94 protein-coding genes, 11 tRNA genes and 1 rRNA gene (1 of these 106 running past the window's edge) are annotated in these 115343 nt (G+C 36.0%); 32 read left to right on the top strand and 74 right to left on the bottom strand.

Annotated features, from left to right (window positions below; all coding sequences use genetic code 11):
• Window positions 1-413 carry the final stretch of an NAD-dependent epimerase/dehydratase family protein gene (locus C1631_RS12575; RefSeq protein ID WP_109712494.1) on the top strand. Its footprint begins 1165 nt before the window's first position, so only the last 413 of its 1578 coding nucleotides appear in the window; the start codon falls outside the window, past its left edge; its stop codon occupies window positions 411-413.
• The gene (locus C1631_RS12570) at window positions 406-1755 is read left to right on the top strand and encodes a D-arabinono-1,4-lactone oxidase (protein ID WP_109712492.1); all 1350 of its coding nucleotides are present in this window, start codon (window positions 406-408) and stop codon (window positions 1753-1755) included. Before C1631_RS12575 ends, C1631_RS12570 begins: the two co-directional genes overlap by 8 nt.
• A gap of 59 nt (window positions 1756-1814) precedes the next feature.
• Here the strand turns inward: C1631_RS12570 and C1631_RS12565 are convergent.
• From C1631_RS12565 to C1631_RS12455, 23 genes are all read right to left on the bottom strand, one after another.
• A tRNA-Asp gene (locus tag C1631_RS12565) sits at window positions 1815-1888 on the bottom strand.
• Between the two features lie 33 nt (window positions 1889-1921).
• Window positions 1922-1995, bottom strand: a tRNA-Asp gene (locus C1631_RS12560).
• Between the two features lie 33 nt (window positions 1996-2028).
• Window positions 2029-2102: transfer RNA gene (locus tag C1631_RS12555), tRNA-Asp, on the bottom strand.
• 34 nt (window positions 2103-2136) lie between these two features.
• Window positions 2137-2210, bottom strand: a tRNA-Asp gene (locus C1631_RS12550).
• Between the two features lie 126 nt (window positions 2211-2336).
• Window positions 2337-2654 carry a thioredoxin gene (gene trxA / locus C1631_RS12545; RefSeq protein WP_027374941.1) on the bottom strand — a complete coding sequence of 106 codons (318 nt, stop codon included), beginning with the start codon at window positions 2652-2654 and terminating at the stop codon, window positions 2337-2339.
• Between the two features lie 82 nt (window positions 2655-2736).
• On the bottom strand, window positions 2737-3912 hold the full coding sequence (locus C1631_RS12540; RefSeq protein ID WP_109712490.1) for a cysteine desulfurase family protein: 1176 nt from the start codon (window positions 3910-3912) through the stop codon (window positions 2737-2739).
• Window positions 3913-3914: 2 nt separating this feature from the next.
• Entirely contained in the window at window positions 3915-4382 is a 468-nt protein-coding gene (locus C1631_RS12535) for a hypothetical protein (RefSeq protein WP_103249874.1), read from the bottom strand.
• Between the two features lie 24 nt (window positions 4383-4406).
• On the bottom strand, window positions 4407-4994 hold the full coding sequence (locus C1631_RS12530; RefSeq protein WP_109712488.1) for an HAD family hydrolase: 588 nt from the start codon (window positions 4992-4994) through the stop codon (window positions 4407-4409).
• A gap of 4 nt (window positions 4995-4998) precedes the next feature.
• Window positions 4999-5724, bottom strand: coding sequence for an SDR family NAD(P)-dependent oxidoreductase (locus C1631_RS12525; protein WP_109712486.1), 726 nt, complete (start codon window positions 5722-5724; stop codon window positions 4999-5001).
• Window positions 5724-7043, bottom strand: a complete 1320-nt coding sequence (locus C1631_RS12520) for an FAD-binding oxidoreductase (protein WP_109712484.1) — start codon at window positions 7041-7043, stop codon at window positions 5724-5726. Before C1631_RS12520 ends, C1631_RS12525 begins: the two co-directional genes overlap by 1 nt.
• Entirely contained in the window at window positions 7040-7927 is an 888-nt protein-coding gene (locus C1631_RS12515; RefSeq protein ID WP_109712482.1) for a decaprenyl-phosphate phosphoribosyltransferase, read from the bottom strand. Before C1631_RS12515 ends, C1631_RS12520 begins: the two co-directional genes overlap by 4 nt.
• Before the next feature lie 107 nt (window positions 7928-8034).
• Entirely contained in the window at window positions 8035-8724 is a 690-nt protein-coding gene (locus tag C1631_RS12510) for a YiaD family glycine zipper/OmpA-like lipoprotein (RefSeq protein WP_109712480.1), read from the bottom strand.
• Window positions 8725-8750: 26 nt separating this feature from the next.
• A complete protein-coding gene (locus C1631_RS12505) occupies window positions 8751-9242 on the bottom strand; it encodes a lipocalin family protein (protein ID WP_103249373.1) in 492 nt (163 codons plus the stop codon).
• A 125-nt stretch (window positions 9243-9367) separates the two neighbouring features.
• Complete coding sequence (locus C1631_RS12500) at window positions 9368-11056, bottom strand: S8 family serine peptidase (protein ID WP_103249372.1); 1689 nt, start codon at window positions 11054-11056, stop codon at window positions 9368-9370.
• Between the two features lie 163 nt (window positions 11057-11219).
• Window positions 11220-11840 carry a WbqC family protein gene (locus C1631_RS12495; protein WP_438502073.1) on the bottom strand — a complete coding sequence of 207 codons (621 nt, stop codon included), beginning with the start codon at window positions 11838-11840 and terminating at the stop codon, window positions 11220-11222.
• Window positions 11841-11897: 57 nt separating this feature from the next.
• A complete protein-coding gene (gene lepB / locus C1631_RS12490; protein ID WP_103249897.1) occupies window positions 11898-13544 on the bottom strand; it encodes a signal peptidase I in 1647 nt (548 codons plus the stop codon).
• Window positions 13545-13677: 133 nt separating this feature from the next.
• Complete coding sequence (gene dapB / locus C1631_RS12485) at window positions 13678-14379, bottom strand: 4-hydroxy-tetrahydrodipicolinate reductase (protein ID WP_109712477.1); 702 nt, start codon at window positions 14377-14379, stop codon at window positions 13678-13680.
• Window positions 14380-14442: 63 nt separating this feature from the next.
• The gene (locus tag C1631_RS12480; protein WP_109712475.1) at window positions 14443-15081 is read right to left on the bottom strand and encodes a DUF5683 domain-containing protein; all 639 of its coding nucleotides are present in this window, start codon (window positions 15079-15081) and stop codon (window positions 14443-14445) included.
• Complete coding sequence (locus C1631_RS12475) at window positions 15081-15971, bottom strand: ParB/RepB/Spo0J family partition protein (RefSeq protein ID WP_109712473.1); 891 nt, start codon at window positions 15969-15971, stop codon at window positions 15081-15083. The genes C1631_RS12480 and C1631_RS12475 overlap by 1 nt, the downstream gene beginning before the upstream one ends.
• 68 nt (window positions 15972-16039) lie before the next feature.
• On the bottom strand, window positions 16040-16813 hold the full coding sequence (locus tag C1631_RS12470; RefSeq protein WP_109712472.1) for a ParA family protein: 774 nt from the start codon (window positions 16811-16813) through the stop codon (window positions 16040-16042).
• A 165-nt stretch (window positions 16814-16978) separates the two neighbouring features.
• Complete coding sequence (locus C1631_RS12465; protein WP_109712470.1) at window positions 16979-17818, bottom strand: energy transducer TonB; 840 nt, start codon at window positions 17816-17818, stop codon at window positions 16979-16981.
• Window positions 17819-18066: 248 nt separating this feature from the next.
• The gene (locus C1631_RS12460) at window positions 18067-18354 is read right to left on the bottom strand and encodes a hypothetical protein (protein WP_103249639.1); all 288 of its coding nucleotides are present in this window, start codon (window positions 18352-18354) and stop codon (window positions 18067-18069) included.
• Window positions 18355-18526: 172 nt separating this feature from the next.
• Window positions 18527-19813 (bottom strand): adenylosuccinate synthase, encoded by a 1287-nt coding sequence (locus C1631_RS12455; protein WP_109712468.1) that lies wholly within the window; start codon window positions 19811-19813, stop codon window positions 18527-18529.
• A gap of 185 nt (window positions 19814-19998) precedes the next feature.
• On the opposite strand from C1631_RS12455, the gene C1631_RS12450 reads away from it, so the two are divergent.
• From C1631_RS12450 to C1631_RS12440, 3 genes are read left to right on the top strand one after another with little or no spacing between them, the layout of a single operon-like run.
• Window positions 19999-20592, top strand: a complete 594-nt coding sequence (locus C1631_RS12450) for an HI_0983 family protein (protein ID WP_103249930.1) — start codon at window positions 19999-20001, stop codon at window positions 20590-20592.
• A gap of 19 nt (window positions 20593-20611) precedes the next feature.
• Window positions 20612-21544 (top strand): alpha/beta fold hydrolase, encoded by a 933-nt coding sequence (locus C1631_RS12445; RefSeq protein ID WP_103249929.1) that lies wholly within the window; start codon window positions 20612-20614, stop codon window positions 21542-21544.
• 48 nt (window positions 21545-21592) lie between these two features.
• Entirely contained in the window at window positions 21593-22111 is a 519-nt protein-coding gene (locus tag C1631_RS12440; RefSeq protein WP_109712466.1) for a HEAT repeat domain-containing protein, read from the top strand.
• A 131-nt stretch (window positions 22112-22242) separates the two neighbouring features.
• Here the strand turns inward: C1631_RS12440 and C1631_RS12435 are convergent, their stop codons facing one another.
• Window positions 22243-23832, bottom strand: coding sequence for an ABC-F family ATP-binding cassette domain-containing protein (locus C1631_RS12435; protein WP_109712464.1), 1590 nt, complete (start codon window positions 23830-23832; stop codon window positions 22243-22245).
• 195 nt (window positions 23833-24027) lie between these two features.
• On the opposite strand from C1631_RS12435, the gene C1631_RS12430 reads away from it, so the two are divergent.
• From C1631_RS12430 to C1631_RS12410, 5 genes are all read left to right on the top strand, one after another.
• On the top strand, window positions 24028-24582 hold the full coding sequence (locus tag C1631_RS12430; protein ID WP_103247629.1) for a phosphoribosyltransferase: 555 nt from the start codon (window positions 24028-24030) through the stop codon (window positions 24580-24582).
• A 141-nt stretch (window positions 24583-24723) separates the two neighbouring features.
• A complete protein-coding gene (locus C1631_RS12425) occupies window positions 24724-25302 on the top strand; it encodes an adenylate kinase (RefSeq protein WP_103247628.1) in 579 nt (192 codons plus the stop codon).
• 64 nt (window positions 25303-25366) lie between these two features.
• Entirely contained in the window at window positions 25367-26350 is a 984-nt protein-coding gene (obgE, locus tag C1631_RS12420; RefSeq protein ID WP_103247627.1) for a GTPase ObgE, read from the top strand.
• Between the two features lie 154 nt (window positions 26351-26504).
• On the top strand, window positions 26505-26993 hold the full coding sequence (locus C1631_RS12415) for a DUF6438 domain-containing protein (RefSeq protein WP_109712462.1): 489 nt from the start codon (window positions 26505-26507) through the stop codon (window positions 26991-26993).
• 95 nt (window positions 26994-27088) lie between these two features.
• Window positions 27089-27709, top strand: a complete 621-nt coding sequence (locus C1631_RS12410) for a porin family protein (protein ID WP_103247625.1) — start codon at window positions 27089-27091, stop codon at window positions 27707-27709.
• Between the two features lie 146 nt (window positions 27710-27855).
• On the opposite strand, the gene C1631_RS12405 is transcribed toward C1631_RS12410, so the two are convergent.
• From C1631_RS12405 to C1631_RS12395, 3 genes are all read right to left on the bottom strand, one after another.
• On the bottom strand, window positions 27856-29022 hold the full coding sequence (locus tag C1631_RS12405) for an autotransporter outer membrane beta-barrel domain-containing protein (protein WP_109712460.1): 1167 nt from the start codon (window positions 29020-29022) through the stop codon (window positions 27856-27858).
• A gap of 94 nt (window positions 29023-29116) precedes the next feature.
• A complete protein-coding gene (locus C1631_RS12400) occupies window positions 29117-30916 on the bottom strand; it encodes a 3-coathanger stack domain-containing protein (protein ID WP_109712458.1) in 1800 nt (599 codons plus the stop codon).
• A gap of 19 nt (window positions 30917-30935) precedes the next feature.
• Window positions 30936-32114, bottom strand: a complete 1179-nt coding sequence (locus C1631_RS12395; protein WP_103247622.1) for an autotransporter outer membrane beta-barrel domain-containing protein — start codon at window positions 32112-32114, stop codon at window positions 30936-30938.
• 274 nt (window positions 32115-32388) lie between these two features.
• Between C1631_RS12395 and C1631_RS12390 the strand changes: the two genes are divergently transcribed.
• A complete protein-coding gene (locus C1631_RS12390) occupies window positions 32389-33696 on the top strand; it encodes a DEAD/DEAH box helicase (RefSeq protein ID WP_109712456.1) in 1308 nt (435 codons plus the stop codon).
• Between the two features lie 40 nt (window positions 33697-33736).
• Here the strand turns inward: C1631_RS12390 and C1631_RS12385 are convergent, their stop codons facing one another.
• The 11 genes from C1631_RS12385 to C1631_RS12335 all read right to left on the bottom strand — a co-directional run bounded on the left by C1631_RS12385 (window position 33737) and on the right by C1631_RS12335 (window position 50200).
• Window positions 33737-34507 carry a TatD family hydrolase gene (locus C1631_RS12385; protein WP_103247620.1) on the bottom strand — a complete coding sequence of 257 codons (771 nt, stop codon included), beginning with the start codon at window positions 34505-34507 and terminating at the stop codon, window positions 33737-33739.
• Window positions 34508-34511: 4 nt separating this feature from the next.
• The gene (locus C1631_RS12380) at window positions 34512-35033 is read right to left on the bottom strand and encodes a DUF4269 domain-containing protein (RefSeq protein WP_103247619.1); all 522 of its coding nucleotides are present in this window, start codon (window positions 35031-35033) and stop codon (window positions 34512-34514) included.
• Complete coding sequence (locus tag C1631_RS12375; protein WP_109712454.1) at window positions 35034-35984, bottom strand: GSCFA domain-containing protein; 951 nt, start codon at window positions 35982-35984, stop codon at window positions 35034-35036.
• A gap of 68 nt (window positions 35985-36052) precedes the next feature.
• Complete coding sequence (locus C1631_RS12370) at window positions 36053-37024, bottom strand: polyprenyl synthetase family protein (protein WP_109712452.1); 972 nt, start codon at window positions 37022-37024, stop codon at window positions 36053-36055.
• Window positions 37025-37373: 349 nt separating this feature from the next.
• Window positions 37374-37913, bottom strand: coding sequence for a hypothetical protein (locus C1631_RS12365; RefSeq protein WP_103247616.1), 540 nt, complete (start codon window positions 37911-37913; stop codon window positions 37374-37376).
• A gap of 7 nt (window positions 37914-37920) precedes the next feature.
• Complete coding sequence (locus C1631_RS12360) at window positions 37921-44805, bottom strand: RHS repeat-associated core domain-containing protein (protein ID WP_109712450.1); 6885 nt, start codon at window positions 44803-44805, stop codon at window positions 37921-37923.
• A 121-nt stretch (window positions 44806-44926) separates the two neighbouring features.
• A complete protein-coding gene (locus tag C1631_RS12355; protein ID WP_109712449.1) occupies window positions 44927-45412 on the bottom strand; it encodes a T9SS type A sorting domain-containing protein in 486 nt (161 codons plus the stop codon).
• Window positions 45413-45923: 511 nt separating this feature from the next.
• Entirely contained in the window at window positions 45924-46229 is a 306-nt protein-coding gene (locus C1631_RS12350; RefSeq protein ID WP_103248422.1) for a hypothetical protein, read from the bottom strand.
• A gap of 323 nt (window positions 46230-46552) precedes the next feature.
• Window positions 46553-47695 (bottom strand): inorganic phosphate transporter, encoded by a 1143-nt coding sequence (locus C1631_RS12345; protein WP_109712447.1) that lies wholly within the window; start codon window positions 47693-47695, stop codon window positions 46553-46555.
• A 13-nt stretch (window positions 47696-47708) separates the two neighbouring features.
• Window positions 47709-48347, bottom strand: coding sequence for a DUF47 domain-containing protein (locus C1631_RS12340; RefSeq protein ID WP_103248424.1), 639 nt, complete (start codon window positions 48345-48347; stop codon window positions 47709-47711).
• Between the two features lie 152 nt (window positions 48348-48499).
• Window positions 48500-50200, bottom strand: a complete 1701-nt coding sequence (locus C1631_RS12335) for a DEAD/DEAH box helicase (protein ID WP_109712445.1) — start codon at window positions 50198-50200, stop codon at window positions 48500-48502.
• A gap of 461 nt (window positions 50201-50661) precedes the next feature.
• Between C1631_RS12335 and C1631_RS12330 the strand changes: the two genes are divergently transcribed.
• The 4 genes from C1631_RS12330 (at window position 50662) to C1631_RS12315 (ending at window position 54628) form a co-directional block, all read left to right on the top strand.
• Window positions 50662-51327 carry a DUF2461 domain-containing protein gene (locus C1631_RS12330; RefSeq protein ID WP_109712443.1) on the top strand — a complete coding sequence of 222 codons (666 nt, stop codon included), beginning with the start codon at window positions 50662-50664 and terminating at the stop codon, window positions 51325-51327.
• A 261-nt stretch (window positions 51328-51588) separates the two neighbouring features.
• Window positions 51589-52383: an FkbM family methyltransferase gene (locus tag C1631_RS12325; RefSeq protein WP_103249872.1), complete on the top strand. Its 795-nt coding sequence runs from the start codon at window positions 51589-51591 to the stop codon at window positions 52381-52383.
• Window positions 52384-52392: 9 nt separating this feature from the next.
• The gene (locus C1631_RS12320; protein WP_109712441.1) at window positions 52393-53871 is read left to right on the top strand and encodes a lipopolysaccharide biosynthesis protein; all 1479 of its coding nucleotides are present in this window, start codon (window positions 52393-52395) and stop codon (window positions 53869-53871) included.
• Window positions 53872-53944: 73 nt separating this feature from the next.
• Window positions 53945-54628, top strand: a complete 684-nt coding sequence (locus C1631_RS12315; protein ID WP_109712439.1) for a TMEM175 family protein — start codon at window positions 53945-53947, stop codon at window positions 54626-54628.
• Window positions 54629-54631: 3 nt separating this feature from the next.
• On the opposite strand, the gene C1631_RS12310 is transcribed toward C1631_RS12315, so the two are convergent.
• From C1631_RS12310 to C1631_RS12295, 4 genes are all read right to left on the bottom strand, one after another.
• Entirely contained in the window at window positions 54632-55675 is a 1044-nt protein-coding gene (locus C1631_RS12310) for a hypothetical protein (RefSeq protein WP_109712437.1), read from the bottom strand.
• Between the two features lie 105 nt (window positions 55676-55780).
• The gene (locus C1631_RS12305; RefSeq protein WP_103249048.1) at window positions 55781-56635 is read right to left on the bottom strand and encodes a glycosyltransferase family 2 protein; all 855 of its coding nucleotides are present in this window, start codon (window positions 56633-56635) and stop codon (window positions 55781-55783) included.
• A 73-nt stretch (window positions 56636-56708) separates the two neighbouring features.
• The gene (aspA, locus tag C1631_RS12300) at window positions 56709-58109 is read right to left on the bottom strand and encodes an aspartate ammonia-lyase (RefSeq protein ID WP_109712435.1); all 1401 of its coding nucleotides are present in this window, start codon (window positions 58107-58109) and stop codon (window positions 56709-56711) included.
• Window positions 58110-58180: 71 nt separating this feature from the next.
• Complete coding sequence (locus C1631_RS12295) at window positions 58181-59206, bottom strand: N-acetylmuramoyl-L-alanine amidase (RefSeq protein ID WP_103249050.1); 1026 nt, start codon at window positions 59204-59206, stop codon at window positions 58181-58183.
• Window positions 59207-59341: 135 nt separating this feature from the next.
• Between C1631_RS12295 and C1631_RS12290 the strand changes: the two genes are divergently transcribed.
• The 4 genes from C1631_RS12290 (at window position 59342) to C1631_RS12275 (ending at window position 60087) form a co-directional block, all read left to right on the top strand.
• Window positions 59342-59426, top strand: a tRNA-Ser gene (locus tag C1631_RS12290).
• A gap of 14 nt (window positions 59427-59440) precedes the next feature.
• Window positions 59441-59515: transfer RNA gene (locus C1631_RS12285), tRNA-Pro, on the top strand.
• Between the two features lie 42 nt (window positions 59516-59557).
• Window positions 59558-59631: transfer RNA gene (locus tag C1631_RS12280), tRNA-Arg, on the top strand.
• 183 nt (window positions 59632-59814) lie between these two features.
• Window positions 59815-60087 carry a GIY-YIG nuclease family protein gene (locus tag C1631_RS12275; protein ID WP_103249051.1) on the top strand — a complete coding sequence of 91 codons (273 nt, stop codon included), beginning with the start codon at window positions 59815-59817 and terminating at the stop codon, window positions 60085-60087.
• A gap of 448 nt (window positions 60088-60535) precedes the next feature.
• Here C1631_RS12275 and C1631_RS12265 read toward each other — a convergent pair whose 3' ends face one another.
• The 10 genes from C1631_RS12265 to C1631_RS12220 all read right to left on the bottom strand — a co-directional run bounded on the left by C1631_RS12265 (window position 60536) and on the right by C1631_RS12220 (window position 68523).
• Window positions 60536-60814: a hypothetical protein gene (locus C1631_RS12265; RefSeq protein ID WP_103248317.1), complete on the bottom strand. Its 279-nt coding sequence runs from the start codon at window positions 60812-60814 to the stop codon at window positions 60536-60538.
• Window positions 60815-60818: 4 nt separating this feature from the next.
• A complete protein-coding gene (locus tag C1631_RS12260) occupies window positions 60819-61637 on the bottom strand; it encodes a helix-turn-helix domain-containing protein (protein ID WP_109712433.1) in 819 nt (272 codons plus the stop codon).
• A gap of 15 nt (window positions 61638-61652) precedes the next feature.
• Entirely contained in the window at window positions 61653-62057 is a 405-nt protein-coding gene (locus C1631_RS12255; RefSeq protein WP_103248316.1) for a GlcG/HbpS family heme-binding protein, read from the bottom strand.
• A 70-nt stretch (window positions 62058-62127) separates the two neighbouring features.
• Window positions 62128-62919, bottom strand: a complete 792-nt coding sequence (locus C1631_RS12250; RefSeq protein WP_103248315.1) for an SDR family oxidoreductase — start codon at window positions 62917-62919, stop codon at window positions 62128-62130.
• A gap of 168 nt (window positions 62920-63087) precedes the next feature.
• Window positions 63088-63993: a complement C1q domain-containing protein gene (locus C1631_RS12245; RefSeq protein WP_228441196.1), complete on the bottom strand. Its 906-nt coding sequence runs from the start codon at window positions 63991-63993 to the stop codon at window positions 63088-63090.
• 12 nt (window positions 63994-64005) lie between these two features.
• Window positions 64006-64854, bottom strand: a complete 849-nt coding sequence (locus C1631_RS12240; RefSeq protein WP_103248313.1) for a complement C1q domain-containing protein — start codon at window positions 64852-64854, stop codon at window positions 64006-64008.
• Between the two features lie 13 nt (window positions 64855-64867).
• A complete protein-coding gene (locus C1631_RS12235) occupies window positions 64868-65773 on the bottom strand; it encodes a hypothetical protein (RefSeq protein WP_103248312.1) in 906 nt (301 codons plus the stop codon).
• Between the two features lie 64 nt (window positions 65774-65837).
• Window positions 65838-66161 carry a transposase gene (locus C1631_RS12230; protein WP_103248311.1) on the bottom strand — a complete coding sequence of 108 codons (324 nt, stop codon included), beginning with the start codon at window positions 66159-66161 and terminating at the stop codon, window positions 65838-65840.
• Window positions 66162-66274: 113 nt separating this feature from the next.
• Complete coding sequence (locus C1631_RS12225; protein WP_306461381.1) at window positions 66275-66721, bottom strand: transposase; 447 nt, start codon at window positions 66719-66721, stop codon at window positions 66275-66277.
• An 809-nt stretch (window positions 66722-67530) separates the two neighbouring features.
• Window positions 67531-68523 (bottom strand): hypothetical protein, encoded by a 993-nt coding sequence (locus C1631_RS12220; RefSeq protein ID WP_103248310.1) that lies wholly within the window; start codon window positions 68521-68523, stop codon window positions 67531-67533.
• Between the two features lie 471 nt (window positions 68524-68994).
• On the opposite strand from C1631_RS12220, the gene C1631_RS12215 reads away from it, so the two are divergent.
• The 3 genes from C1631_RS12215 (at window position 68995) to C1631_RS12205 (ending at window position 71815) form a co-directional block, all read left to right on the top strand.
• Window positions 68995-69816 carry a 5'-nucleotidase, lipoprotein e(P4) family gene (locus C1631_RS12215; protein WP_103249870.1) on the top strand — a complete coding sequence of 274 codons (822 nt, stop codon included), beginning with the start codon at window positions 68995-68997 and terminating at the stop codon, window positions 69814-69816.
• Between the two features lie 193 nt (window positions 69817-70009).
• Window positions 70010-70903, top strand: coding sequence for a helix-turn-helix domain-containing protein (locus C1631_RS12210; protein WP_109712429.1), 894 nt, complete (start codon window positions 70010-70012; stop codon window positions 70901-70903).
• An 81-nt stretch (window positions 70904-70984) separates the two neighbouring features.
• Window positions 70985-71815, top strand: coding sequence for an oxidoreductase (locus C1631_RS12205; protein WP_109712427.1), 831 nt, complete (start codon window positions 70985-70987; stop codon window positions 71813-71815).
• A gap of 71 nt (window positions 71816-71886) precedes the next feature.
• Here C1631_RS12205 and C1631_RS12200 read toward each other — a convergent pair whose 3' ends face one another.
• Both C1631_RS12200 and C1631_RS12195 read right to left on the bottom strand, forming a co-directional pair.
• Entirely contained in the window at window positions 71887-73200 is a 1314-nt protein-coding gene (locus C1631_RS12200) for a hypothetical protein (RefSeq protein WP_109712425.1), read from the bottom strand.
• Between the two features lie 133 nt (window positions 73201-73333).
• Window positions 73334-73858, bottom strand: coding sequence for a thermonuclease family protein (locus C1631_RS12195; RefSeq protein WP_165828289.1), 525 nt, complete (start codon window positions 73856-73858; stop codon window positions 73334-73336).
• Between the two features lie 419 nt (window positions 73859-74277).
• On the opposite strand from C1631_RS12195, the gene C1631_RS12190 reads away from it, so the two are divergent.
• The 4 genes from C1631_RS12190 (at window position 74278) to C1631_RS12175 (ending at window position 74697) form a co-directional block, all read left to right on the top strand.
• A tRNA-Pro gene (locus C1631_RS12190) sits at window positions 74278-74352 on the top strand.
• Between the two features lie 12 nt (window positions 74353-74364).
• A tRNA-Arg gene (locus C1631_RS12185) sits at window positions 74365-74438 on the top strand.
• Between the two features lie 97 nt (window positions 74439-74535).
• Window positions 74536-74610: transfer RNA gene (locus C1631_RS12180), tRNA-Pro, on the top strand.
• A 13-nt stretch (window positions 74611-74623) separates the two neighbouring features.
• Window positions 74624-74697: transfer RNA gene (locus C1631_RS12175), tRNA-Arg, on the top strand.
• Window positions 74698-74828: 131 nt separating this feature from the next.
• On the opposite strand, the gene C1631_RS12170 is transcribed toward C1631_RS12175, so the two are convergent.
• The 3 genes from C1631_RS12170 to C1631_RS12160 are packed head-to-tail and all read right to left on the bottom strand — an operon-like array spanning window position 74829 to window position 77441.
• The gene (locus C1631_RS12170) at window positions 74829-75746 is read right to left on the bottom strand and encodes a helix-turn-helix domain-containing protein (RefSeq protein WP_109712421.1); all 918 of its coding nucleotides are present in this window, start codon (window positions 75744-75746) and stop codon (window positions 74829-74831) included.
• A gap of 55 nt (window positions 75747-75801) precedes the next feature.
• Complete coding sequence (locus C1631_RS12165; RefSeq protein WP_103247601.1) at window positions 75802-76521, bottom strand: SDR family NAD(P)-dependent oxidoreductase; 720 nt, start codon at window positions 76519-76521, stop codon at window positions 75802-75804.
• Window positions 76522-76565: 44 nt separating this feature from the next.
• Window positions 76566-77441 carry an SDR family oxidoreductase gene (locus tag C1631_RS12160; RefSeq protein WP_109713298.1) on the bottom strand — a complete coding sequence of 292 codons (876 nt, stop codon included), beginning with the start codon at window positions 77439-77441 and terminating at the stop codon, window positions 76566-76568.
• An 845-nt stretch (window positions 77442-78286) separates the two neighbouring features.
• Between C1631_RS12160 and C1631_RS12155 the strand changes: the two genes are divergently transcribed.
• From C1631_RS12155 to C1631_RS12145, 3 genes are read left to right on the top strand one after another with little or no spacing between them, the layout of a single operon-like run.
• On the top strand, window positions 78287-78886 hold the full coding sequence (locus tag C1631_RS12155) for a TetR/AcrR family transcriptional regulator (RefSeq protein WP_109712419.1): 600 nt from the start codon (window positions 78287-78289) through the stop codon (window positions 78884-78886).
• Window positions 78887-78945: 59 nt separating this feature from the next.
• The gene (locus C1631_RS12150; RefSeq protein WP_109713296.1) at window positions 78946-80226 is read left to right on the top strand and encodes an MFS transporter; all 1281 of its coding nucleotides are present in this window, start codon (window positions 78946-78948) and stop codon (window positions 80224-80226) included.
• A 5-nt stretch (window positions 80227-80231) separates the two neighbouring features.
• Window positions 80232-80786 carry a cysteine hydrolase family protein gene (locus C1631_RS12145; RefSeq protein WP_103247599.1) on the top strand — a complete coding sequence of 185 codons (555 nt, stop codon included), beginning with the start codon at window positions 80232-80234 and terminating at the stop codon, window positions 80784-80786.
• Between the two features lie 59 nt (window positions 80787-80845).
• Here the strand turns inward: C1631_RS12145 and C1631_RS12140 are convergent, their stop codons facing one another.
• The 9 genes from C1631_RS12140 to C1631_RS12100 all read right to left on the bottom strand — a co-directional run bounded on the left by C1631_RS12140 (window position 80846) and on the right by C1631_RS12100 (window position 95023).
• Window positions 80846-81478, bottom strand: a complete 633-nt coding sequence (locus C1631_RS12140) for an MgtC/SapB family protein (RefSeq protein WP_109712417.1) — start codon at window positions 81476-81478, stop codon at window positions 80846-80848.
• A gap of 182 nt (window positions 81479-81660) precedes the next feature.
• A complete protein-coding gene (locus C1631_RS12135) occupies window positions 81661-82506 on the bottom strand; it encodes an SH3 domain-containing protein (RefSeq protein ID WP_103247597.1) in 846 nt (281 codons plus the stop codon).
• Between the two features lie 17 nt (window positions 82507-82523).
• Entirely contained in the window at window positions 82524-83351 is an 828-nt protein-coding gene (gene prmA / locus C1631_RS12130) for a 50S ribosomal protein L11 methyltransferase (protein WP_109712416.1), read from the bottom strand.
• Between the two features lie 233 nt (window positions 83352-83584).
• Window positions 83585-84298: a 3-ketoacyl-ACP reductase gene (locus C1631_RS12125; protein WP_109712413.1), complete on the bottom strand. Its 714-nt coding sequence runs from the start codon at window positions 84296-84298 to the stop codon at window positions 83585-83587.
• A gap of 222 nt (window positions 84299-84520) precedes the next feature.
• Entirely contained in the window at window positions 84521-86104 is a 1584-nt protein-coding gene (locus C1631_RS12120) for a calcineurin-like phosphoesterase C-terminal domain-containing protein (RefSeq protein ID WP_109712412.1), read from the bottom strand.
• 24 nt (window positions 86105-86128) lie between these two features.
• Entirely contained in the window at window positions 86129-87574 is a 1446-nt protein-coding gene (locus C1631_RS12115; protein ID WP_109713294.1) for a SusD/RagB family nutrient-binding outer membrane lipoprotein, read from the bottom strand.
• 10 nt (window positions 87575-87584) lie between these two features.
• Window positions 87585-90557 carry a SusC/RagA family TonB-linked outer membrane protein gene (locus tag C1631_RS12110; RefSeq protein WP_103248665.1) on the bottom strand — a complete coding sequence of 991 codons (2973 nt, stop codon included), beginning with the start codon at window positions 90555-90557 and terminating at the stop codon, window positions 87585-87587.
• Between the two features lie 483 nt (window positions 90558-91040).
• Window positions 91041-91787: a glycerophosphodiester phosphodiesterase family protein gene (locus tag C1631_RS12105; protein ID WP_109712410.1), complete on the bottom strand. Its 747-nt coding sequence runs from the start codon at window positions 91785-91787 to the stop codon at window positions 91041-91043.
• A 137-nt stretch (window positions 91788-91924) separates the two neighbouring features.
• The gene (locus C1631_RS12100) at window positions 91925-95023 is read right to left on the bottom strand and encodes a TonB-dependent receptor (RefSeq protein WP_109712408.1); all 3099 of its coding nucleotides are present in this window, start codon (window positions 95021-95023) and stop codon (window positions 91925-91927) included.
• A 548-nt stretch (window positions 95024-95571) separates the two neighbouring features.
• Between C1631_RS12100 and ligA the strand changes: the two genes are divergently transcribed.
• From ligA to C1631_RS12085, 3 genes are all read left to right on the top strand, one after another.
• Entirely contained in the window at window positions 95572-97578 is a 2007-nt protein-coding gene (gene ligA, locus C1631_RS12095; protein ID WP_109712406.1) for an NAD-dependent DNA ligase LigA, read from the top strand.
• A 97-nt stretch (window positions 97579-97675) separates the two neighbouring features.
• The gene (locus tag C1631_RS12090) at window positions 97676-101428 is read left to right on the top strand and encodes a DUF7619 domain-containing protein (protein WP_109712404.1); all 3753 of its coding nucleotides are present in this window, start codon (window positions 97676-97678) and stop codon (window positions 101426-101428) included.
• A gap of 234 nt (window positions 101429-101662) precedes the next feature.
• Window positions 101663-104278 carry a DUF7619 domain-containing protein gene (locus tag C1631_RS12085; protein WP_109712402.1) on the top strand — a complete coding sequence of 872 codons (2616 nt, stop codon included), beginning with the start codon at window positions 101663-101665 and terminating at the stop codon, window positions 104276-104278.
• A 287-nt stretch (window positions 104279-104565) separates the two neighbouring features.
• Here C1631_RS12085 and C1631_RS12080 read toward each other — a convergent pair whose 3' ends face one another.
• From C1631_RS12080 to rrf, 8 genes are all read right to left on the bottom strand, one after another.
• Entirely contained in the window at window positions 104566-106281 is a 1716-nt protein-coding gene (locus C1631_RS12080) for a HAMP domain-containing sensor histidine kinase (protein WP_109712400.1), read from the bottom strand.
• A 91-nt stretch (window positions 106282-106372) separates the two neighbouring features.
• Window positions 106373-107482 carry a histidine kinase gene (locus tag C1631_RS12075; RefSeq protein ID WP_109712398.1) on the bottom strand — a complete coding sequence of 370 codons (1110 nt, stop codon included), beginning with the start codon at window positions 107480-107482 and terminating at the stop codon, window positions 106373-106375.
• A 57-nt stretch (window positions 107483-107539) separates the two neighbouring features.
• Complete coding sequence (locus C1631_RS12070) at window positions 107540-108589, bottom strand: porin (RefSeq protein WP_109712396.1); 1050 nt, start codon at window positions 108587-108589, stop codon at window positions 107540-107542.
• 91 nt (window positions 108590-108680) lie between these two features.
• Window positions 108681-109238 (bottom strand): K(+)-transporting ATPase subunit C, encoded by a 558-nt coding sequence (gene kdpC / locus C1631_RS12065; protein ID WP_103248198.1) that lies wholly within the window; start codon window positions 109236-109238, stop codon window positions 108681-108683.
• Window positions 109239-109248: 10 nt separating this feature from the next.
• Window positions 109249-111288 (bottom strand): potassium-transporting ATPase subunit KdpB, encoded by a 2040-nt coding sequence (gene kdpB, locus C1631_RS12060; RefSeq protein WP_109712394.1) that lies wholly within the window; start codon window positions 111286-111288, stop codon window positions 109249-109251.
• 175 nt (window positions 111289-111463) lie between these two features.
• A complete protein-coding gene (kdpA, locus tag C1631_RS12055; protein ID WP_109712392.1) occupies window positions 111464-113158 on the bottom strand; it encodes a potassium-transporting ATPase subunit KdpA in 1695 nt (564 codons plus the stop codon).
• 438 nt (window positions 113159-113596) lie between these two features.
• Window positions 113597-114919 (bottom strand): sigma-54-dependent transcriptional regulator, encoded by a 1323-nt coding sequence (locus C1631_RS12045; protein ID WP_109712390.1) that lies wholly within the window; start codon window positions 114917-114919, stop codon window positions 113597-113599.
• A gap of 352 nt (window positions 114920-115271) precedes the next feature.
• Window positions 115272-115343: ribosomal RNA gene (gene rrf / locus C1631_RS25110) — 5S ribosomal RNA — on the bottom strand; the annotation flags it as partial.

The raw sequence follows: 115343 nt of genomic DNA, 5'->3' as shown, positions 1-115343 counted from the left end.
TCTTCGAAATATGGGGAGATGGAGAGCAGAAACGCTCATTCTGCTATATAGATGATTGTGTAGAAGGGATTATCAGAATCATGAAATCTGATTATAACAAACCACTTAATCTTGGTTCTGAAGAAATGATATCAATGAATGATTTTGCCAGGCTTATCATGGAAAAGGCAGGTAAGAATCTGCCACTTAAGCACATCGAAGGACCTGAGGGGGTTCGTGGGAGAAATTCCGACAATACTCTTATTGAAGAAGTACTTGGCTGGAAACCTTCTATTCCTTTAGCTTCAGGAATAGAAAAGACATACAAATGGGTAAAAGAACAAGTAGAGGCAGAAAAGCAAACAGGCATTAATACATCAGCATACAGCGAATCAAAGGTAGTCGTAACCGAAGCATCCGATATTAATGATTAAAAAAGAGAATTACACATGGAATAATTGGGCAGGAAATCAATCCTGCCTTTCCGAGAATTATTTTGAACCGGAAACCGAAGAGCAAATCATTGAAATAGTCCGATTTTCAGAAAAGAATAAAAAAAAGATCAGAGTTGTCGGATCCGGACATTCTTTTTCCCCCATTGCGATCAGTAATGAAATTTTAATTTCATTAAAAAATTACCGAAAACTGATTTCAGTGAATAAAGACATTATTGTTTGCCAGGGAGGAATGTATTTATATGAGCTATATAATATCATGCTATTAAACCGTTTATCATTTCCCAACTTCGGAGTTATCAATAAACAAACGGTCGCAGGCGCTATAGCAACCGGCACACATGGCAGCAGTTTAATGCATAAAAGTCTTTCTTCACAGATTGAGAAACTACGAATAATAACAGCGACAGGGGATCCGATCGAAATAGCCAGCGAGACGAAGTGGAAAATAGATGACCAGGAATTCAATCTATGGGAAGCTGCTTCTCTTTCACTAGGATCATTCGGAATTGTCACAGAAGTAACTTTAAAGTGTGATCCTCTATTTTATGTAAAATCAGAAGAATCTGTTATTGATTTTGATGACTTCCTGAAATCTATGGATGATTATGCAAAATACTATGAATATTTTAAAGCCTGGTGGTTCCCACATACAGATAAAGTCTATCTATTTAAAGCCGAAAGAATAGAAGAAGAACAGTATCGTAAAAAGGATCAATGGATAAAATACACTGAAGAACAAAAAAAACGTGATATTGAAATTGATAGACTAACTACTCCCCTATTTATAAAAAGTAACCATGATCCATCTCTGATTCCACAAATCAATTCTTATTGCCTGGAATATTTTTTCACTCCACGTACAAGAATAGGAAACTGCTTTGAAATCTTAGTACATGACGAAACCGTACCCATGGTAGTTTCAGAATATGGACTATCGATGTCCGATAACAATCATAAAAAGGCATTAAAGGAATTCAGAGATGTTTTAGAACAGTCTAAATACAAATTGCATTTTCCTGTGGATCTCCGCTATACCCATGCAGAAAATTCATATCTCAGCCCAGCTTACAAACAAAACACCTTTTATATTGGAGTATGTATCCGGGAATATCGTGAGGAAAAAATTCATCCATCTATGCAGTTGTTTTTTGATGTAATGAACAAATATACAGCCCGTCCTAATTGGGGGAAACTCTCAGACCTTTCAAAAACAGCATCTGAGGAAAAGTTTCCGGGAATGGAAAGTTTTCAAAAATTACGGGATACTGTAGATCCGGAAAGAATCTTCCTGAATGCATTTCTTGAAAACATTTTCTGAATCTGATAATATAAGAAACAAAAAAACCTGTAAATACTTACAGGTTTTTTATTGAGTTGCGATCCGGACGGGACTCGAACCCGCGACCTCCGCCGTGACAGGGCGGCATTCTAACCAGCTGAACTACCGGATCAATTTTTTTTTAAAGAAATTGATAAAACTTCTGCGATCCGGACGGGACTCGAACCCGCGACCTCCGCCGTGACAGGGCGGCATTCTAACCAGCTGAACTACCGGATCAATTTTTTTTTAAAGAAATTGACAAAACTTCTGCGATCCGGACGGGACTCGAACCCGCGACCTCCGCCGTGACAGGGCGGCATTCTAACCAGCTGAACTACCGGATCTCAATTTTTTAAAAGTAATTGATAAAACTTTCTGCGATCCGGACGGGACTCGAACCCGCGACCTCCGCCGTGACAGGGCGGCATTCTAACCAGCTGAACTACCGGATCATTTTTCTAAAGAACGTCGTTTCTTTTTCGTGGTTGCAAAATTACATCTTTTTTTGTTATCTGCAAATTATTTTTGAAAAAATGCCTCCCAATACTGGAAGGCATTCATTATCAAACTTATTTTTTTTATAAGTGAGCGCTTAATTTTTCAGCGATTACCTCTTTTGGAGCTACACCTACTAATTTGTCTACTACTTCTCCGTTCTTAAAAATAAGAACTGTAGGAATATTTCTAATACCATACTGCATTGAAATCTCCTGGTTGTTGTCTACATCTACTTTTCCAACTACCGCTTTTCCTTCAAAATCTGAAGCAACTTCTTCGATGATTGGTCCTAATGTTCTGCAAGGTCCGCACCATACTGCCCAGAAGTCTACTAATACCGGTTTATCTGATTTTAAAACCGTATCCTGGAATGAGCTGTCTGTAATTTCTAAAGCCATTTTGTTTCTTTTATTTTAATTAATATTATTTTCTTGTTTACTCTTTTTGAGTAGTCAAAATTACGATTTTTACATCATAAGACTATCTATGCTCAACATTAGTTTTTTCTATAGCGAAGTCCTTTGAGATTTCTTTCAAAGCATCTACTAAGGCATCAATGTCTGATTTTGTGGTCATATGACTGAAGGAAATACGTAAAGGGGTACAATGGTCCATTTCGTCTTCACTTAATACCATCATCATCACCATCGATGGTTTTGATGCGCCTGACGAGCATGCACTTCCCTGAGAAATTGCAATTCCTTTCATATCCAGCTGAAGTCCGATCAATGGATTTTTATAAGGCAATAATGCACTTAATACAGTATAAAGGCTATTTTCTTTCTCAGCACTGCGTCCATTGAATTTTATTCCTACCACTTCAGCAGAAAGTCTTTCAATGGCATAGTCTTTAATTCCCTGCATATGGTTTGTATATTCTTCCATATGATTCAGAGAAAGTTCTAATGCTTTTCCAAGTCCTACAATTCCGGCAACATTTTCCGTACCTGCTCTCAGACTTCTTTCCTGAGGACCTCCGGTAATGATTCCTTTTAACCCCGTTGCTTTTCTGATGAAAGCAAAACCAGCGCCTTTAGGACCATGGAATTTATGGGCACTGCAAGAAGCAAAGTCTACCGGAATATCAGAAAGATCCAGATTCATATGAGCCATCGTTTGCACAGTATCCGAATGGAAAAGTGCATTATTTTCTTTGCACAGCTCGGCAACCTTTTTAAGATTGATAATGTTTCCGATCTCATTATTGGCATGCATTAAACTTACCAGGGTCTTTTTATCTGAAGATTTTAATAATTCTTCTAATTTATTAAGATCGATATCTCCTTTTTCATTGGGACGGATGTAATTCACTTCTACCCCTTTTCTGCTTTTCATATCCAAAATACTTTCAGAGACACATTTATGCTCTAAAGGTGAGCTAATGATCCTTTCTACCCCAAGATGCTCTACAGAGGATTTAATAATCATATTATTGGATTCTGTTCCACAGGAAGTAAAAATGATCTCAGCAGGACTTACATGAAGATAGTCTGCAACCTGTCTTCTTACATTTTCAATAAGGATTTTTGCTTCCTGGCCAAAGCTGTGAGTTGAAGACGGATTTCCAAAATTCATCTTCATCGTACCAACCATTGCATCTATAACTTCATCTGCAAGCGGAGTGGTTGCGGCGTTATCTAAATATATTTTATCCATTATTATTTTGAATATTTTAATTGTACGGAGCTAAACTGGTAATCTACAGGAACAGCAAACATAAACCAGGGATTAGAAATCACCTGAATTTCCATTCCACCGGATGGGGGGGCCGCCGGAACTTCCACATACAAGACATTATCCTTTACAGAAACATTCTTGATCTGTGAAATCGTGTGACTTCCTGATCTGAAACCACCTAAATTGTATAAAACTACTTTCTTGTCTTTTGGAAATTTCGGGTAATTGGATGCCGGATTTTTTCCTTCTTCTATAAGCTGGAAACCACTATTGGCAACAGCAAGATATTCTTTTTCGTCTTTAATAATTCTAAAGCCGCTTTCCTCAGTTCCTCCCTGTCCCTGAGATACAAGAAGTTCTGCATTTTTCTGCATAACCGGTAATTTTTGAGATGGTGTAGCTGCGCAGCTCATTAGGATTAACGCACATACAATTAACAGGCTTTTCATTTTTTACAATTTTATCATCCAAAATTAATGAAAAAATTGGTAATGTCCCTCATTTGCCCATTTCAACATTGGCCGATCTCCGGAAGTATCACCAAATGCAATAATTTTATCGTACTTAGAATCGTTAATTTCTGCTTTTATTCTTACGAGTTTTTCTTTTCCGTTACAATTTTTACCGATAAAATTTCCTGTAAAAATGCCATTTTTAAACTCTGCACGTGTAGAAACAAGCTGCATTTTCAATTCATCAGCAAAAGGTTTTACCCAAATATCCAATGAAGCAGTGACCAATAAACTTTGTATATTGTTCCTATCGATATTTTTGATAAAGTCTAATGCATTTTCCCTTACGATTTTAGGATAATGATGTTCAAAAAACTGTTTAGACTTCATTTCGATTTTTTCCTGAGTCTGTCCCTTTAGAATAGATCCGATAAAACTTTTTTTAACTTTCTCTGTTTCAGCCAGTTTTAATTTTAACAAAATAAAGAGAGGAACATGCTTTAAAAATTGTATCCGATATCTTGTAGAATCGTAGAACTTAAGATACATAAACATGGTATCCTTATAAGTCAGGGTTCCGTCAAAATCAAAACAATACAATTTTTTCATTTTTTTAAAGCTTTAATTTTTTAAATATAAATTCAGGGATATTCCTGATAATCATCATGATAATACTCCAAACCGGCAAAACATATGCCACATTATTTTGCTTTTTAAAAGCTTTATAAATACTTGCTGCAGCCTGCTTGGGAGTGGCTGTCAGCTTAGGATTCAAAGGTAATCCTTCTGTCATTTTGGTCGCCATAAAACCCGGTTTTATGGTAAGAACATGTACTTTTTTATCAAAAAGATAGTTTCTCAGACCGCTTAAATACGCTGTAAAAGCTGCTTTGGCACTACCGTAAATAAAATTACTCTGTCTTCCCCTGTCTCCTGCCACTGAAGAAAGGCCAATGATCGTCCCTGATCTTCTGCTCTCAAATTTTTGGGCGAAATAATTCATGACAGGCACCAGTTTTGAATAATTAATATCTATAATACGCTCTGTATTCTTATTATCATACAGCCCTTCCTCCGTTCCTTCTCCTAAATATCCTACAGCGCAAAATAATACATTTGAATTGATATAATCAAATCTGTTGTAATCAATTTCTTTTGTCAGATCCAGTTCAATAACTTCCGATTGCTGCAGAAACTTCACATCAATATGTCTTGCAAACCTTTCTGTAGTTTCTTTATTTGAGGTAAAAAGATATATTTTTTCAAATTTTTCTCCCTCCTGAAGTGCTTTTTCCACAAAAGCCTGTGCCACTTCAGATGTACTTCCCAGAACTATCATTATGAGTTGTTGTTTATGATTCTTTTGTGCTGTAAAGACACAAATTTAGGACTTTGAATATTTTTCAGGTAATTAGTCAAAGACGACCTGCTCATGCTGTCTTTGGTAAGATAGATTCTTCCACCAAATTCCTGAACAATGCTGTCTAGCTGATCAACCAGTTTTTTTAGTTTTGAATTGACTTTGAAATCCAGCGCCAACGTATACCCTTCCACAGGAAATGAATTATAAGCTTGTGGATTATCTTTTCCAAAGAGTTTTAACACCGCCAGAAAAGAACCGTTTCCACTTTTTGCTATCGTTTCCAGGATTTTTTTCATTCCTTCCTTCCCTGTATTTTTAGGAATCACCATCTGATACTGAATAAAACCCGATTTTCCATAAATTTTATTCCAGTCATTAATGGCATCCAGCGGATAGAAGAATGTTTCATAATCGATAAAGTTCTTCACTTCCTTTTTAGTCTGCTTTTTATAATACAACCAGTTAAAAATTTTCACCGTTAATGCATTCAACACAAAGCCCGGAAAATAAAAAGGAACCGTTGGTTGTAATTTCTTTTTTAATCTTAAAGGGGTTTTTCCCAGATTCTGTGGCAGTTCGTGCTGAAAAGCATGTTCACCTCTCATCAGAATACTTCTTCCGATATTCTGACCTTTCTGAAGGCAATCGATCCAGGCTACAGTATAGGTCCAGCTTTCACTTTCATCAAACAATCTGAAAATTTCATCCAGATTATCTGCTTTAATACTTTCCTGCCGGATATATGCAGATTCTATATTTTTAAGTTTAAATTTTGCAGTAAGAATGATCCCTGTAAGCCCCATGCCACCAATAGTAGCCCAGAACTTCTCTGAATTTTCTTCTCTGGAACAGGTAATAATCTCCCCGTTCTCTGTCATTAATTTAAACTCAATTACATATTCTGAAAAGCAACCTTCCGCATGATGATTTTTCCCATGAACATCAGAAGCAATCGCTCCTCCTACGGAAACGAATTTTGTTCCCGGAGTTACATAAAGAAAGTAACCCTGCGGAACAGATATTTCAAGAACATCTGAAAGCAATACACCTGCTTCGCATTCGATGATTCCGTTTAGCCGGTCAAAACTGATAAATTTATTTAATTTTTTGGTGGAAAATATGGTTTCTCCCAACGAAGCATCTCCGTAGCATCTTCCATTTCCTCTTGCGATCACTTCATTGTGATTGAGTACAAATTCTTTTATTTTTTTGAAGCTGTCCTCAGATCTCATTTCTTTTTCCACTATCGGGAAATTACCCCAATTTGTAACTTTCTGTGTGAAATTCGGCTTCATTTTTTAAAGTAAATTTGAATTAAAAATGCGGCAACCCAAAGTAATAAAGTAACCTGGATATAGCGGTCTCTGTAAACTATTTTCGTAGGTGATTCTGTCCTGTTGTACACCAGGGTCTGCTGGAGATATCTTAAAAGAGCAAATACCACAAAAACAACAGTATAAAATACCCTTTCATGGAATCTTGCCTGAACTTCCGGAGACAAAGTAAACATCAGGTAACAAACAATAGCAAGGGTAATTGAAATGGATAGTGCGATATCAGCAAACTGAACATTATACCCATCAAGCGCTCTTCTTGTTTTTCCTGAAACCTGAGCATTAATAAGCTCACCTCTTCTTTTTCCTATTGCCAGGACTAACGCCAATACAAAAGTCAGTAAAATGGCCCACTGTGAAATGCTGATACCTGTGATATAACCGCCAGCCAATACCCTTAATACAAATCCTATGGCAATGATAAAAATATCAATGATAGGAACATGTTTCAACCTGAATGTATAAGCAAGGTTCATCACCACATAAAATCCAATAATGGTAGCAAACTTCCATAAAAACTCATGAAAATACAGTTGAGCAAAGAATACCAGAGCAACATCGGCAATGACCAGCCCGATAAGAATTCCTATCGCCCGTGATTTTGAAATGGCTCCACTGGCCAGAGGACGTCTTCTTTTCTCAGGATGTTTCCTGTCTGCTTCAATATCATTATAATCATTTAAAATATAGACTACACTGGCAGCTAATGAGAAAATGATAAAGGCAAAGATACTTTTGGTAAGTAAATCTAAATTGGTAATGTTACCTGAAAAAAATAGAGGGACAAATACAAACAGGTTTTTCACCCATTGCTCCACCCGGAGCAGCTTTAAATATTTCTTCATTTATGTTATTTCAATTGCAAAAATAATAAATTCAAAATTTACAGCATAAAAATACAAAAAAAACCGCCGAGGCGGTCTTTTACGAAAATATTTATATGTTAAATTAATTACTGTCCTTGTTTGGCGTCATTAATCATTTTTTCATTGGCAGTAATAGCAAATTCAACTCTTCTGTTTTTAGCTCTTCCTTCATCTGTATCATTGCTTGCAACCGGCATATTTTTACCTTCACCTTTTGTGAACATTCTGCTTCCTGCAAGTCCTTTACCTACTAAATATGCTTTTACCGCATCCGCTCTTCTTTGAGAAAGTGCCATGTTGTAAGCATCTTTACCTACGCTGTCTGTATGTCCGTAGATATTGATATTGGTGTCCGGGTTATCAGCCAATACTTTAGCTAATTTATCTAAGTTAGTTTGTGCAACAGAAGTAAGGTTTGAAGAATCAAAGGCAAAATTTACAATGCTTTCATTCATGGTTACTTTAATACCATCTCCTACTCTTTCTACCTGAGCTCCCGGTAAAGTTTCTTTAATATCTCTGGCTTGTTTATCCATTTTGTTACCGATAACGTTACCTGCAACCCCACCGATAATACCTCCTAATACAGCACCGATAGCACCGTTTCCACCTCTCCCTACATTATTTCCAAGAATACCTCCAAGTACAGCTCCTGAAGCTACACCTACAGCGGTACCTCTTTGTTGATGATTTGAATTCTGAACCGCTTCACAGCTTGTTAATAATAATGCTGATGACAAGAAAAGGGCTCCTACGTATGTTTTAGTAAATTTCATTTTTTTTGATCTTTTATGTTATTGAATTATTTCATTCCTGCTCTTTCGAAGTTGTAAACAACTTTTACATTACCTCCTTCGAAAGGTACATCTTGCTGAAGTGAAAATTGATCTGTTGTTTGGTTGATTAATGTCAGAGTATATCCTGCTATGTTTTGTTTCGCTTTGGTACCCTCCAAGACTTTTTTAAACATAAAAGTATTACCATTTTTCACTTCAAATTTAATAGGCTGTGTGATAGCCGGACAACTTCCTCCTCCATTTAATGTATAAGCCCCAGTCCAGTTGTTAGGAATAAGTCTCCAGTGACTTCCTACGAAGCATTGCGCATCTGCCCCTTCATCAAAAGGTTTAATTTTATAGCCTTTTTCGTAATCTACGCTTACAATCTGCCAATCTCCTTTCATTTTAAGGAAATCTCCTTTCTGATTTTGAGATGTAGCTGCTTTGTTTACAGAGGAACATGACACTGCAAAAAGTGATGTTCCTAACATCCCTGCAAGTAGTAACTTTTTCATTTTGTTGTTTATTATTTTGTTACAATAAAGTTACAAAAAACCGTGCCAAATTTGAAAATAAAAAATAAAAAAGTCCGAAAAAATCCGGACTTTTTATGATTTCTCCTTAAACACAGGGAGATAAACTATTTTTTAACAGCCTTTTTTATGGATTTCGAAGGCTTCGTATTACTTTGTGTAGATGATTTACCATCATAGAAATTGGTATAAGCATATTCTGCTGCTTTTTTCAAATCTATTACCCCTCCTGCCTGAGAATAATCGTTAAAACCATTTTCGGTATTAGGATTACTGCTTTTCACAAGAGCTTCAATGATCTGATAAGGTTTCAGGTTTGGCATATAAGCTAACAGAACAGCAGCAGCACCCGCTACAACAGGTGAAGCCATAGAAGTTCCCTGAAGGTATTTATATTCGTTCTTAGGAACAGTAGAGTAAATCTCTTCTCCCGGAGCAAAAACATTCACCATCTTTTTGTTATAGTTAGAGAAACTTGCTCTCAATGCACTATTCTTGTTTGTACTAGCTCCTACTACCATAACATTATTTACAAATGGTTTTTCGTCTGCTACGTTTTTAAAATTGGTAGGATACGCCAGATGTTCTGCAACATCTTCGTTTTCATTACCTGCTGCTTTTACTAAAAGAACCCCTTTATCTTCAGCATATTTGAATGCATCCCAAACTACATTTTTACCCGGAGAAACCGGTTTTCCAAAACTCATGTTCAAGACTTTTGCACCATTGTCTACAGCATATCTGATGGCATTGGCAACGTCTTTGTCTCTTTCATCACCATTAGGAACGGTTCTTACGGACATAATCTTTGCTACTTTGGAAGCGATACCATACTGAACTTCTTTTCCTTGCGGAAGTCCTGCAATAATACCTGCTACGTGTGTTCCGTGTTCTGCATCCGGGCCTTCATAATGATTATTACCGTAGTTTTTCTCAGAGTAGTCATCGTAATTATCTCCTACAATTTCTTTTCTCGGATCATAGCTTAGGTCATATTGTTTTGATTGAGGAGAATAGTAATCAATTGCTTCCTTCATTTGATCTTTGATCGCTTTTTCAAAATCAGCTGATGATTTTCCTTTAAATTCCGGGCTTTGTGATACTTGCCCCAAGACCTGTAAAGCAATTGCATCTTTTTGATCAGACGGCGCTTTAATGGAAGAAATTGTTTCTGTTGTTACTGGTTTTCCTCCTAATAGTTTTACCATATTAGGAATTACCTCATTAATCATTGTGTACGTCTGAAGGCCTTGTTTAGCTTCAATGCTCTTTTTATTGAAAAGCTCCTTGGCTTTCATATACATGGCAAATTCATCTGCCATTTTAGCCTGATTTGCTTTATTTTTTGTAGAGTCATCTCCTTCAAAAACAGGTTTATATTTTGCGACAACTCTTGTTACTTCCATATTATCGATATCAATATCTCCGTTTTTCCCTCCTATGAAGTTCCAACCGTGTACATCATCAATATATCCGTTCCCATCATCATCTTTACCGTTACCCGGTACTTCATTAGGATTAGACCATACGTTTTTAACTAATCCCGGGTGATCTACCTGTACTCCACTATCTAAAACTCCCACGACAACAGTTGTAGGCTTTAAGCCTTTAGACTCAAGATATTTGTATGCATTTGCCGTATTTACACCATATACTTTTGTACCAGAAAAATCTTTATGATACCAAGTCATCAGATCTTTATCTTCTTTTGGATCACTACTCTTTGCTTTGGATTCCTGAGCATAAGAGAAACTAAAACCTGCCAAAAAAACAGCAGCTAATAATACCTTTTTCATTCGTATATATTTATTATTTATTACAGATCACATAGAACACCTTCTTTTCATACCTCAGGGTGTCAAAATTACCACAGGCGTTCAATATTGATATTTACTTTAATAATGTGAAACGGAATCGCCATTCTTATTCTGTTTCTTGTGATGATGGCAATCTTTCAAATTATTTTAATTTAATATTTTTTATATAAGTAAGAGATTCCGGTCCTTTGTTACAAATAAGGTCTAAAACCGATAAATCTTCCAAAAACCCATACTTATCCGAGAATGTCTGATAATATTCAGCCATTTCAAATTCTGAAGGATTTTTTGCAGAGAACCTTTCTCTGTAATTGATCTCTTCAGGATTTTTGATATATTCTTTATTCAAAGACTGTGCCTTTTCTGTTTTAAGTATCTGTTGGATGATTTCTATCCCCTTAAGGTTAAAATCCAAAAGAAATTTTTCTTTTAAATCAAATATCTTTTTGAATTTATCTTCATAATATTCGAAGTAAGGAGAACTTTGATACGCTGTTTTGATAGACTTCCAATGAAGTGTTCTCCAATCTTCTCTGTAAGAAATCTCAATATCTTTAAATTCTCTTTTCCCGTTGTGATTGATGGGAATAATCAATGATAGTTTTCCGTTGGCTCCATAGATATTCGCTCTGTTTCTATAGGTTTGCTTTGGAAAGTTTTCAAACTGTTCAAATATAGCTTCATTTTCAGCATCTAAAAAGACTGAAAACCATGAAACCGGAGGCATATAAAATACCGGTAATAATACATTCTTCATATTCATAATGCAAAAATGAAGTATTTTTTCAAATACTTCATTCTATTTTAAGTTTAATTTTATTTACGCTTCGTCTTCAGTGTTTTTCTTTCTGAATAATTTCACAAAATACTCCCATCCGAAGAACAATATTAAAATCATAGCGGCGATCCACCAATATGAAGTTTTATTCGCTTCTCCTGTGTTGGTTGCTTTAAACATTCTTTCCCAACGGATTTTAAACGGAGCCTGATATGTGGAACCACTATCAGCAAAAGCTCCCTGAAGACTCATCCATGTGAACATTGGTTTTCCTACAATATTTTCTTCAGGAACGAAACCAAAGAATCTTGCATCTAAAGAAGCATCTCTGTTATCTCCGACCATCATATAATAGTCTTGCTGAATGGTGTATTGATTGGCTTCTTTTCCGTTGATGAAAATTTTCCCGTTTTTCTTTTCTAAGCTGTTATGCTCATATTCGGAAATAATCCATTGGAACATCGGAAGTGTTTCATTATTAATGGCTACAACATCTCCTTTTTTAGGGATTCTTACCGGACCGTACCAATCCTGATTCCAAGGTTTGTTAACAGGGAAAATAGACTGAGTGGTATCAATTTTTGTTCTGGCTTCATCTTTATAGGCAATTGCAGCTTCTCCTTTTGCCGAAATTTCTTCCTGCATATTAATAACCTGAGGGAGTGCTTTAATTTCCTTAGCCGTTTTATCAGTTAATCCCTGGAAACCATATAAGTATCCACTATTGGTTTGTACTTCCTGTACAGGTAAAAAGCCATACGTATTATATAAAGCAGGAATATCCAATTGGCTTCCTGTCGTTACCATATATCTGTGTTGTACTTCCTGATCTCCTAAAACAGTTTCCGGTTTTCCGTTTACGAAAAGTCTTCCGGCTCTCATTTCAAATGTATCACCTGCTGTAGCCACACATCTTTTTACATAAGGATCTTTTCTGTCGATCGCTGTATGTACTGAATCCTGAGGATAGTTGAAAACAACGACATCATTTTTCTGAGGTTTATTGAATTGTAAAATTCTGGTGTAGGGTAATTTAACTCCATCTACATAAGACTTAGGATCATCTTTTGGATTTCCTTTCTGCCCTGTATCCATAATTGTTCCCTGTAGGAAAGGAATGGCCACCGGACGCATCGGAAGTCTGTATCCGTAGCTCCATTTGTTGACGAAAAGGAAGTCTCCTACCAATAATGTTCTTTCCATGGATCCTGTAGGGATTCCGAAAGGCTGGGTTACAAAAACATGGATAATGGTTGCAAAAACTACTGCAAAAGTAATAGACCCAAGAAAGGTGTCTTTCTTTTTTTCATTTTTTTCTTCGTCTGTCAAGAAGAGGTCATTGGCATTTTCATCTTCCAGCTCTACATCTTTAGAATAATTGATTGTTGCCATATAAATAAACGGCAGAATTACGGTAAGAATCTGATCCTTAAAAAGAGTTTTCCCAAACTTTTTCACTAAATAGAGATGGAAAACAGACATCATGATGGGTCCTACAATGGGAAGATAAGACAGAATTGCCCACCATTTCGGATGTTTGGTTTCTTTCAGAATAATGAAATAGTTATAGAAAGGGATGAACGCAAATAGCGGACTATACCCCATTTTTTTAAACAACTTCCATGTTGAAATCCCCATTAATATGGATAAAATGAGGACATACACTGTATAAGTTAAAAAATAATTCATAAATTTTTTGTGCCTATTCTAAATATGTAAATGATAAATGATGAGTAATAAATGATTACAGCCTTCTGCTATTTACAATTTACTAATCATCATTTCCTGTTATTGGTATGCAATTTAAAGAATTTGTTACAAATTAAAGTCCTAAAACGTCTTTCATTTCGAAGTTTCCTCTTTTATCTTTAATCCATTCTGCTGCAACTACAGCTCCCAAAGCGAAGCCATTTCTGTTAAATGCTGTATGTTTGATTTCAATCTCGTCTACTTCACTTCTGTAGAAAACACTATGGGTTCCCGGAACTTCATCTTCACGAATGGCAAAGATCCCCAGTTGATTGTTTTCTGTTTCATCCAGTTTCCAGGCATCAAATTTGGGATTATTTTTGAAGATTCCTTCTGCAATGGAAATAGCGGTTCCACTTGGAGCATCTTTTTTATGGATGTGGTGAATTTCTTCTAATTGACAAGAATATTCATCAACATTTTTCATCAGAGCGGCTAGTTTTTCATTTAAAGCAAAAAACAAATTGACTCCCAAACTAAAATTAGAACCATATAAGAAGGCTGTATCGTTGTCTACAGCCAGTTTTTCAATTTCAGCTTTTTTCTCCAGCCAGCCTGTGGTTCCGCAGATTACCGGAATTTTGTTTTCAAGACAAGCCTTAATGTTATTATAGGCAACTTCCGGTAAAGAAAATTCAATGACAACATCGGGATTATTAAGATTTTCAGCAGTTGGCGTTTCTTTCAGGCGGGCAACCACTTCATGTCCTCTTTTCTGAGCAATCTCATCAATGATTTTACCCATTTTCCCGTAACCAACTAATGCTATTTTCATATGTTTTATTCTATTTTTATGACATAGGAATAATACCTATGCACACTTTTACTTTTATTGTTTTTAAAATCTATAACTTAAACTGAATCCTGTTTTGGGAGCATCATAACCATATTGGTCCTGAATAACTGACGGTTTAAAAGTAAGATCAGGATCATGACGGCTTTCATACAAGTGAGCATCTACTACCGCATCAACAATATTCAGAATATAGATTAGTCCTGTAATAGCTATTGCATAATCTCTTTGTCTTTTTGCTCTGTCCTGGGCATTCCCTAAAGCCTTTTTATCCAACCACGGATGTGTATCTACAAATTCATTAGGAGTACCATTAAGCTTCGCTACATAGTATTCACGGTATTTTTTGTATTGGTTATCATTCCATACAGCAATCCCTACTCCGGCTCCGACAGCTCCCCAAACGATGGGAATCTTCCAGTACTTTTTATTATAAAATTGTCCTAATCCTGGAAGAACGGCTGAGTACAGTCCGGCTCTGGTAGGATTCAATTTTATTGTTTTTTTTGTTGGGCCATTGGCCTTTTCAAGATCTGCAATAATTTTAGCTTCGGTTTTTCCGGGTTTCACCTTAGGAGCTTCCTCTTGTGGAGGTACTTGTACACGAACCGTATCTATAGGACTGACTTGTGAATAAGCCAGCGCAGTGATACACAGGAAAAATGTGAAAAATAGTTTCTTCATTATTTAATATGGGATAAAATATATTCCAATTCTTCTTCATTTTTGAAGTCCAGAACAATTTTACCTTTTTTACCGTTTCCAGAAGCTTTAATCTCTACTTTTACGTCTAAGATATCTGCAATGGTCTTCTGGGCTTTTTTATAGTTATTGGAAAGCTCGGCATTTACTTTTTTAGCAGCCGGAGATTTTGGGTTCTTCAACGCCGCCGCAGCCTGCTCTGCCTGACGAACATTTAATTTTTCTTTGATAATAAGATCAAATAAAACCTGTTGATCCTCTTCTCTTTCAAGGCTAATAATTGCTCTACCATGTCCTGCAGAAATCTCTCCACTCCTGATCGCATTCTGAATATCAGGATTCAACCTCAGCAACCTGATTGAATTGGTAATAGTACTTCTATCTTTTCCTATTCTCTGGCTCAGGTTTTCCTGAGTAAGCCCAATTTCTTCTAAAAGTCTATGATAGGTCAAAGCGATCTCAATCGCATCCAGATCCTCTCTCTGAATATTTTCAACAAGAGCCATTTCAAGAAGCTCCTGATCATTCACTAATCGGATATATGCCGGAACAGTCGTTAATCCTGCAATTTTACTTGCTCTGTAACGTCTTTCCCCGGATATGATTTCAAACCGTTCACCATCTTTTCTTAAAGTAATCGGTTGGATCACCCCTAAGTTTGTAATAGATTGGGCGAGTTCGTTTAATGCTTTTTCATCAAAATAAGTTCTCGGCTGCGTCGGGTTCGGATAGATATCTTCAAGGGCAACTTCAACAATATTTCCCACAAACTTATCTGCTCCTTCATCAGTAGCGGAGTTGATCGTTGCTTTGGATTCTGCACTTAAAATGGCGCCCAAGCCACGTCCCATAGCTCTTTTTTTGTCCTTCATAGATATAATTGATAAATGATGTTTGCTAAGTGATGCTCACATTCACTTATTGGCCATTTATTATTAGTTTAATTCTTTACTAAATTTTCGTTCTTTAAAAGAACTTCTTCAGCTAACTGAATATATTGAACAGCTCCTTTACTTTCTGCATCATAATTCAGAATACTTTCTCCAAAGCTTGGTGCTTCACTTAATCTTACATTTCTGCTGATGATGGTTTCAAAAACCATTTCAGGGAAGTGCAAGTTTACCTCTTCCACTACCTGATTGGATAGTCTTAACCTGCTGTCATACATCGTCAGAAGCAGACCTTCTATTCCCAGATCTTTGTTGTGAATCTTCTGAACATTTTTAACGGTGTTCAAAAGTTTCCCCAGTCCTTCTAATGCAAAGTATTCGCATTGGATAGGTATAATAACAGAATCTGCTGCAGTAAGGGCATTGACTGTAATAAGACCTAAGCTTGGCGCACAGTCGATGATGATATAATCATAATCATCTCTTACAGTTGCCAATGCTTTTTTCAGCATATATTCACGATCTTCTTTATCTACCAATTCAATTTCTGCAGCTACAAGATCGATATGTGACGGTATGATATCCAGATTTGGAGTCGCAGTTCTTTTGATACAAACTCTTGTATCCGCACTGTGTTCAAGCAGATTATATGTAGAATACTGAACATCTTCCACTCCCAGACCGGATGTTGCATTCGCCTGAGGGTCAGCATCAATGAGTAATATTCTTTTCTCTAATATTCCTAATGCTGCTGCCAAATTTACAGCGGTGGTAGTTTTACCAACGCCTCCTTTTTGATTAGCAATACCTATAATTTTCGCCATTACTTAGAACTTTAAGGTTCAAAAATACACTTTTTTCTTTGCTCTCGGTGGGTAAGGAAAATCAAAATTGAGTTAAAATACTGTTAATAAGTATTTTAAGCGTTAAAAAAATTATCCACAAAAAAAAATCTTTGTGGATAACTATTAAAATTTTGTTTTTCGCGATTAATTATCAAACTTCATTGAGATCGGAAATTTGAAATAACTTCTTACGGATTCTCCTTTTTTGTTTTTGGCAGCAATCCAAGTCCCTTTAATTGATTTGATAGTTCTTATCGCTTCATTATTAAAATCTGCGTTGGTTCCATTAGCTTTTACCCCTGAAATTGTTCCATCTATTTCTACAATAAAGGTAATTGTAGTTTTCATAACTCCGTCGGATTCAAAACCTGAACTATCGAAGTTATTCATTACTTTATTTCTGAATGAGTCTATTCCTCCTTTATAATTAGCTTCTACACTAAGTTCGGTCTCAATTTTCGCCGGATCTGTTTTTTCTACTATCGGATCTGTTTTTACTGCAGGTATTCCTTCTCCTCCGATTACACGAGGTACAACAGGAATGTATGTACTAGTAGTATTTTCTTTTCCTTCTGATGTTTGTGTACTTGCTACCGCATTTACTTTGTCTACTACTTCTTTTTTCTCATTGGTCACAATTGCTTTAGGCTCTGGCACGGTAGCGTCATATGTTTTTACGGCGGGAGCAGGAGTTTCTGGTTTCACAATCTGTGCAGGAGGATCCTTTGGTCTATCATCCACATCCTGAATCTGAATTGGCGGAGGCAGTGTCCACGGCTCCTGTGTCGTCTCAGGACTTTTAAATGCAGAGATCACAAACGGTGTAATTGATACTGCTGCCATTAAACTTGCTCCTATAAAAAGTGCTTTAGTTAATATTCTATCTGATTCGTTTCTTAATGCGTAAGCACCATATTCTTTGTTGCGGTGCTCAAAGAGAACTTCGTTGAAACGAAATTCCTGATTTTGATTCTGTTGTTTCATCACTACTTCTTTTTTTAAACTGTTAAAATGTGATTATTAGTTTTGTTAGTTCTTATCGATAAGCAATGTTTCAATATCAAAATATCTGCCATAATTTTATCAAAACAACATAATATTATAAAATTTTATGACAATGTGTAAATTTTAACATTTACAAATAGAAAGTTTATAGGTAAAAACAGATCTATGTTTCATAAAATCAAACAAGAATATCCCCCCAAAACAACAGAGTAATAGCTTGGTAAAGATTATATAAGCATAAGAAGAAGTGCAAGTGGAATCAATAATCCCAAAGCATTAATAACAATCAGAATAAAACTACTGATCTTTGTCTTTGAATAACTCTTAGCGGCAAAATAAATCGCTCCTATACTAAAAATCAAACTGCAGGCAATAAACATAATCAGTACAAAATCAGAACTTACATTGAACGGCAAAGCCAGGTAAACAGCAATCAAAACAGCATATGCAATGGTAAAATATAAACTGATCACAATATTATCCAGAAAAGGCTGGGGTATTTGATTTTCTTCCATTGGATTAAAATTAATATTAAATATAAGAGGATTTCAGCAAATAAAGATTTTAAAACCATATAAAAATTCAAAACTGGAATTACCTGTCAAAGAAAGCGAACATTCATTAATTTTAACCAAAAAAAGAGACCGTCAAATGACAGCCTCTTTCTTATTTTATAGTCTAAGAATATTAGAATAATTCTTTTCTGATGATGTTCTGACTTCTTTCAGGTCCTACAGAAACCAAATATACATTGATTCCTAAATATTCCTCGATAAACTCAATATACTTTTGAGCATTTGCAGGAAGCTCATCATAACTTCTTGCCTTAGTAATATCTTCTTCCCAACCCGGTAAATCCTGGTAGATTGGCTCGTAGTTATATAATTTTTCTGTTGATGAAGTGAAATAATCAATAATTTTTCCGTCCTCAGTCTTGTAATGAGTAACAATTTTGAGGTTCTCAATCCCTGTAAGAACGTCTAGTTTTGTAATAACCAGGTTATTGATCCCATTAATCATACAAGCATGTTTTAAAGAAACAAGGTCTAGCCAACCTGTTCTTCTTGGTCTACCAGTTGTAGCTCCAAACTCACCACCGATTTGTCTGATTTTTTCTCCCAGCTCGTTATCCAATTCTGATGGGAATGGCCCGTTACCTACTCTTGTACAGTATGCTTTTGCAACCCCGATAAGATTTTGAAGTGAAGTTGGTGGTACACCAGCTCCTGAGCATACTCCTCCTGTAGACGGAGAAGATGAAGTTACGTACGGGTAAGTACCGAAATCAATATCCAACATTAATGCCTGAGCTCCTTCGAACAATACATTTTTTCCTTCCTGAATAGCTTCGTTTAATTCTAATTCAGTATCAACGATTCTGTCCTGAAGTTGTTTTCCGATTTCTAAAAACTCGTTATAGATTTCTTCAACATCCAAAACAGGTTTTCCGTAATATTTTTCAAATAGAGAGTTCTTAACTTTTAAGTTTTTCTCAATTTTATCTCTTAAAATTTCAGGATTAAGAAGGTCTACCATTCTGATTCCCACTCTTGCTATTTTATCTTCATAACAAGGTCCGATTCCTTTTTTGGTAGTTCCGATCTGAGTTCCTCCGTGTTCCTCTTCACGGTAAGTATCCAAAAGGATGTGGTAAGGCATGATCACATGCGCTCTTCTACTGATAAAAATGTGATCTGTTCTTAAGCCTTTGCTCTCGATCTGATTCACTTCTTTAATGAAAGATTTAGGGTTTACCACTACTCCGTTCGCAATGATACATTTCCCTTTGCATTGAAGAACTCCTGAAGGAAGAAGGTGTAAAACGAATTTTTCCTCACCAACATAAACGGTGTGACCAGCGTTGTCTCCACCCTGGAAACGTACCACATAGTCCGATTTTGCTGATAAAACATCCGTTATTTTTCCTTTGCCTTCATCTCCGTACTGAAGACCTACAACTACATAAGTTGACATATTTTACTTTTGTTTTAAGATTCGTGCAAAATTACTTTTAAAAAACTGGGTGGGCAAATTATGAATGAATTTTATTTTTGGATGGGGTGGAAATCATGGGTTTAAAACTCATATTATTAATATAAATTATACATTATATTTTCTTTAAATCAATTATATTTACTAGAAAATTCAAACCCTAACTGATGAAATTTAAATTTTTGATCTTATTTCTGCTTGCACCGGTATTCTTTTTACAAGCTCAGAGTAAAGCTGAAAAGGCAAATGACTATTTAAATATTCCCGGACCAATCCATCTGGGGCAAAAGGTATATAATCTGGTATGGAGCTCCCATCCGAATGAAAATTATTTCAAACAGGAGTACGTAAGTTCTGATGAAAATGTAAACAGGTATAACAGTATGATTTTAATTGACTTCATAAAAGGAGATTTCAGTATTACTGATGTTATTGATCAAAAAGTAAGTGAACTTGAAAAAATGAAAAAGGTCAATCCAGTTGTTAATTATAAAGTTTTTGAAAAGGATGGAGAGTACATATTAGATTTTCTGATCAGTGAAAATTCAAAAGACGGTAAAGAAATATTGATCGCAGAAAGGAATGTTTACCGTTATAAACTAATCACCCAAAACAATAACCGAGGAGTCTTACTTTTCGCTGTAAGTGAAAGAGGATACGATGAAAATATGGACGCTTTCTTCAATAATTTAAAAAGCAACTCGTCCAGACTTATAGAAACTGTTGGAAAATTCAAAATTCCTGACATTGAGATAAAATAATATAATACCTGTAACTGTTATGATTTCATCTTCAAAATCAGCATATCTACCGTCTAATATCAATAGTGAATCCAAGCTTTTCTTTACCTTATTTTCACCGGAAACAACCAAAGCAACGCTGTTAATTGTTCATGGTATGCAGGAACACAGTGGAAGATACACTGAAATAGCAGAGTATTTTGCCCGTCAGGGAGTAGCTGTATTGACCTATGATCATTTAGGTCATGGAAGATCAGTAAGAAAGAAAAAAGATATTGGCTTTTTCCAACTTAGTAAACCTTATGAAAGATTAATTGTTGATACAGAAATGATGGCGGATTATCTTTCCGGAAAGTATCCTGATGTTCCGCATTTTATTCTTGGTCATTCTATGGGATCTTTTATCACCCGATGTCTTCTTCAGAGGTCATCCCAAAATTTTACCGGTGCGATCATTACCGGTACCGGCGGTCCATTACCAGGCATCAGCTTGTTAAAAGGATATTTATCATTGGCAAATTTTATTGCTCCTCATCATCGTACTATATTAAACTCTGTTTTTACGAAAGTCAATAATAAGCAGTTTAAAAAGGATAAAGACTTCAGTGATACGAGCTGGCTGAGTATTAACCCTAAGAACAGACAGGAATTTGAAAAGGATGATCTTTGTGGAATACCTTTTACCAACAATGCATTTTATACTTTATTTACGGTGTATAAAAAAGCCACAGCCAGAAATTGGGCATCTTCAATTTCTAAATCCTTTCCTTTTTTGTTTGTCAGTGGGCATAATGACCCGATTGGTGATTTTGGGAAAGGAGTAATATATACTGCAGAGCATTTACAATCTGATGGATTTCAGAATATTAACATCACGCTCTATCCCAATATGAGACATGAGATTCTGAATGAAGAAATCAGAGATACCGTTCTTCAACATATTGGTGAATGGATTTTCAAACATTGTCAATAGATTTTTACAGATCCTAATTTATGACACCTAAAAAACAAAATTAACATCATGACCATAGAAGAGCTTTTTAAAGACAAGACGACAAAATCAAAGGAAAAAACAGAAATCATCAGCAAATGGATTATTGAGACCTCATTACCTGTTGATGAATTAATTGCTTTTGCCGAAAAATCAAAGGATCCCGTAAAGGCAACCTGCATCGAAGCCATGGAATATGCAACGAAACACAATCCTAACCTAGCAGATGAAACTGCATTCACCTTTATAACCCATACCCTCACAGAAAAAGCACCCAGAATAAAATGGGAAAGTGCCAAGGTGATTGGTAATACAGCCCATTTATTTACTGAAAAACTTGATCTGGCTATCTCCAGTCTTATTGCCAACACAGAGCATGAGGGAACGGTCGTTCGCTGGAGTGCTGCATTTGCATTGGGAGAAATTCTAAAATTAAAAACCAAACGTAATGTAACACTCCTTCCGACTCTTGAAAACATTAGTGAAAAAGAGGAAAAGAACAGTATCAAGAAGATTTACCTTGATGCCATCAAAAAGACAAAAAAATAGTCTCTACTCATACATAATCCCGTTGTCTTAATATCATAGGTTTTGGCTAAAGTCAATGGAGAATCGTATCTTACTATAAAAGGGCGGCTAAAGCCTGCCCTTATTGAATTTCTATTCTGTATTCATTGCATTCAGGATAAAATCAGCTCCCTGTCAATGACGATTTCCTCTAAAAAGGTTTTATCATGGGAAATGACCAGCAGAGTCCCTTGATAATCTTTGATAGAATTTGTCAGAATTTCGATGTTTTGCAAATCCAGGTTATTCGTCGGTTCATCAAGAATAATCAAATCCGGGGCCTTATTACTTATAGAAAGACCACATAAAAGTAATCTCAGTCTCTCTCCTCCGCTCAGAACTGCACATTTCTTGTTCCAGGTTTCTTTTCTAAATAAAAACCTGGATAATAAAGTTTTTATTTCTGATTCCGGTAAAGCATTGTCGTTGAAAGTATGAACAAATTCATTAATCGTTGAATCATTAGCAATTAAAGAATATTCCTGATCTATATAGATGCTATTAAATTCTGCTCTGGTCAGTTTTCCTTTGGAGGGTTTAAAGTTTCCCAGCAATACCTTTATTAAAGTTGTTTTTCCTGATCCATTTGAACCTTTAACAGAAATTCTGTCTCCGCTGCGAATTTCAATATTGATATCTTCTTTCCAAAGTTGTTCCGCATTATACTTATAATTAATTTCTTCTGCAGCAATTAAAATTTTACCGGAATGTAAGCCGGAATCATTGAAGTTTACTTTCATCTGATCTGAATTTTTCAGAGACGAACGCAAATCCCTCAAGTCGCCAGAGATTCCACCAATCTTTTCAGCATGAACACTTTTTAATTTTGATGTGTTTTTTTCTGCGTTATTTCGCAACGTATTCATCATAATTCTGGCAACCCCTGATTTTTCCTGCTTTTGTTTTCCTTTCGCATCCAATTTTTGCTTGCGCTCCATTGTTTCCCGTTCTTTCTCTTTTGCTTTTTTCAATGCCCTTTCTTTAGCATGAATATCATTGTGTAAGGCTTCTTCCTCTACAAGCTTCTGTTCTGCATAGAAATCATAGTTCCCTCCATAAGTAGCAATTCCCTGATTACTTAGTTCAAAAATGGTATCAACAAGATTTAACAATGTTCTGTCGTGGCTTACAATAACAATTGTTGCATGGTTTTTGGCGATCAGATCATATAATAATTTTCTTCCTTCAAGATCCAGATGATTGGTAGGCTCATCCAATATAATGATATCCGGTTCGTTGATTTGAATTCCGGACAGAAATATTTTGGTCTTTTGCCCACCGCTTAATGCATCCAACTTTTGTGTCAGTTCAAAATCTTTCAATCCCCAGTATTGTAGTGCCGCTTGAGAACGTTCTTCAATATCCCAGTCATCATTTAACGTTTCAAAAAGCTTTTCGTCTATTTCTCCATTTGTAATTTTCTCAAGAGCCTGCAGCTTTTCGTCTATTTTCAGACATTCTGCAATAGTGAGATGATTAAAATTCCCAAACATTTGGGGTACATAAAAAATATTCCCCTGAGTATTTATAATTCCGTTTAACGGCTTTAATTCATGAGCAATAATTTTCAGCAAGGTAGATTTTCCCATGCCATTACTCCCTACCAATGCTGATTTGGTTTGAGATGGTATGGATAAATTGGTATGATTAAATAAGAGATCTCCTCCCGGAAACCCAAAGGATATATTTTGTAATAAAATCATAATTTCTTTCTTAATAATGGTTAAACACCAGTAACTTGTCGGTTACTGTCTTATTGAATCTGAAAGAAATTATATCCTACATGTCTGTATTGATGGGTTTTGAAAGAACAAATATAGTACAAATACGGGATTAAACACAAAAAGATTTTATTGAAAAATCAAAAATCCGTAACTTTGCCTCCTACTAAAAATTTTATGGAAAGCATTAAAGTTCACGACAAAACTTTCGTTCCTTATTTGAAGGATGCCGAAATTCAGGAAATTGTAAAAGAGACAGCGTTAAGAATTTATGAAGATTACAAGGATGAAGTTCCTGTTTTCATAGGAGTATTGAATGGGGTAATCATGTTCTTTTCAGATCTTTTAAAATATTACCCGGGTGAATGCGAAATTGCTTTCATTCAAATGAGTTCTTACGTAGGAACAGAATCTACGGGGATTGTTTATCAGAAAATGGAATTGACTAAAGAGGTAAAAGACCGCCACATCATTCTTGTAGAAGACATCGTTGATACAGGAAACACAGTGGAAAGTCTTTTTAAATATTTCAAAGAAACCCAACGTCCTAAATCTGTAAAACTGGCAAGTTTCTTATTGAAACCTGAGATTTATCAAAAGGATTTCAAGTTGGATTATATTGGGAAGGAAATTCCAAATAAATTTGTCCTTGGCTATGGATTGGATTATGATGAATTGGGAAGAAACCTACCTAATCTGTACCAATTAGAAGACGGACAAATTAACCATTAAAATGGCTATTAGCTTCTAGCTTTTGGCTATTAGCTTTTAAATCAATATCTAAAAAAGTAAAATATTAACTAAAAAAAGCTAAAAGCAAAAAAAGCAAGTTGCTAAAAGCAAAATGCCAATCGCTGGCAGCGAATCAACATTATGATAAACATTGTTCTGTTCGGCCCTCCAGGAAGTGGAAAAGGAACACAAGCTCAGAATCTAATCGAGAAATTCAATTTAAAGCAGGTTTCAACTGGTGATCTTTTCAGATATAACATGAAAAATGATACCGAACTTGGAAAATTAGCTAAATCATACATCGATAAGGGAGAATTGGTTCCGGATCAGGTAACAACAGATATGCTGATTGATGAAATCAGAAAACCGACAGATACCAACGGTTTTATTTTTGACGGATATCCAAGAACTACTGCTCAGACAGAGGCTTTGGAGAAAATTGTTAAAGAAGAACTCAATGACGAGATTGACATCTGTCTTTCTTTAGTGGTAGAGGATAAAATTCTGGTTGAAAGACTTCTGAAAAGAGGCGAAACCAGTGGAAGATCAGACGACAGCAATGTAGAGATCATCGAAAATAGAATTAAAGAATATTATACTAAAACAGCAGAAGTAGCCGAGCTTTATAAGCAGCAGGGGAAATATGTAGAGATCAACGGCGTGGGAGGAATTGATGAGATTTCCCAGAAGCTTTTCGCTGAAGTAGAGAAAATTAAATAATCGAGATTCAGGATACGGGACAGCAAATTTTGTCTCATAGCTTGCATCTTGCAACACAAACTATATGTCTAACTTTGTAGATTACGTAAAAATCCATTGTAAAAGCGGACACGGAGGAGCAGGTTCTGCACACCTTCGCCGTGAAAAGTATATTCCTAAAGGAGGCCCTGACGGAGGTGACGGAGGTCGTGGAGGCCACGTCATTATGAGAGGAAATGCTCAGGAATGGACTTTACTACCCCTTCGATACACCCGTCACATAAAAGCGGAGCGTGGTGAAAACGGAGCGAAAAACCAGTTGACCGGAGCTGACGGTTCTGATATTTATATCGATGTTCCTATTGGGAGTATTGCTAAAAATGAAGACGGTGAAATTATCGGAGAAATCCTTGAAGATAAGCAGGAAATCATTTTGATGCATGGTGGAAAAGGCGGAAAAGGAAACGAGCATTTCAAATCCTCAACCAATCAGACTCCAAGATATGCTCAACCCGGAATGGATGGCGAGGAAGGCTATATTATTTTCGAGCTTAAAATTTTGGCGGATGTAGGATTAGTAGGATTCCCGAATGCCGGAAAATCTACACTTCTAGCTTCTGTTTCTGCTGCTAAGCCTAAAATTGCCAATTATGCTTTTACCACTTTGACTCCCAATCTTGGTATTGTAGACTATAGAAATTACAAATCATTTGTGATGGCTGATATTCCAGGAATCATTGAAGGAGCGGCTGAAGGAAAAGGTTTAGGACATAGGTTTTTAAGACATATTGAAAGAAACTCTATCCTTTTATTCTTAATTCCGGCAGATTCTGAAGATCATTACCAGGAGTTTAAAATTCTTGAAAATGAATTGAAGGAATATAACCCTGAACTTATGGATAAGGATTTTATTATTTCAGTTTCCAAATCTGACCTTTTGGATGATGAACTGAAAAAAGAGATTTCCGCTGAATTTCCTGAAAATAAACAACCTTTATTCTTTTCAGGAGTTACAGGAGAAGGTCTTGTCGAATTGAAAGATGCGATCTGGAAACAATTACACGGATAAAAGAAGTATCAGAAATACCGGATATTAAAAAAATAGAGAACCTCAGATTTATTCTGAGGTTTTTTTATCAAAACGACCTTGGTTAAAGATGAGAAAATACAATCAAAGGGATTTTTTGGAACAGTTATTGACAGAATTTCTAAAATTGTAAGCTATGAAATATTTACTAAGTCTTTTTGCATTTGTATTTTTATTTTCATGTACTTCTCAAAAAGTCGATGCAACATATTCTAAAATTGAATATCAGGCAACGCCATGTTTTGGATTCTGTCCTGTATTTAAAATAACCATCAATCCGGACAGATCTGCAATTTTTGAAGCTGAGCATTTTAATTTCACTGATAAACCTTCAAAAGACGAGTTTTCAAAACCTCGTGAAGGTACTTTTAAAGGAACAATTAAAGAAGCTGATTATCATAAATTAATCAGTCTTTTAAATGGATTGGATGTAAAAAATTTAAAAGATAAATACGGCGAAAGAAATATTACAGACCTTCCGACCTCTTATTTAAGAATCAATTTTAATGACAGAACTTCAAAAAATATAGAAGACTACGGAAAACGAGGCAGCGAAAAGCTTTCCGAAGTATACCGTTTCTTTGAAGACCTGAGAAAAAACCAGCAATGGACTAAGGTAGAATAAACCTTATCAAAATATTTAAATTATCTTTGTACACCTATAATTCCTTCAAATGAAGGAATTATTTTTATAAAATTATTAACCATTCAAAAAAAAACATGAAGAAGAATATTTTTTTGACAACATTATTGGCCATATCAGGGATCCTCAGTGCCCAAAGCGGGCCTATGAGTTTTGGAGCTAAAGGAGGATACACCCTATCAAGTATGAAATATTTTGGAGAAAATCTGGACTCAAAATCTTATTTTTATGTGGGTATTCTGGCTGAAAAACCCTTATCTTCCAAATTCAGTGTGCAGGCAGAGGTTCTGTATACTCAACTGGGTGGCAAAGACTCATATCCCGGAGTTCAATTAGTTGGTAATGAAATTGTAAGTGTAGGTGATATGAAATTTGATTATACACTTCATCAGATTCAGGTTCCAATTTCTGCCAAGTATTATTTTATTCCTAATCTTTCTGCTTCAGTGGGGATGAACTTTGGATTTAATATTTCCAGTAAAGTAACATCTGACACTATTTTTGGAGAGGTTAGCGGAGAATCTGACGGCATAAAGACTTTAAACCTTTTTCCTTTCCTCGGCGCAGAATATAAAATTACTGATAAGTTTTTTGTGGATGCAAGATATCATTTCAACTTCTTTGAAGCCAATAAAAGTAATGCTGTTCCTACAAAAATCGGATTTTTACAGGCGGGTGTAGGATACAGATTTAAATAATTTGTTGGAATATAGCATCAAAATAAATGGCTGCCCAAATATAGGCAGCCATTCTCTTTACAATTAAAATAATATATATTACTTCCTGAACGAGCCTTATATAAAAAGACAGTCGTCCAAATGAAGAACAGTCATTAATGATGGTACTACTTCACCTTTTTTTCAAGGGCTTCAATTCTTTTTTGTTGCTCAAGAGTATACAGGGTAAGTTCTTCAATTTTTTTAAGCAAAAGAATGTTCATCTCCTTTAATTCAATACCATTTTTAATTGCTTCATCTGTCGTAGGTACCTCAGGTAAATGTCCATTTTTATCGATAAATTTTGCAAGATCGTTCAATGGCATTAGTTGATAATCTTTTGCGAAGACATAATCTGCCCATCCGTTATTAGCGGCAATATCCACCTTTACTTTTTCGGTTCTGATTCCGTCTTTTACAAATAGTTTATATTTCTGACCATCTGCGGCTACTCCATCAGCAGGAAGCTGGGTTGTATACTGCCCAATACCGATTGTTCCGTTGTTTCCAACAATCCAGTTTCCAATATTCAATTCGTTAGAAGGGCTCGTTCCTACGGCAGCAATATTATTTCCTATATAAATATTACCGGTTGCATTGTTGACCAATGGAGCATTGTTTGTACCTATAACAACATTGTAACTAGCATTTACCGTTCTCATAAATGAGTTATTCCCCAATATGGTATTGAATGATCCGTTATTAATATCCATTAAAGCACTTGTTCCAATTGCTGTATTTCCTACCAAAGGAACCGAGGCAGTACTTCCCCACGAGCGCATCGCACCATGCCCTATTGCTGTATTAAATTCACCTGCAATCATTCCTCCTAATGTATTAACACCAACAGCCACGTTACTGCTAGCGCTCACTGAATTCTGCATAGAATTAATTCCCAAAGCAGTATTCAAAGATCCGGTCGTACTTTTTGTCATTGTATTATAACCTAACGCCGTATTTGATGACCCCGTTGTATTAGAGCTCATTGAACCTAGTCCTACCGCTACGTTAGCATAGTTAGTTCCTCCTGCATTATTGGAAGGTACTTCATTCCCTCCTCCAATATATAAATTGTAAGCCCAGGTTTGGGAGTGAACATCAAAAAAAACAAGCCTGCCATTAGGTGATAATTTCATTTTTTCGGAGCCGTTGATTTTAAAAATCAGTGGCTGATTATCGGTAGTTCCAATAAAATTTGAAGAAGGATTTGTTCCTGCATTTCCGGTAAGATTCCAGGATTGAGCGTTAGCTTGCAGACCCAAAATAGCGGCCATTAAAATGATGGTTTTTTTCATGTTTTATAAAGGTATTTTTTGATATCTTGATTTAAAATAATAAGATTAAGTCCTGCTTTTTACCGGACATCATCTTTGATTAATACATCTTTGGTTATTGAACAATAATCTTTTTAGAGGTACTTGTTCCGTTATCCAATTTAATAACCAATAAATAAGAGGATTTTGGTACTCTTTCTACAGGAACTGTTGCTTCCGTTCCATTAAGAACCATCTTTCCTGAAAGATCATACAACACCCAGCCTGCAACTTTATTTCTACCAGAATCTATTTTAACTATTGTAGATGCAGGATTTGGATAAATTTTAACCTCTGAAGAACCGATATTCAGGGCTGTTTTGGCCAAATTAGGTTCCATAGCACCTACTGTTCTTTCTTTAAGGAAAGCTGAAATAGTACATGGGCTGATATAAGCCTTAAATGCTCCATTGTTGACTGCATTAACACTGAATCCTGGCAGTAAATCGACATTTAAACCTGCTTTATAGTCTACAGTCAGATTATCATTAATAACTGAAGAGGCAAAAATAGATTTCCCGGCCTGATAGGTTTGTGAAGAGGTAACCGGTGTCGTAATCGTTAAAACATCAGGACAAGGATTAACAGCATCACTTAAAGACGGAACCAATTGAGGAAAAGAAAATCCATTTTTGGTACCTGCAGGTGGGTTAATAATACTCGAAGGATTCACAGTAGGGCTCCAGACATCCGGATTATTAATGACTCTCCAGGAATAAGCCGGATAAGGGGAAGTCTGAGATTCAAAATGAACTTCATAATAGCCATATCCGTCATCCTGAAGCTTAGTATTAAATATCATATAAAGCTTTCCGTTAGTGGCTCTTTGTATACTTGCGGTAGATCCATTAAATGAAAAATCGTAGTGGCTGCTTGAATTACTTGCTCCCACCAAACTTCCTGTGCTGATATTGTACATTGCCAATCCGGACCATCCAATAAGACCTTGAGGATATAGACATAAGCAAGCTTCAGCCCCGATAAAATAGATGATATTACTATCCGGAGAAAATTCTGCACTGTTCGGAGTATTACTTGCATCACTATAATAGGCTATCAAATTATTGTTTGCAATAACATTTACAGCATTGGTCACAGTTCCTGTAGTGTTATTAAAATCAGACAGCCATAAAGCTTTATACTTTCTGGTTAAAAGCTTTTTAGAGTTGGGTGATATCTTAATAAAAGAACCATATTCCATTCCTGCACTTACTACAGGGGTTGTGTTTACTCCGCTGGCATCTAATTTATAGGATAATATATTCCCGTTATTAGCACTTACAATCCAATAAGAATTTCCATCACTTCCAAATGTAGAAGTCAAGGCATTAGTCGGAGAATTGCTAAACAATATGTTATTTTTGGAGATCACTTTCCCTAAACCGCCATTTAAAGACATATCTACAATAGCATACCTAAGTCCATAATTGGTTGCTGGATTTGGAGTAGGTACTGTAATCTGATCTTTTAGATTTCTGTCTCCATTAATGTAAAACACATAGTATTTTGAATTTGAGCCAGGTAAAGGTAGAATTACAGAAGATTGGTCTGATGGATTTCCGATAGAATTGTATTCATAAGAAATGGTTCCAAACAAATGGTCTCCTCCATCCATGATCCCATTATTTTTGTTATAAATGTTATAACCATTGGAATAGAAAAGTAGATTCCCTGTATTTTTATCGCTGATTACTGAGCTGGCATATCTTATATGTGGATTTAATCCTGTGGTCTGGGTGAATCCGTTTGGTGCAGCATTCGCATCAAAACGCCAGTTATTACTTCCAAATCTCCAATTGTCATTTTCATGCTGAGCCTGTGCAAGCCCGCTTCCAATAAGTATAAGAACGAATAGAAAAATATTTTTGGTTTTCATAGGTTAAAAGTTTTGATTATTATAATGAATTGACTTTACTTTTCAATGCTTCAATTTCTTCTTTCTGAGTTTTTAACTCTTTATTTTGATCAATGAGATGTAAGGTAAGTTCTTCTACTTTCTTTAAAAGTAAAATATTCATTTCCTTTAATTCAATGCCATTTTTAATAGCCTCTTCTGTAGTAGGAACTTCAGGCAAATGTCCATTTTTATCGATGAATTTTGCAAGATCGTTCAATGGCATTAGTTGATAATCTTTTGCGAAGACATAATCTGCCCATCCGTTGTTAGCAGCAATATCCACCTTTACTTTTTCGGTTCTGATTCCGTCCTTTACAAATAATTTATATTTAATTCCGTCTGAAGAAATACCGTCAGCAGGTAACTGAGTGGCAAATTGCCCGATACCTATGGTTCCATTGTTTCCAATAATCCAGTTTCCGATATTCAGTTGATTATCTACAGATGCCGCGTTAGCTTGTACTCTGGAACCTATAAAAATATTTTGATTGCCTTCAATCACCATTTCAGCGGCATGAGTTCCAATGACAATATTATCATTTCCCGTGGTAAAAGTTCTCATTGCCCTTTTCCCGATGGAAATATTCCTGCTTCCATTCCTTAGATATGTTAACGATCCGGCTCCAACAGCTGTATTCTCCGTAATATTATCAGTAGCAACAGCACTATAGCCTCCCAATGCAGCGGTTCCTAACGCTGTATTTTCCGCCATGGATCCTAATCCTCCCAGAGAATTTGCCCCTACTCCTGTATTACCGTTTCCTACGTTCCCATTTATCATGGAATTGCTTCCTATGGCTGTATTGGAAGCTCCAGTTGTAATGGCTCTCCCCGAATTGGATCCCACAGCAGTATTTGCACCACCAGTAGTGTCATTGATAAGTGAGCCCATTCCTACAGAAGTATTGGCTTTTCCCGTAGCAATTTCATTACCTCCGCCTAAGAATAAGTTGGTATCCCATCCTAAGTTGGTATCCATATTCTGAAAAATGATTCTTCCCTTGGGGGTAATCTTCATTAATTCTGTGTTATTTGCTTTAAAAACAAGGGGTTGATTGTCTGTAGTTCCGATAAAGTTCGTTCCGGGAACTGTTCCTGAATTTCCGGTAAGATTCCAGGATTGAGCGTTAGCATGCATACCGGATACGGCAGCAAGGAGAATGATGATTTTTTTCATGGTTTATTTTTAGTTCTAAGCCAAATATACATTATAACCATGATATTTTTTACTTAATTACATTAAAAGATTATAAAGTTTTAAAACTCTTTATTTTTTTATTAAAGACTAATTAAAAGAAACACGACATCAATTGAAACACAAACCATTAATTATAAATATCTTAGACAAGACAAAGTCTGGTCAAAATTCTTTAAAATATTTAGAGTACCTTTGCAAAATGTAATTCTTTCAGACTGAAGGAATTTTTTATTTAAATTTTAAAATAATTCATTTGAATTTTACAGACTTAAACTTAATAGAACCTATTGCTAAGGCAATCCAGGAACAAGGATATACTAATCCAACCCCTATTCAGGAAAGATCTATTCCTGATATTTTACAGGGCAGAGATTTTCTGGGATGTGCTCAAACCGGGACAGGTAAAACTGCCGCTTTTTCTATTCCTATTTTACAGAATTTATCTAAAAATAAAATTTCGAACAATCATATAAAGGCTTTAATTCTTACTCCTACAAGAGAATTGGCCATTCAGATTGAAGAAAATATCAATGCGTACGGAAAATACCTTCCTTTAAAACAACTTGTTATTTTCGGTGGAGTAAAACAAGGAAATCAGGAAGCTGCTCTGAAAAGAGGAGTGGATATTCTGGTAGCAACTCCGGGAAGACTTCTTGATTTTATTGCGCAAGGTATCATCAGCCTTAGAAACCTTGAAATTTTTGTTCTTGATGAAGCAGACAGAATGCTTGATATGGGTTTTGTACATGACGTAAAAAGAATCATCAAACTTTTGCCACAGAAAAGACAAACCCTGTTCTTCTCTGCAACTATGCCTGGTGAAATTCAGAAACTGGCCAACTCTATACTGAATAACCCGGTAAAAGTAGAAGTAACACCTGTTTCGTCTACTGCAGATACAATCAAACAATCAGTTTATTTTGTTGAAAGAGAAAATAAACTAAACCTTCTGTCGCATATCCTTAAAAATGATATTGCGGATTCTGTACTGGTATTTGCCAGAACAAAACATGGGGCGGATAAAATCGCAAGAAAGCTTCAGAAAGATAATATTTCTGCAGAAGCGATCCACGGGAATAAGTCTCAGAATGCAAGACAAAACGCTTTGAATAATTTCAAATCAGGGAAAACAAGAGTTCTGGTTGCTACTGATATTGCGGCAAGGGGAATTGATATTGATGAACTGAAATTTGTCATCAACTTTGAACTTTCTGATGTTTCTGAAACCTATGTACACAGAATCGGAAGAACAGGTAGAGCCGGATCTGAAGGAACCTCTATCTCTTTTGTAGATAGCCTGGATCTTTTAAATCTAAAAAATACAGAAAAACTTATTGGAAAGAAAATTCCTGTGATTAAAGACCATCCTTTCCACACCGATGATCTTGTTGCTGAAAAAAGAGATTCCAATAATAAGCCGGTTCGTGCAGGAGGAGAACAAGGGGCAAAACAACCGCCAAGAGGACCTAGAAATAACGGAAATAAAAAGAAGCCTTCTTCGCCTACCGCTTCCGTTGGATTTAAGAAGCCTAAAAATAAAAATTTCACAAGAAAAAAATAAATAAAAACCCTTTTCAAGTCTGAAAAGGGTTTTTATTTTGTTATTGTACAGTCACAAAAAGTTTTTTCGCATTTTCTGTAGTAATTCTGTCAATCTCTGAAAAATCTTTTCCATAGATATTAACCAATTTTCCTGCCACGAGATCAAGATAAGAGCTTTCATTTCTTTTCCCTCTGTAAGGAACCGGAGCCAGGTAAGGTGAATCTGTCTCCAGAACAATTTTATCTAAAGGGACTTCATGCAAAAACTGGTCAATCTTTCCATTTTTAAAAGTAACAACTCCACCAATTCCCAGGATAAAATTCAAACCAATGGCATGTTTTGCCTGCTCAAGATTTCCGGAAAAACAATGGAAAATACCTCTTAGTTTTGGATGCTTTTTTCTCTCCAACACTTCAAATGTTTCATCAAAACTTTCTCTTGTATGGATCACAATCGGAAGGTCTTTCTCTATAGCCCAGTCGATTTGTTGCTCAAAAGCCTTCACTTGTATCTCTAAAGTTGTTTTATCCCAGTACAGATCAATCCCGATTTCTCCTATAGCCGGAAAATGTCTTTGATCAAGATAATTTTTAACAATTTCCAGTTCTTTTTCCCAGGACTCCGGCTTTACACAACACGGATGTAGTCCCATCATTGAAAAAATCTGCGCGGGATATTCACTTTCCAGTTGCAACATTTTTTCATGTGATTCGGAATCAATAGCAGGAAGATAAAATTCTGTAATACCTTTATCTAAAGCTCTCTGTATTGCTTCTCTTCTATCTTCATCAAACTCTTCTGCGTATAGGTGCGTATGTGTATCAATCATTTTCTTATAATTTTAACAGATCTTCATAAGGGTTTTCGAGATCCATCAGCATTCCAAATGCCGGTTCTGTTTTAATCCCCTGTTTTTTAAGTTCTATTATCTTTTGTTTAAACTTCTCTCCTTTTTCCTGTAATATTTTGTGCTCAGCAAGCATATGAAGATAGGCGTTTTGCTCTGTTGTAGGCTTATTTTGTCCGAAAATTTCAATGGGAAACCCTTCCAATATAAAATTGAGCGTAATACATCTTTCGCCATTTACAACAGGATGTTCTACGTCCACATCGTAAGGGATAAATCTGCTCAACATTAAATCATCCAGAAAGTCTTCTTCAAACCTTAAATCCACTTCAAAAATAATATCCAGGTCACTTCCTTCAATATCAATTTCAATAGGAACAGTTCCTGCTAAAATGGGGGAATAGTCTTTTAATTTCTCAAAAATACGGTGCTTACTAAGAACTTCGTAAGCTCTTTTTTGTCTTTCATTACCATTTTTCAAATAGTCAATCCTGGTAAAATCGATCATTTAAAATATTTTATGTTTTACCTTTTCTCGTTGTCTTTCAATTCTCTGATCTAATTTCTCCTTAAATTCTATAAACTTAGGATCTTTTTTATCACTGGTCTTATGCTCCAGAGCTTTCATAATTTTAAAATTCTCCTTGATAAAATCTTTGGTTTCATTTGAAAAATAAGCATCTCCGAATTTATCAAATATATAGTTGACTGCCTGGGTACTGGGATGGATCATATCTTCTTTGTAAAAACGGTAATCCCGCAGATCATCCATCAAAATCTCATACACCGGTAAATAATGACAATCTTCAAACAGAGAAATCGATTCATGAATAGCAGTAATTAATTTGGACTTGCTCAGTTGATTTTCGACCATACCATCTTTTGTATGACGAACAGGTGAAACGGTAAATAAAATTTGCACCCCTTCTTTACAAATGTCTTTAAGATCCAGAATGGTATTATAAATCGCCGCAGTAAGTTCCTGATGTGAAAGCAGTCTTTTCTCAAAAAACTTCTGTGGGATCTTATGGCAATTGGCCACCAGCTTTTTTTTGGGGATAAACTCATAAATGAACGAACTTCCATAGGTAACAATCACCCAGTCTGCCTCCTGAAGAAAAGCGTTTCCTGCTACGATAGCACCATTAATTTTATCTAATGTCTGATGAATATATCTCGTATCAAAACTTGTGTGATGATCGAGGGAAATATATTCGTCGTTATAAGTAATTAAATCTTCCTCCTCATAAAATGCAGAGTCATGAAGAATCTTTACTTCATGATGAATTGAGTAAGGATTAAAAATAGTTCCAAAAGGATTATTAAGAGTTTGAAGTTGCCCTTGTTGAAGCAAATCAGTCATTTCAGAGGCAAAACATGAACCTATTGAAAATATTTTATCTTCAATTTCAATCTTCTGTTCTGATTTGGGAATATCAACTTCTGTTCTGAATTTCATTGTACAGGTATTAGGTGGCTGGAAATAGGTTGCAGGAGTTACCTGCGACCTGCCCTCTGCTCCCTAGATTAACTTTCTCTTCTCAACAAATAATTTGCCAGTTCGATAAACGGTTTTTTCTTTTCTTCTGGAATATCAATTTTTTCAAGATAGCTTTGTCCTATTTCGTTATGCTTTTCAATAAGACGGAGTGCTTTTTCATCAACTTTCGTTCTTCTGAAAATCTTTTCTACGCCGTATACCTTGTCAATATTTTCAGTTTTTTTAGAATACCAGTAGTCCAGCTCCTTTCTTTCTTCATCTGTTGCATGTTCTCTTGCCAGCAGATATAAAACTGTTTTTTTATTTTCATAGATATCCCCGGCATGTTTCTTTCCAAACTGGGCCTGATCTCCGAAAACATCGAGATAATCATCCATAATCTGGAAGGCTATTCCGATATGTTTTCCAAAGTTGAAAATTGCTTTTGCATCTTTAAAATCAGCTCTCGCTATCAAGGCTCCTATTTCGAAAGAAGAAGCACTCAACACTCCGGTTTTGTAGGTAATCATTCGGATATAGTCATCAAAAGTTACATCCTTCTGAGTTTCAAAGTTGATATCATATTGCTGCCCTTCACACAATAAAAGACCTGTGTGTGTAAAAATCCGGATGCAGGCCTTGAAGATTTCCGGCTCAAGATCTTCGAAGAATTTATATGCCTTCAACATCAGTCCGTCTCCTGAAAGAATCCCAACATTAATCCCGTGCAGAGTATGAATGGTAGGTTTATTTCTCCTTAAAGGAGCCTCATCCATAATATCATCATGGATCAGGGTGAAATTATGGAAAAACTCAATAGCCAGCGCCGGCTTTATAGCTTCTTTAAGGTCTCCCCCAAACAGATCACAAGCCATCAATACCATAATAGGGCGAAGACGCTTTCCACCATGGGAAATGATGTAATTCATCGGCTCATAGAGCTCTCTGGGTTTATCTTTAAAAGTATACTTATTGATTGCGTCTCCAACAAGTTGCTGGTATCTGTCTAAAAATTCCATAAAATCTTATAATTTGAACAAAAATACGATTTTTAAAAAGGTAAGAAAGTAAAAACGCAAACTCTTTTTGGTAAAAGTTACTTGATTCCTTTTGACATAATGGATGGCTATGGTAAGTGATTTTTTTGAATATCAATCATAAAACAGCACCAAGTTATATGATATATATATATGTATACACAAAGCCACCTCATGATAATCATAAGATGGCTTTGTTTCAATTTGTAACAATATGTACTCTGTCAGATTGTTTTACGTAATCTTCTGTAATACTATTTTTAGTGCATGAGATTTGAATATCTGATCATCTCTGTGCAATATAAAATTTAAAAAATTTTGACAATACCTTTTATGGCTCTAATGGTATTTTAATATTGATTTTGTCATCAAAAATTTTATAACCTTTACGTTTAAGATCTTTTATATATTTTGAACAACCTAATAGAGTTGCAGTATATTCATTATGCTTAGATTGAATTTCTAAATCATATTTTTCCGTTTTTTTGATCTTATAGTAAAAATCTATATTTAAAATTTCAAGTTGCACTGTCAAAGAATCTCTTTTGTTTACTAATAATAAATCGGCTTTGCAATCCTCCAGATCTCTTGAATAATAGCCTTTCGGGATCATTTTTTCTGGAACATCATACAATTCATTATTTTCGTACACATATGTTTTACCATTAAATCCCTGGGGATCTATAATATAATTATCATCTGTATGATTAATGATTTTATATGTATAGGGATTAGCTCCGTCCAAATATCTTTGCATTGACACACTGGAATCTAGTAAAATAATTTCCAGATCACTTCTAGTATTTACCTTTATCTGAGACAAATAAAAACTGTAAATACATGTTGCAATCAATATACAAGTTCTTTTCATTTTATGTTTATTTAATAAGCAAAAATGATGGTACAAAACCCATTTTCACTTTATGATCAATACCTGTTGAATCCATAACTCCTGTCCATTTATATTCTTCAAAATAGGCTCTATATTCCATAATATCAGTAATGCTAGGAAGCTTCCAAAATGTTTTATAGAATCCTGAAACATAATCAATAGAGTGTCTCATTTCATGTATAAATACTGTGGCCAGTTTATAATTAGACTTTGAAGTCAGTCCTGGAGCCAATATAACTTTTCCTTCGGCATTTGTAATTCCCCATGCAGGATGTTTTCCACCAGAGTATAATTTACGGTCTGCAGTAATCGTTAGTTTTGCATTATCACCTTTTTCCCATTCAGCGATAGTATTGGCGTCAGCAAATTCTGCCCATTGTGCACTATTATCCCAATATTCTTTAAATATGGTCTTATAGGCATTTAAAGTTGTTTGATTTGCCTTATCTTTTGGATTTACTTTATTATCTATTAAAAATTGGTTTAGTTTTTCTTTATACTCTGACATTGCAGCCATTGTATGCAGCGCATGATTCAGTCCTGCTACAGTTCCTCCTATCAGAGCTCCCTGCCAGAAATTTCCTCCTGATAAAGCTGAACCCACACCCCCAGCAAAAGCTCCAAAACTAATCTGTCCTATAGCAGAACCAGCAGCTCCTTTGGCGATAGCTCCAAACGCACTTGCTCCTAAACTTCCTAAGGCTCCTGATAAAAATGCTTGTCCAAAATTGTATCCCTGCATTAAAGATAAGGCACCCTGAGCTACTGCATGCGCTCCTGCTTGTGCTAAAACACCTAACGTCGTCCCTGCAAATTGTGTAGCGGCGGTATATCCACTTGCTGCAGTAGTAAAAATTCCTCCTATTCCTGCTGTCACGGCTCCGCTTATTGCTCCGAAGGTTATGGATTTCAAGAATCCGCCCCAACTCCAGTTACTGGAAAAAGAAGCACTTATGATATAAGAAACTGCTCCTATTGCTGCCCCAATAACTGCTGCTGTAGCGACTGTTCCCCAGAAGACAGGTAAGGCTGCAAAAATAGCAAAAACAAACTCTCCATTTGGATCGTTATACATCAATGGATTATTCATCACGTACCCATATTTATTATAATTTTGGGTATTGGTAGGATCCTGAATATTCTCATCAGCATTTAAAAATCTTCTTAATAACGGATCATATAGTCTTCCATTCATGTGAATAATTCCTACCTCTCCAAAATGTTCATGGCTGGTATAGCCACGACCAATCATAAGATCGTTCGACAGGCTGAGGATGGTTGCTTTATCCGTTACAATGGCTCCGTTTCCTATTTGTAAATGAGTAAAGTTCCCCCATGCATCAAAATGTCTTTGCTCCAGCTTATTTCCTGCTTCATCACTCACCGCTAAGATACTTCCCAAATAATCTTTATGCAAAAATTTATAAGATCCGTTAGCCTCCGTATAATTCTTCACAAAGATAATATTGCTTTCGTAAGGATTCCCACCAATATACAGTATATGTTTTTCTTTTCCTGTCGTATTATCAGTAATGATTTCATAGCTTCCGTCTTCGTTATAGAATTTGGTAAATTTACCGTCAGCTTCTGCAGAGAAGTTTCCTCCGTAAGTAACCCTCTGCCTCATTGCTGTTAATCCATATTGGAAGGCTACATCGCCCTTTTCTCCATCAATGAATACAGGATCATTGTTTTCATTATACACAATAGTCTGGATGAGATCATTGTTGTAATTTTGAGTTCCGGCAGCATTTAAGGTCATTCCTGTTGCCTGATAAATTTTGGCAGAATTCTCAAACTTAATCGTTCCAACCTGATCATTTTGGATGATTCTGCCCTTAACATCATAAACATTTCTGTAAGCCGCAGGTTTTACTCCTGTTACCGGATCTGTCCAATTGACTAATCTATTGTTATCATCGTAATCAAAAGCCTCAACAATATTAAAGTCACCTCCCGTTGTTCTGCTTTTCAACTCATTTCTGATGGCATCAAATGAATAGGAAAGCTGTAGAATGCCTGGCTTTATTTGGGAAGAATGATTGATACCAACTAAGAAACCATTGGCATCAAAAGTATTACTCACCTGTGTTACACCTAATTTAGCTTTGGACATCTGTCCTTTTACATTGACTTCATCAAGTTGCCAAAGGATTTTCCCTGAGTTTTTATCTTTGATCTGATAAAGCTCACCATTCCATGTACTGTATACATTTTCTATATTTACTTTGGTAAGAGTACCGGAAGAGTATACCTGTTTTTCATAAGAAATTATTCTTCCTTTATCGTCATAAGTGATGCCTTTCTGGATAAAATACTTACCATTGCTGCTTTCCGAAGAAGATAAAATTCGCCCCTGAGGATCATAAGAAACATTGGACCCAAATGCCTTCCCTTTGGACGTTCCGGATTTGGAAATCAGTTTTCCTTTGTCATCATACGAATAAGAAATAGTTTTATTGGTTGCCTGCCCACCATCAACGGTAGAAATTTCTTTTTTATTAATTAGCTGTCCCAAATTATTATAAGTATACTCCTTGGTACCTTTCGGGCTGGTAAATTTCTTTGGTTGTCCGAATCCTCCATATTCATATTGATACAATCCGTTGGAAGGATCATTAAATTCCGATTTGTTTCCCCATGCATCATACTTAGTAGTCACGATATTTTCGGCATACTGAGCCTTTATCTGTTCTCCTGCAGCATTATAGGAAAATGTAACGGTTCCTCCCTTATCGGCAGTCGTTACGATATTTCCCAAGGCGTCCGCAGTTTTAGTTGTCACCCTACCATATCCGTTCAGTTCTTTCACTGTGGTAGTTAACCCTGAAACGCTGGTCTCCATTTGTTTTCCTGTAAAAGAAGTAGCCTTTATTTTAGACGGGAAAAAAGTATCATCATACTCGATGATATTCCAATCACTAACCCCTTGCCCTTCGAAAAAGGGTTCAGATTCCTTTGATTTTCTTCCTAAAATATCATATTGTGTAGCTTTTAAAACAAAATATCCCTGTCCAAAAGCTTTGGTTGAAGAAGTTATTTCCTGACCTAGCGTATTGGTGTATTTCTTGGAAATATTTCCACTCGGATCATATTGTGTAATAATCAAATTGGTAAAATAATCTTTTTCATACTGATATGTTGTTGTACCCAGTAAATTGGTTTTAGCCTTCACAAGCTTACCCCATGGATCATAGGTATTGATAAGGGTATTATTGAGAGGATCAGTTTGGGTTAAAATTTGCCCCCAATCATTATAAGTAATGTTGGTTTGCAATCCCAGGTTATCAGTCTTTTTAACGACAAACCTACCTTTATTATCATATTCTGCCTGCGTAGTCTGGCTCTGAGAATCTATGCTATTCGTGATAATTCTTTGAATAACATTTCCAAATCCATCATACATATAGGTATCCAGTATATATCCGGAATTATCTCTGTTCCATGTTTTTTGGGTTTTCAGTAAGTTGTTTTCGTATGTATATTCTTCCTTAGCAGATTTGTTATCTCCATAGGCTTGTCCTATATCAGTTTTAGACTTAGGACGACCAATATAATAATCAGCTCCAATGCCAGACGGATTATGGATATACTCAAAAGTAGAAGTCGTGATGCCATAGCCGTTATTAACATTGTAAATGCTTTGCGTAGGAAGGTAATACTCTCCGTAAGTGATATTATTCACACTGGTGATACCTGTTAAAAAATCCTTGGTTTTGATCTCTTTTGGTAGCAGTGCAGTAACAATTTTAGGTTTATCAGCATTAGATATGGAAGTGACAACCTGTCCGTTCAGCAATTTATCGATTTGATATTGTGTAAATTTAAAACTTAATAATTGTGAATTATCCTCCGAGATATCTCCCGGAAAAATCATATTTTCATTATTGGTTCTGATTGACCATTCTTTTAGTGGAACCCCGTCATTTAAAGGATCAATCTCTTTTCCAGTCCATACTTTGGTAGTTTCAAACCCATCAGCATACCAGGAAGAGCGGGCTGTTTGACGGAAGCCTACTATACCTTTCCCCTGTAAGTGAGCAATATATCCTCTATATCTGAAATCCTGCTTTCTGCCTGACATCCTGATTTGGCTTACCCCATACATCTGAGATAATCTATCCATTTCCATATAAGGATAAAATTCCTTTTTTACCGGAGTATATATATTGGGATTGATGACAGGATCAAGTTCTTTATAATCGATATCATACTGAAGGCCTCCCTGGAAGATACCTGAAATATTTTTATCAGCATTGAGATTATAATGTTGGTAACTGATCAGTTTTCTTTCCCCATTATCAACACCTTTCAATAAAAATAATATTTTAGAAGATTTATTGTTTACTCTGAAATCACCAAATAGCGGGCTTACCACTACTTTAGCTCGCTGCGAATAATAAATACGTTTTCTGGTGAAACGCCATTTAAATTCTGTATCAGCAGCATTATAATATGGTTCTGCATAATTATCAATAGACCATGTAGACAGCTGATTATTATTAGCTGCAAATATTATTGTAGAATTGACAAGGTCACTTTTCCCATCATTATCCAAATCAATCAATCCTGGTTGAGAATAGTTGACGAGAGAGGTAGGGTTCTGAGATACCTTTTTGTAATACATCAGCCCCTGAACACTTTCAGATAGAGACAGGCCGGTATTTAAATAGATAGACCATCCTGTCATATAGATATCGTTGGTTGCATTCTCATGCAATGGCAAAAGCATTTCAATATTTCTGTCCCCATTCAGATCTCCAAATTGTAGCCCATCTATCAATCCTTTTACGGTATGCAAATTTTTTAGATTGAGAACATAGGTATTGTTTTGCTTTTTCAGTTCATATTGTCTAACACTATTTAGCGGAGTATTAACGGTTCTGGTAGCTGAAGAGCCATTCTCGTTCATGTACTCTTTGGTAAAAAAGGTGACATCCGTATTTACACCGGTAGGCTCTACAAAAACGACATCCTGAGTTCCATCATTGTCAAAGTCCATAATTCCCCCTTTACTAAGGATATTTTTAGGTGTGGTACCCGGGATAATATGGATTGTATTGTTTTGTATGTCATCATTGTCCACAACTATATATCTGCTCCCTACTGTTTTACATTGCCATCTTCCTTTAGGCGGATCTGGAACAATCACTACATATTTGCACTTACGATCTTCTATTCCCATCACCAATTCAGACATTCCATCGGAGTCGATATCTGCTTCTTTTAAGGTGACAAGGCTTGATCTGTTGCTTCCATACTCATACTCAGGATCCGGATCAGGTGGATATATACCATTACCAAACTCATAGGTATTGCTGGCTATCGTTTTAGAATATTCTAATACAAGAGGGTTATTATAGGTATTTAAAACAGAAGCATCACTTTTTATAGAGTAATATTTTAATTCTATATTTCCCGTAGAGGGAGGATTAGAGCTTGAGTTTGCTTTGGAAATAATAAGCCCTTGTTTCGTTTTAATATAATTGTCTGCTGATTTTATATTAAAAGTGGTGAAACTGCTGCTAGGCCAGAAAGTAGTTGAAGCGCCCAAATAAACAAAAGAAGGGCTGCTGCTGTTGATAGCATCGAAATAAATATAATATCCATCAGGTCTGCCATTCTGAGCAGGCTGCATTACGATAAAATCAACCAATCCATCTCCATTATAATCTCCGGTCGTCACAATATTATTATAATCAGCAAAATTACTTTCACTGCTCGTGGTAGTTAATGGTTTTGCGGTAAAGGTAACCGGATTGGCTGCATCTCCTATACTGTTACCTTCCGTTACGCTTTTTACAAACTGATAGTTAACCCTGTTATTGGGATCACTATTGACCGTTTCCACGGAATAGTTCATAGAATAGCTTTTGAAGGTACTACTTCCTGCGTTAACTCTTACCGTAGTTAATATTTTACTCTGTAAGAATGGCACCCCTTTCACATAAGATGATTCCTGGATATTTCTGGGAGCGTAGTAAAAGTTAATCTGGTTGTAATGGGCTTTCCCCAGTGTTTCATTTCCGCCCCATTGGATGGTGTTAATAGTAGCTGTATTACTAGTTTGAGTATAGTTATAAGTAATATAATTCCCTTTGTTATCTTTCCATTTTACGATATTATATTCTATCGGGGTTCTTGCCTGGCTTGTTCCTGAGGCTATGGCCCCATACCAGGCTTGAGATCCGTCTTCAAAAGTCACTTCCCAATACTCCGGACCCTGCCATGCCTGTCCGGTAATAGCTCCTTTTGATTTTATTCTGGCATTGGAGAATCTTTCCGTTATATATTCAGCATTGTCTTTTCCATACTCACCGGATTTCAGGATTAGTCTTTGACCATTGAAGGTATAATAATCAGAATAATCTAATTGAATTCCTTTAAGTTCTCCATCTTTTTCAATGGTTTTTCCGATTCTGGCTATCGATGTGATCCCGGCTAAGTTCCAGCCATATCCTGCGATCCCGTTTCCGGAACCACTTGTATACACCAGATTAATTTGTGGAGCTACGCTTTTTACTCCCGGAGGTAAAGCAACTGGTACGGTAAATTGTAGTTGTCCGGATACATTGACGTCAATATTCCCTTTCGTATCATGAAAACTCTGCCCTTGTGGAGCAGTGGTACCACCTGGATTATTAGCGCCGGCATTTGAATCTGCTGGCCCACCACCCGGGTTGTCAGTCGATGGCCCGATCTTAGCAATAAATGGATTAGAGCTGCTTGATTTAGCAGAAAAACCTTGTGCAAATATTATACTCTGCGGATCCTGAACTGTTCGGGATGTAGTTTCTGCCTGATAAAGTATGGTTTGCGAAAATCCCGCCACAGAACATAAGGATAGTATAAAAGATGAAATAAATTTCATATATTATTAGGTATTTGTGTTAGTGATAATTAATGAATGATAGGTCATAAAGTTGAATGCAGAGAAAAAAGTAATTTTAATTCTTTCAATGCTTCAATTTTTAAATTTATTATCCTATGCCCTATCTTTTGGTTACATTTCTACCAAAGACTCTTCCGTCTTTTAACGTAAAGCGTAGGATGTAAACACCCCAGTCATAGCCTGTCATATTGATTTTCACCTGACGATTTAATCCTGGTATATTCTGCTGCTGGAATTTCCAATGAACAGTACTATGTTGATAAAGCGAGACAGATTCAATCAGATTATCAACTTCTTCCGTCCAGTCAATGGTCAAATAGTCATTTACCGGAACAGGGTAAAGCCTGACCTGTTTCCAGAAGGCTTTTTCATCAATGGTTGAAGGTTGTTTGGTAACGGGTTCCGTTTTTTGCGGCTCCTGTAATTTGATTTCTTTTAGGGCGCTTTCTGTTGCCTTTTTTCCAGCAACATTTGTTCCTCTGTATCGTTGGTTTCCGGCTTCATCATATTTGAAGTAAACTTCAGTTTGTGAATAGCCAAAAAAACCTATCAATAGAGATAACATTGAGAGTAATTTTTTTTGCATACATGGTTATTTTTGAGTGGGAAAAAGCTTTGAATTTATAGCTACAGATCTCAATATTTTTTATTAAGATATAAGCATTTTGCTTTCTTCCACCAGTTTTTTTTATTTTGAAGTACAAGCATCAGACACATCGTTAATCGGGTGTAAGTTATACTTCTAATTTCAAAGATAATAAAAAAACTATTGCAAATTACAGATCTATTTACCTTATTAATAAACATTAAAAAAACATATCCGAGGGAGAACGTACAATACATTACCACTAAAAATAAGGCCATTTTTTAAACAAGAAAACTATTATTTAGTAAATAAAAATCTAATTATCATCAGAAAAAATAGTGTTTATGAATTAAATCATTTATAGAAACAAAAAACTTTGCCCGAACAGACAAAGTTTGTATGTAAAAAAAATCATTTAGTCATTGTAATGAGTCCTTTATTTTTTAAGTGATCAATCTTATTACTGATGAAAATTACTTGTATGGCTTTCCTTTACAATACCAATCATGTCTTATAACGGTATCCTTTTTATGAATGGTAAAATGGTAAGTTCCAGATTTCCATTTCTCTTCATTATTGTATCTCCAACTTCAACTTCGTTATGATCTACAATCCAGTTATTATGTACCATAATATTAGACTTTTCATGGGTTATGGGATCATAACCTGTAATTTTTATCCATAAGTTATCTATATTTGATTCTCCCACAATCAAATTGTATTCATCAGGATAATAAGCTTTTTTCACATCATTACAATCAGGTTCTCCACATGAAGAAACTAAAATTAAAAAACTAAAAAAAATAAATATTTTCATAATCTAACTTAATTGAGGCCTATGACCAATATTTGCAATATTTCTTTTAAACCAATTTCTTTCTGATTTTTTTAAGATAGAAATAGACTCTGTAAAAGTATAATTACTCCCCCCAGAAAGCATTTCAAAGGATTGTACAAATTTCAGATTTTCATGGAAATAAACAATAAGATTTTTTTACAATAAACAACGACTCGGAAATTAAAATAATTATGAGGCATTAGTGATTACAGAAAATACTTTTCAATACTGTCTGTTTCTATAAAAACAAAAAACTTTGCCCTAATGGACAAAGTTTGTATGATAATTTATCATTTTTATCATTAAGAAATGAAGGTTACTAAAAGGTAAGTGATTGCCGCCACAATAGCTGAAATCGGAATTGTGAGTACCCATGCCCAAAGCAGGCTTACTGTAATTCCCCATCTTACCGCTGATACCCTCTTCGTCAATCCAACCCCGATGATAGAACCTGTAATTGTATGTGTTGTAGATACAGGAATACCGAAGTGGTCTGTGATGAATAATGTGATTGCTCCTGCAGTTTCGGCACTTACTCCTTCTAAAGAAGTTACTTTTGTAATCTTAGTACCCATTGTTTTGATGATCTTCCAACCGCCACTCATAGTACCTAGAGCAATTGCGATAAATGATACTAAAGGAACCCAAATATAATGTTGTGCGAAATAATCAAAACGCCCTGCTGAAGGGATATTCAAATATTGTGCATCCTGAAGCATATTAACGTGATAATAAATTACCGCCGCTCCAATGATCCCCATTACTTTCTGAGCATCATTCAAACCATGTCCTAAGCTAAATAGTGCTGAGGAAACCAACTGCAATCTTTTGAAAGATTTATCTGCTTTGTGCGGGTTTGATTTTTTATAAAGGTGTACAATAATTAGTGTAATAATGATTGAAATAACCATCCCTATAATTGGTGCCATAAAAATGAACAGGAAGATAGGAATAACTTTATCAAATTTTACTACTCCCTGATGGGTTACCTGATTGAAAGCTTCTTTAATAGTGTCCCACATCCCAAGCTCCGGCTGTGCGGCAGCCACGTCATGATAATCCATCATGAAAGCATGCATAAGAGCAGCCCCTAAGAAACCTCCAATCAGCGTATGTGATGAAGACGAAGGGATCCCAAACCACCAGGTCAGAAGATTCCAGGCAATTGCAGCTATAAGACCGGAAAATATAACTTCAAGAGTAATAAAATTCTCATTAACTGTTTTGGCAATTGTATTACCAATTTTAAATTCTCCAATAATATAAGCAGCAATGAAGAAAGCTGCGAAATTCCAAAGTGCTGCCCATAGTACAGCCTGGAATGGAGTTAAAACTTTTGTAGAAACGATAGTCGCAATTGAGTTGGCAGCATCATGGAAACCATTGATATAATCGAAAATAAGTGCCAACGCAATAATAACTACAAGTAAAATCGGAAATTCCATTTTTTGCTATGTATTAGGCGTATTTAATCATGATGTTCTCAATCGTGTTGGCAACATCTTCTGCTTTATCAGTTACAATTTCAAGATAGTTTAATACAGAGGAAACTTTGATGATATTGATGGCATCATTAGTTTCAAATAATTCTACCATTGAGTTGGAAAGCAAGTCATCTGCAATATTTTCAATAGAGTTTACTTTGATACAAGCTTCTTTTACCTGCTCCATATTTTTGAACCCTTTTAGGTTTTTCATTGCATTCTGAATTTCAAGACATGCTTTGTGGATCAGTAAAGAGAAGTCTGAATAGGCCTTCATCTCCGGAGATTTGTATAAGAAAATATATTTTGTAGAAGCGTAGATATAATCAGCGATATCATCCAAACCTGTTGCTAAAGTGTGAATATCTTCACGGTCAAAAGGTGTAATGAAGTTTTTTCCTAGCTCTATGAAAATTTCATGTGTAAGTTCATCATTTTTATGTTCAAAGTCGCTCATTTTCTTCAGCATAGAATCATCATTAAGATCGAAATCTTTAATTCCTGCGTTGAATTCTTCAGACATTGCAACTAGATTTTCAGTTACTTTTTCAAAAAGTACAAAGAAGATTTTATCTTTTGGTTGAAAAGCGTGGAAAATATTACCAATTCCCATTTTTTAGTATTTATAATTCGTGTGCAAATTTCCTAAAAAAGGATTGCACGTGAAACTATATAACATTAAGTTTTGTTAACATTCGCTTACCTCCTGATTATCAAATAAAAAAACCGACATTACTGCCGGTTTTATATGGTATTAACAAGGGGTTAGTTTGCCACTTCAGCCCTCATATCTTTTCCTTTGAATTTCATTGACTGAATATTGCTAAGGACATTGTCTTTAAATGATTTTTCAACTTCGAAGAAAGAGAATTTCTCTAAGATTTCAATATCGCCGATTTCAGCTCTTTTCTTGCTTTTTCCGTCACCGGTAGCTTTATTGATAATATCTAAAACGTCAAGCTTTTTCAAATGGTCTTTTTTACCAAGGTTAAAGAAGAATCTTACCATGTTTTCATCTCTTCTTCTTGGTTTCCCACCACGATCTCTATCTCTTCCGCGATCTCCTCTGTCACGATCTCTACCTCTGTCACGGTCTCTATCACGTCCACGATCTCTTCTTGAATAATCATCATCTCTACTGCTCAATTTCTGCTCAGCAAGATCATGTTTATCTTTGTAATATAAAGCAAGGTCTTTCAATTGGAACTGCAACAACTGGTGTACAAGTTCTTCTTTTGTGAATTTACTTAAATCAGGAATCAAGCTATCATCAAATTCGAAAAGATCTTCGTGCTCTGTGAATAGTTTTTCAAAAACACCTCCTACCTGAGCTTTGATAATATCTTCACCTGTCGGAATGAATCTCTCGTTGATCTCAATTTTAGTTGCAGATTTAATTTGTTTTAGTTTTCTGCTTTCCTCAGGCTTGATTAAAGCCATTGAAATACCGTCTTTTCCTGCTCTACCTGTTCTGCCACTTCTGTGAACAAATACTTCAGGATCATCAGGTAAAGAGAAATGAATAACGTGAGTAAGAGAGTTTACATCCAATCCTCTTGCTGCAACGTCTGTCGCTACAAGGATATCAATGTTTTTCAATCTGAATTTCTTCATTACCGTATCTCTTTGCGCCTGAGAAAGGTCTCCGTGAAGAGCATCAGCTGCATACCCATTCTGCATCAGGAAATCTGCAACTTCCTGAGTTTCCATTCTCGTTCTACAGAAGATAATAGAATACTGATTAGGATTTGCATCGATTAATCTCTTCAACGCCTCTTTTTTCTGGCGGTACCCTACCACATAATATTCGTGAGTAATGTTCTTTTTCACTTCGTTGATAGAACCTACTGAAATACGGTGTGGTTTAGTAAGATAGTTTTTGGAAATTCTTTCCACCTCTTTATTCATCGTAGCCGAGAATAAGAAAGTTTGTTTTGTTTCCGGTGTTTCGCTCAAAATGGTTTCCAATTCATCTTTGAATCCCATAGAAAGCATTTCATCAGCTTCGTCTAATACTAACCAATGAATAGCAGAAAAGTCAAGTGCTTTTCTGTTGATAAGATCAATTACTCTACCAGGCGTCCCCACAATAATCTGTGGTTTGTCCTTTAAAGATCTCATTTGCTCTACAATACTACTTCCACCATAAACCGCAGTAGTTTTGATGTCTTTCATATACTTAGAGTAATTCTTTATGTCCTTCGAAATCTGAAGACATAATTCCCGTGTCGGACAAAGCACCAATAGTTGGATTTTGCGACTCGTATCGTCAATCATATCCAAAATCGGAAGCGAAAACGCTGCTGTTTTGCCTGTCCCTGTCTGCGCAAGTGCGATCAAATCGCGAATATCTGAAAGAATAAAAGGGATAGTCTGTTTTTGGATTTCTGTTGGGCTTTCGTAGCCCAGTTCGCCAATTGCCTTAAGGATATCAGGACTTAAATTGGTTTCCGTAAATAAATTCATTAACTATTTTAAAATTTTTGCAAAGATACAATAAATTTTTGACTTGTTTTTGAACAAAGTTTTAAATATGCAAACTTAAATTCAGAATCCTTTAATATATTTTTAATTTTTGGAAAATTAAATCTAAAAAAACAAGCATTGGGTTAAAAAGTTGTTAACCATTGTTTTTTTTTATTAAATTGGATTGATTTTTTCTGTGTTATTTATGAATTTTCAAAAATAAAACCATGGAATGCAAATTTTTATTTTTGATATTCTTATGTATAGCCTTGGAAATATTTCCCCCAACACCCAATTTTTTTGGATATTATCCTCCATTGAAAACTCCCTATTGAAGCATTGAGATATGAATAGTTTTTGTAAATTTGAGTTATGGGATCTGAGGCTCAGGTTGCGAGCTTCGGGGTTCAGAAGCCGTTTTGAATGCCACTTAACAACAATAAAAAAACACCTTACACAATATGTCTGCAAGCATTTCTTCCAAAACATTTGATTTTTTAACCAAATTAAATAAAAACAATAACCGCGAATGGTTTAATGAAAATAAAAACCTGTATACTGAATCTCAGCAAAACATTGTTTCATTTCTTGATGAACTGATTAAAGAGATGTCTGGTTTTGATGAAGAACTTGCTAAGATTGACAGTAAAAAAGCCTTGTTCAGAATTTACAGAGACACCAGATTTTCAAAAGATAAAGCTCCGTATAAAACTAATTTCGGAGCTTCTCTGGGAATGGGAAAAGGCAGTCAGAAAGGAGGCTACTATCTTCATATGGAGCCGGGTAAATCTTTTCTGGCCGGAGGAATTTATATGCCTGAATCTTCTGTCTTGAAAGAAGTTCGTAAAGAAATTTCCATGTACGGAAATGACTTCGTTAAAATTTTAAACCAAAAAGACTTCAAAAAGCACTTCCCTGAACTTGATCAGAATGACAAACTTAAAAAGATTCCGCAAGGCTTTGAGAAGGAAGATCCGATGGCAGAATATCTGAAGCTAAAAAATTTCATCGTTTTGTATCACCTGAAGGATGAAGAAGTGTTGGATAAAAGCGCTGTAAGCAATATGTCAAAAATATTCAAGCTGATGAAACCGTTTAATGATTTTCTGAATACTCCTTTTCTATAATTTTTTAAATTATTACTGCCGATTTTCGGAAGTAATAACTAGACGCAAAAATTTGTGATTAATTGTCTTCCCATGACTCTATAAAATAGTAATTTAGAGGGTGAAATTTCTTTATCCTCAACCTCTCAATCTGTTAAAACTCATTTTTATGAGAAATACCTGTTAAAGATTAAACATTGATTTTCAATCTATTATATTTAACATTTTTTAAGATAAGTTTTACATTTTTGTTTATCTTTGCTGTTCGTCAAACAGTCAAGGATGTCTTTATACCAAAAAATTGCAGAAAACCTACAATATATAAGCCCGAATTTTTATAAAAAAAGATATTTTAAAAACTTAAATAATCTTAATAAGGATAATTTCTCGGTACGCAATGTAGAACCGGAACTGGTATGGATCAAAGAATACCTTCCAAAAAATGCTGTAATACTGGACATTGGTGCGAATGTAGGAACTTTTCTTTATCAATTGGAAAACAAGCTGGATCATGAGCATATATATGCATTTGAGCCTAATAAAAAGCTAAACCTACGCCTGAAAAGATTATTTCCGGGCATGAGAATACTTCCTTTGGCCCTGTCTGACGAAAATATGATGGCGGAATTCAAAGTTCCGGTAATCAATGGAAAAACAATTGCATCACGAGGAACATTAAATACTGCTTACCGGGAAAAAGGGGAAGAAAAAAGCTATACCGAACAGGTAAAAGTAATTAAACTGGATGACTGGGCAGCTTTAGAACATTTCACCAGATTGGATTTCATTAAAATTGATGTGGAAGGAAATGAAATTAAAACGCTTTCCGGAGCCAAAGAAACCATCAAGCAATTCCTGCCTACCTTAATGGTCGAAATGGAACAAAGACACCACCAAACACCTATATGGAACGAGATCTCCGAAGTAAAAAGCTGGGGTTATGAAGCTAAATATCTCAACAGAGATAGCTTTACCCTGGAAGCTCTTACCGAGGAAATTATTTCACAAAATACAAACGACGAAAAAAATAAAACTCAGTACATCAACAATATTATTTTTATACCTAGAAACCCTTAAAATAACTTTATGAGTGTAGTAGCGAGACAAGGCTTCAAATATTCCATTATCGGCTATATTGGTTTTTTGCTGGGCACAGTTTCCGCAATATTCATCTTCCCGAATGATTTTGAATTTTATGGAAAACTTCGCTATATCCTTCCTACTGCTGAAATGCTGGTTCCTTTTGTCGTATTGGGAATTTCTTATTCTAACGTAAAATTTTTTCACACTGTAGAAAGGGATGGTAAGAAACAGAATATGCTGTCATTGTCATTGTTAACTGTTTTTATCAACTTTCTCATCTTTACGGTTGTTTTTTTTGTGCTCCCTTATTTTTATCCGAAATTCAGGTATTCAGAGGCATGGAAGATGAAAGAAATGATTCTTCCATTGATATTAATCCTTTCATTTTGTGCTATTTTCAACAAATACACTTCCAACTATAAAAGAATTGTAGTCTCGAATATTTTTGATAATCTGTTTCCGAAAATAGCCAACCTTGGAGCATTTTGTCTCTTTTACTATTTTGCTTTATCACAAAAAATCTCATTCGCATTCTTCTTCGGAATATTTACGATAATGCTTTTCGGATATATTTATTATACCAATAAGCTTGAAAAGATCCAGCTTGATTTCAACACGGATTATTTCAAAAAAAATAATTTCTGGAAGGAGTTTTTCAACTATAGTTTTTTCGGATTCTTAGGAACATTCGGGAATTACCTCGCCATCAACAGCTTTATGATTGGAGAATTCATGGGTATGGAAGAGGTGGGCATCTACTCTGTATTGTATGCCTTGATTTCACTGATCTCTATTCCTCAGTTGGGATTGTTTAATATTTCTGCTCCTATCATCAACAAAACGCTTGCTGACGGGGATATGGTGGAACTGGACAGATTTCACAAAAAAACATCTTTATCCCTATATTTTCTTGGTGCTGTTTTATTCTCATGCATTATGGTAGGGTTTCCTTATCTGACCCAGTTTATGCCCAAAAACGGCACTATGCTGAGAGAGTACGAACCTGTAGTGTGGATCTGGGGTTCTGCTGTCCTGATTGATCTGGCAACCGGATTTAACGGGAATATTATATCCCTTTCAAAATACTACCGTTTCAATATTCTGGTGATGCTTTTACTGGCAGGATTAACCATTGGTCTGAACTATTATTTCATCAAGAATACCCAATTGAAACTTATTGGAATTGCTTTATCTACAGCAATTTCGTTATCCATTTACAATATTATCAAAATCACTTTCAATTATATCGTCTTTAAAGTTTCTCCTTTGAGTATTGAGATGATCTTTGTTTCTATTATCTGCACTTTAGCGATCACTGTTGCGATCGTATTACCAAATTTTGATAACAATCTGATCAATCTGGTTTACAAACCTTCGGTAGTTTTGATACTGATTTACATCGGAAATTACTTTACAAAGATATTCCCTCTGGAAGATTATCTTAATGTGAGATTTATTAAAAGTATTTTTAAATTTAAATAACAAAAAGCATTACATTCGTAAAAATTATATACAACTATCTCAGAGCTAATTGTATATGTGAAACGTGAATGATATGGCTTATAAAAATCAACATGACACAGGCCTTAACAAGCATCCTAAACAGGAATTTCAGGTAGAACGTTTAGCATTTTTCAGTGATGCTATTTTTGCTATTGCCATTACGCTTCTGATCATAGAATTTAAAATTCCTCATGTGACCAAAGAAAGTACCTTTGACACTGCCTGGGAACAGTTGATTGATCTGAAATATAATCTTTTTGCTCTTTTATTAAGTTTTTTCCTGATTACAACTTACTGGATGCGGCATCATTTTCTGTTTAAACACATTCATAATTACAACAGGCAAATAGTAACAGCCAATATGATTATGATGTTACCAATAATCTTTTTTCCTTTTACTACGGCTTTTTTTGCTGAAAGTGTAGATAATAAAAACGTTGTCATACTGGCGTTCAGATTTTTTTTATTCAATCATATTCTCGCCGGACTTACCATCTATATCCTTTATTGGCTGGCAATAGTAAAACACAAAGAATATTCTTTTGAAATGAATATCCAGGAAAGGAACAAATTCAAGTATGACCTCTTATTTACAACGATTACTTTTTCTGTTATATTTCTGGTTACTTTTATAACAGATAATGTTCAGGCAATTTTATGGGTATTTCTTGTTTGTGGAATATCAAAAAAAGCATTTGATACCATTGCAAAAAGAAGAGTTGTAAAAACGTTGTAATGATTATTTAATGATACTGTTCAATGCTTTTTCTAAAGTTTGCAAAACTTTATTTTTACTGTAATCTTTATGAAAATCAAAGTCTGTATTTTTAAGCTTTTTAAACTGTTCAAATACCTCTTCTTTTTCAGGAATAATAAAGTTCAGTTTTGAAGGATAATTTGCAGGAAAAACAGCCCACTTACCATAGATGATAGCATCTCCTAAATTTCCTGTCATTTTCGTTAAACCATAAGTTTCCTTTACATTAAAAAAAGCTGTTTTCTGCTGAATAGGACACCAGAGAACATCTGCTTTCTGCATCCATTTTTCAAAATCTTCAGCAGAAACTCTTTCGGAAAAATAAGTGATATGAATGTTTTCCGGTAGTTTTTCAGATAAATGCTTCAATTGTCTTAATTCATGATCTTTTGCTTTTCCCAGAAATACAAATTCGCAATCCTGAGTTTCTTTTAGCGCCCGAATTGTTTTAAAAATATAATTATAATCTCTTCTCTTCTGTGAAACACCACCCGGAATGACAATGGTCAATATCTTATTTGGAACCTTTTCATCCTGTTTTGTATAAAATAAAGGCAGAAACTGATATCTTCCTGAGACCAAAGCTTCATCCAGAACCAAAAGAGCGGCAGCTGTCTGGTATACTCCGGAAGAATGGAATAACCCTTCTTTCAACCATAACTTCAGCCTGTAAACAATATCTTCTTTAAAAACACTCTTCATCAGATCCCATTTCGAGGCCTTTGCAAAATTAAGATTATGAGTAACAATCGCAGTATTGTATTTTTTTGTAATGGCTAAAAAAACATTAAAAAAGCGATGAACAGTCCCTATAATAATCAGATCATAATTCTGATCTTTCAACTGGTCCAGAATCATTGAGCTGTCTGACAAGATTACTGACTTATCATTGGAGCGAACCTGATCTTTAATCTTTTTTGAAAAATAGTAGTCTACCTTAAAGTCATGAGAGTCTTCCATAATATCCATGAAGGCTTGTGCTATTTCAGCATGAGTGTCTATTTCTATGTAGGCAATTTTTTTCACTGATTATCGGACGTTAAGTTTTGGCTAAAGCCAGTTTTTTTTATTAAACAGATTAAAATCTGTCTCTATTGATGAATATTAACAACGTAAAAACAATCTATTCTTCTACATCTTCAGCCATTTCTTCTTCAACATTCTCCAACGCTGGTCATTTATTACCTTTTGTTCTTCTTTTGTAACCATCAGTTCTAATTTCTTTGATCTGCAGTGTTCATAAGATTTTATAATATCGAAGAAAAATGAAACAGATTTGCTTTTCATAGCTTCTTTTGAAGAGGCAATATAGGCAAGGAATCGGTTTAAGCCCAAGAAATAAAAATACCTTCCGTAATAATCAGCCGCCCTAATGGTATAATCAGTTCCTTTCACCTTAATGAGTTTTACATGGAGTTCTGGTATAACGACTTCTTTCCAACCCAAATTCTCCAGAAGAATAGCATCTATATTATCCCATCCCAATGTTTCTCTTAAGCCGCCCATCTGTACAAAACAGTCTTTACGGTACGCTTTCATCGGACCTCTGACGTGGTGCTTATTGGAATTACCTTCATACATCCAGCTTCCTTCTTTTTCTATATACAATAATCCTCCTACAAGTCCATAGGTCGGATTATTGACGAAAGCATCAGCCACAGTCTGAAGGTAGTTTTCCGGAAGGATGATATCAGCATCAAACTTACAAATGATATCAAATTCATCCAAAGCCTGAGTTTGCAATCCTTTTTTAAAAGCATGAACGACCTTAGATCCGGGTTGATGTCCGGATTTTTGAAGATTAATAGTTGTGAAACGAAAATCACGCTCTGTATAGTTTCTGATAACCTCAGGGGTTTTATCTACAGAACCATCATTAACAACTACCACTTTAAAATCTTTGTGGTTCTGTTGCAGTAAAGAGTCCAGAGTGAAAGAGAGGTTCTGTTCTTCGTTATGGGCAGGAATTATAATTAAAAACCTCACGAATTATGGTATAAATGATGGATGATAAGTGGTACATGATAATCTCATATCATGAACCACTTATTATTTTAAATTATTTGTTATGTGGTTTCAGCATGTTTTTCGGATCAAGAATTTCATCCAGCTTTTCCTGGGAAAGTACTCCTTTTTCCAAAACAAGATTGTAAACACTCTTCCCTGTCTCTAAGGCCTCTTTAGCAATCTCTGTAGATTTTTTGTACCCAATATAAGGGTTAAGGGCTGTTACAATACCAATGCTATGTTTTACCATATTGAGGCAAACTTCTTTGTTGGCAGTAATTCCTACCACACATTTATCACGAAGGGTATCCAGTGCATTGCAAAGGAAGTTGATATTTTCCATGATGGCATGAGAAAGTACCGGCTCCATTACGTTAAGTTGTAATTGTCCTGCTTCTGCAGCAAAAGTTACGGTAAGATCATTTCCAATTACTTTAAAACAAACCTGATTAACCACTTCCGGGATTACAGGGTTTACTTTTCCCGGCATAATAGAAGATCCCGGCTGCATTGGAGGAAGGTTAATTTCAAAAAGGCCTGCTCTTGGTCCTGATGAAAGCAATCTCAGATCATTGCAGATTTTCGATAATTTTACTGCAAGACGCTTCGTTGCGGAAGAGTAAATCACATAAGATCCTGTATCAGGGGTAGCTTCTACCAAATCCGGGGCAGAAATAATCGGGAAGCCTGTAATCTGAGCTAAATTCTTAGCACAAAGTGTTGCGTAACCTACAGGAGCATTTAATCCCGTTCCGATAGCAGTGGCCCCCATATTCACTTCTACAAAAAGACTTGCATTATTATTTAATTTAGAAATATCTTCCTCTAAAGTAGCTGCATATGCTTCAAACTCCTGTCCTAATGTCATAGGCACAGCATCCTGAAGTTGGGTACGTCCCATTTTTATAACATCCTGAAATTCTACTCCCTTAGCACGGAAAGCTCCTACAATACTCTCAAGTCTTTCTGCTAAACCAATATTCATCTGCAATAACCCCATCTTGATCGCAGTAGGATACGCATCGTTGGTTGACTGTGAAAGATTGATATGATCATTAGGTGAACAGAATTCATATTCTCCCTTATTTTTCCCAAGCTTTTCCAGTACAACATTCGCAATTACTTCATTCGCATTCATATTGATTGAAGTCCCTGCTCCACCCTGGATCATATCTACCGGAAACTGGTCATGATATTTTCCGCCGATGATATCGTCACAAGCTTCTGCTATTTTAAAATAAAGGTTCTCATCGAGAAGCCCTAATTCATAGTTAGTTTTTGCGGCTGCCTTTTTTACAAAAGCCAATCCTTTGATAAAATCCGGATATGAAGACAAGAGCTGTCCCGAAATTTTGAAGTTGTTGATAGCTCTTTGTGTCTGCACGCCATAATAAGCATCTATAGGAACGTTCAGCTCCCCCAATAGATCACTTTCTTTTCTGAAATTTTCCATTACAGATATTTTACTGTTTTTGATGGCATAAAGTTAGCAAAAACGCATCTAACGATGCGTTTTAATTTAATTTATTTTACCGGATATTTTTGATTTAAGGATTGTAGTATTGCCCATGTTTCAGCATCCATAATTCCGTCATAATTCTGCGGACGATAATGATATTGGAAAGCTTCAATAGTCTTTTTGGTTGCATCATCCCATTTTCCGCTAGGTTCTACTCCATATCCGAATTTCTGCAGTCCTGTCTGGATAAGGAAGATAAAAGAAGCATCATTGTATCTGAGAGGAAACTCTGTCTGTGCAAGATCGAAATAATTTTGCTTTGCCGTTTCATCATACCACATTCCCAGTTGATACTGGTCATATAATTTTTTCCATGGGAACATTGGTCCCGGATCTTGTTTTCTTGTAGGGGCAATATCGGCGTGTGCAAGAACATTGGTTGCGGGAATCTGATATCTTGTAACAATATCCTTTGCCAAAGCAGCCACTTTTCTTATCTGCTCATCACTGAAAGATGCAAATATTCTTTTACCACTGGCATCTGTAGAATAGCCTGCATTCACAATTTCAATTCCAATAGAGGTATCGTTAAGGTTTTTGTCATTTCTCCATGAGCTTACTCCTGCATGATAAGAACGTTTGTTTTCATCTACAAGCTGATAAATTTCGTTATCACCGGTATTATTTACCAGATAGTGGGCACTGACCGCCTGCTGGGTAAGAACCATGATCGACTTATCATCCGGAAGCGCTGTATAATGCAATATTAAATAACGCTGTCTGAAATTTTGTGCAATAGCAGGAAAATATGTTTTCACTACTTTATAGCCTATAGGTTTTGCAGATACAATAGAACCATAGCTCGCCGTATTATCATTCTTTGTTGGGTCTGCTATATTAGTAGTAAAAAAGTCTACTCCATGATCCGATACAACTTTTGGTTTCGGAACTTCCGGAGTTTGTGTTTTAACTACCGGTTTTCCCTGTACCACGGGAGTTTTCGGTTTGTATGTATTTTTTTTTACATTTTGCTGGGAAGTACATGAAAAAACGAATGTGCTTAATCCGATGATATATAATGTTTTACGCATCAGTTTGGTTTTTGAATGATTTATTACCTCAAAAATACACAAATTTTTCTTGAATTTTATTTGGTAAATAAAGAAATCTATTCTATATTTGCACTCGCAATAACGGAATAACGATCATTAAAAAATAAACAAAAAGGAGGGTTGCCAGAGTGGTTAATGGAGCAGTTTGCTAAACTGTCGACGCGAAAGTGTCGCAAGGGTTCGAATCCCTTACCCTCCGCTCATTTATATATTCGGGGCGTAGCGTAGTCCGGTCATCGCGCCTGGTTTGGGACCAGGAGGTCGCAGGTTCGAATCCTGCCGCCCCGACTTTTTTAATGCGCTTATCATAAAGCGAGAATCAACTTCTAAGGGTGCGTAGCTCAGCTGGATAGAGCATCTGCCTTCTAAGCAGACGGTCAAAGGTTCGAATCCTTTCGCGCTCACAAAAAACCTCATCATTTTTATGGTGAGGTTTTTTGTTTTATTACCACATTTTTAATTTTAAAACTTAATCAGTAAGGATAAAGCATCCCGATTTTTAATCGGTACGGTCAAAGGTTCGAATCCTTTCGCGATCACAAAAACCTCATCATTTTTTATGGTGTTTTTTTGTTTATCTTAACAACATGTGTTATTGTTACATTCTCTACTCTATTTCTTTGGATCAATATTATGTTGGCCATTGCTGTGAAGAATTACAGGAAAGGCTTAGAAAGCACCTTTCAGAGCATAAAGGCTTTACTTCAAAAACTAAAGACTGGATTATTGTTTATACAGAAGAATTCACTTCTAAAAAGGAAGCATACAAGAGAGAACGACAAATCAAAGCGTGGAAAAGCAAAATTAGAATCCAGAAACTTATCAATTTCAGGGATCTGATAGAGCATCCCGATTTTTAATCGGGACGGTCAAAGGTTCGAATCCTTTCGCGCTCACAAAAAACCTCATCATTTTTATGGTGAGGTTTTTTGTTTATCTTAACAACATGTGTTATTGTTATATTCTCTACTCCATTTCTTTGGATCAATATTATGTCAGGCCAGGAAAGACTTAGAAAGCAGCTTTCAGAGCATAAAGGCTTTACTTCAAAAACTAAAGACCTACAAATCAAAGTGTGGAAAAGCAAAATTAAATCTCAGTTTAAGATACTTTGTAAATCTGCAAAATAGAGTGATAAACGATAGTGCAGGAATGTATCAATACACAATAAACCAAAGAACAATCCTGTAAACCCTAACGATAATCCTCTGTAATAATCAGCTGTGAAAATGAAATAGAAAATCAGTGAAACAACAATGAATACAGCCCATACGCTCCTAAATATAGTGTATGACCTTTTTTCACTCTCTACTTTTTATATTCTGCCGCAATTGCTTTTTGAGCATTTTTTTTAAACTTTTGATTTATTTCTTCTGCATATCTGATTCTATTCATTATAAGGTATGTACCGTAACTGGTATTCAATAGCAATAACAATGAAATGGGTATCAGCATACCACGTAAGAGCGTATTTTCACTCCTTACAACCAGAATAATTACCAGTAAGAGCAAAACTGAAATTGAAAGCATCCATTTTCCTTGTTCGGCATCTCCGTTTGCCCAGATTTTTAGTTGAACAAATTCCATTATTTTAGGGTTTAGAATATTGCACTTCTGTGGTCGTTTCACCAAATTTTTGTTTGAAAGAATAATAGAAATGGGAAAGATTTTCAAAACCGAGATCTAAATAAAAATCTGCCGGTTTCTTTCGTTTGTATTTGATTAAGTAATACGCTTCTTCCAGGCGTCTTTCCTTAAGCCACTGCTGCGGCGGGGAGTTAAAAACTCTGGCAAAATCACGTTTGAATCCTGAAACGCTACGCCCTGTTAGTTTAGCAAATGATTCTACGCTGGTATTGAACATAAAATTATTGTTCATGAATTCCTCAAGATCAATAAGATGTGGTTTTGCAAAATCAAACAAAACATATTTAAGGTCAGGATTGTTATCCAGCAGAATTTCAATGGCTTCCCTTATCTTTAGCTCTGCCAGCCTGGGTGTTGCCTCTTTGGTTTTGTTGATATAGGGAGCCAACGAAATAAAATAGCTGTGTAAGAACTCATTGGGCTCAAAAAAAAGTTTTTGCTTTCCCTGGTACCCTTCCTTGATCTTAATTTTATTTTCAAAAGCATAACGCTGGAGCGTCTTACTATCCAATGTAATAGCAATAAACTTATAGTTACCGGATTTTGAAGGATATTTTATCGTTCGGATCAACTGGTTTCGCTTTACCAGCACTACTGTATTTTCCTTAATAATTGTAGTATCATTATCGTGAAAAGCCTGAGTCTCGCCAGCCAGCTGAAATCCTAAAAAATGATCGGGATAATATTCTTCGGTTCCTCTTTGCATTTCAAAAATGCAAGAGTACACCAGCTTATCAAATATTATTTCATATATCGGTTCCATATGAATTTTAAAAAGTTAACTATTGTATTTGCCGATCCCTGCTGTTGCAATTTCTTTGTCCTGTTCTGCTGTTCCGCCAGAGCAACCAATAGCACCAATAATATGACCATCCTTATTCTTTAGAACTACACCTCCCGGAATGGTAAGGAGCCCGCCATTGGAATTGATCATCCCGAAGGCATGCATGTCGGCACCGGAAATAATAGATCCCATAATATCACTGTCAACTCCAAACATAGCTGCAGTTCTGGCTTTTTTCAGAGCAAAATCTATGACCCCATATAAACTATCCAGTCTTGCAAAAGTTACTAAATGTCCACCAGTATCGACTATGGCAATACTCACTGCTATTCCTAAAGATTTAGCTTGTTCTATTGATGCATTCAAGGCTTGAGTTGCCTCATTATAGGTAATATTCATTGTATTTATTTTTTAAACTTTTAAATAGAGAAGCATGGACCATTATGAGCCCATGCTTTTCAAAAACTAATTAACTTTTTGCAGTCCAGGCTTCCGCCTGTAATTGTTTTACAAAATCTTCTGTTTCCTTAGGATGTACATTTCTGAAATTGGAGTTATCATCCAAAGCCACATTTACAATACATTCAGCCATGGACTGTGGGTCTAACTGATGTTCTAAAGATTCTGCTGCTCCATCAAATGCAGAGGGTGGGGTAAAATTAGTTTCAGGGTTATACCATCTGAAGATTGAATCCACACCACGATCATTAAATCCTGTACCGAAAACTCCCGGATTACAGGTTGCAATCTTGATATTGAAATCTGCAAGTTCTGTTCTCAGACCTTCAGCGATAGCACCCATTGCATGCTTTGATGAACAATAAGCTGCAACATATGGAACAGTCCATAATTCTCCCATTGAAGTTGTAAATACAATCTTTGCGGCTTTCTTCTGCTCTACCCATTTCTTAATAAAGCCCTGAGCCAGTTCCAGACCTCCAAAAACGTTCACATCAAACATAGAGCGAATAAGCTCCAAAGGTTGTTCAGCAATTGGTCCTCCTTCCATAATTCCTGCATTACTGATAAGAATATCAACATCGTACTTGTCTACCACATATTTGATATCGCGGGAATTGGAGACATCCAATTTGTCAGCGATCAATTCAACACCCGATTCCTTTGCTTCACGGATCAGATCACTCATCTGCGGGTATACCTGTGCCGTAGCAATTACTTTATACCCTTTTCGGGCCAAATCAAATGCAGCGATTTTTCCAAAACCACTTGCAGCTCCTGTAATTAAAATTGTTTTGCTCATTTAATGTTTATTTAAATTCTAAAACAAAGTTCCTTAAATTACACAAAGCCAATATTGTCTCACGGCTCTATTTCATATTGCTAAAAAGTCCAGTATTGTTTTATGGAAATGTTTAAAATATATTTTACAGATAACGATTTAAAAAGTTCAAAGTCAGGTTAAAACACGCTACTGCTCTACAATGGTAAGTGAATTATAAACTCCGCTACCTGAGATATCGAATTGGCTGATTGTACCATCAAATGCTACGGTAATCCATGTAAAGGGCCTTAATTTATCTCCTTTGTTCAGGTAGACACTTACCGTACAAGCTGAACCTACCGGTACTGCATTCGGACTGGCTCCTGTATCGGAAGCGTACCCATTATTTGTTTTGACCCTTTGAGTAATGTTTCCTGCTGGATTTCTAACCTCCCAGATTGCTTCTGTCTGATTATTTCCTCCCGTATTAACCTGGCTCGATTGTAATGCAAAAGTAAAGGTAGCAAAGTATACTCCAGTTCGTGGAGCGATGAACTCACCGGTAGCCGGGTTAAAGTTATTGGTGGGAACACCGGAGTCAGAATCCAGTTTTTCTGCCCAATTGGTCAAATAGGATGATCTTCTTTGCATAATACCGGATTTAGGTCCAATCTCCGAAGGGGTACCACTTTCAAATACATAGGTATCCTGAGTCGTCTTACTGGCCATTACGATAATACGTGGTTTACCTTTCGGGAAAAAACTAACCCAATTCGTTCCATCCGAAAACTCTAAATATCCTTTCACACCAATGGCAGGGCTTGCAACATATCTCAATGCTCCGGCACCAGCCTGTACAGCTGTTTTATCAGTATTTCCAACTGCTACAGCACCATTGTTTCCGCTGCGCAAATCTATGGCAACTTTTGGATTGGCAACCAATACGCCTAGTTTGCCTGTAGGATCAACAATAACCTTCCCTGCATCAGTTTTGATTTCAACGGGGTTTGTAGGGTTTTCTACCCCTAATCCTATTTGTGCGTTGCTTTGACCAGTCCAGAAAAGGAGTAATACAGATACCCTAATTAAATTCTTTATATTATTTTGCTGCATTATTATTGTTTTTTATAGTTCGCTAATACTTAGGTTATTTAGTTTTCCGTCGTTTAAGGTATTTCTTCCTGAACTTATATTATGCTTTACACTAAATTTAATAGTATTTCCTGTTTTAAGATTAAAAATCGCATTACAGTTTCCACTTATATAGTTACTTACAGCTCCGGCTTGAAATGCAGGATAAGAATTGACGGTTTTGAATATTTGAATATTCTCAACATTCCGGTTGCTTTCTATTGCTGTTTCCATATACGTGTTTTTTGGAATATTACCATTAGCTAAAGTAATATTGAAAGACACCAGATAAAACCCGTCACGGGGAGCAGTAAAAACACCTGTGGAAGGATCGAAATCACCATTCGGGGCAGTCCCCAGATCTACTGTTTCACTCCAGTCAGAGATATAAGTTGTGGAATTCGTTCCTATACTTTGGGCAGAACTTTTATTAGCATTGACAAGTGCTTTGGTGGGTGGGGTAAGTGGTAAGGCAATCCATTGTTCACCATCGGAATATTCTAAAAACCCACCTGTATTATAGCGTATAGCACCTGCTCCAGCCTCTACAGGAGTTTGTGTGCTGGTTCCGAGACCAACAAGTCCTTTATTATCTGTCGAACGAAGATCTACTTTAGCTTTAGGATTTAAAACACCTACTCCCATGTTACCCATGGCATCTACAACCACATCATTGGAAAGCTTTATTGCATCAGGTGTTGTTCCATTGTCTTTCGCTGCATCTATTTGTAAAGGATGTGAGGGTTTGGCTGTAAAAAAACCTACTTGTGCAGCAGTCTTAGACGAGTAAAAAAATAGAATACAAGTAAATGCCTGATATACAATATTGATTTTATTCTTCATAGTAATCTATCTTTTAATGTTCTATAATGGTTAAATTATTAAATCCGTCATCTGGATTAGTGGGATCTGTCGGGTTAGTGGTTACTCTGAGTGCTATGGAGCCACTTGAGATCAGATTATGCCAAAGCCTTGTTACTACCTTTGTACCTGCAGCCAATGTAAGTGTAACTGTACTGGAACCCCCAGCCTGAGTAGACCTCGTAGAATTCGCATCATCTGCAGTACCTGTCATAGACTGTCCGAAGGTTTTATAAACACTCGCCAGCACGGTATTGGTTGTAGTATTATAAAATTGAGATTCTACTCTGGTGCCATCGTTAATCACAGCTCCATTGAAATTAAAGGTCAGCAAAAAGGTATATGTACCATCTCGGGGAGCTGTAAAAACACCTGATGTTCCATCAAAACTGCTACTCATGTCACGTACCACATTCCAATTGTTTATATTGGTAGCTGCTCCTTGCGTTATTGACTGGCTGCTTACTTTACGGGCAACAATTACAACTTTTTGGGGTGCAATATATGCTTTATGCCATACTGAACCATCGGATACCTCAATTTTTGGTCCTGCAGGAACATTGACTACATCATATCTTACAGCGCCAGCGCCAGCATCAACTGCAGTCATAGTCGTTGTACTAAGGCCGAGGGCATTTTCTGTTCCCAGGGATCTCATATCAAGTTTAACCAGGGGAGTTAAAACACCTACTCCAACAAAACCTGTTGTTTTGCTGACAAGAACATCATTAGATACCTGTTCTGCAGATAATGTTCCACTGGATGGATTGTCTTTAGCAGCATCTACATGTAAAGCTCCCTGAGGATTAGATGTACCTATCCCAATTTGGGCATTTACAAGGTCAATACATGGATAAAACACTCCTAAAATGAGCATTAGAAAATGTATTTTCTTTTTCATTTGTATGATTTTTGGATTGAATTTTTAAAATTTCAGACTATTGATTTTTTAATCTGAAGTCTCTTTAGATCAGAATCTGATTTTTCCATTTGGTGATGGTATTCCTGCTCACCTTAAAATGTTTGGCAACTTGAGAATTATTTAATTCATTTCTTTTCTGGTATTGCAATATGTAAGAGATTGCTGATACATCATAAGAACGATGTTTCTGATTGAATTGAGTACTTTCTCTGCAATTGGTATTAAACAGAATATTGTTGATCGTTATAACATCCAATACTGATAAATTCTCTTTGGATAAAAAAATTCTACATACTTCTTTTTTTTCAGGATATTTTATACTGATCATATCACTGTATATTTTTTTATAATCAGGTGTGTTTTTCATGATTTTTTTCACATAATTTCGCCATCAAAAGTACTGTATTTATAAGATATAAAAGAACTTAGGAGCATAGATATAATTCTATAAGTAGAGTGTATTTCGGTTGACAAAATAAATTATTGCGTTTTCTTTGTCGGTTTATACTTGTTTTGCCACTTATACAATGTAGATTTGGGGATTCTGTACTCTTCTATAATTTGTACTTTTGTTTTACTGCCATTTTCAATCTGCTCCAAAATAAAATCCACCAGTTCCCGGGTATAGATATTTTTCCTGTATTGAGGAAGGTTGCTTTTTGTGTTTTTATTATGGGTACAGTCAAGATTGGCTGGTGGGGCGTAAAGGATTAAATATTGGGAGTAGAGTCGAAAGAAATCATACTCCAGTAGTATACTGAATTTTAATAGTATTTCTGTGTCTAAGGTTTTTTGTAAAAGTATTGAATTCAATTCTTCTTCTGTACGTTTTAAAAAATTACAGATTCGAAATGCCTCCATTTTACATTCTTCAATACGTAAACTTATTAAAGAACCTATGTGTATATTTTTTAGATCAATATTCATTGGTTAGGATTATTTTTTAGTTTTTTTTTCATCACTTGGGTTGGTTTACACTATTTTTATAAATAATTTAAACCGAAATATTGCATAGAATTTCTTTAAATAAAAATTTGATCTTCAACACATTATTAACTTTTCTGTAACAGGAACCATCAACCAAAACATATTCATAAAATCGCCCAACAATGACTAGTTAATACAAATAATGATACATCACGCAGCACCTGTTTTTTCCATTCATTTTTTTCAGTTTGTCGACAAATTTGCTTCAAATATCTGAATTCAAAATTGCGGTAAGGTTTTATCTTGTATTGTCAAGCGGTTCATACTGATTTTATAGCTTCGATCATCCATAGAATACTTATCATCAAAACGAACGATTCAACAATGCATATTTGGTCTACACAACAACTTAATCTAAAAAACATTAAATTAAATTTGTCATTAAATATTTAAACCAGTTACATATGGCTTTACTTTATTGCCTTTAAAAACACAATACAATATAAATAAGATGGTCTTGATCAAGCATGTTCTCCTGGCTTTAAACAAATTAGGTTAGCCATATTGTTCTGGTATAATTGATTAAAAAAACAAATGAAAAAACATTTTATGTTCTACTATTGTATTACCTGGTACAGACTCTTCTAGTATTCTCATAATAATTAATAATTCTAACTCATATAGCTAAACTGACAAGCCAGATTATGATGAAGAAATTTCAATGTATAGTTATACAAGTCAAGAAAACAACATAAAGAAATGAACTTCAATATGATAAAGCTCATTTCTAAATTGTAAGCCAATGGTTATCAATTTACTTTATCTAAAGCATATGCCATGATGTTATGGAGATATTTTTCTTGATCAGTATTTATATAGGTACCGGCAATATTAGGATTTCTGAAAACTCCTTCATCCCAAAAGAAAATTACTCTTTCGTTAGCTCCTGTAGTCCAAATACCAGCTTGCGTTGTTGTAATTCCTCCTTCTCTAGCTAAAATTGTTGCCCCCGCAGGCAATTGAGAGTTTAATATTCTACCTGCAGTTTGCATACCTGTAATAGGTGTGTTTCCCGCAACCGTACCAAATACCCCATTTGAACCTATTGTTCCCGCTAATGAGTAAGAAACCCCAGTTCCCGAAGTTACACTACCTGCCCCACCAAATCCCTGATGCGCCGGGGTATTCCTATTAGCATCAAGTAAGACAATGACAACTCCACCAAGATCTGTAAAATCTTTGATCTTTGTGATAGTTGTTGCATCCAGGTCTACAAATGGGTCAAGGCCAATACAGAAAATATCAACAATACTTTTCAATTGTGCACCAGTATAGCTATTGATTTGTGGTGTTTCAAATTGTAAAAAATCTATACCATCAATCTTATTATAAATCCCATTAACACCGTAGTTAAGCTTATTTTGAAGTTGCAAGTTAAATATAGGGAACCCTGTACCTCCTAATGCATAATAATTTCCGTCCCACAATCCTGCCCAGTATCCTATTGTCTTTCTTTTAGATGTTGAAGGTACTATACCACCTGGTAAGCCATCAATATACCCTAACACTCCATTTGCATCTGCAACTAATGTTCTGGTTGCTATGAAAGTCTGATCTTGATTATTTGATCTTGATCCGTCAGGTTTAGTAAAAATGGAATTATTCATTTGATGCCTGGGCAATTCTCTAATTCTCTCAATACCATTAACATCAAGCATTTCGGAAGGATTTATCGTCTTAATCCCTACTTGACTAAAAGCATTGGTAAATACAAGAATTGCAATTAAATTAATTTTTTTCATGTGTTTTTATATTAAAAGGTTTACAATTATTTTTTAACTCATATAAGTAGATGTGATTATATTTCAAAAGAATGGAATATTAGTAGTTAAGCCCTGAGAGTAATAAAAATCATCCTTAATATTATTCTTGTCAATACTCATTAATAAAATCTTTGCAAAGTTCGAATATTAGATTTCACTCTTTATTCTTAATAAGACCAATTTTGTATTGCCAAAAAGATCAACAGATACATTTGCCAATGCTACCAGCCGATGCACAAAAACGCCACCTATCTTCTTCAGCAGATTACTATTACCAGATAAAAACACATCCCCTAATCAATTACCTACATTTTGTGATATGACTAATGGTGGATAGACGTTCTCAATACAATTTTGCTTCCCTGGATTTCCAAGTTTGCAAATACTTCACAAATACAGTCCCTATAAAAATCAAATGTTATAATTTTGTCATTCTCTATTTTTAATTCAATGAAAAATTTCAACTTCATGATCGCAGGCTTACTTGCTGTGACGATCTCATGCAAAACAATAAACCCAACTTCGACGACTACCTTTCAGGATGTGCCTTATCAAAATCTGGGACATAACGGAAAAATATACTCAGCATTTTATCAGCAAAGAGCTGCTGAATATGAAGCCCTTTGCCTGCAGGCATACAATATCGCAAAACTTCGTTTAGATGAAGCCTTAGCCCGAAAATCGGATAAACCGTTAGCAATTGTATCTGATATTGATGAGACTTTCCTTGACAATTCATATTATGCTGTTGAACGTTCTAAAATGGGAAAAAACTATGATCAGAAAACATGGGAAGAGTGGACTGCAAAAGGGATAGCAACTCCACTCACAGGAGCTCAGGATTTTTATCAGTACGCTGCCAGCAAAGGGGTTCAGGTTTTTTACATTACCAACCGGGCAGAACAAGAACGTGCGGGAACATTGAAAAATTTAGAAAGATATAATTTTCCGCTTCAAAACGACACTAATCTTATCCTCCGGTCAAAAGAAAGCAGCAAGGAAAACAGACGAAATGATGTTGCTAAAAATTATAATATTGTTTTGCTCTTAGGAGATAATCTTTCTGATTTCGCTGCAATATTTGATAAAAAGACCGAAGCAGATCGATCTGCAGCTGTGAAAAATTCGGCTAAAGATTTTGGAAAAAGGTTCATTATCATTCCCAATACCGGTTATGGAGACTGGGAAGCCTCATTCTATAGCTACAAATACGATGATTCTGATCAGAAAAAAGATTCATTGATGTACAACGCAGTAAAGAGTACTCCTTAAAAACATTCTGAATACCTATTCCGGTTGAGATAATAAAGTACTAACGTTTATTCAACACATACCTCACTTATTATATGGTGGGGTTTTATTTTTAAAGCCCTGCCCCAAATATTCAGCTTAAAATTCTGACCTTTTGCTTCTATTCTCTTTTTCCGTATTTTGGTATCGTTTTTACACATCCGAAACTTGATCAATGGAAAGCATAGAGGAATTTTACCAGCATAAATCTAGCACCTATCCCGAAAATATATATGAAACGATAGGTCAGTTCAATGCATTCCGTATTGAAGAACGAATGAAGAATAATGCAGAACTTCCTCAGCATATTCGTAGAAATTTCTTTAAAATTATGCTTTTCTCTGGTGAGAACACATTCAAGTATGGTCATCAAACGATTAAGATAAATGGTGATACGTTATTATTTTTCCATCCGGACACCCCTTATTCGTACCTGCCTTTATCTTCAGGCACAAAAGGATATTTTTGTATCTTCAGGAGTGAATTTTTCCAGGGCACTCATAAATTACAGCTAGATCAGCTCCCTCTTTTCAATACTTCCCTACCTCCTGTTTTTAGGTTATCTGAAAATCAATATGAGGAGACCCAACATCTTTTTATCAAAATACTTCATGAAGCACAGAGTGATTATATTTATAAATATGATCTGATCCGGAATTACGTCAGTGAATTGTATTTTCTGGCAATGAAATGGGCTCCTCCTGAAAATATTGTCCAATTCGGAGATGCCGGAAAAAGGATTACTATTATTTTCTCAGAACTACTGGAACAACAGTTTCCTGTTCAGTATAAAACAGATACATTAACACTGCGTCATCCTAAGAATTATGCAGAAAAATTGTCTGTTCATGTCAATTATCTGAATCGGTGTATTAAAAAAGTAACCGGCAAAACAACCAGAGAACATATTTTTGAAAGAATAGGTACTGAAGCGAAGATTCTGCTCAGAGATACCGACTGGACCATTTCTGAAATAAGCGAAGCACTCGGTTTTGATGATCTGGCTCACTTTAATAAATTTTTTAAAAAACAAACCGGAACCAATCCAACTTCATTTCGATTGGTTTGATTTTTACAAATATCAGTATTCTTTCTACCATCATCCCACCATTTGTCTACTTTAATTTTGCATTGATAAAAATATGATAAAATGGAAAATTCAAAAGTATGGTATATTACCGGGGCATCAAAAGGTATGGGTCGCGCATTGACCGAGCAACTACTGCTTCAGGGACAAAAAGTTGCAGCCACATCGAGACAGGCATTAGCATTCTCAGAAATCATCAGAAAAAATGAAAATTATCTTCCGTTACAGGTAGATCTTACTGATGAAAAATCGATTGCAATATCACTTGCACACACACAAAACACTTTTGGCAGAATTGATGTCATTGTAAACAATGCGGGATATGGAATCGGCGGAGCATTGGAAGAACTGTCCGAAAAGGAGATTCATGATAACTTTAACGTCAATTTTTTCGCTGTTACCAGAGTCATTCAGCAGGCTCTTCCCTACTTGCGGAATCAACGTTCAGGACATATTATTAATATTTCATCAATAGCAGGATTTGCACCGGGAATGGGATGGAGCATATATGCTGCTTCTAAATTTGCCGTCAATGGTTTATCAGAAGCTCTTGCCAATGATTTAAAACCACTGGGCATTCATGTTACCTCCGTTTTGCCGGGTTGGTTTCGGACTAGCTTTGCTCACGCTGACTCTATTGTATTTGGTAATAACCGGATTGATGATTATGATTTTATCAGAGAAGCGCATCAAAAATTCAGTGCATCAGATGGTAAACAACAAGGTAATCCTGATAAAATTGCTGATGCATTGTTGACCCTGATAAACTCTCCGAATCCACCTGTACATCTTTTCTTAGGAAATGATGCTTATCAAAGAGCCAAAGATAAAATAACACGGTTATCAAACGAAATAGAAGAATGGAAAAAACTATCGGAGTCAACTGATTTCTAACAGTTTTTAATGTTCATTTAAAAGAGCTCACTATAGAAATAGTGAGCTCTTTGTTTTGCATTATACTTATTTTACTTCTTCTGAGATGCTTCTTTTTTTACAAGCATAAAATCTCCGTTTGTTTCGTTCTTCATTATCGTATAGCCATCCGCCAGTTCAAGTGTCCAACCATCACCAGATATCTTTTTATCTTCTGTTCGGACAGGAGTAGATATTGAAATCTTGTCCCAGTTCGGACTCATTAATGCCCCATTTTCAACCGTCAGAATCCCCCATTTATCTGTAACCCTGATATTAGGATATACAGTTCCTTTATTGTCAATCGGTACAATATTTCTAGGATCAAAAGAGACATTCATCTTTTCAAATTTTATTTCAAAATGAGGTTCATTGATGAATTTAGATTTATATTCAGCAATGAGTTTTTTTGCTTTCTCTTCCCTTCTCGTTTCCTCCACAGTTATTTCTGAGCCATTATAATCATTGGCTGATCTTTTAACAACTTCTTTTACATCAGTAGCAACTTCACTATTGAATGTCTTGATAAAATAGTTGGTCAGATCTGTTTTTGATGTGATTTTTTTATTCCAGTTTTTATCTTTATTATAGAGTAAATACCCATAAACAGGCACTGTGTGATAAGCAAATGATCGTACAAACGTTGCATTCTTAAAAAAATCATTAATCCCATCAACTAAAAAAGCCATGGTTTGCGTTTTATTTCGACCACTTACGATCACTCCTGTAAATTCCGCCATTCCTTCATTGAGCTCCAGAAGATTTTCACTGACATCAGATCCATTATAAAGGCTATGTCTGTATTTTCTGAAAGTAAGCGCATTGGTAAGATGCTCCTTTAATTCTTTTTTTGAAGCAGATCTCATTGCTTTTTTCAAGGCTTCCAGTTCTAAACGAAGGTAAATCCTTCCTTCTTTCTGATCCAGATGATTATTTTCAGTATTATTTAATTCAAATCCTAATGAAGGTTGTATCCTATGAAAGGATTCATGTGCCAATAATCCGATTCTGTTTTGTTTATTTTGAGAGAGTGGCAACATGATCATTGCCCATCTTTTTCCTTTCCAGTTAAGTGCTGTATTGGCAATATTAATATCAACCGGCAAAATTCCGGAGTACACATTTCTATTTAACTTTAAAGTTCCTTCTGTATCGGGTTCATTTGCAAAAACCTCTCTCGTTTTTGTATCTATTAAAAGGATTGGACCATATAAATCTTTGTTCCAAAGTTCAATATTCTTTTGAGAAGCTATTTTAATCTCATCAAAAAATATTGAAATACTATCATGAGAGACTTTTTGCTTTTGTCCGGGTATATGTGGGGTAAATAAAAAAAACAGGAATATCAAAAGAATAGCTTGTCTCATAGTTAAAAAGTTTACATCATTACATCTGTCCTAAGAATAAGGAAGTCTGCACATTACAAATATAATAAATTACATTGCTTTAAATACTAAAGAAACAAGCCTTGAAATATATAATTCCAAGGCTTGTCTTATGCTATATCGTTTGTTTTATTTTCATTTGAGTTTTAGAGGCTTCATATCTCCTGTTTTTTGCCTCTTCCCGTTTTATTTTTCGATATTCCCAGGGAGCAATAGCATGAACATCCTGCCAGAGTCCCGTCTTTTCACTTTGCGCTTTTTCTTGTAATTTACCTAATGAAGGATCTTTGGAATAGTAAAAATACCACCATCCCATTCCGGACTTTATCAACTCTTTAGAGAGGTATTTATCTTTATCATAATATACTTTGGCAATGGAACGTCCATAACGGTCTGTATTGGTTTCAATGAAATTAACTGTTTTACCAAAAACCTGATTTGCAGTAAATTGTTTGGCATTTTTACCAAAAGGTTGCCCTTTTTCCGGGCAATCTACTTCAGCAAGTCTTAGTTTTTTTTGTTGATTTCCGTCAATAAGTACGGTAATGGTATCCCCATCTGAAATTTTTATTACTCTTCCGCTGGTTTGGGAAAATGTCAGCAACGGGAAAAGTAAACTCACAAGCATTAATCGTTTCATTGTGTAAAGATAGGATTTATATAGGATAAAAAATGTTGAGTATGGTATCCAAATCCTTTATTCAAGATAATTTTCTGTATAATGTTCATCATCAGAAACGAAAATTAATGGTATCTATTGATGAAGGTTATTCCTCATCCATTTTTAAATATACATAGGTAACTTTTTTTATTACTTTTTACATGGGCTATAATTTGTCATTAGCCTAAAACCTTTACAAAGTAGAGAATAATCATTAAAATTCTTCTTCATATTTCAAACAGGGTAAGTCAATGGTTATTAACCGGGTAAAGCTGGCAAAAATGAGGTCTCAAAAAGTTAATCAAAAATTATCCTCCATTTTATTTTTTTATTTCAAAAAGTATTGTACCTTTGCAACCGCAAAAACGAAGTAAAATTCGTTATTGATGGCCATTAATCGGGGCGTAGCGTAGTCCGGTCATCGCGCCTGGTTTGGGACCAGGAGGTCGCAGGTTCGAATCCTGCCGCCCCGACTTAAAAATCAAGGGTGCGTAGCTCAGCTGGATAGAGCATCTGCCTTCTAAGCAGACGGTCAAAGGTTCGAATCCTTTCGCGCTCACAAAAGGCTCACAAAAATATTGTGAGTTTTTCTTTTTCAAAAAAGACTTTGTACCTTTACGGGAGTAAAAACAAAGTTGATGATGATGACCATCAATCGGGGCGTAGCGTAGTCCGGTCATCGCGCCTGGTTTGGGACCAGGAGGTCGCAGGTTCGAATCCTGCCGCCCCGACTTAAAAATTCAAGGGTGCGTAGCTCAGCTGGATAGAGCATCTGCCTTCTAAGCAGACGGTCAAAGGTTCGAATCCTTTCGCGCTCACATAATGAGACAACTTTTAAAAAGTTGTCTCATTTTTTATACCTATAAAAATGCATAACCCAAACTTTTACACCTTGGATATTTAGAGTTCATTTGATACTAATTTTAATGATTAAGTTATGATAAAACAATCAGTTAAAACTTCCTCTGAATTCCAGCGGACTTTGGGCTGTCTTGCTTTTAAACAGCTTGCTGAATGACTGAGAATGTTCAAATCCCATTTCATAAGCAATTTCACTGACAGATAAATTTGTGGTAGATAATTTTTCTTTGGCTACTTCTATCAGTTTGTTGTGTATATGCTGTTGTGTATTTTGTCCGGTCAGTGTTTTCAGTAAAGTACTTAAATATTTGGGGGAAATATTGAGTTCATCTGCAATAAACTGTACGGAAAGCAATCCTTTCTCTGCAATTTTATGTTCAAAATATTCATCAAGTAATTTCTCTAGCCTTTCCAGAATCTGGTGATTGCTTTTTTCCCTTGTTATGAACTGACGATTGTAAAATCTTTCTGAATAATTAAGCAGGCTTTCAATCTGTGAAATGATAATCTGCTTACTGAATTGATCTATATTCGTTTGATATTCCTGTTTAATGTTATCAATAATGCTATTCAGCGTTTTTTGTTCCTTTTCGGAAAGAAACAGTGCTTCATTCACTGAATAATCAAAATACTCGTATCTTCTGATACCTTTAGCAAGTACCGTATTCCACAAAAAATCAGGATGAATAAGCAACAGCCAGCCTGAACGTTCCTCTTTGACAGCAGGATCAGATTGAATCCTGAAAACCTGGTTGGGCTCCATAAATGCCATAAGCCCGTCATCAAAATCAAACTCCTGTTGTCCATAATACATCTTTCCACCAATTCCTCTCTTTAAGGAAATCATATAGAAATCTAAAACCAGATTTACTTCATCAATGTTAGCGGGTCTTTTGATAGAAGAATAATCAATAATACTGACAAGCGGGTGCTCAGGATTTGGCAAACCACGCAATCGATGGAATTCGCTTATTGTTTTAATTCTTTGTGTCTCTCTTTGCTCCATACCACAAATTTAATTTTATTTTTCTGGTTAATTGCTTATACATTCATTGTTTGTTTTACCAAGGCAATTCATCTCCATTTCTATCAAAAAATTTACCCGTGGGTACATCAGATAAAGTGGAAAATTTCACAATTATACCTGCTGCCTCCTCTGCTGTCTGTGTTCCCTGATACTGATTAAGGTTAGTGGCCGTGTAGCCTGGTTCAACGCTTAATATTTTAAAATGGGTATTTTGAAATTCTTTGGCCAGCAACAGAGTAAAAGCATTCAATGCAGTTTTAGAAGAGCTGTATGCATCGTATATCCTATAATTAGGATTTTGAGAATTGCTTTGAACAGACAGCGAACCTAAGGGACTTGAAACATTAATAATCCGAGGTTCATCTGACTTTTCCAGCAAATCAATAAACTGTTGAGTGGTCTGCACAGCACCAAAAAAATTGGTTTCGAAAACATTTCTTAAATTACTGAGATTATTTGCAGACATATTCTGCGGCTGTTCGCCTACAATAGCCGCATTGTTGATCAGCACATCCAACTGTTGGGCCTTAGCCTCCAGTTTTTCTTTGGCAGATCTTACTGAATCAATATCTGTGACATCCAATTGAATAAACTCTACATTATCAAATCCCAGTTCGTTTAATTTATTTTGGGCCTCAATTCCATTGGCTTCATTGCGGCTTCCGAGATATACATGATAACCTAATTGTGACAACTGTTTGGCGGTTTCAAAGCCAATCCCCTGATTGGCTCCTGTAATAAGTACTTTTTTCATTTTTTGATTTTTAATGGTTATAGTGCTTCGATATGCGCAAATGGTTAAAAATAATTTTGTTTCATATCGTCTATAAGTCCGATATGCTCAGGTTTCCAGCCTAAGAGTTCCTTCGTTTTAAAATGGGTTGCAGGGCTGTCAAAAGCTATAAATCTACTCAGCCACTCAAAATGCTTTGCTGTTTCTTCTTCAGACAGGGATGCAACAGGTAAATTTAATTCTGAGCCAATCAGTTCAGCAATTTCTTTCATTTTAATTCCTGTGTCAGCCACACCATTGTATACTGCTCCTTTGATTCCTTTTTCAAATGCCAGACGGAATAATCTTGCTGCATCCAAACGATGAACAGCCGCCCACCGATTCAATCCATCACCAGGGTAGCCGGATAAGTTGTTGATACGAGCCTGCCCAATTATAAACGGAACAAAACCTTTGTCACCCTTATCATGAACCGACGGTGCTAAGCGGATAACTGAAGCATTTATGCCTTTTTCAGCCAATGCCAAAGCTGTAGTTTCAGAAGATCTCGGAAAACCAGGTGAAAGACTCTCCTCTGTAATATTTCCGTCAATAAGGGGTAATCCTAAAATTCCTGCTGTTACTACAATAGCTTTGTCTGTTCCCATCAGTGCCTCTCCTATTGCATTAATTGCATTTTTGTCAATTTCTGCAGCCTTTGCAAATTGAGTAAAATCATGGAAAAAACCCGCATGAATAATACCGTCTGAATCTTTGGCCCCCTGCTTTAAGACTTCCCAGTCTTCAAGATCTCCCCTTAACACTTCCGCACCTTCCTTGCGAATTACTTCTGCTGATTGTCCTGAACGTGCCAGACCTACTACCTGATGTCCTGAAGCAATTAATTCTTTAACAATCGCAGAACCAATAAAGCCTGAAGCTCCTGTTACAAATACTTTCATTTTATGATTATTTTTGTTGGTACAAAGTTCCAACGAATAAAAAAAACAGACGTAATCAAATGTCAGATTATTGTATCCAAAAAGGAAAAATTCATAAAGTGTAATAGATTTCACTGATTATATTGGGCAAAAATCTCAAGACAAAAAACAATATGATACAATATTTCAACTAATTACCAATATTCTGATATTTTTATTCTAGATAAAAATCCAAATTCGTTTGTCTAATACGAGGGTTTATAACTTGAGGCTGTCTCACAATAATTATAAAATCTGCTCTAAAAAAGGCTTATTTTTTCTATACAGATGATAATCAACAAAATAGTCGTAAAATCCAATTAAGATCAGCAACCAAAGAATTCGAGGATAATCCTGTCAAGTTCACTTTAAGACCCTCAATTTTTGGGAGTCTTTTTTTATGACCTATTCTGCCTGTCCCTATTCAAATCCTTAATAAATAAGAACGTTTTAAGATATATTACATTCCAACACTTCATTGAATAAAAACTACGTTTCACTGACGAATTTTGTCGAGTCAGAGTAAATTTCACCTGTACAGATATCCATTCCTTTTACCTTTACAAAGTAGATAAAACAGATCATTAAAAAAGTTAGTTTAATTGATTTAATGAAACATTGATTAGGCGTCAATAAAAATCTTTTTTGTGCACCTTAAATTCCTTGCAGCCATTTTTATGGCTCATCTATACACTTAATCATGTTTGGTAGGGTTGGCTTGTTCCAATCCTATTTTTGTTATCACAGAATGGGTCAAATACACACAATTTGACAAAATTTGTTTTTTTGTCAAAAATTAATTATTTTTGTACACAAATTTACCCACCATGTCGTCAGGGACTGAACAAGATCAACTTTCACAGCAAATTCTGGAGACTGCTTCAGCTCTCTATCTGAAATATGGTCTGAAGAAAGTGACAATGGATGACATTTCGAAAGCAGTCGGTAAAAGCAGAACCTCTATTTATTACTATTATAAGAATCGTGAAGAGGTTTTTCAGGCAGTCCTTGAGAACCTGATTAAAGAAGTGATCTCTGAGATTGAATCCAATATGAGGCAAGAAAAGTCTTTTGACGGAAAGATTCGTCAATTTTGCCTTTCCAAAGTGAAAACTTCAGAAGAAAGAGCTTCATTTTTCAGAGCTATAGAAGCCGGAATGGATACGGAAGAAAAATCAAAGCACATTACTGATGCCCATAACAGAATGATGGAAGCAGAAAGAAATGTTCTTCTCAAAATATTTTCATCCGGTATTGTTACTCATGAAATTCCAGTGGTTTCCGTTGAAGAACAGGAAAACATCATCTTTATTCTACAGAGCAGTATCAGAGGAATAAGGCGTGAGATGAATTTAAATAATAATTTTGACAATTTAAATAATATAGTGAATACACTAACATCAATGGTCATTAAAAACATCCGTTAAAATTTTTTATCTCAATTTTGACATTTTAACAATTTATGTCAAAAAGTTTATTCTATAATATGAACAAAATAAGCAACATCAGTACATTCAGGGCTTTCAGAAGTACAAACTATACGTTGTACTTTTTTGGCCGTTCTGTCTCTCAGTTTGGTACGTGGATGCAACGTACGGCAGTAGTATGGGTCGTATACAGCATGACTCATTCTGCGTTTATGCTTGGGCTGACCGTATTTGCAGAGCAATTTCCTTCGTTCTTATTTTCTGCATTCGGAGGAGTTGCGGCGGATCGCTACAACCGATACAAAATTGTACAGATCACCCAGATTCTTTCATTGATACAGGCTTCACTACTGGCTTTTCTGGCCATGACAGGTCATCAGAATATCTGGAGTTTTTTAATCCTCAGTGTTTTTCTGGGAGTTATCAACGCATATGATGTGCCTGCAAGGCAATCAATGATTAACGAGGTAGTGACTGACGATGAAGATTTACCCAGCGCTCTTTCCCTGAGCGCCGCCATGGCAAGTATGGCCAAACTAGCCGGCCCTGCTCTTTCCGGGATTATTCTTCAGCAATTTGGAGCCGGAACCTGCTTTCTGATCAATGCAGCCAGTTTTGCAGCGGTAATGGTTTCTATCTCTATGATGAAGATCACTATGGTTCAGACAAAATCAACCAAAAAAGGCACGTTTACAGAGTTGGCAGAAGGATTCCGATACCTCAGGAGAGAACCGTCTATTAGCTGGGTGATCATTATGCTCAGCATTACCGGGCTTTTAATCTTGCCTTATGACACTTTGATTCCTGTATATGCTAAAGAGATTTTTAAAGGGGATGCCAAAACCTTTGGTTATATTTCAAGTTTTATCGGTATAGGAGCGGTTCTCGGAACGATATTTTTAGCTTCATTAAAAAAGGGAGCCTCCATGAGAAATATACTTATCCTGAGTACTGTCATCTTAAGTATCGGACTGATCTGTTTTTCATATACCACTCATTTTTATTTATCAATGTTTTTTGCTGCTCTTACCGGTTTGGGAGGTGTCGCTCAATTCACCACGTGTAATATTATCGTACAATCTGAAGTCATCCCTGAAATGCGCTCCCGGGCGATCAGTATTTTGTTAACAGCAATATTTGGGATGTTACCGTTGGGAAGTTTGCTGATCGGATTTATTTCTGAAAAAATAGGAGCTCCAAGAACCTTATTATGGGAAGGAATTTCAGGTATTCTCATTGCCATCATCTTTAGAAAACTGGTATTCAAAAAGAAGAGATACAATCCGGTCAATGAAGAATTATTAGAAAAATCAGAAGAACAGTTTATCAATAAAATATAAATACAATGGAAACAACAAGAACAGCCTTATTGGTGATGGATATGCAATTGTCTATTCTGGGGATGCTACCTGATACAGAACAACTGATTGCGAATATTCAGGAAGTGATTAAAAATGCAAGAAAGAAAGATATCCCGGTCATTTATGTCACAGTAGGATTCAGGGCAGGAATGCCTGAAATAAGTGCCACCAATAAAGCTTTCTCAGCTATAAAACAACAGATGGCAAACGTCGATATGAAAGAGTGGATTACCATTCATCCCCTATTGTCGCCGGAAGAACAGGATATTATTGTTATCAAAAAAAGGTTCAGCGCATTTACCGGAAGTGATCTGGAAGTGATCTTAAGAAGTTTACGTATTCAACACCTTGTATTAGCCGGTGTTTCAACAAGTGGTGTTGTTCTATCGACAGTAAGGGAAGCAGCAGATAAAGATTATCAGCTAACTGTTATTGAAGATTGTTGTAAAGATGGTGATGAAGAAGTGCATCGTCTATTGATGACTAAAGTTTTCCCAAGACAATCCGATGTTATTAAAGTAAGTGACTGGATCAGCTAATTTTCCCTGACCTGTATTTTTCAGAATAAAGCCTCTACTTCTGTAAAGGCTTTTTTATTTTAAAATTTAAATTCGTCTATTGAGACATCATTAAGCAATAGTTTTGTGCAAATCTCGTGGTTTTTTGCAGCTCCCTGAACACGCCATATGACGGTGTATTTCTCACCGGACCTCATCTGTTTCCCTCTCATTGATTTCAGGTCATGTTCTTTAAAAATGTTTTCATACTTCTCCATAATACCATCTTCGTACGATAATGTCATCTGATAGGTATAGCGGGTACTGATCTTATCAATAACATCCTGAATATATTTAAACATAATCAATAATAAGAAGACCACAACAGAACCTATGGTCGCTTCCTGATAATACCCTGCACCAATGGTCATCCCCAGAGCAGCACAGATCCATATGGTAACAGCTGTGGTGAGACCGGATACTCTGTTTTCTTCCTTAAAAATGACTCCTGCTCCCACAAAACCTATTCCTGTAATGATATTGGCAGCAATACGGTCCGGACTTCCTGATCCTCCCAAATTCTGAGAAAGCATGGTAAAAATACATGCTCCCAATGTCACAAGTATCATTGTCCGTAATCCTGCCGACTTCAGTTGATATTCTCTTTCAATGCCTATGATACCACCCACCATGACAGAAAACAAAATTGGAAGTATATCATCAAGTAAATCCATTATGTACTTATTTTTTAAGTATAAATGTATTTGATTTTTTCCAACTACCCAAAATGTACTTTTCCGATGAATAAGATTTTTTGATATGGACAAAAGAGACTGAAATTTCAGGAATCTTATAAGGCTAAAAAATAAAAAAACCGTTGCACAATACAACGGTTCTATTTTTTTTAAAAAATATCTTATTTCAGTTTATAAGAACTTCCGTTCCAGAGATAGATTTTGGAAGAGTGTTTTTTCTTTTCCCTGTCTTTATCATCTTTTTCCATTTCTTCCATTTTAAATATAAAAGTGTTTGGAACTCCTCCTTTATCATTAGGGAAAACATATACTTCACTGTGATAAAAAACATCTGCGTCTCCTACATTCATCAATTGGGGAAGAGCAATCAGTTTCTTATCTTTAAAAAGAATGTATTGGTCATAACTTGCAATACCACATGCTTCACCGGAAACCAATGCTTTCAGGGTCAATTCAACATTTTGCAATTTATGATTACTTTCGATATTGAATGTTGCATAGCTTAACTCTTCTCCTCTACCTGTATTAAAGTATACCTCATCAAGCAGATTATTTCCTTCCATTACTTTTACTCCGGCAATATTCTGTTTTTCGAAACCATCAAAATCTTTACTTTTCTGAGTGGTTGTTTTCGAAAGTCCGAAAAGGAAGTCATAGCCATTCTTATTACGATACCCCACACAGAGATTTCCACCCCAGACATAGCCTTCAGAAGCTCCATCTCCTTTTTGATAGGAAACCTTGTACCAGTTGGCTTTTCTTTCTCCCAATTGTAAGACCGGAACGGTTTCCTCTTTTTTCAGGATCATTACTTGTTGATTGGTTTGTAATGAATCCAAAATCGGAGAATTGGCGTTAGGCTCTTTTCTTACTCTTGTCCAATCTGTAAAAATTTTCTGGGCTTTATTTTCTTCAAACCCAAAGATCCCGTCCGCATACACTTCATTTTCCTGTGCCGCAAAAAATTGCAGAGTCAGCAAAAGTAAAGCTGTCCATAAAGTTTTCATAGTACTATTTTGTTTTTTTATTTTTCTAATAACAGGCTTACCCACTCTTCACGCTGCAATTGCTTTTTAAGGGTAAGGTTGTTTTCTTTACATACTTCAAGAATGTCATCCACATCAAAGAAACATAATCCTGAAAGCAATAGCTTTCCTCCTGCATTCAATACGGAAACATAGGTTGGAATATCTGAAATAAGGATATTTCTATTGATATTTGCTAAAATAATATCATAGTTTTCTTCTCCTAAGCTTTCTGCTGTTCCCTGCTCTATATCAAGCTCAACACCATTTCTTACGGCATTTTCTTTTGAATTTTCCACAGACCATTCATCAATATCAATTGCTTTTGTATCTCCTGCTCCCTGCTGTTTGGCATAAATAGCCAATACAGAAGTTCCACAACCCATATCCAGTACTTTTTTACCGGTAAAGTCAATGTCCATCATTTGTTGGATCATCAGGTGTGTTGTTGGGTGGTGTCCTGTTCCGAAAGACATTTTCGGCTGGATAATAATTTCATGCATTCCTGGCACAGATTCATGGAATTCTGCCCTGATCATTACTTTATCATCAATATTGATTGGTTCAAAATTCTTTTCCCATTCTTCATTCCAGTTGATATTCGGCATTTCCTTGAAAGTGTATTCAATTTTTACCTCTTCATTTTGAAAAAGCGGTAAAGCTTTCAGCTCTTCTTCATTAAATAAATCTTTCTGAATATATCCTAAGATTCCTTCTAATTCTTCCGTGAAACTGTCGAAACCTATTTCTATAAGTTCTGCCATTAATATTTCGTTCCATGGCTGAAGCGGAGAAATTTTGAAATCAAATTCTAAATAATTTTGCATGTGAGTAATTTGTTGCAAAAATACTAATGTTATGATTGCAAAAAAAATGGAATGGGCAAGTTTTGGAATTTCTCACTGATTCCGGGGATTATTCCGTACTTCATTCCTAAGTTTCGGCTAAAGCCATTGGAATAGGCTCTAATAAGTAGAGCGGGCTAAAGCCCGCTCCTATTGAATTTTATATCTAAAAATTGTAATCAGTTTTCAATTCTCAACTCTCAATTTTCAATTCATTAAGGGTTTGTAGAGAAAATAGATCCGTTAGCAATCAATGCTCGTCTGTTCATTTTCAGAATATCTCTTACCCATTCTGCAAAGTCTTCAGGTTGTAATACTTTATCGGGATTTCCATCAGTAAGACCTCCCTGAATACTCATATCAGAAGCAATGGTACTTGGAGTTAAGGTAATTACACGGATGTTTTGCTTTCTCCATTCTGCCATCATAGACTGAGATAAAGAAACCACTGCTGCTTTTGAAGCGGCATATGCCGACATATTGGGTCCTCCTTTCAATCCTGCTGTAGAAGCTACATTGACGATATCACCTTCACCTTTTTCTTTCATGAATGGATGTACAGCTTTGGCGGCATAATATACTCCAAATAAATTGGTTTTAATCACTTGCTCCCACGTTTCAGATGGCATCTCTTCTATAGTTCCGAAGTCACCAATACCTGCATTATTAACCAGGATATCTACTCCACCAAGTGCTTTTGCCAAAGTATCAATTCCTTCTTTTACAGCTGATTCATCATCAATGCTGAATATTGCATAGGCTGAATTCACTCCCAGTTTCTTAAGCTCTTCAACAGTATTTTTAAGGTTCTCTTCGTTTCTTCCTGTAATGGCTACGTTTACTCCTTCATTAGCCAGAGCCAATGCTACAGCTTTACCCAGTCCTCTTCCTCCACCTGTTACGATGGCATTTTTTCCATTTATATTCATAGTGATAATACTTTTCGTTGTACAAAGTTACGAAAGAACATTTTTATGGAATGGAAAGAAAGGATATTTAATAGTTTTTTAATGGTTGGGAAAAGTATAAACCACATAAAAATCTATGTGGTTTAATAAAAATGGTTCGTCATTTACATCTCCAAGTAAAGAAACCGATTCGCATCGAACCGGTTTCAAAATCTAAAAAAAGTATAGTAAAAAATTAAAAGTCTAAGGAATCTGGATTGAATTCTGAACTTCGAATTCTTCTGAAGTCGTGAACTCATTTCCATACATATCTACCGCTCTGACCTCAACTTTATGTTTTCCTAAAGTCAGCTTTTTGGGAAAATCTCCTTCCCAGATATGTTTTGACATTTCAGGATTAGAAGGCCTTCTGCCTTGTAAAATTCTCTCTGTAGTATCCCATTTGAATACAGAAAGAGCAAAGTTTGGATCTATCGTTTCATCATACTCCATTTCTTCCCATTTCCCGTTGTCTATTCTGTATTCTACTTTATCTTTTTTGCTTCCTATAAAGAAGTTAGCGAGTACTTTTGCCGATGTTTTTGAAGGAAAAGGGATCACTTTGGGAACATACAGTTTGATCTGATAATCCTCCGGTTTTCCGGCAGTTCTGTATTTCACTTTATACTGGTTATCTGTAAAGCTGATGAAGGAATAGCCTTTTGCCGTCCCGTCCCTCATGGTTGAAGTCGGAAGCCCTGCATCGTCAGGTGTCCCGGAATACCAGTCACCACAGGTTGTTCCCACATTGTACTCATGAAGATCTTTTACTCCTTGCCATCCTTCTTTTTTACCGTAAAAAATCTGCTGCTGAATATGAGTATGTGCTGATAGGAGCAGTACATTCTGGAAAGGGTTCAGGAAATCAAATAATTTCTGACGGTCTGCATTTCTGAAGCTGTCTTCATTTTTATGCTCCAGCGGAATATGAAAAGAAATAACAATGAGTTTATTTTTATCTACCAGCTTCAGGTCATTTTCGATGAACTGCAGCTGATCTTCACGGAAACCTCCCCAATAGCCCTTGCCATCTCTCGGATCAGGATACAAAATATCATCCAGGATGATAAAATGTACATTCCCATAATTGAAGGAATAATTGGCAGGACCAAAGTTGGATTCAAAGGTTTCGTCGGAAAGTTTATCCTCTTTAGCATCATAATTCATGTCGTGGTTCCCCATGACGTTATACCATGGCAATCCTACTTCTTTCATTACATCTGCATACGGCTTCTGCAAACTAAGGTTATCTCCTACCAGATCACCCAGACTGATTCCTAATACTGCATTTTTCTTGGTATTTTTAACCTCATTGACAATTCCTCTTTTAAAATAATCAAGTTCCTTTTCTGTATAAGGCTGCGGATCCCCGAAAACCAGAATATCAAAATTTTTATTTTCATTCTGTTGATACAACGGAAAGTTTAATTCTGTAGGAAGCTCTCCGGTAGGTGCTACTCCTTTATATTTAAAATCTACCGGCGATCCATTTGGTTTATGATGATAATAAAATTGAGGCAGATTATTAGAATTTAAAACCGTTTGATATCCTGATGGTTTAATGACAAAAATGGTCTGATCATCCTTCAGAGGCAAGCTGTATCTTCCGTTTTTATCTGTTAAAACTACCTGAACACCATTGGAAACCGCTACACCTTCAATACCTTTCTCTCTGTTTTCCTTCTTCTGATTTTTATTACTGTCTTCGTAGACATACCCTGAAACGGATGTCTGGGAAAATGCCATTGCTGACATGAGCATACATGGCACTAAAAGTTTTATATTCATTTCTTTATTTTTTATTCGTTATAATTATTTATTCCACCACATTTTCACGTTAATATTATCTCCACCCATTTGCTGAACAGCAGCCTGATAATTCGTTGTATTTAATACTTTAGGGTTTGGAGGATACATTAATCTTTGAGGAAGATCACCATTATTCAACAGGCCACCATTGTTCGGAAGAACCGGAAAACCTGTTCTTCGCTTTTCAAACCATTGCTGTTGATCTACGAAGAAAAGAGCAATGTATTTCTGAAGCATGATTTTTTTAATATCAGACTCATAAGCTACCTTAGGATTATCAAAGTAATTGGCAGGCACTGTCACCCCCCATTGTTCAATAGATGCTTTCACTCCGTTTTCATAGAATGTCTTTGCACTTCCGGTAATAATTCCATTAAGCGCTAATTCTGCCAAAGTAAACTGAAGTTCAGCATAAGGATATACAAAAATCTTCAGAGGTGCTTTTGCCAGGTTTTGGTTTAGATTGGATGGCTGATAATTAAAAACACTTCCAAAAGGATATCCTGAGGGTGCTCCTACATATCCTATATTTGCGTTATTAAGATCTTTTGCCTGAGTAAAAAACAGAGGGATACGCGGGTCATTATTCGCTTTTAAAGCTTGTAAAAAGAAATCAGATGCGGCCCTTCCTGTGGTAAAATCCTGTGGTCTGGCAATAGGAGGCATTAATGGTGAAACTCCTGAAATATCCAGTTTGGCTGCATCCGCATTACTTTGGAAAATAGGATATACAGTTGGATTGTTGGCAATTTCCTGAATTCTTTCTTTTACGTTAACTTCTCCATCTCTGCTTAAAATTCTTGTCAGAAGTCTTAAAGAAAGAGAATTACAGAATTTTTTCCAATTGACAATTCCATTGACGTCGGTATCCGCTTTATAAAACAAATCTCCACCAACCAGAGTTTTATTGGTAACAAAAAGAGTATTGGCTGCTTTCAAATCATCTAACAGACTTACGTAAATATCTTTTTGTTTATCAAATTTCGGTTGCAGAATACCATTATCCAATTGTGATGCCTGAGAAAACGGAATATCTCCGTATGTATCGGTAAGATTAGAATAAATCCAGGCATTTAAAACCATTGAAATCGCCTGATAATTTTTATCCCCTTCGGAAATTGCTGCTTTTTTAAGATCATCAACCTGTTTCAACCATCTGTAGGAATTATTCCAGAATCCGGCTCCGGTATTTTCTGTGATATAATAACGGCTCAGAGAGTTTCCTTCGTTGGGAAAATCCAAAGAAACCTGCATGATATCGAAAGTAAAGTCATTGGCTCTGTTGTACCCTACCGAAGCCATGTTATATTGAATCGGAACTAATAAGGAACTGGCCACCGGCTCATTAATTCTACTTGTATCTTTATTGATTTCTTCAAGACTCCTGTCACACGATACAGTGCTACTTACAAGAGCAAGAAATGAACAAATATAGATTAGCTTTTTCATTTTTCTGATTTTAAAATTTAACATTTAACTGTATTCCCACTGTTCTGGCCGTAGGTAATTGCCCTATTTCCACACCGGGAGTAATGGTAGAATCATCAAGGGTAGCCGCTTCGGGATCAAATAATGGAAACCTGGTCCACATCCAAAGATTTCTTCCGAATAAAGCCAATGTGATGTCAGTCATTTTTAAGGATTCAGTCACTGATTTTGGGAAAGAATAAGAGATTCTGGCATCTCTCAGCTTAATGAAAGAAGTGTCAAATGAATTGGTTTCTACATTGGCTCTTCTGTAATAATCTCCATAGTAGGTAGCAACAGGAATTCCTTTTGTATTTGGAGAGAAAGTTCCGTCAGCATTCTGCACCACCCCTTGTCCTACAATCAAACCTCCTGGATTATCTCTCCCTACAAGAGTATGAGTAAGTTTCCCCTGTTCAGACATTTTATGATGCGATTGTGAATAGGCCATTCCTTTGTACTGACCATCAAATGAGAAACTTACTGTAAAGTTTTTATATTTAAATTCATTCTGAAGTCCTGCTCTCCATTTTGGATATGCATTTCCGATCTTTTTCATTTCTGTCGGTTTTGCTGTTAATCCATCTGCTCCGTAGATCACCTGCCCATCCGGAGAATACATCAACCCATATCCGTACATATCTCCAAGGGAACCGCCTACTACCGCATTATAGTAAACAACTCCACCAACACTTGCCATCGTATAGGGCTGTCCCTGGAATTCATCCGGAAGAGAAAGAATTTTATTTCTATTCATAGACCAGTTGGCATTAACATTCCATGAGAAGTCTTTATTCTTGATCGGATAAGCATTCAATACCAATTCAATTCCCTGGTTTCTTAATTCTCCTGAGTTGATAATTCTTTTGTTGTAGCCTGTTTCATATAAAACAGGAATGACAATGGACTGATTTTTTGAGTTGATCTGATACGCTGTAAAGTTGAAGGTTAATCTATTTTTTAAAATGGTAAAATCCATCCCTCCTTCAATATTGGTAATCATCTCCGGTTTAAGGTTGGGGTTCGGATATAATAACGGAGATTCTACTGATCCTGAGAATGTACTATTTTCATAATATTTATCCAGCATATAATTGTAGGTATCATTTCCTACCTTGGACCACGATAACCTCAGTTTCCAGAAATTGAACTGATCTGATTTCAGCTTAAAGATATCGGACAAAACAAACGATGATGACACAGAAGGGTAAAAATAAGATCTGTTGTGACGTGGCAAAGTACTGCTCCAGTCATTTCTGGCTGTTACATCCAGGAAAACCATATCCTTATAACTGAAGTTAGCCAGTGCATAGGCACTGTTCACCTGATTGTCATTGGGCTTCGGAAGTCTGTTGTCTAAAGATGTTGCATTCGAAAGCTGATACAATCCGGCTTTATTAAGTCCAATAGCTCTGTAATCACTCATGGTAGATTCATAGTATCTTATACTTCCTCCGGCGGAAGCTGTAACCCCAAAATCTCCGAATTTATTTTTATAGGTCAATAAAATATCATTATTTAGATCCATATACCTGATGTACTGTTCCCTGTAATATCCTTTCAGGTAATTAGCAGAACTCCATGGTCTTCTTTGGGTACGCATTTCGTTGCTCCATTCCATTCCGGATTTGAAAGCGACATCCAGGTTTTTTGCAAACTGGTAGCTGACATTAATATTTCCGGTAAGGATTTTTTTATTGGTTGCATTCAGGTTTTCATAAGCAATCAGGTAAGGGTTATCGATATAGGAACTGAAAGGATGTACCTGATCTACCTGTTCCTGGCCTTTTCTCCAGATAGGTTTATACCAATCAAGGCTCACATTCGGATTCTGGAAGATCATGAAATATGAAATCGACTGGTTATTATATCCTGTTGCAGGCAGATTATCACTTGTTGTCTGACTAAAATTAACTTTAGTCCCAATTTTTACTTTGTTGCTCAGTTTATGGTCTAAAGATATTGCCCCATTGAATCTGTCAAAGCCCGTATTCGGCATCATCCACTCATTTTTCAAATAAGAAACAGAGGTTCTGAATGCTGTAGTTTCATTAGAATGAGCTATTGATATACTGTTTGAATAGGTAGCTCCTGTTTGCCAGAAGTCTTTGATATTATTTTTATAAGGTTTCCAAAGTTGTCTTTCTTTACTTTGCCCTTCTACGGTAGGATCATACTGGAAATAGTACTGACCGTCAAACTTCGGTCCGAAAGCGCTACTGGTAGAGCCTGTATTTATCCCATCAGGTGAGGCTCCGTAGGAATAATAATAATTTCCGTTTTTATCTTTCTGCTGAGTTCCCTGCCCATATTCATATTGATAATCCGGCCACTTTAATACCGTATCATAGCTTGAGTAAGAGTTTAAAGTCACCTGAATTTTCCCTTTTCTGGTTTTCCCTGACTTTGTCGTGATCATGATAGCTCCCCTGGAACCTCTGGAACCATATAATGCAGATGCAGAAGGCCCTTTAAGGATAGAGACTGATTCAATATCATCAGGATTAATACTATTGAAACTATCTCCATAATCAATCGGTAAATCTCCTCCAGAACCTGCTCCATAGGCACTTGTTCCGGTTCCGGTTCTTTTATCACTCAAAGGAACGCCGTCCACAACAATAAGTGCACCATTATTTCCCATATTCATCGAAATATCACCACGAAGCGTAATACGGCTTGTTCCCAGAGGTCCTGCTCCGGCAGTCTGAATTTTTAAGCCTGCTACTTTACCTTCCAGAGATTGTGCCCAGTTATTGTTCTGAGTTTGTAAAATTTCATCTGAATTGATGGTCTGGGTTGAATATCCCAAAGACTTGTCATGCCTTTTGATTCCCAAAGCAGTTACCACTACTTCGTCAAGTCCTTTAATAGTGTCTTTTTTAGCTTTCTGTTGAGCTGCCAGGTTGACGCTGATTAATCCTAACAACGACAAAACCAGTAGCTTTTGTGTCTCTTTATGCATATCCTTTTTGTTTGCGCAAAATTAAAACGACATTATGAGTACGATTTTAACACGGTTTTAACATTTTTTAAATGTTTATTGAATGATTTGTTAATTTTTCCTTAACAAGATCAGACACAACACTGATTGATAGCCATTTAAGGAATTAAGGAGTTTTAATACCATTTTCAGGGCTTATTTATGTATCTTTATTGTCTTCTCTTGGGATAATACCACAATAAAAACACAAATTCCTGAAATACAATGATTTAAACCCAGTTTATCATTACAAAAACATCTATCATCAAAAGAAAATACTGTTGTAGAAGCATATTTAGATAAAAAAAAGCAATCTGCTCCTTATAGAAGCAGATTGCGGATGTTACTTATATTTTTTGGGGAGATTAACCACCCCGTCAAATCTTTGATTTGACACCCCTCCGGAGGCGGGGAATGTCTAGTCTTTTGAATGAGATATTTGTGATAATCCAGGCAAGATTTGGGTTATTTGTTTTTCAGCTGATCCGGAATATTGGTTGTGATAAATCCAATTCCCTGTTTTTTTAACTCATCATATACTGCAACATCATTTACCGTCCAGGAGTTGGTAATCAGTCCTAATGTTTTAGCATCAGCAATCCATGTTGGATTTTTCTGAAAAACACTGTAATGATAATCCATTCCGTCTAATCCTTCTTTTTTGATCTGTTCAGGAGATAACTCTCCGTTCAGATACTGAACTTTAGAAGCTGGGGCTATTTTTTTGATTTCTTTACAGATATTTAAACTAAAAGAAATAAACTCAGTCTGAGACTCCAGTTTCATATCTTTAATGGTTTTGATTGTTTTCTGAGTGAGCTCATTTTCCAGTTCAGGAGTTTTTGCCGGTTTTATTTCAACAATCAGCTTCAGGGAAGCGTCTTTCTTTCCTTGTTTTAAATAATCCTTTAATGTTGGAAATTTCTCGCCATTTGATAATTTCTGAGCTTCTAATTCTTTGAAAGATGTTTCGGAAATTTCCATTTTACCGTGATGTTCATCATGGTTGATTACCAGTATTCCGTCTTTAGTCATTCTCACATCAAACTCAGATCCGTAAATTTTAAGTTTCTGAGCATTTTCTAAAGATTTAAGTGAGTTTTCTGTTGTCGGAGGCTGAGCCTGGAAATATCCTCTATGGGCAATAATCTGGGTTTGTGCTTTCATTAATCCTGTACTTAAAACTGCTAACCCTAAGATAAAATTTTTCATAATATAATTTAGATAATTAAAAAAAGTCCGAAAACTTATTGATAAAGGTAGGTATTATAACGATAGCCATTAAGACTTATTATAAAAAATACCCCACAAAAAGGAAGATTCCTGCTTTTGTAGGGCATTGTAATTGGTTAAAAACTGTATTTTGCTCCAATTTGGATCTGGTAAGGATTCCCTGTAAGAGGGACTAAACCATTACCACTGATATTTTTATCATATTCAAACTGTTTGGTTGCCTGATTAAATCCCTTTATTCTATACAAAGCAGTGTTTCCATAGGATTCGTTAACGCCCCAGTTTTTGTTCAACAGGTTGGCTACGTTGAATATATCTACAGAAAGTTCAAATGCACCGATTTTATCAAACTTAATCTTTTTTGCAATTCTCACATCCCACACTCCAAAAAAGCCGTTTTTACCTCCGTTACGTTCTGCTATTTTACCATTGTATTCGTTTACGTAATCTTTCAACGCTTTTCCTACTTGCGGATCATCCAAAATAGATTGTGCAATATTCGGGAAGATATACGCCAGGTCGTTGGAATCTACGAAATCTCCGTTGACATTTCCCCCTGAAGTCATTGAGAAACGGGTTCCTCCTATCCCTGAATATCTTATTCCCAGTGTAAATCCTGCGATCGTAGGTGAGTTACCGTAGATTACTACTTTATTACGGAACTGATTGTCAGAATAGGTCATTCTTAAATCTCTCGGATCACTCTGAATCATGGTAGACAGTGTGGCTGAATTGGCTACGTTCCCATTGTAAGAAGTATTATCTTTAATATCGGACCATGTATAACTTGCCGTGATTTCCCCGTCTTTCCAGTAACGGTAGCTCGTGTCAATCACAAAGGAGAACTGATTTACTTTACCGTCACTTACAAGCTCCAGTACTCTCCCGAAATTGTTATTGATTCTTCCTTTTTTCCAGTCTACTTTACCATCACTTGTTATCGATTCAGCCGGAACAAATACTCCCCTGTCTCCCTCATTTCCTAGAGTGAAATTTGGATTAGCCTTCATATTTCTGTCATAGTAATAGTAATTGTTTCTTCCCAGTGCCATATACGCTGCAATTCCTGCTCTGAATCTTTCATTGAAGAAGTGGGTGTAGGAAATATTCGCTTTGTAAACGATTGGTATTTTAGCATCTTCACCTGTGTAGTTAATGGTTGGAATCTGTTTATCAGCCAATGTAGGAACTGTGCTGTAATTATTTCTATAGCTATTGAAGTCCGGAACAGGAACATCATTGCCCGTCACATCTACTGTTGCAAGGTGTTTTCCGTCAAATACCAGGTTATTGATGATCATATAATTATTGATATCAGACGAGAATATTCCGGCTCCAAACTTTAAGAAATCTTTATTCTCTTCGTTAATATTCCAATCAAACTGGAATCTGGGCTGGATCACGAATGACTTGATTTTGTTATCCGTTCTGATTCCCATTTCGTCATACAGCTTTTGGTTAAATTCTGCCTTTGGATAACCGCCATAATCCAATCTTAAGCCGGCCATTACATCAAGACCTTTTGCAATTTTTGTCTGAAATTGTCCGTAAACACCGATATTCCAGATATTGGATCTCACGGAAGGATCATCAACTAAAGGGACTTCCCTGTAGAATCTGTAAGGTTTAAGGTTTTCAAAATTGTAAAGATTGCTTGGGTTATTTTTGCCATCTTCCCTGAAGTAAAATCTTCCGTTCACTTCACTTCCGTAGACCGATTTTGAAGTGGTATACATCAGATCTGCTCCGAAGGTATATTTTACTTTATCGGTGTTGTAGTACAAGTTATCTACGATCTGGAATACATTGTTTCTAAAGCTTTCCTGCGCAAAACGGTGACCTCCGATCTGGATATTGGTAGATCCTACGCCCGGAGACAGGATATTTTCTACAACAGCTCTCGGTACAGGCCCGCCGAGCTCATCATTCTGATAACTGTTCTGGAATGTGTACAGATACTGGGCTTTCAACTCATTGGTCAGATTAGGCTTAAGGTTTGACCTCAACGTCAGTAATAAACTGTTGTCAAGATTCTTATCATTTCCGTAAGACTCAAAGAAGTTGATGCTGGTATTATCACCCAATCCGTTTTTGTTAAGATCGTGGGTGAAGTTATTTCTTAATGTTAATAAATGCTTTTCATTGATCTGCCAGTCTAAACGTAAAAAAGCAGCATCAGAATTTCTTACCTTATCAAAGCTTCCGAACTGAGGCGTATTTCCTACTCCATATTTTGACCTGGCCACATCCAGAAATTTATTAAGGGTCTGAGTGGTGGTATTCAATCTTAGTTCATCTTCTTTTGATCCGATATCTGCAATCAGCAATGGTCTTGAATCAAGCTGATGATCCCATGCTACGAAAAAGTGCAATTTATTTTTGATGATAGGCCCTCCCAATGAAAATCCAAACTGAGAGGTTGAGAAATCATTTTGTCTTTTGGTTCCTTTAATATCATACGGGCTGGACAGCCAGTTTGTTCTTAAATACTCCCATGCGCTTCCGGAAAATTTATTGGTTCCGGATTTGGTAACGGCACTTACCGTTCCTCCTCCACTTCTTCCCAGCGTTACATCATATTGGTTGGTCGTAATTTTAAATTCACGAACGGCTTCAATAGAAATTGAGAACGGAGCTCCACTTCGGCTGGTCGTAGCCCCTGCTGAGGTAGGATTTTTTGCGGTCATCCCATCAATCGTAAAGTTGGTTGAAGAGCCAAGCTGCCCCGAAAGGTTTCCTCCCTTACCGCTTAAAGGGGACAATTCAGTTAGATTCGTAAAGTTTCTTCCGTTTACCGGAAGCATACTGATGTTTTTTGCAGAAATGGCTGTAGCAGCTCCAAGGTTTCCGATTTTATTTTTCAGGTTTCCTGTGATCTTTACTTCTTCAATATGCTTTTCTCCACCAAGATCCATGTTTACTGTAACCTGGTCTCCGAAGTTCACACTGTAGCCTTCTTTTTTGTCGTCGTTCACAATCACGGTATAAGGGCCACCAAGAGGAATTTCTTTAAAGATATATTCTCCTTTTGAATTGGTTTCCGTTTCCGTTCTGAACCCTGTGGATTCGTTTACGATGGTCACTTTCACTTTTTCCTGAGCGGTACTACCCAGTCCGGTTACTTTCCCTACAATAGAAGCCTGCGTGGTCTGTGCATACGCCATCGTTCCAAGCCCTAAAAACAATAATCCCAGTACAATCTTTACTTTTCTCATTTACACAAATTAGATGTGCAAAGGTATTTTGACTTTAAAAGGTAGGTGTTTAAGGGAATTTTAACATTTTTTTAATTAAACTGAAACGATATGTTAAATTATTATAAACACATTTTATATCCGTTGTATAACCAGCCTGTTGACGTATGTTACATGTTTTTAACTTTCCCATACGGTTTAAATTTTTTATTTTTTAAGTTGAATTATTTTAAACGCTATGTTCGCTAAGTAACATGTACTTATAATAATTTATACGTTCGCAAAGGTGTTGACACTCAGCAAGGGCGTGAATGTAAAATTTTAATACAACAAGAAAATTATTTAAATGCTAAGTTTGCTAAGATCAAGTTTATTTATAATGATCTATACGTTCGCAAGGGCGTTAACACTCAGCTGAGAAAAGATGCTATATTATACTTAATACAATTGTCTTGTAAACAAAAATATTCCGGAAGCCTAAAAATCCTTTGTGCATTTTTAGTGTTTTAGCATTTTCATGTCGGATTCACATTTACTTTATTTATTTTTGCTCAAAAGATACAAAAGCAATGTCTGAAAACATTCAACAAAGAATAGAAGAGCTCCGTAAAGAGCTTCATCAACATAACGAAAATTATTATCTTCTGGATACTCCTTCCATATCTGATTATGACTTTGATATGCTATTGGAGGAGCTTCGTGATCTGGAAGCCAAACATCCGGAATTTTATGATGAAAACTCTCCTACGGTACGCGTAGGTGGAGGAATTACGAAGGTTTTCCCGACTATCCAACATAAATTCAGGATGTATTCTCTGGATAATTCCTATGATTTTGACGATCTTGAAGATTGGGAGAAAAGAATCATTAAAACCATCAACGATCCTGTAGAATTTGTGGCCGAACTGAAATATGACGGAGCTTCCATTTCTATACTTTATGAAAACGGAAAGCTTACGCAGGCGGTGACTCGTGGAGATGGTTTCCAGGGAGATGAAATTACCCCTAATGTTCGTACGATTTCGGATATTCCTTTGACTTTGAAAGGTGATTTCCCTTCTCAATTCTTTATGCGTGGTGAGATCTATCTGACGAGAAAAAACTTTGACAAACTTAATAAACTTCGTGAGGAAGAAGGTCTTGATCCGTTTATGAATCCAAGAAATACGGCAAGTGGAAGTTTAAAAATGCAGGATAGTGGCGAGGTAAGAAAGCGTGGATTATCTTCTGTATTGTACCAGTTTATTTCGGATGAAGTGCCTGCCGAAACTCATTGGGAACTGCTTCAGAAAGCTCAAAGCTGGGGTTTCAAGACTTCTCAGCAGGCCAAATTATGCACCACCCTGGATGAGGTGAAAGAATTTATTACATTCTGGGACACCGAACGTCATAACCTTCCTTTTGAAATTGATGGTATTGTTTTAAAAGTTAATTCTTTACAACAGCAAAGACAGCTTGGATATACTGCCAAATCTCCACGTTGGGCAATGGCCTATAAGTTTAAAGCTGAAAAAGTAGAAACAGAATTGCAAAGTGTTTCTTATCAGGTGGGAAGAACGGGAGCAATTACTCCCGTAGCTAACCTGAAGCCTGTTTTACTGGCGGGAACCATTGTAAAAAGAGCTTCTCTTCATAATGAGGATATCATTAAAAAACTGGATCTGCATGAACATGATTTTGTGTATGTAGAAAAAGGAGGTGAAATTATTCCGAAAATTGTAGGAGTAAACACTGATAAAAGAACGGACGAAAGCAAGGAAATAGAATACATCAAACATTGTCCTGAATGCGGAACAGAACTTGTAAAGATTGAAGATCAGGCCATCCATTTTTGTCCGAATGAGCTTCATTGCCCGCCACAGGTAGTGGGAAGAATGATTCATTATGTTTCTAGAAAGGCTTTGAATATTGAAAACCTGGGAAGTGAAACGATTGAACAATTATACAGAGAACGATTAATTGAAAACCCGGCTGATTTCTATGTTTTAACGAAAGAACAACTTCTTCCGCTGGAAAGAATGGCAGAGAAATCTGCTCAGAATATCATCTCGGGAATTGAAAAATCAAAAGATATTCCGTTTGAAAAGGTGCTGTATGGAATCGGAATCAAGCATGTAGGGGAAACGGTTGCCAAAAAACTGGTGAAAAACTTCCCTACCATTGACGAATTAAAGAATGCCACCGTTGAAGAACTTTGCCAGGTAGAAGATATCGGGGTTAAAATAGCGATAAGTATTGCTGATTTCTTTAATAATCAGGAAAACATTTTAATGATCGAAAGACTGAAATCTTACGGAGTTCAACTTGAGAAAGGAGAAAGTACCAATGAAGTTTTATCCAATGTTCTGGACGGGAAAACGTTCCTTTTCACCGGAAAATTATCTCTGTTCACAAGAGAATCTGCAGAGGAAATGGTGGAAAAACACGGAGGAAAAAATATTTCTGCCGTTTCCAAAAACCTCAACTATCTGGTGGTAGGTGAAAAAGCAGGAAGCAAACTGAAAAAAGCTCAGGACATCGGGACTATTGAAATTCTGGATGAGCAGCAGTTTCTTGATTTGATTGAGAAACAATAAAATATTTTAAATAATTATTACATAAACCATTAAGATAATGTCTTAATGGTTTATTTTTGCACATTATTAAAACTAAAAAAATTAAATAAACTATTCCATGAAAAAACTCTACTTAGTCATTGTGATGACTTTGTTTTCTATTGTTCAGGCACAAAACATCTCATTCACTGATCAAAATTTCAAAAATAAATTACTTAGTTCAGGTCCGGGAAATCAAATTGCAAAAAACCTGGCAGGTAACTTTTTTGCTGCAGATGCCAACCAGGATAATGAAATCAGCGTAAGTGAGGCTGCTCAAATCAGCTACCTGGATATCAGTAACAGCAGTATTTCCAATCTGAACAACATAGGATCTTTTACGAATCTGATCACTTTAAAATGCCAGGGAAATTCTTTAAGTTCAGCATTGAATTTAGCCGGTATAGCCAGCCTACAGAGACTAGAATGTCAGAACAATCAGCTTACCTCAGTTACGATCTCTAATCCTGTTTATGTAAATACGGCTAATAACAATTTATCTGCTATTTATTTCCCCGGTAATACGGATAATTTAGCCTATGTAGATATCAGAAACAATCATATTGCAGGATTCACGACTTTAGAATACCCCGCTCTGACAGATTTTTATGCAGACGGTAATCCCATTACCACATTAAAGATCTATAAGACTGCAACAACAGACTTCGTTCTTCGCCCTATCACACAGTTACAGGAACTTTACTTCTATAGTAGTTTTAATGGTATCGACTATACTCCAACCTCTTTTACCATAGATAATTTTCCCAATCTTAAAACCATATCGGGATATGGAATAAAGCCTGCTAATGGTTTAAACCTAAGCAATCTTCCTGCTCTAACTTATGCAAGTGTGACAGGAGTCAGTAAAATATCTGTCAAAAATATCAATCCTGCTATCATTCCATCGGGTTTAAACTTGCTTGTTGATGAATTCCATGAAAATGGTACTTCAAACAGCAGTACTATAGACCGCACGTCTGTGCGGGCTAAAAAATATTACTTTGAGAATTTAACAAGTGTCGGTAACCTATCTTATAAAATAGATACTGAAGCTACTGAGGTTCATTTTAATAATCTTCCTGTTTTAGACACTTTAGCTTTAAGTACCTATCACCCAATGGATGGATGCTTAGATTTTGATTTCAGCACAATTGGTTCATTGAAAAAATTAAAAATTGATGATATCAGTTACAGCTCGATCAATCTGGCCAATCTGAATCTACTGAAAATACTACAGATCAATGCTGTTAGTTGTGATCCCGCTACTTCTGTTGTCAACATATCGGGACTTCCACAGCTAGAATACATTTACATTAAAGACAGATTTCTTAAAACAATCAATATCAATTCATTAAACACATTAAAAGATCTCAAACTTTATGGAACAGAATACTCATCCATCACCATGGGAGCTCTTCCATATTTACAGGATTTTTTACTGGACACTACAGATAAATTGCCAACAAATCCGGTTAATCTTTTAGCATTTAATGATTTTCCCAATTTGCAGAATATTACACTTATGCATCCTGTAGTAAGTGCTCTTAGTTTTAATAATCTACCCAACTTAAAAACCTTTATAACCGGAGATATCCATGATCTGACAACCAGTGAAGTACCAGCAGCCTATAATTTTTCAAATCTGCCATCCCTTGAAAATCTTGTATTGAATAACGCCAATGTTTTCCCACTTACGCTAAACAATTTACCTGGCTTAAAAAAGATCACAATTAAAAGAACTTTGTTTGCAGAATCTTATACATTTCAGAATCTTCCGTTGCTTGAAGATGTAAACATAGAATATCCTCAATCTGGTTATTCTTACTTAAAAAACTTGGCTTTTAATAATCTTCCACACATTAAAAATATTACGCTAAAGGATTTCTTCTATCTGAATACCTTAGACCTTGGGAATATCAATACCACATTGGAAAATCTTTCTTTACAACATGCGGTTTACCTGTATGGCACACTGAATGCGCTTAGCTTTAATAATTTCCCTCAATTAAAAACATTACATCTTCAAAATAATTTAAAGACTCTTCAATTATCTGATCTTCCTCAGCTTAACACCTTACATGTAAGCGGTAACAAATTTACTAACCTTGCAATCGCTAATCTTCCTGCTTTGGAGAGCTTCACCTCCAATTCTAACCTTCTAAGTACTGCTTATAACATCACTTTTTCAAATGTACCTGCCCTAAAAATGGTAGATGTAAGTAATAATGGTTATAATTTGAGAAAAATTGATTTATCTGAAGCTCCACAATTAGAAAAGTTATATTTTAAATCAAGCACTTATAATACTCCCGCCACTCTTGATTATATTAATTTAAAGAATGGAAATCCCAATATGCTGGTTATGGATACGGGATCTTTTAAAAATATTTGTGTAGATGATGATAATGAAAGGACTCAACTACAGAGTTTACAGCCTAATCTTGCCAATACTGTTTTCACATCTTACTGTACATTAACTCCGGCAGGAAGCAATTATAAAGTAGAAGGAAAAGCAAATTTCGATAGTAATAATAATGGTTGTGATGTATCTGACCCCAAATTCGCCAACCTAAAATTTGGAATTAATACAGGAGGAGTTTTAAGTACTTTTACAGCCAATCAAAATGGATTATTTTCTATTCCTTTACTGACTGGAACTCATACCATTACACCCATCCTTGAAAATCCGGCCTATTTCAATGTCTCTCCAACTAACTTAACCGTTAATTTTCCCACACAAACAAGTCCTGTAGCTCAAGACTTCTGTATTTCTGCTAATGGAACTCATAATGATCTTGAACTCATGCTCATTCCTGTAACGGATGCTGCTCCCGGATTTGATGCACAGTATAAAATTGTTTACAAAAACAAAGGAACGGCTTCACAATCCGGAAATATTGCATTTAATTTCAATAATAATCTAATGCTTTATAAGAGTGCTACAATCCCCCCTTCCTCACAATCAACCGGAGCTGTAAACTGGAATTTCACGAACCTTCTTCCGTTTGAAACCAAAGAAATTACAGTCACTGTTAAATTAAATACGCCAACACAAACTCCACCTTTAAACGGTGGTGATATTTTACATTATGCGGCACAAATCATCGGAGCAACGGATGAAACGCCTGCAGATAATAATTTTGCGCTCAACCAAACGGTAGTTAATTCTTTTGATCCTAATGATAAAACCTGCCTTGAAGGGACTTCCATCGCGCAAACTCAGGTTGGAGACTATGTTCATTATCTGATCCGGTTTGAAAATACAGGAACAGCCAATGCAAAAAATATCGTTGTAAAGGATGAATTTGATATTTCTAAATTTGACATTTCTTCTTTAATCCCATTAAACGGTAGTCACAATTTTGTAACAAGAGTAACAAATCCGAATGTTGTTGAATTCATCTTTGAGAATATCCAGTTACCTTTTAATGACGCGAATAATGATGGATATGTCTCATTTAAGATCAAAACAAAATCTACTTTAACGGGCGGTGATAGTTTCAGCAATACTGCGAAAATCTACTTTGATTATAATGCACCTATTATTACAAATACATACACCACAACAGTTGAAAGTACATTAGGCATTTCTGAAATTAAAAATAATAAAACAGAAATCAGCATTTATCCTAATCCTGTAAAAGATCTATTATACATCAGATCTGACAAAGAAATCATCAAAACCGAAATATTTGATGTTTCCGGAAGAATCTTAAGCTCCGTTGTTGTTAAGAATAAATCTCTGGACGTAAACGATTTGCCGAAAGGACAATACATAATTAAAATATTTACAAAGGATAGTATTTCGAATTTGAAATTTTTCAAGCAATAAATAGTATTCCTATCAAAGCAAACAGAGCCGTGAGTTTTCACGGCTTTTTTGTATTCCTGATTTCCGATGATAGTTATATTGACTAGTACTCCATCGCAAACAAAAACAGTAATTACCCAATAATTATACCATATTATTAATTTAAAAACAAATAAAAATGAATAATTTTAAATTATTAAAAACAAAATAAGAAAATTATTTATATATTTACATTAACTAAAACATCACTAAACCATGAAAAACATTTACCTTTTTGTGCTCATTCTGGCACAATTATCTGTTAGTGCACAGATTATTAACTTCCCGGATCCTAAATTCAAGGCAAAATTACTTACCGCAAACACGGGCAACAACCCTTTTTCTTACGACCTCAATGGGAATGCAACTGTAATAGATACCAATAATGACGGAGAAATTCAGATAAGCGAGGCCCACAATATTTCAAAGTTAACGTTGAGTAATACCCAAATTAATGATCTGACAGGAATCCAGAGTTTTACTAATCTTGTCTATCTAAACTTAACGGGTAATTCAATGCTTAACACAGTCAATCTAAGCAATATGACTCAGCTAAAGGAGCTCTATTCTTATAGCAATGCCCTCAATATATTGAATATACAAGGTTGTAATCAGTTGGGAACTTTCTTTTTCTCTAATAATAGTGGGACTATCTCGAATCTTGGTTTTTTACAAAATATTCCTCTGAAAAAACTTTCCGTTTCAGCAAACGCCCATTTAGAAAGTGCAGATCTCTCAAATCTTACAGCATTAGAAGATATTTATTTTGGAGAAAGCAGTAATGTGAATTTTACAAGTTTAGATCTATCCAATAACATCAATCTGAAGAAACTTTATATTATTAAGCCCAATCTTACCTCACTTACGTTCACTACACTACCTCAGCTTGAATATGTTAATATCCAGAAAACAAAACTAACTTCATTAGATTTCTCCAGTTCACCATTGCTTAATGACCTCGATATAGATAAAAATTCATTATTGAGCTCGCTTAATATTCAAAATAATAGTAATCTGAAATACGTAACAATTTCAACTTCTCCGTTACTAACTTCTCTAAGTGCTCATAATAAACCCAATCTACTGGGATTAACTTTACATGGAACAAGTATCGCTTCGTTAAACCTGGCAGGATTAACTGCTATGTTTAACTTATCGTTGGGAGATAATAAAATAACTTCTTTAGATGTTTCTCCTGCTATCAATCTCGTATTTTTATCACTTGGAGAAGATTTCCTTACCAGTATTGATGCAAGCCAAAATGCAAAACTAAGCTCACTCAATGTGGCGGGGAATTCCATTACTACGGTTAACGTTAAAAACGGGAATCCTGCTACGGAGTTCTATGCAAGTCCGATATCTATGACACCCAATTTAGCCTATGTATGCTGTGATCCCAAAAAAGTCCAGAAGATTTCCAATATGTTGGCTGTTTATGGCCAAAATAATGTGGAAGTAAACAGCTATTGCTCTTTTGTACCCGGAGGAACCAGCTATACCATTCAGGGAAATACAAAAGTGGATGTCAATAATAATGGTTGCGATGCAAGTGATCCTGCAAAGGCATTTCAAAAGTTCAACATTACTAACGGTACCAATTCAGGAAGCTATATTGCCAACAGTTCAGGAAATTATTCTTTAGCTGTACAGGCAGGTGCTCATGTGATTACTCCTGTTGTTGAAAATCCAGCTTATTTTACTATTTCTCCAGCAAGCATTACTGCTGATTTTCCCACTCAGGCAAGTCCACTGGCACAAAACTTCTGTATTACACCCAATGGAACTTTTAACGACCTTGAGGTGGTTATTCTTCCAATAACTGCAGCAACACCGGGTTTTCAATCGCAATATAAAATAGTATATAAAAATAAAGGAAATACAGCACAAACCGGAACTTTGGCATTCAATTACAATGATATGATTTCTGATTACCAAACTGCAACAGTTGCTCCTACCTCACAATCTCCGGGAGTTTTAAACTGGAATCTTACCAATCTTCTTCCTTTTGAAACCAAAGAAATTACGGTAACCATAAAATTAAATACACCAACGGCAACTCCACCTCTTAACTCAGGAGATATTCTGCATTATACGGCACAGATCAGCGGAGGAACAGATGAAACACCGGCTGATAATAATTTTACACTTAACAGAACGGTAGTGAATTCTTTCGATCCAAACGATAAAACCTGTCTTGAGGGAGCTTCTATTGCGCAGGCACAAGTGGGTGATTATGTTCATTATCTGATCCGATTTGAAAATACGGGAACTGCCAATGCAAGAAATATTGTGGTAAAAGACGAAATCGATGCAACGAAATTTGATCTTTCGTCACTTGTTGCCTTAAACGGAAGTCACAATTTTGTCACCAAGGTTACAGATCCAAATGTGATTGAGTTTATTTTTGAAAATATTCAGCTTCCTTTTGATGATGCCCATAACGACGGATATGTTTCTTTTAAAATCAAAACAAAGTCAACATTAACCCCTGGCGACAGTTTCAGTAATACCGCCAAAATTTATTTTGATTACAACCATCCGATCATTACCAATACCGCTACGACCTCGGTTGAAAGTCTTTTAACGACAACTGAAGTTGGTAAAAACAAGACATCGTTTGCTATCTATCCAAATCCGGTAAAAGATATTCTGCATATTCAATCAAAAGATGAGGTCATAAAAGCTGAGATCTATGACGGAGCAGGAAGAATAATCAACTCGATGCATGTGAAAGGAAACTATATGAATGTTTCTGAGCTTTCTAAAGGAAACTATATGATTAAAATGTATACGAAAGATAAAACAATGGTACAGAAGTTTATTAAGGATTAACCTGCCCCCATGTTTATAAAAAGGCTGCAAATAATAATTTGCAGCCCTTTTTTATGTTTCGTCATTGCGAGCATAGCGAAGCAATCTCAATATTACAATTATAGGTAGAAAGTGAAAAGTCGTCAATAAGTTAATAGATTATGTTTTTAAGGAGCATAGATTTAAAGAATTTTCTTATTTACTATTTCTTCTCCCATCCCAAATAGATAATATGATTAGTTCTAAATCCGAAAACTCTTATAATATAAGATAATCTCTTACTATTTTCACCCTCACATTATCAAGGATTAACCAACAGGCAGTCTGAAATAGAAAGTACTCCCATTATTCAAGGAACTTTTCACTCCGATCTCACCACTTTGTTTCTCAATAAAATTTTTGGAAATTGCCAATCCAAGGCCTGTCCCGTTCTGATGTTCACCCGGCACCTGAAAATAGCGGTCAAAAATCTGACGATGGTATTTCTCATCAATGCCGCTTCCGCTATCGGTGATGCTAAACTGAATGAAGGTATCTAGTTTTTCAACCAATATCTGTATGTTTTCATCCTGATAGGAATGTTTTACTGCGTTGGTAAGGAAGTTATTCATCACCCAGACTGTTTTATCAAAATCAGCAATCACAAAATCGGTTTCTTCAAGAAGAAATTGTGAAGTGATGGATATATTTTTCTGCTCAGCAAGCTTTTCTACATTTTTCACGGCAGTTTGTACGATTTCCTTTGGAGAACATTTCCCCATAGTTAAGCGAATATTTCCTGACTCTACCTGAGAAAGATTCAGTAATTCTCCGGTGATATCCAGGAGACGTTGTCCATCTTCGTTGATGCTTTTCAGTAATTCCTGCTGTTGCTCATTCAACTCACCAAATTTCTGATTTCCAAGCAGCTGAACTCCCATTTTTATGGCTGAAATAGGAGTCTTCAATTCATGAGAAATCGTGGCTATAAAATTTGTTTTGGCAAAATCAAGTTCTTTGAAGGGGGTGATGTTTCGGAGCAGAATCACCTTTCCGATATATCTTTTTTCTTTTTCCCCGGTTTTAACAATGTTTATTGGAATAATATCCTGTTCAAAATAATTTTCTTTATTATCCCGAACAATTTTAATAGGATCCTTGACAGGATGGTCAATATTCTTCAACAATTCACGCATCAGGTCATTATTTACGGCCACTTCATGCGCTGTTTTCCCGATAATTTCTTCTTTATGAAGATTGGTCACTTTCAGTGCTTCATCATTAATCATATAAATAAAATGATTTTCATCCAGGCCAATAACGGCATCATGCATATTGTTAACCAGGGTTTCAATTCTTTTTTTCTCCATTAATTGCTGAGAAAGGCTACTGCTTTCATATTCCTGGAGCTTTTCAGCCATCACATTAAAAGATTCAGCAAGGCTGTTGAATTCTTCACTCCCTTTAAAATGAACCCTTTCATTATAATTTTTATTGGCAATCTGCCTGATACTGAAAGTCAGCTGATCAATCGGTTCAGCAATTGTTTGTGGTAAATTAAACAATAAAATAAAAGCAATAAGAAAACAAACCGTTCCGATACTTACAATCCAGAAAGTAGCATTACCAGCCGTAATAATGGCAATATCACTTTTCCGTTCGATGCCTTTCATGTTCAAAGACATAATTTTTGCCAGATCTTCCCTTATAAGCTTCTCTTTAACAGGAGTGGGTTCTTTTAAATAGCTGTTGAAATGCAGATTCAGATTCTGTGTAGCTTCTTTTTCCCCAAATTCTGTAAGGTTCTTTTCCTGTAATCTGTTATTTTTTTTAAAATCCGCAATGGCAATGGCACTGTCTGTACTGATATGATCCAGTGCAAGAAGCATATTCTTGGAAAATTCCAGACTATTGTAATTGGCAGTAAGGATTTTCTCAGTATCTGATTTTAATTTATTAATGTATACAGAACCTATCACTGATAGCAGAACAATCAGCAGAAATAAAAGGCCTACGCCTAAGGTGAGTTTTGTTTTAAGTTTCATATGAAGATACTTATTGTTTTTTAAAAGACATATGCAATCGCGTCATCTTTATCGGTGTTTGTGTTTCCAAATCATTGCGATTTCATTACTTTTACGATAAAATAATAATATCTACCTGTCGTTCATTCAATCTGTTCATCAGTGTATAGATCCAGCTATAGCCGAACAAACGATGCCAGAATTTGGCGTGGGGCTTGCCAATACAAACCGTCGTAATATTATGGGCGATCACATAATCCAGAATTGCTTCCTGAACACTATTTTCCTTTACCCTTACCACTTTTGCGCCTAATTCCTGTGCTAAATTAAAATTATTAATCAGATACCGCTGCTTATCCAAAGCGATTTTTTCCGGATTTTCAGAAGGTCTCTGGATATACAGGACAGTCCATGGGCTGTTATAATAGCTTGCCAACCTGGCTGTCTTTCGTATAATCGTTTTGGCAATCTTTTCATTGCTGCTGATACAGGCCAGAAATTTTATAGGCTTAAAATTCTCGGTCTTGATTTCAGTTTCCACTTTTCTCTCAACATGGGTAGCCACTTCTTTTAAGGCGAGTTCTCTCAATTGGAGAATATGCCCGCTTTGAAAGAAATTAGTGAGTGCAGTCTGAATTTTTTCCTTTTTATAGATTTTACCCTCTTTTAAACGGGTTAAAAGTTCATCAGCCGTAAGGTCAATGTTCACCACTTCATCAGCAAGTGCCAGAATTTTATCTGGCACCCTCTCAGTGACTTCTACCCCTGTTATTTTTTTAACTTCTTCATTGAGACTTTCAATATGCTGAATATTCATGGCACTGATAACGTTAATTCCGTTATCAAGAATCTCAAGAACATCCTGCCATCTTTTTCTATTTTTAGAACCCTCCACATTCGTGTGGGCCAATTCATCTACAAGAACAACCTCAGGATGTTCATTAATAATGGCCTGAAGATCCATTTCTTCAAGGTTTTTTCCTTTATAGAAAACGGATTTCCGTTCAATTTCAGGAAGGCCTTCTGCAAGAGCTACTGTTTCTTCTCTACCATGAGTTTCTATATAGCCAATTTTCACATCAATGCCGTTTCGTAAAAGAGAATGCGCTTCCTGAAGCATACGAAATGTCTTTCCTACACCTGCACTCATCCCTATATAAATCTTGAATTTTCCTTTCCTGGATTTCTGGATCAATTCTAAAAAATCTTTTGCTGATGACATTGATTTTATTCTTTTTAATTTTATTTTAAACACTTTTTGCCCTGGCTAAATCTATTATTAAAACCAAACGGCTAAACTCGTTGTAATAAAAAAGTTTCCTTTTCTGAACTCATCATTTTTAGCAAAAATGGCATCTTTAGAAGTAAAACCTCTTGCTTCTGTGCGGAACACAACATTCTTCAATACAGCATAATCTACATTCAATGAATATCCGAATGTCTGAAAACCGTTAGGAGTTCCCGTATTGATGATGACTCCATGTTCATCATGATAGTATTCCAATCTTCCTGCCAGCGCCCATTGATGATCAAGCTGATATTTCATCTGTACATTGGGACTGTACCATATATTATATTGCTCACTTCCTTTCGTTTTCTGCTCTGCCCCAATATCAAAGCCCAATACAGCAGAAAACTGATTCGTCAATTGAAAACTACCATAAAGATCGTGAAAATAACGCATTCTTTTATCTGCTTTCGCTTTATCATTTCCAATAAATGAACTACTGTTCAGTGTAATTTTATCATTGGGTTTATAAGTAACCTGATGACCGAAAGAAATACTTTGATTTCCTTCCGGTTTCGCAATACGTTGCCATCCGTTCAGTACCAGACCGCTTAAAAACCATTTTCCGCTATCTGACGTATAAGAAATTTTTGCACCGGTCTCAAAATAAGGAGAGTTTTCAGCAGCAAAACTTCTGGTCAGATTGATATTATCTCTTCCGATAGCACTTTCCCAGCCAATATGAGATGGCATGATCCCTGCATCAATCCACAGATTTTTATTTTTTGATATTTTAATTCCAATATTAGCTTCATTCACATAGCGTAAAGCATTTTGTTCAGCCGCCATGTTGTCCTGCGCATACGTTCCGGCCATTAAAGCGACATTGGCTCGAAGATTTTCACTTTGATAATTTGCTTTAACCAATCCCAGATTAAGATTCAATTCATTATGCCTGTTGTATGAGTATAAAAAATTTTGACGAAGATGATTATCAGGTTCATTAAAATCATAGGTATAAAAAAGTTCTGCATACGCTGAAAAGGTCACTTTATTTCCTGTTCTCACTGAATCTGATGACTGTGCTTTGGAAAAAAACATTCCCAATACTGCACCTATAACTAGATATTTTTTCACGTTAGTTCTGAAGTGTTTATTAACTATGTCAAGGTTTTAAACTTTGACATAGAATTTATTTTAATTGATCCAAAGCAATATTAAGCTTCAGTACATTGAGTTTTGATGGTCCGAAAAGTCCTAAGAATGGTTTTTCAGTTTGTGCATTTATTAAACTTTTAATTTGCTCTTCTGAAAGGTTTCTCACTTTTGCAATTCTTTTTGCCTGATACAAAGCTCCTTCCTGAGAAATATCCGGATCAAGCCCACTTCCACTTGCCGTAGCCAGTTCAACAGGTACTTTATCCTTCCCCATTTCAGGATTTTGCATTCTTAACGTATCAATTCTTTTTTGTACAGTTTCCAGGTACTCTTCATTACTTGGACCCTTGTTGCTTCCCCCACTTCCTGCAGCATTATAATTTACTGTCGAGGGACGGCCATGGAAATACTTTTCCGACTTAAATTCCTGCCCGATATTGGCATAGAACTTCTGCCCTTTGTAATTAATGATTTCTGCATTTCCTTGAGTAGGTAGTATTTTTGACCCTCCATACACAAGGCCCAGATAAATTCCTGTAACAACCAGCATTACCAAAGTCAACCTGAATGCTGAAACAATATGATTTTTCATTTCTTTAAATTTAATAGAATAAACTAATCAGTAAGTCTATGATTTTGATTCCGATGAACGGAACAATTACTCCTCCCAAGCCATAAATTAAAAGGTTTCTTCTTAGTAAAGCACTTGCCCCAATTGGTTTATATGCTACTCCTTTTAACGCCAATGGAATAAGAAAAGGAATAATCACGGCATTGAAAATGACAGCGGATAAAATAGCCGTTTCAGGACTGTGAAGATTCATGATATTCAACTTCTGAAGCGAAGGAATAAAGGTGATAAACAAAGCCGGAATTATCGCAAAATATTTGGCCACATCATTGGCAATACTGAATGTTGTCAATGTTCCTCTTGTCATCAGCAATTGTTTCCCGATTTCTACAATTTCAATCAGTTTTGTAGGGTCATTATCAAGATCAACCATGTTACCGGCTTCTTTTGCAGCCTGTGTTCCGCTGTTCATGGCTACTCCTACATCGGCCTGAGCCAATGCCGGAGCATCATTCGTTCCATCTCCCATCATGGCTACCAGCTTTCCTTCCTGTTGTTCTTTTTTGATGTAGTTCATTTTATCTTCAGGCTTTGCTTCCGCAATAAAATCATCTACTCCCGCTTTTTCTGCAATAAATTTGGCCGTCAATGGGTTATCACCGGTTACCATCACTGTTTTAACCCCCATTTTTCTTAATCGTTGGAAACGCTCCTGAATTCCTGTTTTAATGATATCCTGAAGTTCGATAACTCCCCATACTTTTTCATTCACAGACACCACCAAAGGAGTACCTCCATTTTCAGAAATTTTGGTCACTGCATCTTGTGTTTCCTGCGGGAAGATGTTCCCGGCTTTTTCAGTCAGTCTTTTTATAGTGTCATACGCTCCTTTTCTGATTCTGGTAGCTTCAAAATCGATCCCGGAAGTTCTGGTTTCAGCAGTAAAGTCTATATAAGTAGGATTGGGAACAATTAAATCTTTTGATTGTAATGAGCTTAATTCAATAATTGATTTTCCCTCAGGAGTTTCATCAGCAACAGAGCTTAATGCAGAAGCTTTAATAAAATCTTCAATTTTAATTCCTTCAGCAGGATGAAATTGAGTTGCTTTACGGTTTCCAATAGTGATTGTCCCCGTTTTGTCAAGTAATAAGACATCGATATCCCCTGCAGTTTCTACTGCTTTCCCACTCTTTGTAATCACATTTGCTCTTAATGCTCTGTCCATCCCGGCAATTCCGATTGCAGAAAGCAGACCTCCGATGGTTGTCGGAATCAGACATACAAAAAGAGAAATAAATGCCGCAATGGTAATCGGAGTCTGCGCGTAGTCTGCAAAAGGCTTTAAAGTGAGGGTAACAATGATAAAGGTCAGGGTAAACCCTGCTAACAATATGGTTAATGCGATTTCGTTTGGTGTTTTCTGTCTTGAAGCTCCTTCAACAAGGGCAATCATTTTGTCCAAAAAGGATTCTCCGGGTTTGGTTGTTACCTTTACTTTGATTCTGTCTGAAAGTACTTTGGTACCACCCGTTACTGAGCTCTTGTCACCACCTGCTTCACGAATAACAGGTGCACTTTCCCCGGTAATAGCAGATTCATCAATAGTAGCAAGACCTTCAATAATCTCCCCATCCATCGGAATCTGATCTCCCGCTTCACATAGGAAAATATCTCCTAATTTCATCTCGGCAGACATCTTCAATACTGTTTCTACCTGAAATCCATGCTTGTTTTCAACCACCAGTTTAGCAGGGGTTTCTTCACGTGTTTTTCGAAGGGTATCAGCTTGTGCTTTTCCTCTTGCTTCCGCTATAGCTTCGGCAAAATTGGCAAACAAAACTGTGAAAAATAAGATAATAAATACCAAAAAATTATAAGAGAAACTTCCCTGAGATTTATCGCCTGTCAAGCTGAAAATGCTTACAATAAACATTACAACGGTTCCGATCTCTACCAGAAACATTACTGGATTTTTAAACATAATTTTCGGATTCAGTTTTACGAAAGACTGTTTAATTGCCTCGTTTACCAAATCTCTTTGAAATAATGTTTGTGATTGATTTTTCATTTTTTTGAAAGAGTTATATCATTATCAATAATAACCATCAAGGTAAGCCAAAGTATGAGAAATAGAAGTGGATAATATTATGTAGTGAACGTTTCGGTAAGTTTTTAGACAAGTTCCCAAACTTTTCCGCTTCCTTAATGGTTGGATATTGATTTTAATTTTTAATGTTCACAATTTATTTTGAGAAATACTGTATTTGTTCTGCAATAGGACCCAGTGTCAGCGCCGGAAAGAATGATAGGGCTGCAATAAGCAGGATGACAGCAAGCGTCATGAAACCAAAAGTAGCCGTATCCGTTTTCAATGTTCCCGAGCTTTCCGGAATGAATTTTTTCTGAGCCAGTAATCCTGCAATCGCCACAGGACCTATGATTGGGATAAACCTTGATAACAACAGTACAATACCTGTTGAAATGTTCCACCATGGAGTATTATCTCCAAGCCCTTCAAATCCGGAACCATTATTGGCAGAAGAAGAAGTAAACTCATATAACATTTCACTAAATCCGTGAAATCCCGGATTATTCAACGTTTTTGCTCCAAACTCAGGTAAATAAGCAGTTAAAGCAGTACCCACAAGAATTAAAAAAGGGTGAAATAAAGCCACAATCATGGCAATCTTCATTTCTTTTGCTTCGATCTTCTTGCCCATAAATTCGGGCGTTCTTCCTACCATCAGACCGCTGATAAATACCGCGAGAATTATAAATATGAAATAGTTCAGAATCCCTACTCCACAACCTCCATAGAAACAGTTGATCATCATGGCAAGAAGCTCATTCATTCCGGAAAGAGGCATCGTGCTATCATGCATAGAATTCACCGACCCTGTTGAAATAACCGTCGTCGCAATGCTCCAATATCCTGAGGCTGCGCTTCCGAAACGGATTTCTTTACCTTCCATAGCTCCTAGACTGCTGTCTCCTCCCATTTTGGTGATCAATGGATTTCCTCCGGTTTCATTGACAACGTTCGGAATGGTAAGCGCCAGAAAACCGACGGTCATTACCGTAAAAATAACCCACGAAAGCTTTCTCTTATTTAGATAAAAACCTAATGCAAAAACCAATGCAAACGGAATGATCATCTGCGTCACCATTTCTGTCATATTCGTCACATAATTAGGGTTTTCAAGCGGGTGTGCTGAGTTGGCTCCAAAAAAACCACCACCGTTGGTTCCCAAATGCTTAATTGCAACAAAACCGGCAACCGGACCTCTGGATACATCAATTTTCTGACCTTCTAATGTTGTAATGTGGTCCTTCCTCTCAAAAGTCATAGGAGTACCATTCACAGAAAGGATGAACGCTACAATGATACTGATCGGAACTAAAATTCTGATCATTGACCTGGTAAAATAGTCATAAAAATTCCCCAGCTCCGTTGCCGTTTTCTCTTTAAAAGCTTTAAAAAGAACCGCCATTGCTGCCATTCCCGTAGCTGCCGTTACAAACTGTAAAAACATTAAGTACAACTGACTTAGATAACTTACTCCCGACTCTCCCGAGTAATGCTGTAAATTACAATTTACTAAAAATGAAATAGTCGTGTTAAAAGCAAGGTCAGCTGACATATTGGGATTCCCGTCAGGATTTAGAGGAAGCCAGGCTTGTGTCATTAAGAGTATAAACCCGATAATGAACCATACCAGATTGATCGCCAACATGGCATACATATTCTGTTTCCAGTTCATCTGGCGGTTGGGATTGATACCCGATATTTTATAAATTAACTTTTCAATGGGTTGGAATACCGGATCCAGAAAAGTTTTTTTGTATCCATAGACGTTAGCAATATATTTACCTAAAAATATTCCAATCACTAACGTAATAGCAAACATTGCTATGATGCCTAAAATCTCTGTATTCATGATTACTTAAAATTTTTCAGGTTTTATTAAAACATAACAGATATACACAAAGGCAAGAATTGAAAGAAAAAATAAACTCCACATAATTTTATATTCTATCAAAAAATTCAACTGATTTGTACAAAAGCCAAAACAATACTGCAAACAGCAGAATTAAACTTATGAGCATCATATCTTTATTATTAAGATTAAAAGAGTCAACAACACATACGATACAATCAGCAAACTAAAAGTAGAATGCTCCCGTTTTTTAAACGATTTTCTTGAAATTGTCATTTTTAAATATTTTATTCATGGACTATATGCCAAAAGAGAGTCCAATGTAAAAAATAAATAACCAATCAATTAAAAATCAGATCATTAATCCAAAACAACTCACCCTATAAAAACAGAAAAGCCTATCAAAATGATAGGCTCTTTATTAAAATGATAAATTTTCTATTTTAATTCATATTCCTCGAGTTTACGGTATAAAGTTGCAATACCAATCTCTAACAATCGGGCTGCTTCCGCTTTATTACCTTTTGTATACTCTAATACCTTTTGTATATGTATCTTTTCAAGTGATCGGATGCTTAAGGAATCCGCTTCCCGGGCTACTTTTTCAGAATAATGAGGAAGACTTTCGGCATCCAGAATATGAGTATCCATTAAAATAAGACTGCGTTCCACAGCATTTCTTAATTCCCTGATATTTCCCTTCCAGTCATTCTTCTCCAAAGCTTTATAATAATCCGGACTGACTTCAATAGCAGATAAGTGAAGCTTATGGGAAAATAAGTCCACAAAATTCTTCGCCAGCATTTTTACATCCTCTTTTCTATCCCTCAAAGCAGGAAGAGTGATCTCAAAAACATTCAGCCTGAAATACAAATCTTCCCTGAAATTTCCTTGTTTTATTTCTTCCTCAAGGTTTCTGTTCGTAGCAGCAATTAATCTAAAATCAGATTTTGAAACCTTCGTTTCACCCATTTTTATAAATTCCTTCGTTTCCAGAACCCTTAATAGCTTTGCCTGAAGTTCGATAGGCATTTCACCAATTTCATCCAAAAATAAAGTACCACCGTTCGCTTCATCTATCAAACCTTTCTTATCCTTTATTGCCCCAGTAAAAGCACCTTGTTTATGACCAAAAAGCTCGCTCTCCAGAATTTCTTTACTAAATGCTGAACAGTTAATCGCTACAAAACTATTCTTACTTCTGTCACTTCCATCATGAATAGCACTGGCAAAAACTTCTTTTCCCGTTCCCGTTTCACCTGTTAAAAGCACAGCAGCATCTGTTAATGCCACTTTTTCAGCCAATTTTTTAGCCTGTAAAATAGCAGGTGAATTTCCAATAATCTGGGCGAATCCTTTTACTGCATTTTTGGGAACAATTCTGGATTTATTATCTTTAGACTTATCCAATGCCTTGTACACCAAAGGAATAATTTTCTCATTATCATCCCCTTTTACCAGATAATCATAAGCTCCGTTTTTCATAGCCTGTACAGCATCCGTTATATTTCCAAATGCGGTCATCAGAATAATCTCAAGATGCGGGTATTTTGTCTTAATAGATTGTACCAATTCAACACCAAATGCATCAGGAAGCCGGACATCGCATAGAACAACATCAAAATCATATTGCTCCAGCATCGTCATTGCAGAACGTGCCGTAGAAGCTTCTTTTACATTAAAATTTTCTTGGGAAAGAATCATGCCCAATAGCTTAAGGAGCTTGATCTCATCATCGATGATCAGAATGTTTCCTGACATTATATTTATTTTGGAAAACTTATACAAACTTATCAATTTTATTTGACTAAAAGCCGATTATGACGGAAATTAATTTTACATCTCTATTTATTCCTAGAAGCAATTTCCCGCTATCCACTCATACTCCTCGCGCCAGCGCTTTCCACCCTTAAACCTTCAACACTCCCACTCATGCTGTGAGGTAACCGTTGCTATCGGGGCTAGGATGATGAGAGTTGAGAGTTGAAAATTGAGAATTGAGAATTGAAAATGGATAATGCCGGGTGATTCATTATTCATTTCTTAGGGGTAGGGATAAAAACAAAAAAAGTCCTTTATCATTCGATAAAGGACTTTTTAAAAATAAAATAAAAACTGGCGGCGGCCTACTCTCCCGCGTTAGCAGTACCATCGGCGCTGGTGGGCTTAACTTCTGTGTTCGGAA

This window comes from Chryseobacterium phosphatilyticum (assembly GCF_002899825.2).
In the GTDB taxonomy this organism is placed as follows: Bacteria; Bacteroidota; Bacteroidia; order Flavobacteriales; family Weeksellaceae; genus Chryseobacterium; species Chryseobacterium phosphatilyticum.
The sequence above is the reverse complement of the archived record's forward strand: the minus strand, read 5'-3'. Positions and strand labels throughout refer to the sequence as shown.

Coding starts and splice junctions, on each gene's coding strand:
- C1631_RS12570 (WP_109712492.1), top strand. CDS start 406: ATGATTAAAAAAGAGAATTACACATGGAATAATTGGGCAGGAAATCAA.
- trxA (WP_027374941.1), bottom strand. CDS start 2,654: ATGGCTTTAGAAATTACAGACAGCTCATTCCAGGATACGGTTTTAAAA.
- C1631_RS12540 (WP_109712490.1), bottom strand. CDS start 3,912: ATGGATAAAATATATTTAGATAACGCCGCAACCACTCCGCTTGCAGAT.
- C1631_RS12535 (WP_103249874.1), bottom strand. CDS start 4,382: ATGAAAAGCCTGTTAATTGTATGTGCGTTAATCCTAATGAGCTGCGCA.
- C1631_RS12530 (WP_109712488.1), bottom strand. CDS start 4,994: ATGAAAAAATTGTATTGTTTTGATTTTGACGGAACCCTGACTTATAAG.
- C1631_RS12525 (WP_109712486.1), bottom strand. CDS start 5,724: ATGATAGTTCTGGGAAGTACATCTGAAGTGGCACAGGCTTTTGTGGAA.
- C1631_RS12520 (WP_109712484.1), bottom strand. CDS start 7,043: ATGAAGCCGAATTTCACACAGAAAGTTACAAATTGGGGTAATTTCCCG.
- C1631_RS12515 (WP_109712482.1), bottom strand. CDS start 7,927: ATGAAGAAATATTTAAAGCTGCTCCGGGTGGAGCAATGGGTGAAAAAC.
- C1631_RS12510 (WP_109712480.1), bottom strand. CDS start 8,724: ATGAAATTTACTAAAACATACGTAGGAGCCCTTTTCTTGTCATCAGCA.
- C1631_RS12505 (WP_103249373.1), bottom strand. CDS start 9,242: ATGAAAAAGTTACTACTTGCAGGGATGTTAGGAACATCACTTTTTGCA.
- C1631_RS12500 (WP_103249372.1), bottom strand. CDS start 11,056: ATGAAAAAGGTATTATTAGCTGCTGTTTTTTTGGCAGGTTTTAGTTTC.
- C1631_RS12495 (WP_438502073.1), bottom strand. CDS start 11,840: ATGAATATGAAGAATGTATTATTACCGGTATTTTATATGCCTCCGGTT.
- lepB (WP_103249897.1), bottom strand. CDS start 13,544: ATGAATTATTTTTTAACTTATACAGTGTATGTCCTCATTTTATCCATA.
- dapB (WP_109712477.1), bottom strand. CDS start 14,379: ATGAAAATAGCATTAGTTGGTTACGGGAAAATGGGTAAAATCATTGAT.
- C1631_RS12480 (WP_109712475.1), bottom strand. CDS start 15,081: ATGAAGAAACTATTTTTCACATTTTTCCTGTGTATCACTGCGCTGGCT.
- C1631_RS12475 (WP_109712473.1), bottom strand. CDS start 15,971: ATGAAGGACAAAAAAAGAGCTATGGGACGTGGCTTGGGCGCCATTTTA.
- C1631_RS12470 (WP_109712472.1), bottom strand. CDS start 16,813: ATGGCGAAAATTATAGGTATTGCTAATCAAAAAGGAGGCGTTGGTAAA.
- C1631_RS12465 (WP_109712470.1), bottom strand. CDS start 17,818: ATGAAACAACAGAATCAAAATCAGGAATTTCGTTTCAACGAAGTTCTC.
- C1631_RS12460 (WP_103249639.1), bottom strand. CDS start 18,354: ATGGAAGAAAATCAAATACCCCAGCCTTTTCTGGATAATATTGTGATC.
- C1631_RS12455 (WP_109712468.1), bottom strand. CDS start 19,813: ATGTCAACTTATGTAGTTGTAGGTCTTCAGTACGGAGATGAAGGCAAA.
- C1631_RS12450 (WP_103249930.1), top strand. CDS start 19,999: ATGAAATTTAAATTTTTGATCTTATTTCTGCTTGCACCGGTATTCTTT.
- C1631_RS12445 (WP_103249929.1), top strand. CDS start 20,612: ATGATTTCATCTTCAAAATCAGCATATCTACCGTCTAATATCAATAGT.
- C1631_RS12440 (WP_109712466.1), top strand. CDS start 21,593: ATGACCATAGAAGAGCTTTTTAAAGACAAGACGACAAAATCAAAGGAA.
- C1631_RS12435 (WP_109712464.1), bottom strand. CDS start 23,832: ATGATTTTATTACAAAATATATCCTTTGGGTTTCCGGGAGGAGATCTC.
- C1631_RS12430 (WP_103247629.1), top strand. CDS start 24,028: ATGGAAAGCATTAAAGTTCACGACAAAACTTTCGTTCCTTATTTGAAG.
- C1631_RS12425 (WP_103247628.1), top strand. CDS start 24,724: ATGATAAACATTGTTCTGTTCGGCCCTCCAGGAAGTGGAAAAGGAACA.
- obgE (WP_103247627.1), top strand. CDS start 25,367: ATGTCTAACTTTGTAGATTACGTAAAAATCCATTGTAAAAGCGGACAC.
- C1631_RS12415 (WP_109712462.1), top strand. CDS start 26,505: ATGAAATATTTACTAAGTCTTTTTGCATTTGTATTTTTATTTTCATGT.
- C1631_RS12410 (WP_103247625.1), top strand. CDS start 27,089: ATGAAGAAGAATATTTTTTTGACAACATTATTGGCCATATCAGGGATC.
- C1631_RS12405 (WP_109712460.1), bottom strand. CDS start 29,022: ATGAAAAAAACCATCATTTTAATGGCCGCTATTTTGGGTCTGCAAGCT.
- C1631_RS12400 (WP_109712458.1), bottom strand. CDS start 30,916: ATGAAAACCAAAAATATTTTTCTATTCGTTCTTATACTTATTGGAAGC.
- C1631_RS12395 (WP_103247622.1), bottom strand. CDS start 32,114: ATGAAAAAAATCATCATTCTCCTTGCTGCCGTATCCGGTATGCATGCT.
- C1631_RS12385 (WP_103247620.1), bottom strand. CDS start 34,507: ATGATTGATACACATACGCACCTATACGCAGAAGAGTTTGATGAAGAT.
- C1631_RS12380 (WP_103247619.1), bottom strand. CDS start 35,033: ATGATCGATTTTACCAGGATTGACTATTTGAAAAATGGTAATGAAAGA.
- C1631_RS12375 (WP_109712454.1), bottom strand. CDS start 35,984: ATGAAATTCAGAACAGAAGTTGATATTCCCAAATCAGAACAGAAGATT.
- C1631_RS12370 (WP_109712452.1), bottom strand. CDS start 37,024: ATGGAATTTTTAGACAGATACCAGCAACTTGTTGGAGACGCAATCAAT.
- C1631_RS12365 (WP_103247616.1), bottom strand. CDS start 37,913: ATGAAAAGAACTTGTATATTGATTGCAACATGTATTTACAGTTTTTAT.
- C1631_RS12360 (WP_109712450.1), bottom strand. CDS start 44,805: ATGAAATTTATTTCATCTTTTATACTATCCTTATGTTCTGTGGCGGGA.
- C1631_RS12355 (WP_109712449.1), bottom strand. CDS start 45,412: ATGCAAAAAAAATTACTCTCAATGTTATCTCTATTGATAGGTTTTTTT.
- C1631_RS12350 (WP_103248422.1), bottom strand. CDS start 46,229: ATGAAAATATTTATTTTTTTTAGTTTTTTAATTTTAGTTTCTTCATGT.
- C1631_RS12345 (WP_109712447.1), bottom strand. CDS start 47,695: ATGGAATTTCCGATTTTACTTGTAGTTATTATTGCGTTGGCACTTATT.
- C1631_RS12340 (WP_103248424.1), bottom strand. CDS start 48,347: ATGGGAATTGGTAATATTTTCCACGCTTTTCAACCAAAAGATAAAATC.
- C1631_RS12335 (WP_109712445.1), bottom strand. CDS start 50,200: ATGAATTTATTTACGGAAACCAATTTAAGTCCTGATATCCTTAAGGCA.
- C1631_RS12330 (WP_109712443.1), top strand. CDS start 50,662: ATGTCTGCAAGCATTTCTTCCAAAACATTTGATTTTTTAACCAAATTA.
- C1631_RS12325 (WP_103249872.1), top strand. CDS start 51,589: ATGTCTTTATACCAAAAAATTGCAGAAAACCTACAATATATAAGCCCG.
- C1631_RS12320 (WP_109712441.1), top strand. CDS start 52,393: ATGAGTGTAGTAGCGAGACAAGGCTTCAAATATTCCATTATCGGCTAT.
- C1631_RS12315 (WP_109712439.1), top strand. CDS start 53,945: ATGGCTTATAAAAATCAACATGACACAGGCCTTAACAAGCATCCTAAA.
- aspA (WP_109712435.1), bottom strand. CDS start 58,109: ATGGAAAATTTCAGAAAAGAAAGTGATCTATTGGGGGAGCTGAACGTT.
- C1631_RS12295 (WP_103249050.1), bottom strand. CDS start 59,206: ATGCGTAAAACATTATATATCATCGGATTAAGCACATTCGTTTTTTCA.
- C1631_RS12275 (WP_103249051.1), top strand. CDS start 59,815: ATGTGTTATTGTTACATTCTCTACTCTATTTCTTTGGATCAATATTAT.
- C1631_RS12265 (WP_103248317.1), bottom strand. CDS start 60,814: ATGGAATTTGTTCAACTAAAAATCTGGGCAAACGGAGATGCCGAACAA.
- C1631_RS12260 (WP_109712433.1), bottom strand. CDS start 61,637: ATGGAACCGATATATGAAATAATATTTGATAAGCTGGTGTACTCTTGC.
- C1631_RS12255 (WP_103248316.1), bottom strand. CDS start 62,057: ATGAATATTACCTATAATGAGGCAACTCAAGCCTTGAATGCATCAATA.
- C1631_RS12250 (WP_103248315.1), bottom strand. CDS start 62,919: ATGAGCAAAACAATTTTAATTACAGGAGCTGCAAGTGGTTTTGGAAAA.
- C1631_RS12245 (WP_228441196.1), bottom strand. CDS start 63,993: ATGCAGCAAAATAATATAAAGAATTTAATTAGGGTATCTGTATTACTC.
- C1631_RS12240 (WP_103248313.1), bottom strand. CDS start 64,854: ATGAAGAATAAAATCAATATTGTATATCAGGCATTTACTTGTATTCTA.
- C1631_RS12235 (WP_103248312.1), bottom strand. CDS start 65,773: ATGAAAAAGAAAATACATTTTCTAATGCTCATTTTAGGAGTGTTTTAT.
- C1631_RS12230 (WP_103248311.1), bottom strand. CDS start 66,161: ATGAAAAACACACCTGATTATAAAAAAATATACAGTGATATGATCAGT.
- C1631_RS12225 (WP_306461381.1), bottom strand. CDS start 66,721: ATGAATATTGATCTAAAAAATATACACATAGGTTCTTTAATAAGTTTA.
- C1631_RS12220 (WP_103248310.1), bottom strand. CDS start 68,523: ATGAAAAAAATTAATTTAATTGCAATTCTTGTATTTACCAATGCTTTT.
- C1631_RS12215 (WP_103249870.1), top strand. CDS start 68,995: ATGAAAAATTTCAACTTCATGATCGCAGGCTTACTTGCTGTGACGATC.
- C1631_RS12210 (WP_109712429.1), top strand. CDS start 70,010: ATGGAAAGCATAGAGGAATTTTACCAGCATAAATCTAGCACCTATCCC.
- C1631_RS12205 (WP_109712427.1), top strand. CDS start 70,985: ATGGAAAATTCAAAAGTATGGTATATTACCGGGGCATCAAAAGGTATG.
- C1631_RS12200 (WP_109712425.1), bottom strand. CDS start 73,200: ATGAGACAAGCTATTCTTTTGATATTCCTGTTTTTTTTATTTACCCCA.
- C1631_RS12195 (WP_165828289.1), bottom strand. CDS start 73,858: ATGAAACGATTAATGCTTGTGAGTTTACTTTTCCCGTTGCTGACATTT.
- C1631_RS12170 (WP_109712421.1), bottom strand. CDS start 75,746: ATGGAGCAAAGAGAGACACAAAGAATTAAAACAATAAGCGAATTCCAT.
- C1631_RS12165 (WP_103247601.1), bottom strand. CDS start 76,521: ATGAAAAAAGTACTTATTACAGGAGCCAATCAGGGGATTGGCTTTGAA.
- C1631_RS12160 (WP_109713298.1), bottom strand. CDS start 77,441: ATGAAAGTATTTGTAACAGGAGCTTCAGGCTTTATTGGTTCTGCGATT.
- C1631_RS12155 (WP_109712419.1), top strand. CDS start 78,287: ATGTCGTCAGGGACTGAACAAGATCAACTTTCACAGCAAATTCTGGAG.
- C1631_RS12150 (WP_109713296.1), top strand. CDS start 78,946: ATGAACAAAATAAGCAACATCAGTACATTCAGGGCTTTCAGAAGTACA.
- C1631_RS12145 (WP_103247599.1), top strand. CDS start 80,232: ATGGAAACAACAAGAACAGCCTTATTGGTGATGGATATGCAATTGTCT.
- C1631_RS12140 (WP_109712417.1), bottom strand. CDS start 81,478: ATGGATTTACTTGATGATATACTTCCAATTTTGTTTTCTGTCATGGTG.
- C1631_RS12135 (WP_103247597.1), bottom strand. CDS start 82,506: ATGAAAACTTTATGGACAGCTTTACTTTTGCTGACTCTGCAATTTTTT.
- prmA (WP_109712416.1), bottom strand. CDS start 83,351: ATGCAAAATTATTTAGAATTTGATTTCAAAATTTCTCCGCTTCAGCCA.
- C1631_RS12125 (WP_109712413.1), bottom strand. CDS start 84,298: ATGAATATAAATGGAAAAAATGCCATCGTAACAGGTGGAGGAAGAGGA.
- C1631_RS12120 (WP_109712412.1), bottom strand. CDS start 86,104: ATGAATATAAAACTTTTAGTGCCATGTATGCTCATGTCAGCAATGGCA.
- C1631_RS12115 (WP_109713294.1), bottom strand. CDS start 87,574: ATGAAAAAGCTAATCTATATTTGTTCATTTCTTGCTCTTGTAAGTAGC.
- C1631_RS12110 (WP_103248665.1), bottom strand. CDS start 90,557: ATGCATAAAGAGACACAAAAGCTACTGGTTTTGTCGTTGTTAGGATTA.
- C1631_RS12105 (WP_109712410.1), bottom strand. CDS start 91,787: ATGAAAAATTTTATCTTAGGGTTAGCAGTTTTAAGTACAGGATTAATG.
- C1631_RS12100 (WP_109712408.1), bottom strand. CDS start 95,023: ATGAGAAAAGTAAAGATTGTACTGGGATTATTGTTTTTAGGGCTTGGA.
- ligA (WP_109712406.1), top strand. CDS start 95,572: ATGTCTGAAAACATTCAACAAAGAATAGAAGAGCTCCGTAAAGAGCTT.
- C1631_RS12090 (WP_109712404.1), top strand. CDS start 97,676: ATGAAAAAACTCTACTTAGTCATTGTGATGACTTTGTTTTCTATTGTT.
- C1631_RS12085 (WP_109712402.1), top strand. CDS start 101,663: ATGAAAAACATTTACCTTTTTGTGCTCATTCTGGCACAATTATCTGTT.
- C1631_RS12080 (WP_109712400.1), bottom strand. CDS start 106,281: ATGAAACTTAAAACAAAACTCACCTTAGGCGTAGGCCTTTTATTTCTG.
- C1631_RS12075 (WP_109712398.1), bottom strand. CDS start 107,482: ATGTCATCAGCAAAAGATTTTTTAGAATTGATCCAGAAATCCAGGAAA.
- C1631_RS12070 (WP_109712396.1), bottom strand. CDS start 108,589: ATGTTTTTTTCCAAAGCACAGTCATCAGATTCAGTGAGAACAGGAAAT.
- kdpC (WP_103248198.1), bottom strand. CDS start 109,238: ATGAAAAATCATATTGTTTCAGCATTCAGGTTGACTTTGGTAATGCTG.
- kdpB (WP_109712394.1), bottom strand. CDS start 111,288: ATGAAAAATCAATCACAAACATTATTTCAAAGAGATTTGGTAAACGAG.
- kdpA (WP_109712392.1), bottom strand. CDS start 113,158: ATGAATACAGAGATTTTAGGCATCATAGCAATGTTTGCTATTACGTTA.
- C1631_RS12045 (WP_109712390.1), bottom strand. CDS start 114,919: ATGTCAGGAAACATTCTGATCATCGATGATGAGATCAAGCTCCTTAAG.